We start from the raw sequence: 113158 nt of genomic DNA, 5'->3' as shown, positions 1-113158 counted from the left end.
CAGTTCGCCATCGACCAGCACGCTCTTGGTATGCAACAGTCCGCCTTCAAACTGATAAATTTTGACCCCGGCGGCCAGCAGCTCGGTGAAAAAGGCCCGGCTGGCCCAGCCCACCAGCAGCGAATCGTTCTTGCGCGGCAAAATAATGCTCACGTCGACACCGCGCTGAGCAGCGGTACAGATCGCGTGCAACAGATCGTCGCTGGGAACGAAGTAGGGCGTAGTCATTATCAGATGCTCTTTCGCCGCGTAGGCGGCGGTGAGGAGCGCCTGATGGATAAGGTCTTCCGGGAAGCCCGGGCCGGAAGCGATAGTGTGGATAGTATGTCCGCTGGCCTCTTCGAACGGCATGATATTGACGTCCGGCGGCGGTGGCAGAATGCGCTTTCCGGTTTCGATTTCCCAGTCGCAGGAGTAGACGATGCCCATGGAAGTAGCCACCGGGCCCTCCATCCGCGCCATCAGGTCAATCCATTGTCCGACCCCCGAGTCCTGTTTAAAGTAGCGCGGATCGACCATATTCATGCTGCCGGTGTAGGCGATATAGTTATCGATCATCACCATTTTGCGGTGCTGACGCAGGTCCATCCGACGCAGAAACACACGCATCAGGTTCACTTTGAGAGCCTCGACCACTTCAATGCCGGCATTGCGCATCATCGCTGCCCATGGGCTGCGGAAAAAAGCCACACTGCCCGCAGAGTCGAGCATTAACCGGCAGTGAACCCCACGGCGGGCGGCCGCCATCAGCGACTCGGCGACGCTGTCGGCCATGCCGCCGGGCTGCCAGATATAGAAAACCATCTCTATGTTGTGGCGGGCTAACTGGATATCGCGGATCAGAGCCTGCATCACGTCATCAGATTCCGTCAGCAGCTGCAGCTGGTTGCCTTTGACGCCACCAATCCCCTGACGTCGTTCGCATAGCTTGAACAGGGATTCGGCCACCGGGCTGTTATCTTCCGCGAAGATATGTTTGCAGGCCTTGAGGTCGTTTAACCACTTGGCCGTGGAGGGCCACATCGCTCTGGCGCGTTCAGCCCGGCGTTTGCCCAAATGCAGTTCACCGAAGGAGAGATAGGCGATAATCCCCACCAGCGGCAGGATATAAATGATCAACAGCCATGCCATAGCGGACGGCACAGCGCGGCGTTTCATTAAAATTCGTAATGTTACACCGGCGATCAACAGCCAGTACCCCAAAATGACCAGCCAGTTCACCACCGTGTAAAAGGTTGTCATAGATGTAAAATCCTTTTGAATGACGTTATGTGATGAGTTTACGCATCAGTATTTTTCTGGCAAATAAAAACGCAGCGAAAGCGGTAGTCAGTTGCTGGCAGAGGTTTATAATGGAGGCTGTTTTCACTCGTAGAGTCGTTGCAATGAAGCGTAGTAGAACGGAAGTAGGGCGCTGGCGCATGCTGAGACAGGTGAATCGCCGTAAAGCGCGCTGGCTGGAAGCCCAATCGCGCCGCAATATGCGGATCCTTGCTATCAGGAAGGGACTGGTAAAACGGCAGCGCCATGCTCTGCTGTTTATCTTCCCCGAGAGTTAAGCAAGCTGAGAGACGGCACCGCACGCGGTGCCGTAGCCGTTTCCCTCTCCGCCAGATCTCTATTTATGCTATACATGCTTAGTGATTATCTGCAGAGCCTGTTCCTGTCGCGATATCCACTAACCGATAAACAGCATGGACTGATATTCAAAACCTGTGTTGATTTTACATTGCCTGCGGAATATCAGTCTTCAATAAAATCACGCCATCACCCGAGCGTAAACTTATTGGGCGTAGGCTTCAGTGGATAACGTGATGGTCACGTTATCACTCACCGCCGGTACATATTTATCCAGTTTGAAGTCGGAACGTTTAATGACCCCGGTGGCATCAAATCCAATGGCCTGCTTTTTGACCATAGGATGCATATCCTGCTTATTGAGCGTTGCATGTAGTACGACGGGTTTAGTAATGCCTTTAATGGTCAGATTACCTTCAACATCATATTTATTGCCGCCTTTACTTACTACACGGGTGCTCTGGAAAGTGGCCTCAGGAAATGTTTTGACATCGAAGTAGTCTTTGCCTAAAAATTCATCTGTTAATGCCTTGACGTGAGTGTCGATAGTTTTCACCGGCAGAGTAACATTCACAGAGGATTTCTCAGGGCTCTCTTTATCAAAAGAAAGTTTTCCTGAAACATCAGATATATAGGCGGTGGGATTAGAAAAACCAAAATGGTTCCAGGCAATAACAACCGAAGTATGCTGCGGATCGAGGCTATATTCCGTAGCAGCAGCCTGGGAAAGCGGGATATATAAGGCAAGCAGAGAAAATAATGCGGTTTTTTTCAGAGCGTTCACAAAAGAGGTCCTCAGCATGTTCAAGTACATGAATGGTAGCCCATAAAAAGACCATCGTTATTGAAAATATTTGTTATTCCTTTTCAAATTTTTTAATCGATTTTACTTAAAGCTTAATATCTGTCGGTAAGAAACCATTTCGCTGTAATTTTCTCTTTCAACTCTGTTTCGAATTTATTGGGCAATATCAGGATGTGCAGGCATATAAAGCAGGCGATAAATAAAATACATGAACATACATAACAGACGCACATAAGGTTTTTGTCATTCAACTCGCATTGACCAGGCTTGCTTATTCTGAATAAGACCGCGTTACTCTGTCAGAGAACATTCTCAGAGGCCTCTGTCGGACAGCAGGGATGCTCGTACACCTTCATGGAGGGCGGAGGTGTTGGAGCAGGAGAGGGGATGGACCTATTTTCCGGGCATGTCAGGCAGATTACAGCCAACGCTACCGTGCGGTTAAAAAGGGCGACATTTGAATGTCATGTAGCAAAATACGCCCTTTAATCGGGTAGCCTGGTCTGGTTGTGTGGTTAACCAGAACAAAAAAAGGATATTTTCAAAACACTTTTTTGTACGGCTTAACAGAGACCTGGCGGTAGACGCCGGCGGCGATATACGGATCGTCATTGGCCCAGGCCTGAGCCGCTTCCAGCGATTCAAACTCAGCAATCACCGTTGAGCCACTGAATCCCGCTGCGCCCGGTTCGTTGCTGTCAACGGCCGGCATAGGCCCGGCGGTAAGCAGCCGACCTTCATCATGTAAGAGTTGTAAACGCGCAAGATGCGCGGGGCGAACTGACAGCCGCTTTTCCAGAGAATCGGCGATATCTTCAGCGTAGATAACGTAAAGCACGGCAAAGCTCCTTATCAATAAACAGGCGAATTACGTTAAGTGAAACGGCGATGGACTGCAATGCAAAGATGCACATTGGCGTTGAATGCGCTGCCGACGCGGCTTTTTTCTGCAAATGGTGGCAAAAATTGACTCAGGTTAAGACGCCTTATTGAATATGATTGCTATTTGCATTTAAAATCGGACCATCATTTTTCAACAGAAACGACTATGAGCGCAATGACCCTTGATTTACCTCGCCGCTTCCCGTGGCCAACGCTGCTGTCCGTGGCTATCCACGGTGCCGTTGTGGCGGGGCTGCTTTATACCTCGGTACATCAGGTTATTGAACAGCCTTCTCCGACGCAGCCGATAGAGATTACGATGGTGGCGCCGGCCGATCTTGAGCCGCCCCCGGCGGCGCAGCCAGTCGTGGAGCCCGTTGTTGAACCCGAACCTGAGCCTGAACCTGAGGTGGTACCTGAACCACCGAAAGAGGCGCCGGTGGTGATCCATAAACCGGAACCTAAGCCGAAGCCCAAACCTAAACCCAAGCCAAAGCCAGAGAAAAAGGTTGAGCAGCCGAAGCGGGACGTGAAGCCGGCAGCGGAGCCCCGTCCGGCCTCGCCGTTTGAAAACAACAATACGACGCCGGCACGTACCGCACCGAGCACCTCGACCGCAGCGGCCAAACCCACGGTCACTGCCCCAAGCGGCCCGCGGGCGATCAGCCGTGTCCAGCCGACCTATCCGGCACGCGCCCAGGCGCTGCGCATTGAAGGAACGGTGCGGGTGAAGTTTGACGTTACGCCTGATGGTCGCATTGATAATCTGCAGATCCTCTCTGCTCAGCCGGCGAATATGTTCGAGCGCGAAGTGAAAAGCGCGATGCGCAGATGGCGTTATGAGCAGGCAAGACCGGGAACCGGCGTGACAATGACCATCAAATTCCGTCTGAACGGCGTCGAGATTAACTGATAATGAACCACGGCGGACCGGGACGTCCGCCGTGAACATTATTGCCTAACGCGTTTTTTCCATTAATACATCGTCCAGCGCCTGCTGGGCCGTCACCAGGTGCTGGCCACCGAACAAAATCGCCCGGTTCAACAACGTATAGAGCTGATAGATCGGCTGACGGTCGAGAAAACCTGACGGCAGCGGCGAGACGGACTGATAGCCGTCGTAGATCTGCGGGGGCTGCTCCGGATGCATCGGCAACATGGCTAAATCGCACTCACGGTCGCCCCAGTAGCAAGCGGGATCGAAAATATAGGGGCCATCCGGTCCTAAAGCGCAGTTACCTGACCACAGGTCCCCATGCAGCAACGACGGCTGCGGCTGATGGTTGGCCAGTCGCTGCTGTACCACGTCGACTAAGGTATCGATATTGCCAAAGTGCAGGCCTTTCTCCGCCGCCAGCTCCAGCTGCCAGCCGATTCGCTGCTCGGCAAAGAACACCGACCATCGGCGTTGCCAGGCGTTGGGCTGTGGCGTGGTGGAAAGATCGTTATCAAAATCCAGACCGAACTGCGGCTGATCGCTCCACTGATGGAGGTGGGCTAACTGCTGGCCAAGCAGGAATGCATTATGCGCGTCCAGCGGCCGGGGAGGGAGATACTCCATGACCACAAAGCTGTAGTCACGATCGCTGCCGACGGCGAAGACCTGCGGTACGCGAACGGTTTTGCTTCGCGACAGCAGCTCAAGCTGATCGGCCTCGGCGGTGAAGATAGGCAGGAGTTCCCGTTCGTCGCATTTCACGAAGTAATCTTTACCGCCGAAGCGTAAATGCCAGGCGGAATGGATCTCTCCGCCGGGCAGCTCGGTTTTCAGTTCGATTTCAGCGTCATCGGTATGCCAATCGCGTAAAAGAGTACTGATTGCTTGCCACATGCTGTCTCTCCCCATGTTTTCCACCATATCATAAGGTTAGCGCATTACTACCGGGTAAACCTGGAACTGACGCACAACTGACGCTTTCCGTTGCGCTAAACGCACTTATTGAGCTTTTAACCACTCGGCGAATGTGCTGACGGTGATCTCTGCCGGGCGGCCAAGGGCCGATTCCGCCAGCCCTGCGCTGAGGGCCTGCACTTCCTCTGCCTCCTGGGCGCTCAACAGACCAAAGGTGTTAGTACCCAGCTCATGGGGAGTGCCCTCTTCATCATTGAGGGTCAGTACAAACCCGGCGCGGGTAAAATGGTTGCTGACCTCGTTGATCTCCGTCAGCGCCTGCTCGTGGAAGATCACGCTGACGACCCAGGCGGTAATCTCATTGCTCATCTTTACACCCCGTTGTTATGCATGGCCTTTCCAGCATAGACCATCCTGCCAATATCGTGGTTCCCCTCCGCGGCGCGGAGGGGTCGGGGAAGATCAACGCCCGCAGAGATAATCGTAGATTTTTTGCGTATTGGCCTGCGAGCAGAGGCGGGTACCCTGGTTGATGGTCGCGGCGCTACCGGCAGCGACGCCAAAGCGTACCATGTCTTCGAGGCTGGCGTTTTCCGCCAGACGCAGGGTCATGGCGCCCACCATGCTGTCGCCGGCGCCCACGGTGCTCTGACTTTTCATCGGCGGCGGTACCACCTGAACGCTGCCGCTGGCGTCAACACCTAACGCCCCCTGCGGACCGAGTGAAACGACTACCCGACGTACTTTACCGGACTGGATCAATGACTGAGCGGCGAGGCGAACATCATCGGGTTGGCTGAGATCGCGCTGCACAAGGGCGCTAAGCTCTTTCTGGTTCGGTTTCACCAGCTCAATATTACCGACGTCCAGCGCGGCGGCCAGCGCATCGCCGGAGCTGTCGATGATGCAGCGCAGCCCCTGCTGTTGCGCATTTTTCACCAGTTGCATCAGGTTTTCCACGCTGATACCTGGCGGCAGGCTGCCGCTGACCACCAGCAGAGAGCCGGGTTCGATGGTCAGGACTTTCTCTTCCAGACGGCGGAATTCATCGTCCGTCAGCGCCGCGCCGGGCATAACGAAGCGATACTGTTCGCCGCTGGCCGCCACGTGGACGTGCAGGTTTTGCCGCGTCCAGTCGCGGGTTTCGACGGTCTCGACCGGAACCTGCTCATCGGCCAGCAGAGCAGCAAGATGCTCGCCGGTGGCGCCGCCAATCGGAAAAATGGCCGTGGCTTTACCGCCAAGAAAGGTCACGGCGCGGGCGACGTTGATCCCGCCACCGCCAGGCTCAAATACCGGGGCGCTGCAGCGGAGTTTCCCTTCCGGGTAGATTTGCGGGGTCTGCGTGGCACTATCCAGCGAAGGGGCCAGCGTGAGCGTATAAATTTTGGTCATTCCTTCTCCTCCTTAATACGGTGACTGTATTTTATTTAAGCATGGCACGATGGCTCAGGGAGGGGAAGTGCCGTTCCTGAGAGATTTGCAAAGAAGCCTCCATTTTCATTATGAAATAAAGATTGTTTCCGGAGCTGTCTTATTCAAAAAACGAAAGAGTAAGTGATTGCTATGTTATTCGTGCTTTTTTATAATTTGCTACCTTTCTTAGGACCTGCACTCCGCGATCCTCGCGAAAGTTTCCGAGACCCTCAGGTCTCTTTTATGTTGTACGGACGCTAACTTCAATGAGCCGGCAAGCTTATGCCTGTTCATCATTTGTACTGTCCTAAAAAATGTATTTTAGAGAGTTATAATGAAGCTTTTAAAGACAGTACCCGCAGCGGTTATGCTGGCGGGGGGGCTTTTTGCGTCTGTTGGCGCATTGGCCGATGATTCTGTATTTACCGTCATGGATGACCCTTCCGCTGCCAAAAAACCGTTCGAAGGGGTGGTTAACGCAGGCTACCTGGCGCAGTCCGGCAACACCAAGAACTCTTCGATGACGGCCGATTCCACCCTGACCTGGTATGGCAATACCACCGCCTGGTCGCTGTGGGGCAACGCCAGCAATACCTCCTCCAACGATGAACGATCCTCAGAAAAATATGCTGTTGGGGGACGTAGCCGTTATAACCTGACCGACATGAACTACGTTTTTGGTCAGGGAAGCTGGCTAACCGACCGCTACAACGGCTATCAGCAGCGCGATGTCCTGACGGCGGGCTATGGTCGGCAGATCCTTAATGGTCCGGTGCACAGTCTGCGGTTTGAATTCGGTCCTGGCGTCCGCTATGACGAGTATACTGACGGGGATACGGACACCCAGCCGCTGGGATACGCCTCCGGCACCTGGGCCTGGCAGATGACTGATAACGCGAAATTTACGCAAGGGGTATCAGTGTTTGGCGCTGAGGACACCACGGTCAACTCTGAGAGCGCATTAAACGTGGCGATTAACGCCCATTTCGCTCTGAAGGTTGCCTACAACGTCACCTGGAACTCCGCGCCGCCTTCGTCTGCGCCGGAACATACCGACCGTCGGACCTCGCTGTCCCTCGGGTATAAAATGTAATATTTTCAGGCCGGCTTTGCCGGCCTGTTCGTTTTAGATTTAACAATAAGTGACATTATTTTTTCTGACCATTTGTTTTAGTTTTTATAAAAACAAATTGTCCTCCATTTTTTCTCCATTATTATCAGCTTTGCTGACAAATATTCATTCTATTTGACACAAAAAGCTAAATATTCGACGGACAAATATGTGATCTGGATCTATACTAACAGACACTAACCGGGTGGTGACGTTATCCGGTATGTCTTCCGTAATAAGAGAATAAACATCATGAAAAAGACACAATTTACCATCGCAGCCCTGGCGCTGTGCGTGCTTTCCTTTGGCGCGTCAGCCGCTACGCCCGTTCCGCCGTCTGGCAACCAGGATCATACGCAGATTGGCATTGCCAAAGCTACCGATGTTGAAGCCGGTTCGAATATTGCCCCCGGTTCCCATACTACCGGACAATCCATGAGCGACGCCTTTAATGTGCATACGCTGGTGGCTGGCGAGTGGTCATAATATTTCCGGTTACGATTTCGCGCTCAGTCTATTAAGCCGGATAAAGTGGTACCGGTTTAACAACCTGCGATAAACATTCAGCTGGCAATATCAACGCGCCTCTTTTATCTCGTCCGAATAATATCGCCCGGCTTCGCTGGCGATTATTACCGCGCCTTAACGGCGGATATTCTGCTTTTTATCCGTGGTCCTCTTGTTTTCTCCGCATTCTGCCATCATTTATGCTGTTGCGGCTTTAATCACGTACCAATGATGTGTAAACTACTCCCCGGTGTTATCAGCAGGCGGCGGCAGCCGGGAACGATCGCGCCGATCGTGCTCCTATTTTCGCAGAGTGAAGCGGGAACTGCGCCTTAACCTGATGATAATTATGATTATATAGTTTTGTATGTGCTCTTTCGTGTGGGGCACCACTGCAAATAAGGACATAAAATGCCTGTAATTACGCTTCCTGATGGCAGCCAACGCCATTTTGACCACGCTGTTAGTCCGATGGATGTTGCGCTGGATATCGGTCCAGGCCTGGCGAAAGCCACCATTGCCGGACGTGTAAACGGTGAGCTGGTTGACGCCTGCGACCCGATCGAAACTGACTCCACGCTTTCTATTATCACCGCAAAAGATGAAGACGGTCTGGAAATCATTCGTCACTCCTGCGCTCACTTGTTAGGTCATGCGATCAAACAGCTGTGGCCGAACACTAAAATGGCCATTGGCCCGGTTGTCGACAACGGTTTTTACTATGATGTCGATCTGGACCACACCCTGACTCAGGAAGATATCGACGCGCTCGAAAAACGTATGCACGAGCTCGCCGAGAAAAACTACGATGTCATCAAGAAGAAAGTCAGCTGGCACGAAGCGCGTGAAACCTTCGTGAAGCGTGGCGAAACCTATAAAGTTTCTATTCTTGACGAAAACATTGCCCATGATGACAAGCCTGGCCTGTATCATCATGAAGAATATATCGATATGTGCCGCGGTCCGCACGTACCGAACATGCGCTTCTGCCATCACTTCAAGCTGATGAAAACGGCCGGTGCCTACTGGCGCGGCGACAGCAATAATAAAATGTTGCAGCGTATCTACGGTACCGCGTGGGCTGATAAAAAAGCGCTGAATGCTTATCTCCAGCGTCTGGAAGAAGCCGCCAAGCGTGACCATCGTAAAATCGGTAAGCAGCTCGACCTGTATCATATGCAGGAAGAAGCGCCGGGGATGGTGTTCTGGCACAATGACGGCTGGACTATCTTCCGCGAACTGGAAACTTTCGTTCGCTCTAAACTGAAAGAGTACCAGTATCAGGAAGTGAAAGGCCCGTTCATGATGGACCGTGTGCTGTGGGAAAAAACCGGCCACTGGGACAACTACAAAGATGCGATGTTTACCACCTCTTCTGAGAACCGTGAATACTGCATCAAGCCGATGAACTGCCCGGGTCATGTGCAGATCTTCAACCAGGGACTGAAATCCTACCGCGATCTGCCGCTGCGTATGGCGGAATTCGGTAGCTGTCACCGTAACGAACCATCAGGTGCGCTGCATGGTCTGATGCGTGTTCGCGGCTTTACCCAGGATGATGCGCATATCTTCTGTACTGAAGATCAGGTTCGCGATGAAGTGAACGCCTGTATTCGTATGGTCTACGATATGTACAGCACCTTTGGCTTCGAGAAGATCGTCGTCAAACTGTCTACTCGCCCGGAAAAACGTATCGGTAGCGACGAGACCTGGGATCGCGCGGAAGCGGATCTGGCGGTGGCGCTGGAAGAAAATAACATCCCATTTGAATATCAATTGGGTGAAGGGGCGTTTTACGGCCCGAAAATTGAATTTACCCTGTATGACTGCCTCGATCGTGCATGGCAGTGCGGTACCGTACAGCTGGACTTCTCTCTGCCGCAGCGTTTAAGCGCCTCCTACGTAGGCGAAAACAACGAGCGTCAGGTGCCGGTTATGATTCACCGCGCAATTCTTGGTTCGCTGGAGCGCTTCATTGGCATCCTGACCGAAGAATTTGCCGGCTTCTTCCCAACCTGGATTGCACCAGTGCAGGTAGTGGTCATGAATATTACCGATTCTCAGGCTGAATACGTTAACGAATTGACACGTAAACTACAAAATGCGGGCATTCGTGTAAAAGCAGACTTGAGAAATGAGAAGATTGGCTTTAAAATCCGCGAGCACACTTTACGTCGTGTCCCGTATATGTTGGTCTGTGGCGACAAAGAGGTTGAGGCCGGCAAAGTGGCCGTGCGCACCCGTCGCGGGAAAGACCTCGGCAGCATGGACGTAAATGAAGTGATCGAGAAGCTGCAACAAGAGATTCGCAGCCGCAGTCTTCAACAACTGGAGGAATAAGGTATTAAAGGCGGAAAACGAGTTCAAACGGCACGTCCGAATCGTATCAATGGCGAGATTCGCGCCCAGGAAGTTCGCTTAACAGGTCTGGAAGGTGAGCAGCTGGGTATTGTGAGTCTGAGAGAAGCTATCGAAAAGGCTGAAGAGGCTGGAGTAGATTTAGTTGAAATCAGCCCTAACGCCGAGCCGCCAGTTTGTCGTATCATGGACTACGGCAAGTTCCTTTATGAAAAGAGTAAGTCTTCTAAGGAACAGAAGAAGAAGCAGAAAGTTATCCAGGTTAAGGAAATTAAATTCCGCCCTGGTACTGATGAAGGTGACTATCAGGTAAAACTCCGCAGCCTGATTCGCTTTCTCGAAGATGGCGATAAGGCCAAGATCACGCTGCGTTTCCGCGGTCGTGAGATGGCCCACCAACAGATCGGTATGGAAGTGCTTAACCGCGTGAAAGACGATCTGGTTGAACTGGCAGTAGTCGAATCCTTCCCAACGAAGATCGAAGGCCGCCAGATGATCATGGTGCTCGCTCCTAAGAAGAAACAGTAAGGCCATCAAGAAACATTTCCGGTGGGCTTCGGCTCACTGGTTTTGTTCGCCTTTGTTTCGTTTATTAACAATGCGAAGTGGAAGTTATTAAAATGCCAAAAATTAAGACCGTACGCGGTGCTGCTAAGCGCTTCAAAAAAACCGGTAAAGGTGGTTTTAAGCACAAGCACGCTAACCTGCGTCACATTCTGACTAAAAAAGCTACCAAGCGTAAACGTCACCTGCGTCCGAAAGCCATGGTTTCCAAAGGCGATCTGGGCCTGGTAATCGCGTGCCTGCCGTACGCATAAGTCGTTAACGTTTAACTTTTTTAACTTAGAATAGATACAGGAGAGCACACATGGCTCGCGTAAAACGTGGTGTAATTGCACGTGCACGTCACAAGAAAATTTTGAAACAAGCTAAAGGCTACTACGGTGCGCGTTCTCGCGTATACCGCGTTGCCTTCCAGGCTGTTATCAAAGCTGGTCAGTACGCTTACCGTGACCGTCGTCAACGTAAACGTCAGTTCCGTCAACTGTGGATTGCACGTATCAACGCAGCAGCACGTCAGAACGGTATTTCTTACAGCAAATTCATCAACGGCCTGAAAAAAGCCTCTGTTGAAATCGACCGTAAGATCCTGGCTGACATCGCTGTATTCGACAAAGTAGCGTTCACCGCTCTGGTCGAAAAAGCGAAAGCAGCTCTGGCATAAGCCAGTTGAAAGAGGGAGCTTGTCTCCCTCTTTTCGTTTCAACACCATCAATACATTGACTTTTATCGGCGCAGGCTTTTCAATACAGGTCTGACGTTTCTTACCAGACAAGGTAATGCAAGCATGAATGCTGCTATTTTCCGCTTCTTTTTTTACTTTAGCACCTGAACTCAGGAGGCTAGCGCGTGAAAGAAGAAACGGAAAACAGCGCCAGAAAGCCTCCCCTGTGGAGGCTTTTTTCGTATATGGATTCGGGATATTAATTTCACTATAACCGGTGTCTGCACCGACATAATGAGGAAAACCATGTCACATCTCGCAGAGCTGGTTGCCAGTGCCAAGGCAGCCATTAACGAGGCATCAGATGTTGCTGCGCTGGACAACGTCCGCGTGGAATACCTGGGTAAAAAAGGGCATCTGACCCTGCAAATGACCACCCTGCGCGAGTTACCGCCGGAAGAGCGTCCGGCAGCCGGTGCGGTCATCAACGAAGCGAAAGAGCAGGTGCAGCAGGCGCTGAACGCGCGCAAAGCTGAACTGGAAGGCGCGGCGCTAAACGCCCGTCTGGCCGCAGAGACCATTGACGTCTCGCTGCCGGGTCGTCGTATCGAAAATGGCGGCCTGCACCCGGTCACCCGCACCATCGACCGTATTGAAAGTTTCTTCGGTGAGCTCGGCTTTACCGTGGCGACGGGCCCGGAAATCGAGGATGATTACCACAACTTCGATGCGCTGAATATTCCGGGTCACCATCCGGCACGCGCTGACCACGACACTTTCTGGTTCGATGCCACTCGCCTGCTGCGCACCCAGACCTCCGGCGTGCAGATCCGCACCATGGAAAACCAGCAGCCGCCTATTCGTATTATCGCGCCGGGCCGCGTCTATCGTAACGACTACGATCAGACCCACACCCCGATGTTCCATCAGATGGAAGGTCTGATCGTTGATAAAAATATCAGCTTCACCAACCTGAAAGGGACGCTGCACGACTTCCTGAACAACTTCTTTGAAGAAGATCTGCAGGTGCGCTTCCGTCCGTCCTACTTCCCGTTCACCGAGCCGTCCGCGGAAGTTGACGTGATGGGTAAAAACGGTAAATGGCTGGAAGTGCTGGGCTGCGGGATGGTACACCCGAACGTGCTGCGCAACGTGGGTATCGACCCGGAAGTCTACTCCGGCTTTGCCTTCGGCATGGGCATGGAGCGTTTGACCATGCTGCGCTATGGCGTCACCGATCTGCGCGCGTTCTTCGAAAACGATCTGCGTTTCCTCAAACAGTTTAAATAAGGGCAGGACAGAACAATGAAATTCAGTGAACTGTGGTTACGCGAGTGGGTTAACCCGGCGATCGACAGCGAAGCGCTTTCCGATCAGATCACCATGGCTGGCCTCGAAGTGGACGGCGTTGAGCCGGTTGCCGGTAGCTTCAACGGCGTCGTTGTCGGTGAAGTGGTGGAGTGCGGTCAGCATCCGAATGCTGACAAACTGCGGGTTACCAAAGTCAATGTCGGCGGTGAGCGTCTGCTGGATATCGTCTGCGGCGCGCCAAACTGCCGTCAGGGGCTGAAAGTCGCGGTAGCCACCATCGGCGCCGTGCTGCCGGGCGATTTTAAAATTAAGGCCGCGAAGCTGCGCGGTGAGCCGTCTGAAGGGATGCTGTGCTCCTTCTCCGAGCTGGGGATTTCCGACGACCATAGCGGGATTATCGAGCTGCCGGCCGATGCGCCGATTGGCACTGATATCCGCGAATACCTCAAGCTTGACGATAACACCATCGAAATCAGCGTTACCCCGAACCGCGCCGACTGCCTGGGCATCATCGGCGTCGCGCGCGACGTGGCCGTGCTGAACAAAGCGCCGCTGAACGCGCCGGAAATTACCCCGGTTGCCGCGACCATCAATGATGTGTTGCCGATTCAGGTTGATGCCCCGCAGGCGTGCCCGCGCTATCTCGGCCGCGTCGTGAAAGGCATCAACGTCAAAGCGCCGACGCCGTTGTGGATGAAAGAGAAACTGCGCCGCTGCGGCATCCGCTCCATCGACGCGGTGGTTGATATCACCAACTATGTGCTGCTTGAGCTGGGTCAGCCGATGCACGCCTTTGACCGCGATCGCATTGAAGGCGGGATCGTGGTGCGTATGGCGAAAGAGGGCGAAACCCTGGTGCTGCTGGATGGCTCCGAGGCTAAGCTTGACAGCGATACCCTGGTCATTGCTGACCATAATAAAGCGCTGGCGATGGGTGGGATCTTCGGCGGGGAACACTCCGGCGTGAACGGCGAAACACAAAATGTGCTGCTGGAGTCCGCCTTTTTCAGCCCGCTGTCTATTACCGGTCGCGCGCGTCGTCATGGCCTGCATACTGATGCCTCTCATCGCTATGAGCGTGGCGTCGATCCGGCGCTGCAGTATAAAGCGCTGGAGCGCGCCACTCGTCTGCTGATTGACCTCTGCGGCGGCGAAGCCGGCCCGGTAATCGACGTTACCAGCAAAGAGCATCTGCCAACACGTGCCACCATTACGCTGCGTCGCAGCAAGCTGGATCGCCTGATTGGCCATCATATCGACGACGCGCAGGTTACTGACATTCTGCAGCGCCTCGGCTGCGAAGTGACCGTTGGCGAGGGCGAATGGCAGGCGGTCGCGCCGAGCTGGCGTTTCGATATGGAGATCGAAGAAGATCTGGTTGAGGAAGTGGCTCGCGTTTACGGCTACAACAACATTCCCGATGAGCCGGTGCAAGCAGGCCTGATCATGGGGACTCACCGTGAAGCGGATCTGTCGCTGAAGCGTGTGAAAACGCTGCTGAATGACAAAGGCTATCAGGAAGTCATCACCTACAGCTTCGTCGACCCGAAAGTCCAGCAGCTGATCCACGCCGGTGAAGAGGCGCTGATCTTGCCAAGCCCGATCTCCAGCGAAATGTCGGCGATGCGCTTGTCGCTGTGGACCGGCCTGCTGGGAACCGTGGTCTACAACCAAAACCGTCAGCAGAACCGCGTGCGCATCTTTGAGAGCGGGTTGCGTTTTGTGCCAGACACCAATGCGCCGCTGGGCATTCGTCAGGATGTAATGCTGGCCGGGGCGATTTGCGGTAACCGCTACGAAGAGCACTGGACACTGGCGAAAGAGACGGTCGATTTCTATGATCTGAAGGGCGATCTGGAAGCCGTACTGGATTTAACCGGTAAATTAGCCGACATCGAATTCCGTGCCGAAGCGATCACCGCGCTGCATCCGGGACAATCCGCCGCGATTTATCTTAAAGGTGAACGTATTGGTTTCATTGGGGTTGTTCATCCGGAGCTGGAACGTAAACTGGATCTGAACGGTCGCACTCTGGTGTTCGAACTGGAGTGGAACAAGCTCGCAGACCGCGTGGTGCCTCAGGCGCGCGATATTTCCCGCTTCCCGGCGAACCGTCGCGACATCGCGGTGCTGGTCGCGGAAAACGTGGCTGCCGCCGATGTTTTAGCCGAATGTAAGAAAGTTGGCGTAAATCAGGTAGTTGGCGTAAACTTATTTGACGTGTACCGTGGTAAGGGTGTGGCGGAAGGGTATAAGAGCCTTGCGATTAGCCTGATCCTGCAGGATACCAGCCGTACACTCGAAGAAGAGGAGATTGCCGCTACCGTTGCCAGATGTGTAGAGGCATTAAAAGAGCGATTCCAGGCATCATTGAGGGATTGAACCTATGGCGCTTACAAAAGCTGAAATGTCAGAATATCTGTTTGATAAGCTTGGGCTTAGCAAGCGGGATGCCAAAGAACTGGTCGAGTTGTTTTTCGAAGAGATCCGTCGTGCTCTGGAAAACGGAGAACAGGTCAAACTCTCCGGGTTCGGCAACTTCGATTTGCGGGATAAGAACCAACGCCCGGGACGTAACCCGAAGACGGGGGAGGATATTCCCATTACAGCCCGGCGCGTGGTGACCTTCAGACCCGGTCAGAAACTGAAAAGCCGTGTCGAAAACGCGTCGCCTAAAGACAAATAATCTGAACTAATTAAAAAGGCCGCATTGCGGCCTTTTTCTTTTTTATACGTCCCTACGCTTTGACGGCGGTGAGCATGATCTCCACCAGGATTTCCGGTCGCGCCATCTCCGCCTGCACGGCCGCTCGCGCCGGGCTGTGGCCTTCCGGCATCCACTGCACCCACACCTCATTGAACGCGGCAAAATCACGTTCGATATTTTTCAGCCAGATTTGCGCGGAGAGAATGTGCTGCTTATCGCTGCCGGCCGCCGCCAGCAGCGCGTCGATCTTCTCCAGCACTTCGCGGGTTTGTAAAACGATATCGTCTTCATTGCTTTTCGGCGTCTGTCCGGAGAGGAACAGCAGATCGCCATACTCAACGCTGGCGGAAAGGCGAGGTTGCGGATTATTGCGAATAATTGTCATGCGGTTTGTTTCCATGTGAGACCTTCTAAAGAAATGTCTGGCGTCTGATCGTCGATTAACGCGCCCAGCACCACCGCACTGCCGGCGGCGAGGGTAAAACCAAGGCTACCCTGTCCGAGATTCATCCACAGATTCGGGAATCCCGCGCGCCCCAGCATTGGTGGGCCTGCTGGCGTTGACGGGCGCATCCCGGTCCAGGTTTCGGCCTGATCCAGCCCTTCGAGTTCGGGAAAGCTGCGGGCGACGATGCTTTTCAGCGCCTGAATGCGGCTCTCGCGCAGTTCGTCGCCGTCGTAGCCGATGTCCACCATCGCCGCGATGCGCAGTTGTTGGCCAAGGCGGGCATACACGATTTTGTGCCCGTAGTCGGTGACGCTGATGTCCGGGGCAATACCTGCTTTTTCAGGATAGGGCAGGGTCAGGCTGTACCCCTTCAGGGCGCACAGCGGCACGCGAACCCCCAGATGCCCAAGCAGAGGACCACTGCCGTTACCGGCGGCAACGACATAATCATCGCCGGTGATGGTCCCGTGGCTGGTTTCCAGTGAGCTGATGCATCCGCCGCGCTTATTAAGCCGTTGCACCTCACAGTGGGTGAGCAGGCTAAAGTTGCTGCTGGCATTGAGCTTATCAAGCAGGGCAAGGCAAAACTGATGGCAATCCGCTGTTTCATCGCCCGGCGAATAAATTCCGCCCTGTAGTGAAGGGCTGATATGTCTGAGCGCCGGCTCCAGCCGCAGGCAACCGTCAGCATTCAGCGCCTGCTGATACTGAGGGTCTATGCCTTTTGCCGCTTTATTAAAATCATATGCCCGACGGTGGATAATTAATTTACCGCTGCGCCGCCAGTGGAAATCGGCAAGATTATCCTCATCCCGCCACGCCTGCATAACCTGACGGCTGAGCAATGACAGGCGCAATATATGGTCGCCATTCATTTTATTGGTCTGGCTATTACAGGCGCGCAGGAACTGCAGCAGCCAGCGCCACTGCTGGAAAGACATTCTAAGACGCATATTCAGCGGCGAATCGGCTTTGCCCATCCATTTCATTCCCTGCAGGGGAACGCCGCTATCAGCAAGGGGGGCGACGTAGCGGTAACTTAATTGTCCGCCGTTGGCAAAACTGGTGGCGCTGCCCGGTTCGGCATTGCGCTCCAGTAATTGCACCTGATGCCCGCGCTTGATCAGTTCCCAGGCTGTGGCCAGACCGACCACGCCGCCGCCGATAATGACAATGCGTTTGTTCATAACCCGATAAATCCACCGCTGATAAATTTATGGGTTATGTCAAAGCATTTACCCCAGTGGCGCAATTGACTTTTTATGGTCAGGGTATAACCGCAGGTTAATCGTTTTGAGCTGCTGACGTAGCCGCTGGCAGAGAAAATCGACAAATTTTTGCGCCATCGGGCTCAAGGAAACATCGGCCCGGCGCAGCAGGCAGAGGTTAATAGCAATTGGCGGCGTAATGGGATGGATCATCTCCGGTGCGAGATTGTGCTGGGCGGAAAAGATATCGGTGATACTGCAGCCCATGCCACGCTTCACGAACTCGGTGGCCGTATAGTAGGTCTGGACGTTTAGCCGGGTGGTGGAAAAGTCGCGGCGGGTGGCGATGGCGGCAGAAAGGGAGTGCGGCCCCGGTGAGATCCAGCGTTGCTGATCGATCTGGCTGATATCCACTGCCCCCTGACGATAATGACGGTCGATGTACACCAGCGGTACTTCGGCAATCAGGGTAGTAAGGATCTCCCCCTGCTGCACCGGCTGCAGCGTCAGCGCTAAATCTATCTCGCGTAAATCCAGTTTCCTGACCAGCGTCTCGGTGTGCTCGGTGGTCAGGGTCATCACCAGATTGCTGTTTTGCTGATAAAAATCGGTTACCAGCTCTGGCACCAGGCTTAATCCCAGACTTGGCAGGCAGCCTAAGGTGATTTTGGCGCGCGGATCGCGGGCCAGGTTATCGGCCAGCAGGCGCAGGTTGTCGAGGTCCTGATAAATGCTCTGCGCTTTTTCGAAAAGTGTGATCGCCTCGCTGGTCGGCAGCAGCTTGCCGCGCACCCGCTGAAAGAGGGTAAAACCCAGCTTCATTTCGGCGCTTTTTAACGCTTTGCTGGCCGCTGGCTGGGAGATATTGAGCGCTTCCGCCGCCCGCGATAAAGAGCCGCAGGTCATTACGGCGTGGAAGATTTCCAGATGACGCAGTTTCATGAACAGTTAACTCAGGGTTATAGCCTACCGATAAAAAGTCATTTTCTACTAACACTAAGTTAACATAAATTTAATCACCAATCAGCGCGCTGGTTACATATTGTGCTGTAGGTCCCGCCGGATGGCGGAATATTACGCTCTCAGAATTTTTCCTTTGTACCCAACAGCCCCTCAGGCCGCGGCCAATCAATAATGAAAAAGAGGGAGGATATTTTCTGAGCAGGCCCCAATACACCACCTGACTAATACGGTCAGATTGATTGGCATTAAGGAGTGTTATGAGTGACTCAACGCTCGCAGGCAATGCGCCTGTCAGACGAAATATCACGCGAAAAAACGTTATTATTGGTCTGTTATTGCTGCTGTTCGTGATGATTGCGCTGTGGTGCCACGGTCGACCGGGCAGCGAGCTTGGCCTGCTGGGATTTACGCCGCTGGTAGCGTTAGCGATATTATCGCTGATCGGCGTTGATATTGTGCTGGCGGTCATCTCCTCGATTATTATCGCCATGATAATGACTTCGACCGGCCTGCCGGAAATGGGCGCCATGCTGGCGAAATCCACCGGATCATTTATTGCCACCGTTGGGCTTATTATTATGCTTGGCGCCGGCGTGGGGGAAGTGGCCACCCGCACTGGCGCAGCGGTTGAGCTGGTGAAGTTCGTGGTTTATCGCATCGGGCTGTCGAGTCAGACGCGAGTGAAATTCGGTATTGTCGTCTCATCAATTTTAATTTGTGGTTCGCTGGGCACCATGGCCGGTGGTAACGCCATTATCGTGGCCGTGATCATTCCGGTGGCGGCAGCGGTACGCTTAACGCCGCCGACGGTCGCCGCGCTGATGATGACCGCCGGCTCCGTTGGGCTCTTTACCGGGCCCTTCACCCCCAGCACCGTGACAATCCTCAGCCTCGGCGGGTTGAGCTATCCGGATTATCTGCTGTACGTCGGTCTGCCGATGAGTGCGGTGACGCTGCTGGCCGGCTGGATAATGGCGGGGCGGATCCAGAAGATGACTGAAGGCAAACTGCGCTATGACGTCGATCTCTCGGAGAAGCCAAAAGAGGACCTCAGCGCCGTGCAGCAGCGTCGGCGTAAATTAAGCGCGCTGGCTTTCGCTGCGACCATTATTGTGATGGCGGTCGTTGGCGTGGTGATCAAAGCTGGCTTCAGCTTTGCGATTATCGTCATGCTGCTGGTGGCCCTGATGACCGGGCTGGTAGGCGGCCTGCGACCGACGCAGATCCTGCAGGCGCTGTATCACGGTTGCGGCCGTCTGGTGTGGATGTTTATTCTCTACTGGCTATATAACCCGATCCTGGAGCTGATGGATGGCCTGCATGCCTATCAGGGGCTGCTGGAGTATACCCAACCGCTGCTGGAGGGGATCTCCCCGGCCTGGCTGTGCTTTAGCATCTTCGCGTTCAATATTATCGGCCATGTGCCCGGTGCGGCGGTGGCCCAGATGACGTTTACCCATAAAATCTTTGGCCCGATGTTGATGGCCGCCGGCGTGCCGCCCCAGGGGACCACCGCGGTGCTGCTGGCCTCGTCTCAGGTGGACTGGTTCGGGCCGTTTCCCTCTTCGGACATGTTTGGCCAGATGGGGCTGGCGCAGTCTACGCATCTGAAATATATGCTCTATAACGGTTGGGCAATTGTGGTGGCGAATATCATCCTCTTTGCACTGCTGTTTCAGATCCTGGTGTAAAAGAAGGGGGGCGACGCGGGGGTTTTCTCCGCGTCAACGCAGGAACATGAGGTTTTCCTTTTCTCACCGGGATACCCGCCGTAAAATCAGCCTCTTGTTCCCACTGCGTAATGGAATCTATGCTGACTCTCGCCCATCTCCAACAGCGCCGCAGCCGGCGCTGGCTCTTCGGATTAACGCTGTTGCTGCTGGTCACCCTGCTGATCAGCCTGTGCGCGGGGGATCAATGGATCCCGCCAGGCGAATGGCTGAGCGCCAAAGGTCAGTTGTTTATCTGGCAGATCCGCCTGCCGCGAACCCTGGCGGTGGTGCTGGTGGGGGCGGCGCTGGCGCTCTCCGGGGCGATTATGCAGGCGCTGTTTGAAAATCCGCTGGCCGAGCCAGGTCTGCTGGGCGTCTCCAACGGCGCGGGCGTCGGGCTGATTGCCGCGGTCCTGCTGGGGAAAGGGATTCTGCCCGGCTGGGCGCTCGGCCTGTGTGCCATCTTTGGCGCGCTGCTGATCACCTTTATTCTGCTGCGTTTTGCCCGCCGCCATCTCTCCACCAGCCGTCTGCTGCTGGCGGGGGTGGCGTTGGGGATCATCTGCAGCGCCCTGATGACCTGGGCGGTCTACTTCTCTACCTCTTTTGACCTGCGGCAACTGATGTACTGGATGATGGGCGGGTTTGGCGGCGTCGACTGGCAGCAGCTGTGGCTGATGATAGCCCTCCTGCCGGTGCTCTGCTGGGTCTGTCTGCAGTCACAACCCCTGAATTTACTGGCGTTGGGCGAAGTCTCCGCCCGTCAGCTGGGGCTGCCGCTGTGGCTGTGGCGCAAATTACTGGTGGTGGCGACCGGCTGGATGGTCGGCGTTAGCGTGGCGCTGGCAGGGGCGATTGGCTTTATTGGCCTGGTGATCCCGCACATTCTGCGGCTATGCGGCTTGAGCGATCACCGGGTGTTGCTCCCGGCCTGTATGCTGGCCGGGGCGAGCGCCTTGCTGGGGGCGGATATCATTGCCCGACTGGCGCTTTCCGCCGCAGAGCTGCCGATTGGCGTGGTGACGGCGACGCTGGGCGCGCCGGTCTTTATCTGGTTGCTGCTGCGTTCGCGGGTGCGGGGATAGCGCGGCGCCGTCGGCAGGGACGGCGCTGGTTCAGGCTTACCAGCCTTTAATCGCGTCGCCTTTGTAGACTTCCTTCGCTTTTTCCGCGACTTCGCTGGTCTGGAAGGCGGCTTTCAGCTCCTGAATTTTCTTGCTGTCCTTATTATCCTCGCGGGCGACAATCGCATTCACGTAAGGGGAATCCGGCCCCTCCATAAACAGACCGTCGCGGGCGGCCGACAGGCCCGCCTGAGCGGAGAAGTTGGTGTTAATGATTGACAGGCTGACGTTCGGATCATCAAGGGTACGGGTCAGCTGCGGGGTATCCACTTCAACAATTTTCAGCTGTTTCGGGTTGTCGATGATATCCAGCGTGGTGGGTAAATAGCCGACGCCCGGCTTCAGCTTGAGTAACCCCTGCGCCTGGAGCAGCAGCAGGCTGCGGCCCAGGGTAGTGGTTTCATTAGAAATGGTCACCGTCGCCCCATCGGGCAGTTCGCTGATGTTTTTGATCCGGTGAGAATAGGCGGCGATAGGGAAGACAAAGGTTTTACCGACCACCGCAAATTTATAGCCGCGCTCTTTCGACTGCGCCTCAAGGTACGGCAGGGTCTGGAAGGCGTTGGCATCCACATCTTTGTTGTTCAGTGCTTCGTTGGGCAGCACATAATCATTGAAGGAGACCACTTCGACGTCGAGATGATATTTATCCTTCGCCACCTGCTCCACCACTTTCCAGATGGCTTCGTCCGGCCCGGTATTGATAGCGACTTTCACTTTATTATCTTCATCCGGAGAGCAGGCGCTCAGCAGGGCGACAGAGGTGGCGATTAACGCCAGGCTAAACAACTTCTTCATCAATAAAACTCTCTTAAATTAACAAGTAACGAAACCATATTACATTACCGGGACACTGTACACGGAAATGGTCGACTGCCCAATTGAGAGGATTTCATGTTGCCGACGGCCAGCGAAGCGCTGTTACATCATGCGACAACTCGGGGGGATTGGCAGTAGAATGGCGGCCGCTGAATCCGCTACAGTAGATAGGGATCACCTTCACCGGAAACCGGTTTATCCATTGAGGACAGGCTATGCAACATGACATTCTGAATACCGAAGTGACGACCATTGATGGCGAGAAAACCACCCTGGCATCCTTTGCCGGCAAGGTGCTGTTGATCGTCAATGTGGCCTCGAAATGCGGCCTGACGCCGCAGTATGAGCAACTCGAGGATCTGCAAAAGCAATTTGCCGGCGAGGGCTTTAGCGTGCTGGGGTTCCCCTGCAACCAGTTCCTCGGCCAGGAGCCGGGCAGTGAAGAAGAGATTAAGACCTTCTGCAGCACCACCTACGGCGTCACCTTCCCGCTGTTCAGCAAAATTGACGTCAACGGTGAACATCGCGCGCCGCTGTATCAAAAACTGATTGCCGCCGCGCCGAAAGCGGTGGCCCCGGAAGGCAGCGGTTTTTATGAGCGGATGGCCAGCAAAGGCCGGGCGCCGCTGTATGTGGACGACATTCTGTGGAATTTCGAAAAATTCCTCGTCGATCGCCAGGGCAACGTCATTCAGCGCTTCTCTCCGGATATGACGCCGGACGATCCGCAGCTGGTGGCGGCGATTAAAGGAGCGCTGGCGAAATAATGGCGTTTCTGATGCAGCTACAGGATGTAGAGACGGCGGGGCGCCTGGCCCCGTTCTCTGCGGCTTTTCGCGCCGGGGAGATTGTCCACCTGGTGGGGCCGAACGGCGCAGGGAAGAGCACGCTGCTGACCCGCATGGCGGGGCTGTCCGACGGCCCCGGCACGGTTCATTTTAACGGACGGCGGCTTGATGAGTGGCCGGCGACGGAGCTGGCGCGCCGTCGCGGATATCTGTGCCAACACCAGACCCCGCCGTTCGCCATGCCGGTGTGGCACTACCTGGCGCTGCATATGCAGCAGCAGGGCGATAGCGCCCGTCTGAGCGATATCGCGGCCAGGCTTGGTCTGGACAATAAGCTGGGCCGTCAGGTCAATCAGCTTTCGGGCGGTGAGTGGCAGCGCGTACGGCTGGCGGCCGTGATCCTGCAGATCGATCCCTTGAGTCATCCCGCGGGTCAACTGCTGCTGCTGGATGAGCCGATGAACAGTCTGGATGTGGCTCAGCAGGCGGCGCTGGATCGGTTGTTACGTGAGCTGAGCGCGGCGGGGATTGCGGTGGTGATGAGCAGCCACGATCTCAACCATACCCTGCGCCATGCCGGACAAAGCTGGCTACTCTGCCAGGGCGAAGCCATCGCCTGCGGAGAGACCGCCGAGGTGCTGAATGAGGAAAATTTAACCGCTGCCTATGCGATCCCGTTCCAGCGCGTGGAGGTGGCCGGTCATATTATGCTCATCGCGTCACAGTAGCACGCAGTCACCTTGTCAGTGTATTGATAAACAAGCTAAATTATTGCGATATAGAGACTAGGGACAGAGGGATCATCTGAAATGCGCTTCTGGTTCATGTTGGCGGCGGCGTTAATTTTAGCCGGCTGCAGCAGCCATCGGGCACCGCCGCCGAATCCACGGCTGGCTGACTCCATCACGGTGGTGGCGAATCTGAACGAGCAGCTGCGCAGCTGGCGCGGCGCACCGTATCGCTATGGCGGCATGACGCCGCGCGGCGTTGACTGCTCCGGCTTCGTGGTGCGCACGTTTCGCGATAAATTTGCCCTCCAGCTGCCGCGGGAAACCCGCGAGCAGGCGGAAATCGGTACCCGCATCGATAAGCGCGATCTGCTGCCCGGCGATCTGGTGTTCTTCAAAACCGGCTCAGGCGAGAGCGGTTTACACGTTGGCATCTACGATACCGACAACCAGTTTATTCATGCCTCCACCAGCCAGGGCGTCACCCGTTCCTCGCTGGATAACGTCTATTGGAACAAAAAGTTCTGGCAGGCGCGGCGCATCTGACGCCATTCAGAACGCAGAGGGAAGCGAGAGCTTCCCTTTTTTATGCCGATAACCCTGTTTTCCGCCCGTGTTAATCCGCGGTTCCAGGCACTACACTGGAGAGAGGAGGAACCATGACCCTTTCTTTTACCACCCACTGGCGGGATGAACTGCCGGACTTTTACACTTCCCTGTCACCAACGCCGCTGGATAACGCCCGACTCATCTGGCGCAACGCCCCGCTGGCACAGCAGCTGGGGGTGCCCGACGCCCTGTTTGCGCCTGAAAACGGCGCCGGCGTCTGGGGCGGCGAAGCGCTGCTGCCGGGCATGTCGCCGCTGGCGCAGGTTTATAGCGGCCATCAGTTTGGCGCCTGGGCCGGCCAGCTGGGTGACGGACGCGGGATCCTGCTCGGCGAGCAGCAGCTGGCGGATGGTCGCCGTTACGACTGGCATCTGAAAGGCGCTGGCCTGACGCCCTATTCGCGGATGGGGGACGGCCGCGCCGTGCTGCGCTCGACGATCCGGGAAAGTCTGGCGTCAGAGGCGATGCACGCTCTGGGCATCCCGACGACGCGCGCCCTGGCGATGGTGACCAGCGATACCCCGGTCTACCGCGAACGCGTGGAGCCTGGCGCGATGCTGATGCGGGTGGCTGAGAGCCATGTGCGCTTCGGCCATTTCGAACATTTTTACTATCGCCGTGAGCCGCAGAAAGTCCAGCAACTGGCCGACTATGTTATTCGCCACCACTGGCCGCAGCTGCAGAATGAGGCAGACAAGTATCTGTTATGGTTCCGTGACGTTGTCACGCACACCGCACAGACCATTGCCAGCTGGCAAACCGTCGGATTTGCTCATGGGGTGATGAATACCGACAACATGTCGATTCTCGGTCTGACCATCGACTACGGCCCTTATGGCTTTCTTGACGATTTTCAGCCGGACTTCATCTGCAACCACTCTGATTACCAGGGGCGCTACAGTTTTGAAAACCAGCCGGCGGTGGGGCTGTGGAATCTGCAGCGTCTCGCCCAGTCGCTGTCGCCGTTTATCAGCGCTGAGTCACTGAACGCGGCGCTGGATGAGTATCAGCACGCCTTGTTGACCGCTTATGGCCAGCGGATGCGCGATAAGCTCGGCCTGTTCAGCCAGCAGAAAGGGGATAACGACCTGCTGGACGGACTGTTTGCCCTGATGATCCGCGAGAAGAGCGACTATACCCGGACGTTCCGCCTGCTGAGCCACAGCGAACAGCTCAGCGCCGCCTCACCGCTGCGCGACGAGTTTATCGACCGGGCAGCCTTTGACAGCTGGTTCGCTGGATATCGCGCGCGGCTGCGTGATGAACAGGTGGACGACGCTCAACGCCAGCAGCGAATGCAGGGCGTCAACCCGGCGCTGGTATTACGTAACTGGCTGGCGCAGCGGGCGATCGAGCAGGCTGAGGCGGGCGATATGGGCGAGCTGGAGCGCCTGCATGCCGCGCTGGCTGATCCTTTTACCGATCGCGAGGACGACTACGTCCGCCGCCCTCCGGACTGGGGGAAACGTCTGGAAGTCAGCTGCTCAAGCTAACTTGCCTCGCCCCGCGTTCAGCGGGGCGCTTACTTGGTCAGAATTAACTTCCCGGCGTGGGTCTGGCGCAGCAGATAGCGCTGGCCGCCATGCTCAATCACTACCCGTCCTTCGCTGCCTAACAGCACCCGACTGCTGATCTGTCTGTCCGTCGCCACGGGATAGGGGGCATTGTCTTTTGGTTTTTCAGCTGTGGCAGTGTTATCCATACGCGTCATAGCTCTCAAAATAAAAATCAAGGCAACAATGATAATCATTATCAATAATGTTGTTTTTAACGGCAAGCGTTATTTATCGTGTTACCGGATTTGGTAGGGGTAAGGCGGGAACGTCAAAGCCCACCGCAGGCGCGGTGGGCGGAACGGTTACAGACGGGTGGCGGTGGCGGCGGCCAGTTCGCTCAATAATCTTTCACTGTCTTCCCAGCTCAGGCAGGGGTCGGTGATCGACTGGCCCCAGGCCAGCGGCTGGCCGGGGACCACTTTCTGGGTGCCTTCCTGCAGGAAGCTTTCGGCCATAATCCCGGCGATAGCGGTGGAGCCCGCGCGAATTTGCTGACAGATATCGGCGCACACCTCCAGCTGGCGGCGGTGCTGCTTCTGGCAGTTACCATGGCTGAAATCCACCACCAATTGCTCCGGCAAATCAAACTCCCGCAGCGCCTCGCCGGCGGCTGCGATATCCTCGGCGTGATAGTTTGGCCGTTTGCCGCCGCGCATAATGATATGTCCGTACGGGTTGCCGCTGGTCTGGTAAATCGTCATCTGCCCCTGCTTGTCCGGGGAGAGGAACATATGGCTGGCGCGGGAGGCACGGATGGCGTCGACCGCGATGCGCGTATTGCCGTCGGTGCCGTTTTTAAACCCGACCGGGCAGGAGAGCGCTGAAGCCATTTCGCGGTGGATCTGGCTTTCGGTGGTTCGCGCGCCAATGGCCCCCCAACTGATGAGATCGGCGATAAACTGACCGGTCACCATATCGAGAAACTCGGTGGCCGTCGGCACGCCCAGCTCATTGACCTGCAGCAGCAGGCGCCGCGCCAGCTCAATTCCGTGGTTGACCCGGTAGCTGCCGTTGAGATCCGGATCGGAGATTAACCCTTTCCAGCCGACCACGGTACGGGGTTTTTCAAAGTAGGTGCGCATCACGATCTCCAGCTGCGGCTGGTAGCGCTCGCGCATGGTCTGCAGGCGGCGGGCATACTCCATCGCCGCGTCGGTGTCGTGAATGGAGCAGGGGCCGATAATCACCAGCAGGCGGCGGTCTTCGCCGTTAAGGATTTTTTCAATTCGGCGGCGGGAGGCCGAGACGTGGGCAGCCACGTCGGCCGTCACCGGATGGCGCTGGGCCAGCTCCGCGGGCGTTACCAGGCTCTCAATGCGCGCGGTACGCAATTCGTCTGTTTTATTCATTGGGGTCTCAAAAATCTGTTTCTTCCGCGGCGAAAATGCCGGGAAGTGATGCGCATCACGATAAACCAATCCCTGCTTATTGCAAGAGCAGGGCATGATCCTGTATAGGCCACGGGTGATAGCATAAACAAATTTTTAATAATGTACTAGTGTGTTAGTACATTCTGCGATTCAGCCCCATGATGTCCATGATTTTTGTCGCAATTTCCTCAACAGAATAATTGGTACTGTTCAGGCACGGGATTTTATTCTTGCGATACAGGGCCTCCACTTCGGTCACCTCCATCCGACACTGACGCAGAGAGGCGTAGCGGCTGTTCTCCCGACGCTCTTCGCGGATCGCCGCCAGCCGTTCGGGGTTGATGGTCAGGCCGAACATCTTATGCTGCAGGGGTTTCAGCGACGCCGGGAGAACCAGATTATCCATATCGTCGGCGATAAACGGATAGTTGGCGGCGCGAATACCGTACTGCATGGCGAGGTACAGGCTGGTGGGGGTTTTACCGCAGCGCGACACACCGAGAAGGATCACCTGGGCCTGGTCAAGATTGCGCAGAGAGATGCCGTCGTCGTGGGCAAGGGTGTAATCGATGGCGGCGATACGTGCATCATACTTAATCAGGTTGCCGGGGTTCAGGCCGTGGGTGCGGTGCGCCACCGGCGTCGGGTCGAGGTTGAGCTCCTGCTGCAGCGGGGCTACCAGCGCCTGGACGATGTCCTGACAAAAGCCCTCGCTTTGCAGGATAATGTCGCGGATTTCCGGGATCACGATGGAATAGAACACCAGCGGGCGAATCCCCGTTTGCTGATAGATGGCGTCGATCTGCTCTTTTACCGCCCGCGCACGGCTAATGTTTTCAACAAACGGCAGAGTCACGCTGCTGATGGCGACCGGGAATTGCGACATCACGGCATGCCCCAGCACCTCCGCCGTAATGGCGGTACCGTCAGAAATATAAAATACGTGGCGATCTACAGCACTTTCCATTTTGACCATCCGGTATAATGAGTTTAATTGCCTGAAAGCGGATATTAAATTTAAGCATATCCCTGTTTGATTTGTCTCTTGTTAAAATTGAAACGCTATTTTTGTTTTTAATGAAAAGGGTGGTTCATTTTCTTTTTGTTGTCGTTATTTCCAGCGTTTTTCAGCAGAATTCCTAAAAATCATCAGGTTAGCTATATCGCGGGAACAGTCCGAAAAAAGAAAAAATAATTTGCTTGAACGATTCACCGTTTTTTTCAGTTCCATAAATATGTCAGGATAATCCTGCAGTCGATCGTGAAATTTTTTTCACTGGTATTAAATCACAAAAGGATTGTCTCGATGTCCAACAATGGCTCGTCACCGCTGGTGCTTTGGTATAACCAACTCGGCATGAATGATGTAGACAGAGTTGGGGGCAAAAATGCCTCCCTTGGTGAAATGATTACGAACCTGTCCGGTATGGGTGTTTCCGTACCTAACGGGTTTGCCACCACCGCTGATGCTTTTAATCAGTTCCTCGACCAAAGCGGTGTTAACCAGCGCATCTATGCGCTGCTGGATGAAACCGACATTGACGACGTTTCCGCATTAGCGAAAGCGGGCGCGCAGATCCGACAGTGGATCATCGACACGCCGTTCCAGAGCGAACTGGAAACCGCGATTCGCGATGCTTATGACCTGCTGTCCGCTGATGATGCCGAGGCCTCGTTCGCCGTTCGTTCTTCCGCCACTGCGGAAGATATGCCGGACGCCTCCTTCGCCGGGCAGCAAGAGACATTCCTCAACGTGCAGGGCTTTGACGCCGTGCTCGTTGCCGTGAAGCACGTGTTTGCTTCACTGTTTAACGATCGCGCGATCTCCTATCGCGTGCATCAGGGTTACGATCACCGCGGCGTGGCGCTCTCTGCCGGGGTGCAGAGGATGGTTCGTTCCGACCTGGCCTCCTCCGGCGTCATGTTCTCCATCGATACCGAATCCGGCTTCGACCAGGTGGTGTTTATCACCTCGGCGTGGGGTCTTGGCGAGATGGTGGTGCAGGGCGCGGTGAACCCGGACGAATTCTACGTCCACAAACCAACGCTGGCCGCGGGCCGCCCGGCGATTGTGCGCCGCACCATGGGGTCGAAAAAGATCCGTATGGTTTATGCGCCGACCCAGGAGCACGGCAAGCAGGTACGTATCGAAGATGTGCCGCAGGCGCAGCGCGATATCTTCTCGTTAACCAACGAGGAGGTACAGGAGCTGGCGAAGCAGGCGGTGCAGATTGAGAAGCACTATGGTCGTCCAATGGATATCGAGTGGGCGAAAGATGGCCACACTGGCAAGCTGTTTATCGTCCAGGCGCGTCCGGAAACCGTGCGTTCCCGCGGTCAGGTGATGGAGCGTTACACCCTCCATGCCCAGGGGCAGATCATCGCCGAAGGGCGCGCCATCGGCCACCGTATCGGCGCTGGCCCGGTCAAAGTTATTCACGATATCAGTGAAATGAACCGCATTGAGCCAGGCGACGTGCTGGTCACCGACATGACCGACCCGGACTGGGAACCGATCATGAAGAAAGCCTCGGCGATTGTCACCAACCGCGGTGGGCGTACCTGCCACGCGGCGATTATCGCCCGTGAGCTGGGGATCCCGGCGGTAGTCGGCTGCGGCGATGCTACCGATCGCATTCAGGAGAACCAGAATGTCACCGTCTCCTGCGCCGAAGGCGACACCGGCTATGTCTACGCCGAGCTACTGGACTTCAGCGTCAAGAGCTCCAGCGTTGGCGACATGCCGGATCTGCCGCTGAAGGTGATGATGAACGTCGGCAACCCCGATCGCGCGTTTGACTTTGCCTGCCTGCCGAACGAAGGCGTGGGGCTGGCGCGTCTGGAGTTCATCATCAACCGTATGATTGGCGTTCACCCGCGTGCGCTGCTGGAATTCGACGACCAGGAGCCGGGGCTGCAGAATGAAATCCGCGAGCTGATGAAAGGCTACGATTCGCCGAGAGAGTTCTACGTTGGCCGCCTGACCGAAGGGATCGCTACCCTTGGCGCCGCCTTCTACCCGAAACGGGTGATTGTGCGTCTGTCGGACTTCAAATCGAACGAATACGCCAACCTGGTGGGCGGCGAGCGTTATGAGCCGGAAGAAGAGAACCCGATGCTCGGCTTCCGCGGCGCCGGACGCTACGTTTCCGAAAGCTTCTGCGATTGCTTCGCGCTGGAGTGTGAAGCGATGAAGCGCGTGCGTAACGACATGGGACTGACCAATGTCGAAGTGATGGTGCCGTTCGTCCGTACCGTCGCGCAGGCGAAAGCGGTGGTCGAAGAGCTGGAGCGTCAGGGGCTGAAGCGCGGCGAGAACGGGCTGAAGATCATCATGATGTGCGAGATCCCGTCTAACGCGCTGCTGGCCGAGCAGTTCCTTGAGTACTTCGACGGCTTCTCCATCGGTTCGAACGACATGACCCAGCTGGCGCTCGGCCTGGATCGCGACTCTGGCGTGGTTTCTGAACTGTTCGATGAACGCAACGACGCGGTGAAAGCATTGCTGTCGATGGCGATCCGCGCAGCGAAAAAACAGGGTAAATACGTCGGCATCTGCGGCCAGGGGCCGTCCGACCACGAAGACTTTGCCGCCTGGCTGATGGAGGAAGGGATTGATAGCCTGTCCCTCAACCCGGATACCGTAGTGCAAACCTGGTTAGGTCTGGCGGAACTGAAAAAATAAGTTCGCCCTGACAGCACTCATCCCCGGCAGCGATGCCGGGGATTTTTTTGCCGGTGACAGGCTGCCCGGTGTCGTGATGCGCAGGACAAAAAAAAGCCCATCGTGGGAGATGGGCAAAGACTACACACAGCAATTCGTTGTTTCACTCAGGGGATTTCCATGCTTATAAATCAAGGTGTTGATTTATAACCGTGAGCTAATAGTAGGCAGTGGGGCCTTTGCCGTCGATCAGATTCCTCTCAATAGTTAAATTGTTGTGAAGGACCGGGGGACAAGAGGGAGGGAAGTGGCGTACAAGGGCAGCGTTTTAACGGCGATAGATAAATTTTGCTTAACAATCGTCCCGGAGGGGGAAACAGGCGGGTCTCCCCGCCTGATACGGGATTACTTACGCCCGGCTTCCAGCTCGCTGAGCTCTTCGAGGACGACGTCAGGGTCTTTCGGCGGCGGCGGCACTTCGTGTACCCAGGCATCATACAGACGCCAGGAGACGGCGAGCAGCACCGGACCGATAAACAGGCCGATCATGCCGAAGGCGATCAGGCCGCCAATGACGCCGGTGAGGATAAGGATCATCGGCAGGTCGGCGCCCATGCGGATGAGCACCGGACGAATGACGTTGTCCATGGTGCCGACCACGCAGCTCCACACCAGCAGCACGGTGCCCCAGGTAGTGTCCCCGCTCCAGTAAAGCCAGATAATCGACGGCACCAGAACCAGCAAAGGCCCGAGCTGGACCAGACAGGTAAAGATCATCACCACGGTCAGCAGAGCAGCGTAGGGCACGCCGGAGAGGGCAAGGCCAATCCCGCCCAGCACCGCCTGGGTGAGGGCCGTCACCACCACGCCCAGCGCCACGGCGCGTACGGCCTGGCCGGCCAGCAGCACCGCGGCATCACCGCGTTTGGCCGCCAGGCGCGTGGCGAAGTAGCGGAAGCCATAGGCCACCTGCTCGCCGCGCCAGTAGAGCAGCGCGCTGAACAACAGCATCAGACCGCAGTAGACCAGCAGCTTGCCAATATGCGCCGCTTGCCCGACGAACCAGCTGGTGGTGGTGCCGATATACGGGCGAACCTTGGCCATGATCGCCGAGCCGCCCATATCCAGCAGGCCGTGCCAGGCGGAGTAGAGCTTATCGCCCACCAACGGTACGCTGTTCAGCCAGGCAAAATCCGGCAGCGTCACATTTCCACTGCTGATGAGTTTGATCAGCGGGACGCTGTTATCCACCAGACTGTTGACCAGCAGAGCAATAGGAATAACGAATAGCAAAAACAGCAGCAGGGTCATTGCCAGCACCGCCAGCATCCGTTTGCCGAACAGCATGCGCTGCAGACGCAGCAGCACCGGCCAGGTAGCGATCACCACCGTACCGGCCCAGGCGAAGGACAGAATAAACGGCTGCACAACCCACAGGCAGGAAATGATAATCAGGGCCAGGAACAGCACCGACAGCAGTATTTGCGGAATGTCCCGAGGCTGATGGGGGTTTATCATAGAGAAATTTTACCTTTCCAGTCGCGCCAAAATGCTGGCGCCGCGTAAATCCATGTACTGATAATAATATCAATAATTTTGCCGGGCTGATTTTGCACAGAAAACACGTGGGCGCATATGAAAAAAATGTGATAAAAAGTTGAATGCGCTACGCAAACGTTTAGTTAGCACCAACACAATATTTTCAAACACAACATAGTCAGGCAGGGTCAAGTGTGATGATCCCACAAATTTCTCAGGCGCCAGGGGTAGTTCAGCTGGTGCTGAATTTTTTGCAGGTACTGGAGCAACAGGGTTTTACCGGCGATACCGCCACCAGCTATGCCGACAGGCTGACGATGGCTACCGACAACAGCGTCTATCAGCTGCTGCCGGATGCAGTCCTTTTTCCGCGTTCTACAGCGGACGTGGCCTTGCTGGCGCGCGTCGCCGCGGAACCACGCTTTAAATCGCTGATCTTTACCCCGCGCGGCGGCGGCACCGGCACCAACGGCCAGGCGCTGAACGGCGGGATTATTGTCGATATGTCCCGCTATATGAATCGCATCATCGAGATTAACCCCGAAGAGGGCTGGGTGCGCGTCGAAGCCGGGGTCATCAAAGATCAGCTGAACCAGTTTCTTAAGCCCTATGGCTACTTCTTTTCCCCGGAGCTTTCCACCAGCAACCGCGCCACGCTGGGCGGGATGATAAACACCGACGCGTCCGGACAGGGATCGCTGGTGTACGGTAAAACGTCAGATCACGTGCTCGGCCTGCGGGCGGTGCTGATGGGTGGCGATATCCTCGATACCCAGGCGGTGCCGGTGGCGCTGGCGGAGACGCTGGGCAACACCCCATCGACGATTGGCCGGATCTACAGCACGGTCTACCAGCGCTGCAAGGCGCAGCGTGAACTGATCATTGATAAGTTTCCCAAACTCAACCGCTTTCTCACCGGATACGATCTGCGCCACGTCTTTAACGACGAGATGAGCGAGTTCGACCTGACCCGTATCCTGACCGGTTCAGAAGGCACGCTGGCATTTATTACCGAAGCGCGGCTGGATATCACCCGCCTGCCGAAGGTGCGCCGCCTGGTCAACGTCAAATATGACTCCTTTGACTCTGCGCTGCGTAACGCGCCCTTTATGGTCGAAGCGAAAGCCCTGTCGGTGGAAACTGTTGACTCTAAAGTCCTCAATCTGGCGCGCGAAGATATCGTCTGGCATTCGGTGAACGAACTGATCACCGATGTGCCGGATAAAGAAATGCTCGGGCTCAATATCGTCGAGTTCGCCGGAGATGACGCGGCGCTGATTGACCAGCAGGTCACCACCCTGTGCCAGCGGCTGGATGAGCTGATGGCCGGTAGCGAGGCGGGCGTCATCGGCTGGCAGGTCTGTCACGATCTCGATGGCGTGGAGCGTATCTACGCCATGCGCAAGAAGGCCGTCGGCCTGTTGGGCAATGCTAAGGGTGCCGCTAAGCCGATCCCGTTTGCCGAGGATACCTGCGTACCACCCGAACACCTGGCGGATTATATTGTCGAGTTCCGCGCGCTGCTCGACAGCCACGGCCTGAGCTACGGCATGTTTGGCCACGTGGATGCCGGGGTGCTGCACGTGCGCCCGGCGCTGGATATGTGCGATCCGCAGCAGGAGGTGCTGATGAAGCAGATCTCCGACGACGTGGTGGCGCTGACGGCGAAGTATGGTGGCCTGCTGTGGGGCGAACATGGCAAAGGCTTCCGTGCGGAGTACAGCCCGGCGTTCTTTGGCGAGGCGCTGTACGGCGAACTCAGGAAAATCAAAGCGGCCTTTGATCCCGATAACCGACTGAATCCGGGGAAAATCTGTCCTCCGGAAGGCGTTGATGCCCCGATGATGAAAGTCGATGCGGTGAAGCGCGGTACCTGGGATCGGCAGATCCCCATCGCGGTGCGCAGCAGCTGGCGCGGGGCGATGGAGTGCAATGGCAACGGGTTGTGCTTCAACTTTGACGTCAAGAGCCCGATGTGTCCGTCGATGAAAGTCAGCAACCAGCGCATCCACTCGCCGAAAGGGCGGGCGACGCTGGTCCGCGAATGGCTGCGCCTGCTGGCCGACCGCGGCGTCGATCCCAACCAGCTGGAGAAGGCGCTGCCGGAGCAGGGCGTCAGCCTGCGTTCGCTGGTAGCCCGCACGCGAAACAGCTGGCATGCGCGCAAAGGCGAATATGACTTCTCGCACGAGGTCAAAGAGGCGATGTCCGGCTGTCTGGCCTGTAAAGCCTGTTCGACCCAGTGCCCAATTAAAATCGATGTTCCGGAGTTTCGCTCTCGCTTCCTGCAGCTGTATCACAGCCGCTATTTGCGTCCGGTGCGCGATCATCTGGTCGCGTCGGTCGAATCCTATGCGCCGCTGATGGCGCAGGCGCCGAAGACCTTTAACTTCTTCATTAACCAGCCGTGGCTGAAAAAGCTGTCGGAGAAGCACATCGGGATGGTTGATCTGCCGCTGCTTTCGGCGCCGTCGCTGAAGCAGCAGATGGCCGGCCACCGCTCTGCCAACATGACCCTGGAGCAGCTCGAAGCGCTGAGCGCTGAGCAGAAAGCGAAGATGGTGCTGGTGGTGCAGGATCCGTTCACCAGCTACTACGACGCCCAGGTGGTGGCTGACTTTATTCGCCTCGTCGAAGCGCTAGGCTATCAGCCGGTGCTGCTGCCATTCTCGCCGAACGGCAAAGCGCAGCATATCAAAGGGTTCCTCACCCGCTTCGCGCGCACCGCGCAGAAGACGGCGGACTTCCTCAACCGCGTGGCGCAGCTGGGCATGCCGCTGGTGGGTGTCGATCCGGCGCTGGTGCTTTGTTACCGTGATGAGTACAAGCAAGCGCTCGGCGACAAGCGCGGCGATTTTCAGGTGCTGTTAGTGCATGAGTGGTTGCCGAAGGCCCTGACGACGGCTGCCCGTCCGGATCAGGGAGGGGAGCCCTGGTACCTGTTCGGCCACTGTACGGAAGTGACCGCGCTACCGGCGGCGACGAAACAGTGGGCCGATATTTTTGCCCACTTTGGCGCAAAACTGGAAAACGTCAGCGTCGGGTGCTGCGGGATGGCAGGCACCTATGGGCATGAGGTGAAAAACCATGCCAACTCGCTGGCTATTTACGCGCTCTCCTGGCAACAGGCGATGCAGCGGCTGCCGCGTAACCGCTGTCTGGTGACGGGCTACTCCTGCCGCAGTCAGGTGAAGCGCATTGAAGGCAGCGGCGTTCGCCACCCGCTGCAGGCGTTACTGGAGATAATAGGATGATTTGGAAACGTCAGGCCACGCTGGAGCAGCTCAACCGGCTCGGTGAGGGAAATATGGTAGGGCTGCTGGATATTCGCTTTGAGACGTTTACCGACGACACGCTGGAGGCGACCATGCCAGTGGATGGCCGCACCCAGCAGCCGTTTGGCCTGCTGCACGGCGGAGCGTCGGTGGTGCTGGCGGAGACCCTGGGGTCGGTGGCGGGTTATCTGTGCAGCGAAGGCGAACAGAAGGTGGTGGGGCTGGAGGTTAATGCCAACCACATTCGTTCGGCCCGCGGAGGCCGGGTGCGCGGGGTGTGCAAGGCGCTGCACGTAGGCGCTCGCCATCAGGTCTGGCAAATTGAGATTTTCGATGAACAGGCGCGATTGTGTTGCGCCTCGCGGTTAACCACCGCGGTAATATAAGTTCATCATCGGGGAGGCGAATAGCCTCCCACTTTTTAGGGTAATCAGCGAGGATGATTTGTCAGCGTGAGATATTTTGTCATCCGAGCCACCGCGCCGCGGCAAGGAATTATCTAATAAATATATAATTGCCGATCCACTCTCGTTATATATGCTACTCTTTTCAATACTAAATGCTTAAAGGTAACAAGAGGACGGTTAACCATGGGTATTCTTTCCTGGATCATTTTTGGACTTATTGCCGGTATTTTAGCCAAGTGGATTATGCCGGGGAAAGACGGCGGCGGGTTTATTGTAACGGTTATTCTGGGGATCATCGGTGCGGTGGTCGGCGGCTGGATCAGTACCCTGTTTGGTTTTGGTAAGGTCGATGGCTTTAATTTCGGTAGCTTCGTGGTAGCGGTTATCGGTGCGCTGGTCGTGCTGTTTATCTACCGTAAAGTGCGTAGCTAATCACCAGCCAGTCTGCTTTAACGACGTAAACAAAGGCTGCCGCGATAAGCGGCAGCTTTTTTTATGGCTCGCGGCAAAGTGGAATGCCGTCAGCACTTTCAGTCGGCTCACTCTCCAACGGGCACCACCTCAACGTGAACTTCGTAGTGTTTCGCCTGACTGGCGGGGATCAACGTGGTCAGTTTGTTAATGGTTTCCACCGGCGTATCGGTCGCTACCGTGGCCGAAAACAGCACCGGTCTGTGCGGCGGAAGCTGCGGCGGGAACGGCGGCAGCGGGCCACGGCCCATCTCCAGCGGAGGGCGGGCTCCGTTATCAACGGCGGGCGCCGGGACGTCGGTTTTATCGGCCGCAAAGGCGCTGGCGGCGGCAACCGCGGCGATAGCGAACAGGGCAGTTAGCGCTTTTTTCATCTGGTATTCCTCCATAAGCAAGTAGCAAAAGAGTAGAGGGCGGCGGCAGGCAGGACAATCCCATACGGCGCGAATCCTCTGAATCTCCTTTTTTCTTCGCGAATGTGAAGGTCAGATGAGAGCTTGTGTCATTGGGGAAGCATCTTAGTTCAGCAGCACGCTCATAATGAGCAGCACGGCCATGCACATCGACATAATACTGATATCAACAATCATTATTTACGACAACAGCTCCAGCTAAACGGGTACGGCGGCAACGTCAAAGCACGTATTAGAATGGTTAAAGATTGTACCCTGGTATACATTCACCGAACAAATGATTATTGACCGGACGCTGCTTAAACTGGCGTCTGTGATCGCGGCGCAATGGCGCACGCCCGTTCCGCACCTCGCTATCGCCAGCGAACGGACCAACATGAGGATGGCTCATGTTGCAATGAATTTAAGTCGCTTTCCCTCCATCGCTGACTCTGGCAAAAATAGACTCATTAACGAATCAACAACATTTATCGGTTGAAGCGCGCCAGGCCTGACTTTGCCTTGCCTGGGAGAGTATTACGCTTATGCCCGACACCAGGATGGACTATCGCCATGAATAACGAATTTACCTATACGATTACCCGCAGCCGGTTTGATGAAAATTATAACCCTGCGGAAAATACGCGTATTACCACCAACTTTGCCAATTTAGCCAGAGGGGAGAACCGTCAGGAAAATCTGCGCAATACGTTAATCATGATGAATAACCGCTTTAATACCCTGGCGCACTGGGATAATCCCCACAGCGATCGTTATGCGATCGAACTGGATATTATTTCTGTCGAGATGAATATTGCTCAGGAGGCCAGCTTTCCGGTAATAGAGATCCTGCAAACGCATATTGTCGATAACAAGACCGGTGAACGCCATGCCGGCATCGTCGGCAATAACTTCTCCTCCTATGTCCGGGATTATGATTTTAGCGTGCTGCTGCTGGAACATAATAAAGACCAGAGTACCTTCAGCGTGCCGGAAAACTTTGGCGAGCTGCATGGCAATATCTTTAAAGATTTCGTGCAATCCAGTGCCTGGCGGGCCAGCTTCAGCAAGGCGCCGGTGATTTGCCTGAGCGTGTCCAGTAAAGATGTGTATCGCCGCACCGGCAATGAACATCCGGTCCTCGGCATTGAATATGCTCAGGAAGGTGTCTCGCTGACCGAGCGCTATTTCAGCAAAATGGGTCTGCAGGTGCGCTATTTTATGCCGAAACACAGCGTTGCGCCGTTGGCCTTTTATTTTACCGGCGATCTGCTCAGCGATTACACCAGCCTGGAACTGATCGCAACCATCAGCACGATGGAGACGTTTCAGAAAATATATCGCCCGGAGATTTACAATGCCAATTCCGCGGCAGGCCAATACTATCAGCCCAATCTTCATCACCAGGATCATTCATTAACCAAAATTGTTTATGACCGGGAAGAGCGCAGCCTGCTGGCGATAGAGCAGGGTAAATTTACCCAACAGCATTTTATTAATCCGCACAAGACGTTGCTTGAGCAATGGTCTGCTAATTTCGCGCTGTGCTAATTTAAAAACAGAAGGTTCCTTATTATGAAAACATGGCTTCCCACTTCGACCGCCGGCAGTTTACCGAAACCCTCCTGGCTGGCGCAGCCAGAAACGTTGTGGTCGCCCTGGAAACTGTCCAGCGAAGAATTACTGGCCGGCAAGCGCGACGCCCTGCGTTTATCCCTCGATGACCAGCTGCGCGCCGGGATCGATATCGTCAGCGACGGCGAGCAAACGCGTCAACACTTTGTCACGACCTTTATTGAGCACCTCAGCGGCGTTGATTTTACCAAACGCGAGATCGTGAAAATTCGTAACCGCTATGAGGCGAGCGTCCCGACGGTGGTAGGCGCCGTGGAGCGCCAGAAACCGGTCTTCGTGGAGGACGCACGCTATTTGCGCCAGCTCACTCGCCAGCCGATTAAATGGGCGCTGCCGGGCCCGATGACGATGATTGATACCCTGTATGACAACCACTATAAAAGCCGGGAAAAACTGGCCTGGGAGTTTGCCAAAATCCTCAATCAGGAGGCGAAAGAGCTCGAGGCCGCCGGGGTTGATATTATTCAGTTCGATGAGCCTGCCTTTAACGTCTTCTTCGATGAAGTCAACGACTGGGGGATCGCCGCGTTAGAACGCGCCACCGAAGGGCTGAAGTGTGAGACGGCGGTCCATATCTGCTACGGCTATGGCATCAAGGCGAATACCGACTGGAAAAAGACGCTGGGCTCCGAGTGGCGCCAGTATGAAGAAGCCTTCCCGCAACTGCAGAAGTCGTCCCTCGATATTATCTCTCTCGAGTGCCATAACTCGCGGGTGCCGATGGACCTGCTGGAACTGATCCGCGGTAAAAAAGTGATGGTCGGGGCGATCGATGTCGCCAGCCATGCTATCGAAACCCCGGAAGAGGTGGCCGGTACCCTGCGCAAGGCGCTGGCGTTCGTCGATGCCGATAAACTCTACCCATCCACCAACTGCGGTATGGCGCCGCTGCCGCGCCATGTCGCGACCGGCAAACTGCATGCTCTGAGCGCCGGCGCCGAGATCGTTCGCCGCGAGCTGGCGGCCAGGTAAGGCGGGGGCGTTCCCGCGACCTTCCCCGGGCGAGACAGGCGTGCGCCCGGGGATCAGCTCGTCATCGGGCCGGCGATGTACGCCTGCAACCCCTGGGCGAGAAAATCAAATACCCGCTTGCAGGCGGGACTGTGACGCAGGTCCTCATGCATCACCAGCCAGGTGTCAAGATCCAGAGAAAAGTCGGCTGCCAGCACTCGCTGCAGGGGAATAATGCCATTAGCAAGGGGCACCTGGCAGATGCCAATCCCCGCCCCGGCGCGGATCAGGTTCAGCTGGGCGAGGTCGCTATCGGTCCGCATCGCGAAGGCCTCGCGCTGAAAACGGGGGTAGCGCGCCAGGGCCCGGCGAACGAGGGGCGTGGCGCTGTCAAAACCAATCAGCGCGTGGCAGGCCAGATCGTCAAGGGTAGCGGGCTGCCCCTGGCGCGTCAGGTAGGCGGCGGTAGCATGTAACCCAAGCTCGATCCTGCCGAGACGGCGGGCGATAAGCTGCTCCTGCTGCGGCGCGACCATCCGCACTGCGATATCCGCCTCCCGGTGAAGCAGATCCTGAACACGATTGGAGAGCATCAGCTCGATGACGATAAGCGGGCACGCTTGCCTGAGCCGGGCAACCAGCGGCGGCAGCACCTCGGCGCCGACCACCTCGCTGGCGGCCACCCGCACCACCCCCCGCAGATCGGCGCTGTCGCGACTAAAGTTAGCCGCCGTGCGTGCCAGCGCCCGGGCGGTGTTGTCCATTGCCTCGGCGTGTACCCGCAGCGCCAGCGCCGCGTCGGTCGCCAGCAGGCCGGTCTGCGAGCGGGTAAATAAAGCCTGGCCGAGCGCGGCCTCCAGCCCGGCAATATGGCGCCCCGCCGTCGGCTGGGTGATGTTCAGGGTGCGCGATGCGCCTGATAAGGAGCCTTCCTGCAGCACGGCGAGAAAAGTTCGGTACCACTCCCAGGGAATAGAGGTATTCATACAAAAATGTATAGCTGCTCGATGATGGTATGCAATTTCATTTGATATGAGCCGCAGGTAGGCTGTCAAGCATCCATTCGCACACGGGGAAAGATGATGAACAGCAGCGGCAAGGTCCTTATTCTGGGAGCAAGCGGGGGCATCGGCGGGGAAGTGGCGCGCCGGCTGGTGGCGAACAACTGGCAGGTTCGGGCGCTGAAGCGCGGGGCTCAGATTCGCGATCCCGCTGATGGCATCCAGTGGATAGCAGGCGACGCGCTGGATGTCGGACAGGTTGCGGCGGCGGCTGCCGGTTGCGACGTTATCGTCCATGCGGTGAACCCGCCGGGCTACCGGCACTGGCGGCAGCAGGTACTGCCCATGCTGCGCAACACCCTGCAGGCTGCCGAACGGCAGCAGGCGTTAGTTGTCCTGCCCGGCACAGCCTACAACTATGGACCGGATGCGTTTCCGCTGATTGATGAAGCGGCCCCTCAGCAACCGGTGACCCGTAAAGGCGCTATTCGGGTGGAGATGGAGCAGGCGCTGGAGGATTACGTGCAGCGCGGTGGCCGGGTGTTGATTGTCCGGGCGGGGGATTTTTTTGGTCCGCGTGCCGGGAATAACTGGTTTTCTCAGGGGCTGATCAAGCCTGGCCAGCTTCCTCGCATCATTCGCTACCCGGGGACAATCGGCGTAGGGCATCAGTGGGCCTGGCTGCCCGACGTCGCCGCCACCATTGCCGCGTTGCTGGCCCGCCGACATGAGCTTGAGCCGTTTGCCCGCTTTCATATGCAGGGCCACTGGGACCCGGACGGCAGCGAAATGAGTCAGGCTATCCAGCGGGTGGTCGCCCGCTATGGCGGCAGGGCGGCAGTGAAATCCTTTCCCTGGTGGCTGGTGAAGCTGGCTGCGCCCTTCAACGCCACTCTGCGCGAAATGGTCGAGATTCAGTATCTCTGGCGTCTGCCGGTACGCCTGCGCAACGATAAACTGGTTGATTTTCTGGGCGCGGAGCCGCATACCCCACTCGACAGCGCGGTGCTTCAGACGCTGCAAGGCCTGGGGTGTCTGCCCGCTGGCGAGATAAACACCGAGACGTGCGAGAGCGGATCATAGCCAGGGGTGATATTGTGACTAAATCATAATAACGTCACTCGTTGTCAAACGACAACGATCGCATTAAGCTAAACGGATGACGAAAAATACCCCCACCCCTGCAAGCCGTGGTCCCCATGACCACAGCGTTCGGGACCAGATTCTTGACGCGGCCATGGCGCACTTTAGTCGCTATGGCTATGAGAAAACGACGGTCACCGATCTCGCCAAAGCGATAGGCTTTTCCAAAGCCTATATCTATAAATTCTTCGATTCCAAGCAGGCGATTGGCGAGGCGATTTGCGCCAGCCGGCTGGAGAGGATCATGGTGGCTGTCAGCGAGGCCATCGCCGATGCGCCCTCCGCCAGTGAGAAACTGCGCCGCCTGTTCCGGGCGCTGACCGAGGCCGGCAGTGAACTGTTTTTCGAGGATCGCAAACTGTACGACATCGCCGCCGTCGCGGCGCGCGATAAATGGCCTTCAACGGAACAGTATGCCGGTCATCTGCAGCAGCTGATTGGTCAAATCCTTGTCGAAGGCCGCCAGGCGGGTGAGTTCGAGCGCAAAACCCCGCTGGATGAGGCGACCCTGGCGGTCTATATGGTGATGTGTCCTTTCATCAACCCGGTGCAGTTGCAATACAATCTCGACACCGCCCCCACCGCGGCGGTGTTGCTTTCCTCCCTGATCCTGAGAAGTCTCTCCCCCTGATTAGTGACCATTGACTTTATTGGTCACTCGTCTGAGAATGCGCTCACCATCCGGTCTTTTCATTAAGGTGACCCATGCTCAGGCTCAACGCCGTCCATTTTGCCGTCTGCTTCCTGCCGCTGGCCCTCGCGGGCTGCGGCGAACCTGCCGATCATGACGACCCCCGCATCCGGCCGCCGCTGGTTCGGGTAGCGACCGTCGAGCGCGCTGAGGCCAGCTCGCGGGCCTTTACCGGCGTGGTGGTGGCCCGAACTCAAAGCGATCTCGGCTTCAGGGTGTCGGGAAAAATCCTTGCCCGGCTGGTGGAGACCGGGCAGAGCGTCAGGCACGGTCAACTGCTGCTGCGCCTGGATCCGGCTGACTTAACCCTGCAGGCGCAGTCGCAACAGCGGGCCGTGGATGCTGCGCGGGCGCGGGCCAGGAAAGCGGCCAACGATCTGGCCCGCTATCGCGGCCTGGTGGCGAGCGGCGCCGTTTCGGCCGCGGAGTTTGACCAGATTAACGCCGCGGCAGAGGCGGCGAGAGCCGACCTGAGCGCGGCTCAGGCGCAGGCCAATGTAGCGCAAAACGCCACCGGCTATGCCGGACTGCTGGCAGACGCTGACGGCGTGGTAGTGGAAACGCTCGCCGAGCCGGGGCAGGTGGTCAGCGCCGGGCAGGTGGTGATCCGCCTGGCGCGGGCGGGGCAGCGTGAGGCGCGAGTTCAGCTGCCGGAGACGCTGCGCCCGGCGGTCGGCAGCGAGGCGCTGGCGACACGCTATGGCAGCGAATCTCAGCCGGTCACCGCGACCCTGCGACTGCTTTCGGACGCGGCTGACGCCACCACCCGCACCTTTGAAGCGCGCTACGTGCTGAACGGCGCCCTGGCCAACGCCCCGCTGGGATCTACCGTGACCCTGCGCATCGGCAACGGCCAGGCGCCAGGCGAGGTGCTGGAGGTGCCCCTGGCGTCGCTCTACGATCCGGGCAACGGCCCTGGCGTCTGGCGCATTGCCTCCCGTCCGGCTACCGTCTCCTGGCAACCGGTGACCGTGCTCGGCCTGAATGATGAAACGGCGCGGGTGAGCGGCCCGCTGAAGCCCGGCGAACCGATCGTCGCCCTGGGCGCCCATCTCCTGCACCAGGGTGAAGTGGTGCGGCTGGCGGAACGACGCGAGCATGATGCCGCCGGGAGCCAGCCATGAGCGTCGGGCGTTTTAACCTCTCCGCGCTGGCCGTCCGCGAGCGGTCGGTGACCCTGTTTTTAATTATCCTCATCTCCGTTGCCGGGCTGGTGGCGTTCTTCGGACTCGGGCGGGCGGAAGATCCGCCCTTCACGGTCAAGCAAATGACGGTCATTACCGTCTGGCCCGGCGCCACCGCCCAGGAGATGCAGGATCAGGTCGCCGAGCCGCTGGAAAAACGGCTCCAGGAGCTGAAGTGGTACGATCGCACTGAGACCTATACCCGCCCTGGCATGGCGTTGATCACCCTGTCGCTGCAGGACCAGACACCGCCTTCCGAGGTGCCGGAGCAGTTTTATCAGGCGCGCAAAAAGCTGGGCGACGAGGCGAAAAACCTGCCTGCCGGCGTCTCCGGCCCGATGATGAATGACGAATTCGCCGATGTCACCTTCGCCCTTTTTGCCCTGAAAGCGCGGGGTGAACCGCCGCGGCAGCTGGTGCGTGACGCCGAAGCCCTGCGCCAGCGGTTGCTGCATGTTCCCGGGGTGAAAAAAGTGAATATTCTCGGTGAACAGGCGGAACGCATTTATCTCTCGTTTTCTCATGACCGTCTCGCCACCCTGGGCCTCTCGCCAGAGGCGATTTTCGCCGCGCTGAACAGCCAGAATGTGCTGACCGCGGCCGGGGCCATCGAGACCCGGGGCGGGCAGATCTTTATCCGCCTCGATGGGGCGTTCGACCGCCTGCAGCCGATCCGCGACACGCCGATTATTGCCGGGGGCAGAACGCTGAAACTGGCCGATGTCGCCACGGTTGAGCGGGGATATGAAGATCCCGCGACCTTCCTGATCCGCCATCAGGGCGAACCGGCGCTGCTGCTGGGGGTGGTGATGCGCGAGGGCTGGAATGGCCTGGCGCTGGGGAAAGCGCTGGATGCCGAAACGGTCAGCATCAATCAGGACCTGCCGCTCGGCATGTCGTTGAGCAAAGTGACCGATCAGTCGGTGAATATCAGCGCCGCGGTCGATGAGTTCATGATCAAATTCTTTGTCGCCCTGCTGGTGGTGATGGCGGTGTGCTTTGTCAGCATGGGGTGGCGCGTGGGCGTGGTGGTCGCGGCGGCGGTGCCTTTAACCCTGGCCGTGGTGTTTGTGGTGATGGAGGCGACCGGCAAAAACTTCGATCGCATTACGCTTGGCTCGCTGATCCTCGCCCTGGGCCTGCTGGTGGATGATGCCATCATTGCCATCGAAATGATGGTGGTCAAAATGGAGGAGGGGTACGACCGCCTTAAAGCCTCGGCCTATGCCTGGAGCCATACCGCGGCGCCCATGCTGGCCGGTACCCTGGTGACGGCCGTGGGCTTTATGCCCAATGGATTTGCGCAGTCCACCGCCGGGGAGTACGCCAGCAACGTGTTCTGGATCGTCGGTATCGCGCTGATTGCCTCCTGGATTGTGGCGGTGATTTTTACCCCGTGGCTGGGGGTGCACCTGTTGCCGGACAGAAAGCCCGCGGCGGCAGGCCACGCCGCGCTGTATGACACCCCGCGCTATCAGCGTTTCCGTCGGCTGCTGACCCGGGTGATCGCCCGCAAATGGCGCGTGGCCGCCAGCGTGGTGGTGTTATTTATCGTGGCGATACTGGGCATGAGCGTGGTGAAAAAGCAGTTTTTCCCCACCTCCGATCGCCCGGAAGTGCTGGTTGAAGTGCAGCTGCCTTACGGGTCGTCGATTAGCCAGACCAGCGCCGCGACGGCGAAAATTGAGCACTGGCTGCAGCAGCAACCGGAGGCGAAGATTGTCACCAGCTATATCGGCCAGGGCGCACCGCGCTTTTACCTGGCGATGGCCCCGGAGTTGCCCGATCCCTCCTTCGCCAAACTGGTGGTGTTGACCGACGGGCAGGATGCCCGCGAGGCGCTCAAGCGGCGGCTGCGGGAGGCGGTGGCCAATGGCCTGGCGCCGGAAGCGCGGGTGCGCGTCACTCAGCTGGTGTTTGGCCCTTATTCGCCTTATCCGGTCGCCTGGCGGGTAATGGGACCCGATCCGCACACTCTGCGCGACATCGCCGATCGGATTAAATCGGTGCTGCAGGCCAGTCCGCTGATGCGCACCGTCAATACCGACTGGGGGTCGCGGGTGCCAGTGATGCATTTCAGCCTCAATCAGGACCGGCTGCAGGCGAGCGGACTCAGCTCCCAGTCTGTCGCCCAGCAGCTGCAGTTCCTGCTGTCAGGGATCCCCATCACCACCGTCCGGGAAGATATTCGCGCCGTGCAGGTCATCGGGCGCGCAGCGGGCGATATCCGGCTGGACCCGGCGAAAATCGCCGACTTCACCCTGGTGGGTAGCGGCGGGCAGCGGGTTCCCTTGTCACAGATTGGCGACGTGGCGATCAGAATGGAGGACCCGCTGCTTCGCCGTCGCGATCGCATGCCGACCATCACCGTCCGGGGAGATGTCGCGGATAACCTGCAGCCGCCGGATGTCTCCACCGCGCTGATGAAACCGCTGCAGCCCATTATCGACGCGCTGCCGCCGGGGTATCGCATAGAGACGGCGGGGTCGATCGAGGAGTCAGGCAAAGCCACGCGGGCGATGGTGCCGTTATTTCCCATCATGATCGCCCTCACGCTGCTGATCATTATCCTGCAGGTGCGTTCGCTGTCGGCGATGGTCATGGTTTTCCTCACCGCGCCGCTGGGGCTGATTGGCGTGGTGCCGACACTGCTGCTGTTCAATCAGCCGTTTGGCATCAATGCCCTGGTGGGCCTGATTGCACTATCGGGGATCCTGATGCGCAATACGCTGATCCTGATTGGCCAAATTCATCATAACGAGCAGGCGGGGCTCGATCCGTTTCACGCGGTGGTGGAGGCGACGGTGCAGCGCGCCCGCCCGGTTCTGTTGACCGCGCTGGCAGCGATCCTGGCGTTCATTCCGCTCACCCATTCGGTCTTCTGGGGAACGCTGGCCTATACGTTGATCGGCGGGACGCTGGGGGGAACCATCATGACCCTGATCTTCCTGCCAGCCATGTACGCGATCTGGTTCCGCATCCGTCCGGTGCCGGCGGTACAACAGCCGGCGCTGAATGCTCAGGGGTAACCCGGGCCTGGCCAGGGATGCGGTCAGGCGGTTAGGGATACCGGCACCGCCTGGGTGCGGTGTTGGTCCCGTTCGAGGCGGTCGAGGCAATCGAGGCTGATGGCCGATGGCGAGGTCGCGCCGGTGAGGGTCATGGTGACCTTCATATCCTCGGCAAATAAGTGCAGCAGATGCGCCACGCCCGCTTCGCCCGCCGCGGCCAGGGCATAAATATAGGCCCGACCGAGCAGCACGCCCTTCGCGCCGAGGGCCAGCAGGCGAATGACGTCCACGCCGGATCGCACTCCGGAGTCCGCAAGTACCGTCAGATCGTCACCGACCGCGTCCACCACCCTTGGTAGCGCCCTGGCAGTGGGGATGGCGCCATCGAGCTGTCTGCCGCCATGATTCGACACCACAATGCCATCGGCGCCGAGGCGCACGGCATTGCGCGCATCGTCGGCATCGAGGATCCCTTTGATGATTAATTTCCCTTGCCAGCTGTCGCGGATCCACTCCAGATCGTGCCAGGCGATGGACGGGTCGAAGTTGTTGCTGATGAACCCCATATAGTCGTTCATGGTCATTTTATGGCCGGTGTAGGCTTCGATATTACCAAACGACAAAGGCCTGCCCGCCAGCCCGACGTTCATTGCCCAGCGTGGATGAGTACAGGCCTGGAGATACTGTCGCAGGGTGGCGTGCGGCCCGGACATCCCTGAGCGGTTATCGCGATACCGCGAGCCGGGGATCGGCATATCGACGGTGAATACCAGGGTTTTCATGCCAGCAGCCCACGCGCGCTCCAGCGCATTGCGCATGTAGCCGCGATCTTTCAGCACGTACAGCTGGGACCAGAGCGCGCCGCTGGCCTGGCTTGCCACCTCTTCAATGGAGCAGACCGACACCGTGGATAAGGTGTACGGGATGCCTGCGCGGGAGGCGGCGCGGGCCGCCTGGACTTCGCCGCGGCGGGCGTACATTCCGGTGGCGCCGACCGGCCCCAGCGCCACGGGCATCGCCCATGCTGCATCAAGGATCGTGGTGGCCAGCGTCGGTTCGCCCGCCCCGCACAGCACGCGCTGGCGAAGGGCTACCGAGGCAAGCTCGGTAGCGTTGGCGTTCATGGTATTTTCCGCCACCGCGCCACCGTCAATATAATCAAACAGAAAGCGTGGCAGACGGCGGCGAGCGGCTTCGCGATAATCACTGGGGGCTGAAACAATCATTATTATGTCCTTATCTTTTTAAACCTAAGTGGATGTTCTGCAGGTAAAAAAACTATAGGCTTCTGAAAAACGCGGGGGAAATGAAATATTAGCATCCTCGCTATTCCCTGAGGGAATAATCCAGAATTATCGCTGCGGGTATTATTTCGTTTTAGGGTCAGGCGGCAACGACGTTATTTTGTTTATTTTCGCGCAACGTGAAGCCGGCAAAATAAAGACCCGGCATGAGGCGACAGCGCTTTGCGCCATCGCCACCAGGGGGAAGGAGAGGTCAGCGCGGCGCCCGCGTTTTCCGGGAGGTGTAAAGAAGATGAATTTGAAATTGAGCTGGTGGTATCTTTTGCTAGCCTTTCTGAGGAGGACAGACGGAGCGATAGCATGAAAGATAAAGACGAACAAACGGCATTGATTGGCATGGCCATCGGCGCGGCGGTCATTAGCTTAGTGGCTACACAGAAGCAGATTAATCAAGGGAGTATCGTGGATGAACTGGTGAGACTGGGCAGACAGAAGGGGGACGGGGTGGAAGATGAGGTTTTTGTTCAAGCCGCCCGCCTGGTCAGAAAAGGCACCTAGCCAGCCGCTACCCTGCCAGGCAATCCCTTTACCCGTTTCATCACGGTTTTCATTGCCGTGATCGCAGCCAGGCGAGCTGCGATTGTCTCTTGCCGAAAGCGTCACAGGCTGGCGCTTTCTCATCCTGAACGACTGGCTCTGCGCCTTATCGGCCTTTAGGTGACGCTGTCACTTTTCCTTCTCCCGCTTGCCCGATAAACAGGAACCGGGTCATCTGCTATTGCATAAATCGGTATTTTCGATACATCTTTACCATTGCGTGCGGATATAGAACGATTTCAGAATAACATATTATAAATCAAAAGATTAAGTTCACCCTGCCCACCCTGATAATCCCCGGGCGAGGGTCTATGCTTATAAAAAGCGCTAAAGGGGGCAATACCCCTGCTGCAGAAGGGTTGAAGTGATAATCATTATCACTAACATGGCGGTATGCCTTGATGGCGCCAACCTGGAGGTCTATCGATGGAAGTACAAGCAGGAACCTTTAATCCCGCCGATTTCAGCTGGCAGGGACTGACCATGACGCCGGCCGCTGCCGCGCATATCCGCGATCTGATGCGCAAGCAGCCGGACAAAAAAGGGCTACGGCTGGGGATCAAAACCAGCGGCTGCGCCGGTTTTGCCTATGTGCTCGAAATGATTGCCGAGCCGGCAGCCGACGATCTGCTCTTTGAGTCTGACGGGGCGAAGCTGTGGGCACCGCTGCAGGCGATGCCGTTCATTGACGGCACGGAGCTGGATTACGTCCGGGAAGGTTTAAATGAAATCTTTAAATTTCATAACCCGAAAGCGCAGCACGAATGCGGCTGTGGCGAAAGTTTTGGGGTGCAGGCGGAGTAACTATGTCGCGTAATACTGAAGCAACTGACGATGTCAAAACCTGGACCGGCGGCCCGCTCAACTACAAAGAAGGCTTTTTTACTCGCCTGCAAACCGATGAGCTGGCCAAAGGCATTAATGAAGAGGTCGTTCGGGCTATCTCCGCTCGCCGCAATGAGCCGCAGTGGATGCTGGAATTTCGGCTCAATGCCTACCGGGCATGGCTGGAAATGGAGGAGCCGCACTGGCTGAAGGCGCATTACGATAAGCTGAATTATCAGGATTACAGCTACTATTCCGCTCCCTCCTGCGGTAACTGCGATGACACCTGCGCCTCCGAGCCCGGCGCGGTGCAGCAGACCGGGGCCAATACCTTCCTGACCAGCGAGGTGGAAGAAGCCTTTAACCAGCTGGGCGTGCCGGTACGTGAAGGGCGCGAGGTGGCGGTGGATGCGATATTCGACTCGGTGTCGGTGGCGACCACCTACCGCGAAAAGCTGGCCGAGCAGGGGATCATCTTCTGTTCTTTCGGCGAGGCGATCCACGACCATCCGGAACTGGTGAAAAAGTATCTTGGGACCGTAGTGCCAGGCAACGACAACTTTTTTGCCGCGCTGAACGCTGCGGTCGCTTCTGATGGCACCTTTATCTACGTGCCGAAAGGCGTCCGCTGCCCGATGGAGCTGTCGACCTATTTCCGTATCAACGCCGAAAAAACCGGGCAGTTTGAACGCACCATTCTGGTGGCCGATGAAGGCAGCTATGTGAGCTATATCGAAGGCTGCTCGGCGCCGGTGCGCGACAGCTATCAGCTGCACGCCGCGGTGGTGGAAGTCATCATCCATAAAGATGCGGAGGTGAAATACTCCACGGTGCAGAACTGGTTCCCCGGCGATAACAACACCGGCGGCATTCTCAACTTCGTCACCAAGCGTGCGCTGTGCGAAGGGGAGAACAGCAAGATGTCATGGACTCAGTCGGAAACCGGCTCGGCCATCACCTGGAAATACCCCAGCTGCATCCTGCGCGGCGATAACTCGATCGGCGAATTCTTCTCGGTAGCGCTGACCAGCGGTCACCAGCAGGCGGACACCGGCACCAAAATGATCCATATCGGTAAGAACACCCGCTCGACCATTATTTCGAAGGGGATCTCCGCCGGGCACAGCCAGAACAGCTATCGCGGGCTGGTCAAAATCATGCCGACCGCCACTAACGCCCGCAACTACACCCAGTGCGATTCGATGCTGATCGGCCCGGACTGCGGGGCCCATACCTTCCCGTATGTCGAATGCCGCAACAACAGCGCCCAGCTGGAGCACGAGGCGACCACCTCGCGGATTGGCGAAGATCAACTGTTCTACTGCCTGCAGCGAGGGATCAGTGAAGACGATGCCATCTCGATGATCGTCAACGGCTTCTGTAAAGACGTCTTCTCCGAACTGCCGCTGGAGTTCGCTGTAGAGGCGCAAAAATTGCTGGCCATTAGCCTTGAACACAGCGTCGGCTGATAATTAAGGAAAAAAGATGTTAAGTATTCAAGATTTACACGTCGCCGTCGAAGAGAAAGCGATCCTGCGCGGGCTCAACCTTGAGGTGCGCCCGGGCGAGGTCCACGCCATTATGGGGCCGAACGGCTCAGGCAAAAGTACGCTTTCGGCCACCCTGGCCGGTCGTGAGGATTACGAGGTCACCGGCGGGCGCATTGAGTTTAAGGGTAAAGACCTGCTGGAACTCGCCCCGGAAGATCGCGCCGGAGAAGGCATCTTTATGGCTTTCCAGTATCCGGTGGAAATTCCCGGCGTCAGCAATCAGTTCTTTCTGCAGACCGCGCTGAATGCCGTGCGCAACTATCGCGGCCAGGAGGCGCTGGATCGTTTCGATTTCCAGGATTTAATGGAAGAGAAAATCAAGCTGCTGAAGATGCCGGAAGATCTCCTGACCCGTTCGGTCAACGTTGGTTTCTCCGGCGGTGAGAAAAAGCGTAACGACATTCTGCAGATGGCGGTGCTTGAGCCTGAGCTGTGCATTCTCGATGAATCGGATTCCGGGCTGGATATTGATGCCCTGAAGATTGTCTCAGATGGCGTCAACTCGCTGCGCGACGGCAAACGCGCCTTTATCATCGTCACCCACTATCAGCGCATCCTTGACTATATCAAGCCGGATTACGTCCACGTGCTGTATCAGGGGCGGATCGTGAAGTCGGGCGATTTCACTCTGGTCAAACAACTGGAGGAGCAGGGCTATGGCTGGCTTACCGAACAGCAGTAACGCGCTGCAGCAGTGGCACCATCTGTTTGAAGCGCAGGCTGGCCAGCGTACGGCTGAGGCCAGCCAGCATCTGCAGCAGCTGCTGCGCCTGGGGCTGCCGACGCGCAAGCACGAGGACTGGAAATACACCCCGCTGGATGCGCTACTGAACGGCCGCTTTGTCGCTGAAGAGGGGGCGTCTCTCAGCGCTGAACAGCGCGATGCCCTGGCGCTGCCGCTGGATGCCTGGCGGCTAGTGTTTATCGACGGCCGCTACCATCCGGAGCTGAGCGACGATCTCGCCGCCAGCGGCGTGGAGGTTAGCGTTGATATCCAGCGCCAGCATCTGCCGGATGCTTTGCGTCCGGAGGTGTTTCTCCATCTCACCGAAAGTCTGGCGCAGACGGTGACCCGCCTTCGCGTACCGCGCAACCGTCGCCTGGATAAGCCGTTGCTGCTGATGCATATCACCCGCGGCCTGGCCGGCGAGGCGCTGAATACCGCCCATTATCGCCATCACCTGGCCCTGGAGAGCGGGGCGGAGGCGACTGTGGTCGAGCACTACCTCAGCCTCAATGAGCAGCCGCACTTCACCGGCGGGCGACTGACCATGACGGTGGCCGATAACGCGCATCTGCAGCATATCAAGCTGGCGTTTGAGAATGCGCTCAGCTACCACTTCGCCCATAACGACCTGCTGCTGGGCCGCGATGCCTCGGCTTTCAGCAGCAGTTTCCTGCTCGGCGGTCAGGTGCTGCGTCATCATACCAGCACCCGCCTCGGCGGCGAAAACAGCAACCTGCGCCTCAATTCGCTGGCGATGCCGGTGAACAATGAGGTCTGCGACAGCCGCACCTGGCTCGACCATCAGGTCGGCTACTGCACCAGCCGCCAGCTGCACAAAACCATCGTCAGCGATAAGGGCCGGGCGGTATTTAACGGGCTGATCAACGTCGCGCCGCACGCGCTGAAAACCGACGGCCAGATGACCAACAACAATCTGCTGCTCGGACGGCTGGCGGAGGTCGACACTAAACCGCAGCTGGAGATTTACGCCGATGACGTGAAATGCAGCCACGGGGCGACGGTGGGGCGCATTGACGAAGAACAGCTGTTCTATCTGCGCTCGCGCGGTATTGAACAGCAGGCGGCGCAGCAGATGATCCTCTATGCCTTCGCCGCCGAGCTCACCGAGGCTATCCGCAGCGATGCGCTCAGAGAGCAGGTGCTGGCGCGGATTGGACAGCGTTTGCCGGGAGGCACGGTATGACATTTTCAGTTGAACGGGTTCGCGCCGATTTTCCGGTACTCAGCCGGGAGGTTAACGGCCAGCCGCTGGTCTATCTTGACAGCGCCGCCAGCGCCCAGAAACCGGAAGCAGTGATCGACGCCGAAGCGGAATTTTATCGCCACGGCTATGCGGCGGTGCACCGCGGGATCCATACCCTCAGCGCGGAAGCCACCGCGCGAATGGAAGCCGTGCGCCAGCAGGCGGCCGGCTTCCTCAACGCCGGATCGGCGGAGGAACTGGTGTTTGTCCGCGGCACCACCGAAGGCATCAACCTGGTGGCCAACAGCTGGGGAAACGCCAACGTCGGCGCCGGGGATAACATCATCATCAGCGAGATGGAGCACCACGCCAACATTGTGCCGTGGCAGATGCTCTGCGCCCGGGTCGGGGCTGAGCTGCGGGTGATCCCCCTGAACCCGGACGGCACCCTGCAACTGGACGTCGTTCCGGGACTGTTTGATCAGCGTACCCGCCTGCTGGCGATTACCGAGGTTTCCAACGTGCTGGGGACGGAAAACCCGCTGGCGGCGCTGATTGCCCTCGCGCATCAGCATGGCGCGAAAGTGCTGGTGGATGGCGCCCAGGCGGTGATGCACCACCCGGTGGACGTCCAGGCGCTGGGCTGCGATTTTTATGTTTTCTCCGGACACAAACTGTATGGCCCAACCGGGATCGGCGTGCTCTACGCCCGGGCCGAACTGCTGCAGGCGATGCCGCCGTGGGAAGGGGGCGGGTCGATGATCGCCACCGTCAGCCTGACGGAGGGCACCACCTGGAATCAGGCGCCGTGGCGCTTTGAGGCCGGCACACCCAATACCGGGGGGATCATTGGCCTCGGCGCGGCGCTGACCTACGTCAGCCAGCTTGGGCTGACGCAGATTGCCGAGTATGAGCAGACCCTGATGCGCTACGCTCTCGATGCCCTGCGCGCGGTGCCGGATCTGATCCTTTACGGTCCCGCGCAGCGTAAAGGGGTGATTGCCTTTAACCTCGGTCAGCATCATGCCTATGACGTCGGCAGCTTCCTCGATAACTACGGGATCGCCGTGCGAACCGGCCACCACTGTGCGATGCCGCTGATGGCCCGGTATCAGGTACCGGCTATGTGTCGGGCCTCGCTGGCGATGTACAATACCACGGAAGAGGTGGACCGCCTGGTGGCCGGCCTCCAGCGGATCCACAAACTGTTAGGGTAAAGGACGTGACAATGGTGGCATTACCGGACAAAGACAAACTGTTGCGTAACTTTAGCCGTTGCGCCAACTGGGAAGAGAAGTATCTCTATATCATTGAGCTGGGCCAGCGGCTGGCGCCGCTAAGCCCCGAGGAGCACAGCCCGCAGCACATTATTCAGGGCTGCCAAAGCCAGGTGTGGATCGTGATGGACCAGGATCCCTCCGGCGTTATCACCTTGCGCGGCGACAGCGATGCGGCGATCGTCAAAGGGCTGATTGCCGTGGTGTTTATCCTTTATGACCGGATGACCGCTCAGGACATCACCGAGTTCGACGTGCGCCCGTGGTTTGAAAAAATGGCGCTCACCCAGCATCTCACCCCCTCCCGCTCGCAAGGCCTCGAAGCCATGATCCGCGCGATACGCGCGAAAGCCGCAAATATTAGCTAGAATAAACAGGTAGATTTCATTCTGTTACGTCCGGCAGGGGACTGACCCTGCCGCCGTTCAGTCTCCTGGCGTTTTATCAGCGAAAGAAGGAATCTCAGTATGAAACGCAAAACGATGATCACCTTAGCCCTTCTCAGCGCCCTTGGCGCCTCCACGGCCGCCTGGGCCGTTGATTACCCGCTTCCTCCCGCCAACAGTCGGCTGATTGGACAGAATCAGTACTGGACGGTCCAGGAGGGAGATCGCAACCTGCAGGCGATTGCGCGCCATTTCGATACCGCGGCGATGCTGATCCTCGAAGCCAACGATACGATTGCGCCGGTGCAGCCGAAGCCCGGCACCCAGGTCTTGATCCCTTCTCAGATGCTGCTGCCCGACGTGCCGAGGGAAGGCATTGTCGTCAACCTTGCCGAACTGCGGCTGTATTATTTCCCGCCGGGAGAGAATCAGGTGCAGGTCTATCCGCTGGGCATTGGCCAGTTAGGGCTGGAAACGCCGGAGATGACCACCCGCGTTGGGCAGAAGATCCCCAATCCGACCTGGACGCCCACCGCGGGCATCCGCGCGCGCTCGCTGGAAAAAGGGGTGACGCTGCCGGCGGTGGTGCCGGCCGGGCCGAACAATCCCCTGGGCCGCTATGCGCTGCGTCTGGCCTACGGTAACGGTGAATATTTGATTCATGGCACTAATGCCCCGGACAGCGTTGGGCTGCGCGTCAGCTCGGGCTGTATGCGAATGAACGCCGATGACATCAAAGCGCTGTTCAGCCAGGTGAAAACCGGGACGCCGGTACGGATTATCAATCAGCCGGTGAAGTTTGCCGTCGAACCGGATGGGAAACGCTACGTAGAGGTCCACAGGCCGCTATCGCAGACCGAAGGGGAAAACACCCGGACTATCGCTTACACGCTGCCTGCGGCGTTTCACGCCTTCGCAGAGGATAAAGCGGTAGATGACCTGCAGCTGAAAAAAGCGATGTCGAGAAGGGCGGGCTATCCGGTGGTGGTATCGGCGGGGGCGGGTAGCGCGGCGACGTCGCTGTCGGCGCAGAACAATTCGTCTGACAACGGCCTGCTTACCCAATAGCCCTCATCATGAGGGCAAAAAAAATGGCGCACAGAGTGCGCCATTTTTATTACCAGAACTCTTACTTACGGTAAGAGTGAGCCTGGTTGTCCAGACGCTGGTTAGCGCGAGCTGCGTCGTCTTTAGCAGCCTGAACGTCGGAACGCATTGCGTTCACGTCGTTGCTCAGCTGGTCAACTTTAGCGTTCAGAGTCTGAACGTCAGAAGACAGCTGATCGATTTTAGCATTGCTGGAGCAACCAGCCAGCAGAGTAGAACCCAGGATTACCGCGCCCAGTACCAGTTTAGTACGATTCATTATTAATACCCTCTAGATTGAGTTAATCTCCATGTAGCGTTACAAGTATTACACAAAGTTTTTTGGGATGAGAATATTTTTTTTACCTGAACGCACTTATTTTTGATCGTTCGCTCAAAGAAGCATCGAATTGAACAAAATCGCTGAAAAAGCCGAGTGAAAACAGCGCGCTTCCATCGGATTCATCTTAGATAATCTCTTATTAAATAGTAAATTCCGATTTGCATTTTTAATAGGAAGAGCTAATCAATGAATAAAAAAAGCGCCCCAAGAGGCGCTTTATTAAAAAAAACCAATTAACCTGTAAATTATTACAGCACGTGTACGGAAGCCGTATTAGTGGTACCACTCGGCACTAATGCGCCGGAGACCATCACTACCACGTCGCCTTTACGCGCGAGGCCGCTTTTCAGCGCCAGATCTTTGCCCAGATGATAGAAGTCATCGGTAGAGGCAATCTCTTCCACCAGCTGCGGCACAACGCCTTTGCTCAGCACCAGCTGGCGAGCAGTGGTTTCGTTGGTGGTCAGGGCCAGAATGGTGGCATCCGGGAAGTATTTGCGCACCGCGCGTGCGGATTTACCGCCCTGGGTGGCGACCACGATCAGCGGCGCTTCCAGTTTCTCAGCGGTTTCTACCGCGCCGCGGCACACCGCTTCGGTGATGCGCAGTTTACGGTTGTCGTTGTTGAAGTCCAGACGGCTGGTCATTACGCGGTCGGTACGTTCGCAGATGGTCGCCATGATAGTGACCGCTTCCAGCGGGTATTTACCTTTCGCGGATTCGCCGGACAGCATAACCGCATCGGTGCCGTCGAGAATGGCGTTAGCCACGTCGCCGGCTTCAGCGCGGGTCGGACGCGGGTTCTTGATCATGGAGTCCAGCATCTGGGTGGCGGTGATAACCACTTTACGCGCGCGGATACATTTTTCGATGATCATTTTCTGGGCGAAGATAACTTCTTCAACCGGGATCTCAACGCCCATGTCGCCACGAGCTACCATGATGCCGTCAGACGCTTCGAGGATTTCGTCGAAGTTGTTCAGGCCTTCCTGGTTTTCAATTTTGGAGATGATCTGGATGTTTTCGCCGCCGTGGGCTTTCAGGTGCTCACGGATTTCGACGACGTCAGAACGTTTACGGATGAAGGAGGCCGCGACGAAGTCCACGCCTTGTTCGCAACCGAAGATCAGGTCCTGTTTGTCTTTTTCCGCCAGCGCCGGCAGGGCGATGGAGACGCCAGGCAGGTTCACGCCTTTGTTCTCGCCAAGGTCGCCGTTGTTCAGCACTTTACAGATAACTTTGTTGCCTTCGATAGCCGTCACTTCCATGCCGATCAGACCGTCGTCCACCAGAACGGTGTTGCCGACGGTAAGGTCAGAGGTGAAGCCTTCATAGGTTACCGCGACGATTTCGTTATTACCGATGACGGATTTATCGGTGGTGAAGGTGAAGGTCTGGCCGGCTTTTAGGGAGACGTCATTGCCGCCTTCCAGCTTGATGGTACGAATTTCCGGTCCTTTGGTGTCCAGCAGAATAGCGGCTTTCTTACCGGTTTTGCTCATCACATTGCGCAGATTCTGGATGCGCTGACCGTGTTCCGCATAGTCACCGTGGGAGAAGTTCAGACGCATCACGTTCATGCCGGCTTCCAGCATTTTGGTCAGCATCTCTTCAGATTCGGTTTTCGGACCGATGGTGCAAACAATTTTGGTCTTTTTCATGACAGTTTTAGTCTTTAAGTTGTGAAGGATATGGAATTCGCGCTCCGCGGGCGCACTGCCGGGGAGCCAAACCTGTATTACGAAAGTTGCTAAGCCACGCCCTAAGGATAGGTGACAACCCCGGAGCGTGCAGAAGAATGTGTGCTGGCGGTTCAGCCCATGAAATGTGGCAAGGTGTTATGCGTTTTATCATGCAGTCCAATGCGCTGAAACCATTCAAGAAAGAATCGAAGCGCATTATACGCTGCCGAAATCAAAAAAGAAAATAAAAACCTCGTTTCAAAATATGGACAAAACGCGTAACAAAACCAGCACGATATGCATAAAACTACGCAACACATTTTTTCATCAGCCGGTATGAAAAGGGACGGCAGAACCGGTTTTTTCCCGCGCCTTGAGCAGATAAAACATGCCTTTGACCACGGCGGCGGGGGATGATTTGCGTTGCCGAAAAAATCTATCAATAATGAATTGATTGATAATGATAAAATGCGAGCCGAACTCAATGGGAAATAAAGCGAAAGACGACGGGCTGTACCAGGAAATGTGCCGCGTGGTGGGCAAAGTGGTACTGGAAATGCGTGACCTGGGCCAGGAGCCGAAACACATTGTCATCGCCGGCGTGCTACGCACCTCGCTGGCGAACAGCAAAATTCAGCGTTCGCCGCTTACCGTGGAGGCGATGACCAAAGTCATCCACGCCCTTTCCGGGCACTAACGTCTTACGCCTTCGGGTCAGGAAATCACGAAGCGGACCACCGCCCGGACGGCAATGTCGCAGTGGTGGGCCACCATCGCTTCATCGTCGATGGCCGGCAGCGGGTCGTCAAGATACAGGCTGCTGAAGGTATAGAAATTCGACACCTGATAGAAGCTGAAGCTGCTGATTAACCGGTGCACATCGCGCGCGTCAAGGCCCGCCTGGAAGACACCCTGCTGCTGGCCGCGCAGTAAAATATCTTCCAGAATCGACAGGGCGGTACGATTCAGCGGTTTCAGCTCACCCGAGGTTTTTAACCACTTGCCGCGCTGCATATTCTCCATGCAAATGACGCGCATATAGTCCGCATGGGTGGCGTGATAGCGCACGCTCCAGCGCACCAGCCGTACCAGCGCCTCCACCGGCGGTACATTCTCCAGCCCCAGCTGCTGCTCGGTTTCGCGGATCCGCGCATACACATGCTGCAGCACCTCCTGATAGAGCTGCTCTTTGTTTTTAAAGTAGTAGACCACCATGCGTTTAGTGGTCTGCGCCTCGGTGGCGATCTGCTCCATGCGGGCGCCTGACAGCCCGTGTTCGGCAAAGACGGCGATGGCAGCGCTGAAGATCCGCGCCTTCAGCGATTGTGCTTCATCATGAGCAACGACGGTCATGGCAACTCCTTTTTCTTGGGTGACAAAAAATACACATAATGATCACAATTTAGCAACCTAGTATGGCGTAAATGAACCAAATGATACATAGTCAAGGCTCACGACAGCTGTTGACCCGAGGACCTTATGCTGCGCTCTATCGCCACCGTTTCGATTTCCGGCACTCTGCCTGAGAAGCTGCACGCTATTGCGGCGGCGGGCTACCAGGGAGTGGAAATTTTCAAAAACGATCTGCTCTATTATACGGGGACGCCGGCGCAAATCCGCCAGCTGGCCGCTGATTTAGGGTTAAAAATCACGCTTTTTCAACCCTTTCGCGACTTCGAAGGCGCCAGCCGGGCGCAGTTTGCGGCCAATATGGCCCGCGCCCGACGCAAATTTGCCCTGATGCATGAGCTGGGCTGCGACACGCTGCTGCTGTGCAGTAACGTGCAGCCGGACTGCTCGGCGGACAGCGAATTGCAGGTTGCGGACCTGCGGGCGCTGGCGACCCTGGCGGAGGAAGAGGGGATCGCTATCGGCTACGAGGCGCTGGCCTGGGGAACCCATGTGAACCGCTGGCAGCAGGCCTGGGATCGGGTGCAGCAGGTCAACAGTCCGGCGCTGGGCCTGGTGCTCGACAGTTTTCACATTCTGGCCCGCGGCGACACGCTGGACGCGTTGCCGACGGTGCCGGTGGAAAAAATCACCTTCGTACAACTTGCTGATGCGCCATACATGAAAATGGATCTGCTGGAGTGGAGCCGCCACTTTCGCTGCTTCCCCGGACAGGGCGAGCTGCCGCTGGAGGCGTTTGCCGAGCAGGTAACCCGCTGTGGCTACCGCGGCCCCTGGTCGCTGGAGATCTTCAACGACGGATTTCGCGCCTCGCCGAACGGCGCGACGGCCAAAGACGGCTACCGTTCGCTGCTGTGGCTGGAAGAGCAGACCCGCCGCCGGCTTCCGGCGTGCGATGCCGACCTGTTTTCACCGCCGCCGCTGCCGGTCTATCACCGGCTGGAGTTTATCGAGTTTGCCGCCAGCGCCGCCGAGGCGCAGCGCCTCGGGCAGCACCTGCAGGGGCTGGGTTTTCAGCACGAGGGAAGCCACCGTTCCAAGCAGGTGACGCTGTGGCGCAACGGTGGCGCGCGGGTCGTTATCAACCATCAGCCCCACAGCTGGGCCGATCACTTTTATCAACGCCACGGGGTATCGCTCTGCGCGATGGCGCTACGCGTCGAGCACAGCGCGCCGATTGTCGCCCGCGCCCGCGCGCTGGGGTACGCCACCTGGCAGGGCGACGCCGGGCCGAACGAAACGCCGATCCCGGCGATTTGCGCCCCCGACGGCAGCCTTATCTATCTCATTGACGCCGGGGAGGCGATCTACGAGCGCGACTTTCACCTGCGTGACGGGTTGACGATGCGCGAGGATTATCTCGGCATTGACCATCTGGCGCTGGGGATGGAAGCCGACAGCCGCGACAACTGGGTGATGTTCTTCCGCACTGTATTTGGTTTTACCCTTGAACATGAACAAACGCTGCCGGACCCGTATGGACTAGTACGCAGCCTGGCGGTGCGCAGTCCGCAGGGCGATATCCGCCTGGCGCTGAATATTTCCCAGAGCCGGGCGACGCAGATCGCCCGCTCGGTCGCCTGCTATCAGGGCGCGGGGCTGCAGCATGCGGCCTTTGCCTGTCGCGACCTGCAGAACACCTGCGATCAGCTTACCGAGATTGCCCGCTATGCGCTGCCGATCCCGGCTAATTACTATGATGATCTCCTGGCGCGCTTTGGCGGCGAGCTGGACGTCGCGCAGCTTCAGCGCCAGCAGCTTCTCTATGACCGCGATCCGCAGGGCGGGGATTTCCTGCATCTTTACACCCGGCCCTTTACCGCCGGGCGCTTTTTCTTTGAGTTAACCGAACGGCGGGCTGGCTACGCGCTCTATGGCGCGGCGAACGCAGCCGTTCGTCTGGCGGCGATGCAGTATTGTTAGCCTGAATCAAATGGTTCATTATGCGTTAAACACAATAACAACACCCTCTGTACCCGAGACAGGAACCGACTATGAGCTCATATAGCCCAAATCCGACGGCTGCCGCCCAGCCCGCCGTCACCGCGCGTCGCTCCCGGCGGCGCATTGGCATCCTTGCGCTGTTGGCCGTGGGGACCATGATTAACTATCTCGATCGCACCGTGCTGGGGATCGCCGCCCCAAAGCTCACCGGTGAGCTGGGGATCGACCCGGCAATCATGGGTATCCTCTTCTCCGCCTTCGCCTGGACTTACGCCCTGGCGCAAATCCCCGGCGGGCTGTTTCTTGACCGTTTTGGCAACAAAGTGACCTACTTTTTGTCGCTGACCCTGTGGTCGCTGTTTACCCTGTTTCACGGCATGGCGGTGGGGCTGAAGACGCTGCTGCTGTGCCGCTTCGGGCTCGGCATCAGCGAAGCGCCGTGCTTTCCGGTCAACAGCCGGGTGGTCAGCGCCTGGTTCCCACAACAGGAGCGAGCAAAGGCCACGGCGGTCTACACCGTGGGGGAGTATCTCGGGCTGGCCTGCTTTGCGCCGCTGCTGTTCTGGATCATGGACGGCTTTGGCTGGCGGGTGCTGTTCGTCAGCGTCGGCGCGGTCGGTATTCTGTTTGCCCTGGTGTGGTGGCGCTGCTATCGCGAACCGCATGAAGATCCGCGCCTCAGCCAGCAGGAGCGTGAGCATATCGAAAACGGCGGCGGCCTGAGCGCGCCAACGGACCAGCAGGTGGCGTTCAGCTGGCCGCTGGTCCGCCAGCTGCTGAGTAAACGGCAGATCATCGGCGCCAGCATCGGCCAGTTTGCCGGCAATACCGTGCTGGTGTTCTTTCTCACCTGGTTCCCGACCTGGCTGGCCACCGAGCGGCATATGCCGTGGCTGAAGGTCGGCTTCTTCTCCATCCTGCCGTTTGTCGCCGCCGCCGGCGGGGTGATGTTTGGCGGCTGGATCTCCGACAAACTGCTCAAGGCCACCGGGTCGGCCAACCTCGGCCGTAAACTGCCGATCGTCGCCGGCCTGCTGATGGCCAGCTGCATCATTACCGCCAACTGGCTGCAGAGCGATCTGGCGGTGATCCTGGTGATGTCATTTGCCTTTTTCGGCCAGGGGATGGTGGGCCTTGGCTGGACGCTGATCTCCGATATCGCTCCGAAGGGGCTGGGCGGCCTGACCGGCGGTCTGTTTAACTTCTGCGCCAACCTCGCGGGGATCCTGACCCCGCTGGTGATCGGCTTTATCGTTGCCGGGTTCGGCAATTTTTTCTACGCGTTGATCTACATCGGCGGCGCCGCGCTGCTGGGCGTGGTGGCCTATCTGTTTATCCTCGGCGACGTCAAACGTATTGAGTTATCGCAGTAAGCAAAGGAGCAAGGCATGGTGATTAGTGGGAATACGCGGCTGATAGCGCACCTTGGCTATCCGACCGCCAGTTTTAAGGCGCCGATGATCTATAACCCATGGTTCGTTGACCAGCAGGTGGACGTGAAGGTGGTGCCGATGGGGGTCAGGCCGGAGGACTACGCCGCGTTTATTCCGCCGCTGTTTACGATGACCAACATCATCGGCGCGCTGGTGACGATGCCGCATAAAATCGCCACCTGCGATCTGGTGCAGCGCCTGAGCCCGACGGCGGCCATCGCAGGCGCCTGCAACGCCATCCGTCTCGAGGCCGACGGCAGCCTGAGCGGAGACATGTTCGATGGCGAGGGATTTGTGCTGGGCCTGCGTCGTAAAGGGTTTAACCCGCAGGGGACGCGGGCGCTGGTGGTCGGTAGCGGCGGGGTGGGGTCGGCTATCGCCGCCTCCCTCGCAGCGGCAGGGGTCAGCGCCCTGACGCTGTACGACACCCGTCCTGAGGTGGCGCACGCCCTCGCCGGTCGGCTGCTCCAGCACTATCCGCAGCTCGATATCACCCTGATGCAGCCCGATCCTGCCGGACACGAGCTGGTGGTCAACGCCACCCCGCTGGGGATGAAGGCCAGCGATCCGCTACCGCTGGACGTCGACCGTCTGGCGCCGGGCACCTGGGTGGGAGAGGTGGTGATGACCCAGGAGTACACTCCACTGCTGCGGGCCGCTCAGGCGCGGCAGTGCCCTATCCAGCGCGGAACCGACATGCTGTTTGAAATGATCCCCGCCTATTTGCGCTTTTTCGACCTGCCGGTAGCCACCCCCGAGCAGTTGCGGGCCCTGGCAGAAATTCGCTACTGACGCGCCGTCAATCCGGGTAATATAGCGCTATATTATCCGGTTTATAGCGACATCCTATGACAAACACCTCTCTCACGCTGCTGGCGGCGGGAAGCCTGAGAAGCGCTTTCCTGCCGCTGGTGGCGCACTTTCAGCAGCATACTGGCCTGGCGGTCGATGCGCAGTTTGGCCCTGCCGGCCTGCTGCGCGAGCGAATCGAAGCCGGGGCGCCATGCGCGGTTTTTGCGTCCGCTAACGCGACGCACCCGCAGGCGCTGCTGCAGGCGGGTCTGGCGCAGGAATGCCAGGGATTTGCCGGCAACCAGCTGATGCTGACCGCCCGGCGCTCACCGGACAACGATGGCCTGGACTGGCTGACGCTGCTCAGCACGCCCCGCCTGCGGCTGGCCACCTCTACGCCGGGCTGCGATCCGTCGGGAGATTATACCTGGCAGCTGTTCGCCCAAATTGAGGCACGCCACCCTGGGTTGGGCAATGCGATAGCCGGGCGGGCGCAGCCGCTGGTCGGCGGCAGAGACGCACTGAGCGTGCCGCCGGGAGAGATAGCCGGCGCGTGGCTTATTCGTCAGAATCTGGCGGATCTGTTTATCGGCTATGCGCACTATGGCCCCGCGCTGGCCGCCTGCGACGATCTGCGTACCCTGACTATCCCCGCACCGTGGAATATTCGCTGTGATTACCAGCTGGCGCGCCTCAGCGCTGACCCCGCCGCGCTGGCCCTGTATCGCTTTATCCTCGGCGACGTTGGCCAGGCCTGTCTCCGGCAGGCGGGTTTTATGCCGTTCAGCGACGCAGCGTAAACCCGGGCGCCAGCAGAGGGGACGCGGAGGCGGGATGGTGGATCAGGCGTACCGGCAGGCCGTAGGCTTGCCGGAGATGCGTTTCGCTCAGTACGTCGGCGGTCTCGCCCGCCAGCCACTGGCCCTCCGGCAGAAGCAGCAGCGTATGGCTGGCCACCTGTAGGGCGTGGTTGGGATCATGGGTGGTGAACAGGACGGTGCGCGTCTGGCGATGAGCGAGGTCGACGATCAGCTGCAATACCACCTGCTGGTTACCGAGGTCCAGCGCCGAGCAGGGCTCATCCAGCAGGATATTCTGGCTGGCGCTGACCAGCGCGCGGGCAATCAGCACCAGCTGTTGCTGACCGCCGGAGAGGGCGCCGAAGTCATCCCCGGCCAGGGCGGCAATCCCCAGCTGCGCCAGCGCCTGCTCAACCCGCCGGGCATCCTCCTCGTTCGGCTGGGCAAAGAGATCCACGTGACGGGCGCGGCCCATCAGCACCACATCGCTCACGCGCCAGCGGAAAGCGGGACGAAACGACTGCGGGACCAGGGCGACGCCCCCCTCGCACTGCACCTCGCCGCCCAGCGGCGGCAGCACGCCGGTCAGGGTATCCAGCAGGGTACTTTTTCCCCGGCCATTGGCGCCCAGCACCGCCCAGATCTCACCGGGACGGCAGGCCAGCGTAAGCGGGTCGAAAAGCGGCTGGCGGTGGCCGTAGCGTAGCGTTTGCAGCGATAATGAGCTGTTCATCGGGCCGTACTCCGGCGCCGGGATTGCACCAGTAAAAAGGTAAACAGCGGCGCCCCGAGCAGGGCAGTGATGATCCCGATCGGGATCTCCGCCTGGGTGAGCGTGCGCGCCAGATCGTCCACCACCAGCATCAGGGCGGCGCCGAGCCAGAAGGCGGTGGGCAGCAGGCGACGATGGTCTGCGCCCACCAGCAGGCGGGCGAGGTGCGGGACCACCAGACCCATCCAGGCGATGCTGCCGCTGACCGCCACCTGGGCTGCCACCAGCACCGCGCAGCAGACCAGTACGCCGCGACGTAGCGCAGCCACCGGAACGCCAAGACTGCGGGCATCGCGCTCCTCCAGCGCCAGCAGGTTGATCCGCCAGCGCAGCTTCCACAGCACCCCGGCGGCAAGCGCCATGGGCAGGGACATAAGCAGTACCTTATGCCAGCTGGCGGTCGCGAAGCTGCCGAGCAGCCAGAAGACAATGTTCGGTAGCGTCTCTTCGCTGTCGGCGAGGTACTGCATCAGGCTGACCAGCGCGGCGAAGAAGCCGCTGAGAATGATCCCGGACAGAATCAGCCCCAGCGTGCTTTCCCGCCCCTGCAGGGCGGCGAGGGCGTAAATCAGCCCCAGCGCGACGAGACCGAAGAAAAAGGTCGAGGCCATCATCAGCAGACTGCCAACGCCCAACAGGATCGCCAGCGTGCCGCCGAAGGCGGATCCGGAGGTCACCCCGATGATGTGTGGATCCACCAGCGGGTTCTGGAACACGCCCTGCAAGGTGGCGCCGCACAGCCCCAGCGCGCCGCCGGCCAGCAGAGCCATGACCACGCGCGGCAGGCGAACCGACCAGACGATCTGCCCAATCACCCCTTCACCCGGCGGCAGATGGGTCAGGGTGTGGCCAACGGCGCTCAGGCTTAACGGGTACTGGCCGCAACAGAGCGAGGCGACCGCGATCGCCAGGGTCACCAGCGCCAGGCTACCCTGCAACAGCCAGGGATGATGGTTAGCGGGCATCTGGCGTCCACGTCACACGGTAAAAACGCTGATAGTAATCGCTGGCTTTACTGTCCACATCGATGTTCTGGTAGCGCGCGGGATAGAGTTTTTTCGCCATCCACAGTTCGCCCAGCGCCAGGGCCTCCGGCATGGGATAACCCCAGGCTTTGGCGTACTCCGGCATCAGCCACACGCGGTGGTGTTTCACCGCATCGATCGCCTGCCACTGCGGGTCGTTCTCTATCTGTTTGACCACCTGCGGATAACGGTCCTGGACGAAGATCACCTGTGGGTTCCACTCCAGCACCTGCTCAAGCGACACCTGACGGGCGCCTTTTACACTCGCGGCCGCCACGTTCAGCGCCCCGGCGTGCGCCATCATCAGCCCGGTGTATTTACCGGCGCCGTAGGTATTCAGATCGGGGTTGGCCATATACACCCGCACCCGCTGGTTCTGGGGAATATCGGCCACCGGCGCATTGGCTTGTTTGCGCGCCTCGAAGGTATAGTGAATCAGCGCCTCGGCCTCGGGCTGGCGTTCGACCACCTCGCCGATAAGGCGGATCCCCTCCATCAGCCCGGCGTTATAGGCCTGCTCTTCGTCAGCCATGGTGGGGTTCATTTTATTTTTTTCCCCGGCGGCATCGTGGCGCAGCGAGATGGCCACTACCGGGATCCCGGCCTGTTGGATCTGCGCGATCATCGCCGGCGGTGCATAGTTGGCGACGAAAACCACCTGCGGACGCAGCGCCAACAGGCTTTCAATATTGACCTGGGTGAGATCGCCCGGGGTCGCCAGTTGCCCGATCTCGGGCATAAAGCGGGCGAACTGCGGCCCGAGCTGTTTCTGCCAGCTGCTTAAGACGCCGACGATATCCTCGGCGGCATGCAGTTGTACCAGCAGGTTGAGCGTCTGATGCTGCAGAACCACAACGCGGGTGACGTGGTCGGGGAGGGTGACCTGGCGACCCAGCTGGTCGGTGACGGTGCGGTCGGCGAAGGTCTGGCCGGTGAACAGGCTGGCGCTGAGCAGCGTCAGGCCCAGCAGTAAGGGGTGTTTTGACATGATGTGGCCCGAATGGCGTGAAAAATTCGTTGTGTATTAAATTATATAACGACGCCGGGCGCAATGATTGATCGCGTTTACCTCCTGACGATCACGGCATTTCGTACCACACTTCTTCATCCTCCATACGGGCTTCTATCTGGCTCGCCACCCTCTGCAGGGCGGAAAGATGCTTCTGCGCCGCCTGCTCAATGGTCATCGCGCTGGCGATATAGACCAGGTTCAGGCAGCCGATCACCCGCTGCTGGCTACAGACCGGCACGGCGATGGAGGCGATTTTCTCCTCCTGCCGCCAGCCGCGGAAGTTTTCGCCGTAGCCGTTCTGGCGGGTGCGGGCGAGGATCGCCGCCAGCCGTTCCGGTTCGCGGGCCAGCTGATATTCAGCTTCCGGGCGGGCGGCCAGCATGCTGACGATGGCGTCGCGCTCCGCGTCGGGGGCAAAGGCCAGCCACGTCAGGCCGGAGGCGGTGAGCAGCAGCGGCAGCCGCCGCCCGACCATCGCGCGGTGAAACGACAACCGGCTGAAGCGGTGGGTGGTCTCGCGCACCACCATAGCGTCAACGTCGAGAGTGGTGATGTCCGTTGGCCACTGTACTTCGCGTAACAGCTCGCCGAGCAGCGGCGTGGCGAGGGCAGAAATCCAATGTTCGTCACGAAATCCATCGCTCAGCTGGCGGACGTTAATGGTCAAACGGAAGCTGTCATCGGAGCGGCTGCGACGGACAAAACCCTCCTCCTGCAGCGTCTCCAGCAGCCGGCGCACGGTGGTGCGATGCAGGCCGCTAAACTCCGCCAGCAGGCCCGGCGTCGCGCCGCCGTCGAATTTATTTAACAATTTTAATAACAATAAACCCCGGCTTAATCCGCGCACCGTTTTGTACTCAGTGGCCGCATCGTCACGCATAAATCCTTCCTTAAAATGCTTTATAAACAGCGATGTGCACCTGGTGCACATTGAATGATGTTTTGATTGTAGCCGAAAACACCCGCCCTATACTCAGCCCATTATAAAAATACGTTTACACATGATTAACAAATTGCCCGCCTGCCGGGCAGTTTCCGAGTCGTGAGGTCGCTGAGAATGACAACATCTACACCCGATATTCAACCCGCCGTGCAGCATACCGCTCAGGTCGCCATCGTTGGCGCCGGTCCGGTTGGTCTGATGATGGCCAACTACCTTGGCCAGATGGGCATCAGCGTGCTGGTGGTGGAAAAGCTCGCCACACTGATCGATTACCCGCGGGCCATCGGCATTGACGATGAATCCCTGCGGGCGATGCAGGCGGTGGGGCTGGTGAATGACGTGCTGCCGCATACCACGCCGTGGCACGCCATGCGTTTTCTCACCCCAAAAGGCCGCTGCTTTGCCGATATCCAGCCGATGACCGATGAGTTTGGCTGGTCGCGGCGCAACGCCTTCATTCAGCCGCAGGTCGATGCGGTGATGTATCACGGTCTGCAGCGTTACCCGCAGGTCCGCTGCCTCTTCTCCCGCGAAGTGGAAGCTTTTAGCCAGAACGGTGACGGTGTCACGTTAAATATCAAAGGACCGGACGGCGAGCGGGAGACGGTGCGCGCGGACTGGCTGGTGGCCTGTGACGGCGGCGCCAGCTTTATTCGCCGCACGCTGAACGTCCCCTTTGAAGGCAAGACCGCGCCCAATCAGTGGATCGTCATCGATATCGCTAACGACCCGCTGGCCACTCCGCACGTTTACCTGTGCTGCGACCCGGTGCGACCCTACGTTTCCGCCGCGCTGCCCCACGGCGTGCGCCGCTTTGAATTTATGGTGATGCCCGGCGAAACCGAAGCTCAGCTCAGCGAACCGCACAATATGCGCCGCCTGCTGAGCAAAGTGCTGCCGGACCCGGATCGCGTCGAGCTGATCCGCCAGCGGGTCTACACCCATAACGCCCGCCTTGCCGAGCGCTTTCGCATCGACCGCGTGCTGCTGGCCGGCGATGCGGCGCACATCATGCCGGTCTGGCAGGGGCAGGGATATAACAGCGGCATGCGCGACGCCTTCAACCTGGCGTGGAAGCTGGCGCTGGTGGTCAATGGCAAAGCGGGAGAGACGCTGCTCGACAGCTACCAGCAGGAGCGCCGCGACCACGCGAAAGCGATGATTGATCTGTCGGTCACCGCCGGCCACGTGCTGGCGCCGCCGAAGCGCTGGCAGGGGGCCGTGCGCGACGGTCTCTCCTGGCTGCTGAACTACCTGCCGCCGGTGAAGCGCTACTTCCTCGAAATGCGCTTTAAGCCGATGCCGCAGTACCGCGAGGGGGCGCTGCTGACCGACGGCGCCGGCAAAACCTCGCCGGTGGGCAAAATGTTTATTCAACCGCAGGTGACGCTGGAGAGCGGCGAGAGCGTGCTACTCGACGACGTCATCGGCGCGAATTTCGCCATTATCGGCTGGGGCTGCAACCCGCAGTGGGGGCTCGACGCCGGGCAGATCGCCCGCTGGCGCGCGGCCGGGGTGCGCTTTATCCAGGTGGTGCCGGCGGTGCAGATCCATCGCGAGCAGGATAACGCCCCCGGCACGTTGCGGGTGGGCGATACGCAAAACCGTCTGAAGAGCTGGTTTGCTCAGCATAACACCGCCATTGCCGTGGTCAGACCGGACCGCTTTGTCGCCGCTCTCGCCATCCCGCAGACCCTCGGCGCGCAGCTGACCGCGCTGGCGGAAAAAATGACTCTCGCGGTCGGAGATACCGCCCACGCTGAAGAGAAGGTGGCCTGATATGCATGCCTATTTGCACTGTCTCTCCCACACTCCGCTGGTGGGATTCGTCGACCCGGAGCAGGCGGTCCTTGATGAAGTGAACGGGGTGATTGCTGACGCCCGGCGGCGGATCGCCGCCTTCGATCCCGAGCTGGTGGTGCTCTTCGCCCCCGATCACTACAACGGTTTTTTCTATGACGTGATGCCGCCGTTCTGCCTCGGCGTCGGCGCCACCGCCATCGGCGACTTCGCCAGCGCCGCCGGCGACCTGCCGGTACCGACCGAGCTGGCCGAAGCCTGCGCCCACGCCGTGATCAACAGCGGTATCGATCTGGCGGTGTCGTACAACATGCAGGTGGACCATGGCTTCGCTCAGCCGCTGGAGTTTCTGCTGGGTGGCCTGGATCGCCTGCCGGTGCTGCCGGTGTTTATTAACGGCGTCGCCGCGCCGCTGCCGGGTTTTCAACGTACCCGGCTGCTGGGCGAGGCGATGGGCCGCTTCCTCAACACCCTCAATAAACGGGTGCTGATCCTCGGCTCTGGCGGACTCTCGCACCAGCCGCCGGTGCCGGAGCTGGCGAAGGCCGACGCCCATCTCCGCGATCGCCTGCTCGGCGGCGGCAAACAGCTGCCGCCGGACGAACGCGAACTGCGCCAGCAGCGGGTGATCAACGCCGCCAGGCGGTTTACTGAAGACCCGCACTCGCTCCATCCCCTTAACCCGGTGTGGGACAACCGCTTTATGAGCCTGCTGGAGCAGGGGCGGCTGGCGGAACTGGATGCGATCGGCAACGACGAGCTGTCGGCGATGGCCGGTAAATCGACGCACGAAATTAAGACCTGGGTGGCCGCTTTTGCCGCGCTATCCGCTTTTGGCCCCTGGCGCAGTGAGGGCCGCTATTACCGGCCGATCCCCGAGTGGATCGCAGGGTTCGGCTCGCTGAGCGCCACCACCGAGATTTGATTAACCGGGAGACTAACATGAGCTATCAACCGCAAACCGAAGCCGCCACCAGCCGATTCCTCAATGTCGACGAGGGGGGCCGCACGCTGCGCATCCATATCAATGACTGCGGCGACGGGAAAGAGACCGTGGTTATGCTGCACGGATCCGGGCCGGGAGCCACCGGCTGGGCCAACTTCAGCCGTAACATTGACCCGCTGGTTGAGGCGGGCTATCGCGTGCTGCTCCTCGACTGTCCGGGGTGGGGCAAAAGCGATTCGATCGTTAACAGCGGCTCGCGTTCGGATCTCAACGCCCGCATTCTGAAAAGCGTGGTCGATCAACTGGGGATCGATAAAGTCCATCTGCTGGGCAACTCGATGGGCGGCCATAGCGCGGTGGCCTTCACCCTGAGCTGGCCGGAGCGGGTGGCTAAGCTGGTGCTGATGGGCGGGGGGACCGGAGGTATGAGCCTGTTTACGCCGATGCCGACGGAGGGCATCAAGCTGCTGAACGCCCTGTACCGCGAGCCGACCATAGAAAACCTGAAGAAGATGATGAGCATCTTCGTCTTCGACACCCGCGACCTCACCGAGGCGCTGTTCGAGGCGCGTCTCAACAATATGCTGTCGCGCCGCGATCATCTGGACAACTTCGTCAAAAGCCTCGAAGCCAACCCGAAGCAGTTCCCTGACTTTGGCCCGCGGCTGGGCGAAATCACCGCGCCAACCCTGATCGTCTGGGGACGCAACGACCGCTTCGTGCCGATGGACGCCGGGCTGCGCCTGCTCGCCGGGATCGCCGGTTCGGAACTGCATATTTACCGCGACTGCGGCCACTGGGCGCAGTGGGAACATGCCGACAGTTTTAATCAGCTGGTGCTCAATTTCCTCGCACGGGCTTAAGGAGTTAATGATGAATTTTTCTCTTGACGCGCTGGCCCGGCAGCTGCGCGACGCGGAACAGACCGGCCAGGCGATCGCCCCACTGCGCGATATCCTCGGCGTCGACAATGCCGACGCCGCCTATGCCATCCAGCGTCTGAACGTCCAGCACCACGTCGCCCATGGCCGGCGGGTGGTGGGCCGCAAGGTGGGCCTGACCCATCCCAAAGTGCAGCAGCAGCTGGGCGTCAATCAGCCGGACTTCGGCACTCTGTTTGCCGACATGTGCTACGGCGACAACGCCGAGGTGCCGTTTGGTCGCGTGCTGCAGCCCAAAGTGGAAGCCGAGATCGCCCTGGTGCTGAAGCAGGATCTGCCGCATGCCGATACCACCTTTGATGAGCTGTATAACGCCATCGAATGGGTGCTGCCGGCGCTGGAGGTGGTGGGCAGCCGCATTCGCGACTGGTCAATCGGCTTTGTCGACACCGTCGCCGATAACGCCTCCTGCGGCCTGTACGTCATTGGCGGCCCGGCGCAGCGCCCGGCGGGACTGGATCTGAAGCAGTGCGCCATGCACATGACCCGCAACCAGGAGCTGGTCTCCAGCGGCCGGGGCAGCGAGTGCCTGGGGCATCCGCTGAACGCCGCAGTCTGGCTGGCGCGCAAGATGGCCAGCCTCGGCGAACCGCTGCGGGCGGGAGATATCGTGCTGACCGGGGCGTTAGGCCCGATGGTGGCGATTAACGAAGGGGACAGCTTTGTCGCCCATATCGAAGGTATTGGCTCAGTCGCGGCATGCTTCGTCGCCGCCGGAGAAGGACAACGTGATGCGTAAACGTAAAGTCGCCATTATCGGCTCCGGGAATATCGGTACCGATTTAATGATTAAAATCCTGCGCCACGGCCAGCATCTGGAGATGGCGGTGATGGTCGGCATCGACCCGCAGTCGGATGGCCTGGCCCGCGCCCGGCGCATGGGCGTCGCGACCACCCACGAAGGGGTGGGCGGCCTGATGCAGATGGCAGAATTTGCCGACATCGATTTTGTTTTTGACGCCACCAGCGCCGGGGCGCACATCAAAAACGATGCCGCACTGCGCGAAGCGAAGCCGGGGATCCGCGTCATCGACCTGACGCCGGCGGCGATTGGCCCGTACTGCGTGCCGGTGGTCAACCTCGCGGCTAATCTCCACCAGGGCAACGTCAATATGGTGACCTGCGGCGGGCAGGCGACCATTCCGATGGTCGCCGCGGTCTCGCGAGTGGCGAAGGTGCATTACGCGGAGATCGTGGCCTCGATCGCCAGCCAATCCGCCGGGCCGGGCACGCGGGCCAATATCGACGAATTTACCGAAACCACCTCGCAGGCGATTGAAAAAGTCGGCGGCGCGGGCAAGGGCAAAGCGATTATCGTGCTGAACCCGGCGGAGCCGCCGCTGATGATGCGCGATACCGTGTATGTGCTGAGCGAGCTGGCGTCGCAGGAGGCGATTGCCGCCTCGATCGCCGAGATGGCGGCGGCGGTGCAGGCTTACGTCCCGGGCTACCGGCTGAAGCAGCAGGTGCAGTTTGAGATTATCCCCGAGGACAAGCCGGTCAACCTGCCCGGCGTCGGCTGTTTTTCCGGGCTGAAAACCGCGGTGTACCTTGAAGTGGAAGGGGCGGCGCACTATCTGCCGGCGTACGCGGGCAACCTCGATATTATGACCTCGGCGGCTCTGGCGACGGCGGAGCAAATGGCCGGGGCAATGCACAGCGCGGCGGGAGCGACAGCATGAACGGTAAAAAACTCTATATTTCTGACGTGACGCTGCGCGATGGCATGCACGCCATCCGTCATCAGTATTCCCTGGCGCAGGTGCAGCAGATTGCCAGCGCGCTGGATAAGGCCGGGGTCGACTCCATCGAAGTGGCCCACGGCGATGGCCTGCAGGGATCCAGCTTCAACTACGGCTTTGGCGCTCACAGCGACATCGCGTGGATTGAAGCGGCAGCGGATGTCGTGAGCCAGGCGAAAATCGCCACCTTACTGCTGCCGGGCATCGGCACGCTGCACGATCTGAAAGCGGCGTATCAGGCCGGGGCGAGGGTGGTGCGGGTCGCCACCCACTGCAGCGAAGCGGACGTCGCCGCGCAGCATATTGCCTTTGCCCGCGAGCTGGGGATGGACACCGTCGGTTTTCTGATGATGAGCCATATGATCTCCCCGCAGCAACTGGCGCAGCAGGCGCTGAAGATGGAATCTTATGGCGCGACCTGTATCTATGTGGTGGATTCCGGCGGGGCGATGAACATGAACGACATTCGCGACCGCTTCCGTGCCCTGAAGGCGGTACTGAAGCCGGAGACCGCCACCGGGATGCATGCTCACCATAACCTGAGCCTCGGCGTGGCGAACTCGATCGTCGCGGTGGAAGAGGGGTGCGATCGCATAGACGCCAGCCTGGCCGGGATGGGGGCGGGGGCGGGCAATGCGCCGCTGGAGGTGTTTATTGCCGCCGCCGACAAGCTCGGCTGGCAGCATGGCACCGATCTCTACGCCCTGATGAACGCCGCCGATGAGCTGGTGCGGCCGCTGCAGGACCGCCCGGTGCGTGTCGACCGCGAAACGCTGGCGCTGGGCTATGCCGGAGTCTACTCCAGCTTCCTGCGCCACAGCGAAGCGGCGGCTGCGCGCTATGGCCTCAGCGCGGTGGATATTCTCGTCGAGCTGGGCAAGCGGCGGATGGTCGGCGGCCAGGAGGATATGATCGTCGACGTCGCGCTGGATCTGCTTAACCGCAATAAATAACGACAAACGCGCGGCTGACAACGCATCAGCCGCCAGTCACCTGCTCCGCTTATCCGGCTATCGCCAAGGTACCCTATGACCAAGATAACGACTGCAACCCCCTCGCGCCTGGTGGTCACCATCGGGCTCTGTTTTATGGTGGCCCTGATGGAAGGGCTGGATCTGCAGGCGGCGGGGATTGCCGCCGTCGGCATGGCGCAGGCCTTTGCGCTGGATAAAATGCAGATGGGCTGGATCTTCAGCGCCGGGATCCTCGGCCTGCTGCCCGGCGCGCTGGTGGGCGGCATGCTGGCGGACCGCCACGGACGTAAGCGCATTCTGCTGGGGTCGGTGCTGCTGTTTGGCCTGTTCTCGCTGGCCACCGCGCTGGCATGGAGCTTCCCGACGCTGCTGCTGGCGCGCCTGCTCACCGGCGTCGGGCTCGGCGCAGCCTTGCCGAACCTGATTGCCTTAACCTCGGAAGCCGCTGGCCCCCGCTTTCGCGGCCGGGCGGTGAGCCTGATGTACTGCGGCGTGCCCATCGGCGCCGCGCTGGCGGCAGCGCTGGGCTTTTCCGGTCTCGCCGCGGCCTGGCAGACCATTTTCTGGATTGGCGGCGTGGTCCCGCTGCTGCTGATCCCGCTGCTGATGCGCTGGCTGCCGGAGTCGCAGGCGTTTCAGCGCGCGGAGGCCAGCGCGCCGCTGCGCAGCCTGTTTGCCCCAGGCCAGGCCGCCGCCACGCTGCTGCTGTGGCTGGGCTATTTCTTCACCCTGCTGGTGGTCTATATGCTGATCAACTGGCTGCCGATGCTGCTGGTGGGCCAGGGATTCCGCGCCAGCCAGGCGGCGGGGGTGATGTTCTCTCTGCAGATCGGCGCCGCCTGCGGCACGCTGCTGCTGGGGGCGCTAATGGATAAACTCACCCCGCTGCGGATGTCGCTCCTGATCTACAGCGGGATTCTGGCTTCCCTGCTGGCGCTGGGCAGCGCGTCGTCGCTGAGTGGAATGTTGCTGGCGGGGTTTGTCGCCGGGCTGTTTGCCACAGGCGGACAAAGTGTGCTGTACGCTCTGGCGCCGCTTTTTTACCCCGCGGCCATCCGCGCCACCGGGGTGGGCACCGCCGTGGCGGTGGGCCGTCTTGGGGCGATGAGCGGCCCGCTGCTGGCTGGCAAGATGCTGGCCCTCGGCACCGGCACCGTCGGGGTGATGGCGGCCTCGGCGCCGGGCATTGTGCTGGCTGGGGTGGCGGTGTTCTGGCTGATGCATCGCCAGCAGCGCGCCGTGATTGTCTGAGACGCATCCGGCGGTCTGGCAAAAAAATGCCGGGTCGCCGCCTTGCCTGTCCGCGTCACCTGGCCTAAGGTAAGACATCATTCCCTGACGCTTATCGTCCCTATGGCTTACACCTCCCGTTTGCTCAATGCTATCCCTGGCATCCGCCACGCCTTTCTCGATGTCCACGAAATCGCCGCCTTTCCCTATGCCGAGCTGGCGCCGGTGAAGCTGGTGCACGGCAATGAGGTTCATCACTATCAGCAGCCGCTGCCGACGCGTCCGCACGCCGACGCGGTGTTTACCGCCGTGGCGGGGCAAAAGGTGGGGGTAGTGACCGCCGACTGCCTGCCAATGCTGATCGCCTCCCGCGACGGTCGCTTCGTCTGCAGCGTGCATGCCGGCTGGCAGGGGCTGGTCAGCGGCATTGTCGACAACAGTCTGGCCTGTTTTCGCCAGCAGGGGGTGGCATTGGCCGATCTGGTCATCGCCGTCGGGCCGCATATTCACCCTTGCTGTTACGAAGTCTCCGCCGGATTTTATCAGCAACTGCTGGATCAGCCCGGCGGTGATCGGGTGGCGCGCCATCGCCAGCGGCTGTTTCATTCCCGTTCGGGCCCGGTCAGCGATCCGCTCAAAGCCGCTGCACGCGGCAGCGATAATCTGTGGTTTGATCTGCGCGCCTTTGCCGACGCGATCTTCGCAGAGTCGGGAGTGGCGCCGGCGAGCGTTGAATGGCTGGGGAGCTGCACCTACTGCACCCCGCAGTCGCTGGGCTCCTACCGGCGCCGGACCCATTTCCCGGCGCCGAAGAGCTTTCAGTATTCGTGGATCCTGCGCGAGGCCTGAGGGGCGCTCGCGTTAGAGCACCCGAAAACCGTGGGTGCCGTCGCGGGCCAGCTGATCCACCAGGCCGTACTCCCATTCCAGATAGGCCTGCATGGCCTCGGCGGAATTATCGGTTCCTTCGTACGGACGACGATAGCGGTCCCGGCGCTCGACGGCGAGGCCGCTGTCGCCATGCGCCAGCGGCAGACCGGCGGCGATCCACGCCAGCGTCCCACCGCTAAGCAATTGCACCGGTTTACCGGTCAAGGCCGCCACCTCCGGCACCGCGTAGCGGGCCAGCAGACTGCTGCCGCAGGTCACCACGTAACGTTGGGCGGGAGGGATCACATCCAGGGCCTGGCGCAGCTGCGAGCGCGTTAGCCACCACGCGCCGGGGATATGGCGAGCGACAAAGTTGGCGCTGGTGGTAAAATCGAGCACCACCGTACCGGGTTCGTCCAGCTGTTGCGCCAGCTGCGCCGGGCTTATCTCCTTCGCCTGCGGGCCGGGCGGCACCTCGGCGGCCGGCACCCCGCGTTCGCTCAACTGGCTGGCCGACAGCGCGCTCAGCCGCGCCGTCTCCCAGCCCATCTGCGCCAGCCACGAGCCGGTAATCGCCGCCCGGATGCCATCGTCATCCAGCAGCACAATTCGCGCCCCTCGTACGCTGGCGAAGTGATCGGTCTCCTGCACCAGCTGGCCGCCTGGCGCGCTCAGGCTGCCGGGATAGTGACCCGCCGCGTACTCCTCGGGGCTGCGGACATCAAACAGGAAGGTAGTGCGGTCGCTCTGCTGCAGCCAGCGTTGCAGCGTGGCCTCATTGATGACCGCCACCCCGGCCCGTTCGGCAAGATGCGCCACCTCAGCGGCCCGGACGCCGGAGGCGCGGGCGGAGGGATCGTATTGCCGCTGCTGCTGGTGCGCCAGTGTCTGGCCGGCCAGCGTCCAGCCGATAGTGCCATTGCGCAGGGCATGGACCGGGTTTGGCACGCCGGCGTTGATCAGCGACTGGGTGCCGATGATGCTGCGGGTGCGTCCGGCGCAGTTGACGATAACCGGCGTCTGCGGGGAGGGCGTCAGGCTCTCCACCCGCAGGGCCAGCTCGCCGCCGGGCACGCTGATGCTGCCGGGGATGCTCATGGTCTGGTACTCATCAAAGCGCCGGGCGTCGACGATCACTACCTCCTGCCGGCTGTCGATGAGCGCCTGAACCTCCCGGGCGCTGAGCGACGGCGTGTGGCGCACGCTTTCCACCAGTTCACCAAAGGCTTTGCTGGCGGAGTTGACGTCCTGAAACAGCTCGCCGCCGCTGCGGCGCCAGCCGGCGAGCCCCTCTGCCAGCAGGGCCACATCCTGATAGCCCCAGGCCCGCAGCCGTTCGACGGCGATCTCCGCCAGCCCTTCGCCATTGTCGTAGACGGTGATCGGGGTGGTGAAGCGCGGTATCCGCCGGCGGACCTCCAGCTCCAGTTTGCTGAACGGCAGATTGACGGCAAACAGCGGATGATCGGTGGCGAAATCGGCCTCTTCGCGGACGTCGATCAGCGCCAGTTCACGACGGTCGAGCAGCGCCTGGCGGATCCCGGCGGCCTGGCGATAAGCGTAGGTGGACATAGTGGTTATCCTTGATGTTCGCGGGAGGAATCCCAAATATTGGGTAAATGGCGGTTGGAGTAGCCGGAGATAAACGGTTTCTGCTGGCCTTCCGGGGTATACACGGCGCGCTTCACCGCGCCGATATTGCCGCCGTAGATGTGAATGCTGATGGAGGCGCGATCCGCCAGCGCATTGCTGACGCGATGAATATCGCCATCGTCAGCGGAGACTTTCTCCACCTGGCCTGCTTCCAGAAGCGTGGCGGCGCCCAGTGCGCGCGGGATGCCATCGGCATCCAGCTGGTAGCGCTGGTTTTCCTCCGCGCCGCGCAGCATCCCAATGGCTCCCCACACCCGGTGGTCATGGATCGGCGTCGCTTGCCCCGGTCCCCAGACGAAGCTGACAATCGAGAAGCGCTCCCCGGAGTCAGCATGCAGCAGATACTGCTGGTAATGGTGCGGATGCGGCAGGGTGTACTCTTCCGGCAGCCAGTCGTCGTAACGCACCAGCGCCGCCAGCCGCTGCGCCACGGCGTCAAGCAGCGGGGCGGTCTGGTGGTGTTCGCGGTGCAGGCGGTCAACCTCATGTATGAAATGGCGTAATTTTTCCAGTCGTGGTGCAGTCATGTGCGGTTCCTGTCAGAGGGACTGGTCAAAACGCTAACAGAGGCGTTAATATTATTTAAATGCAATTTACGCATATATTAATATGCAAAATTCACATTAAGGAACCTATGCGCATCGACGACATTGACGCTCTGCTGGCCACGGTCCAGTTTTCTTCCCTCAATCAGGCCGCGGAATATCTGGGGATCACCCAGTCGGCCATCACCCGGCGCCTGCAGCGTCTGGAACAGGAGCTGAACGTGACGCTGTTGGAGCGCCAGACCCGCCCGCTGACCCTGACTGCCGCCGGACACCGGGTGTACGAGCAGTGTCTGAGCATTAAGCGTGAGACGAAAAAACTCTACAGCCTGTTGGATCCGGAAGGCGAACCGCGCGGTGCGCTGCGTCTCGGCGTACCGCAGAGCATCAGCGAGATCGCGCTACCGGCGGCGCTGTCGGCCCTGAGCCAGCAGTTTCCCGGACTGTCGCCCCAGGTGACCTGCGGCTGGAGCGGCCAGCTGCAGCGTCGGCTGGAAAACGGCGAGCTGGACGGCATGCTGGCGATGGGGCCGGCCCAGCAAAACTTCGCCGAGGGCTACAGCGGGCGCCTGCTGTGTCCGCTGGAGGTGGTGCCGATCGCCGCCCGGCGTTTGAATTTGCGCGCGTCATCGCTGCGGGAGTGCGCCGAACAGGGCTGGATCCTTAACCCCGACGGCTGTGGCCTGCGCGCCGGGCTGATTCGCGAGCTGCAGAGCCAGGGATTGCGGCTGACGCTCAACGTTGAGAGCGCAGGTGCGCAGCTGCAGATGGCGCTGGTGGCGCAGGGTCTGGGGCTGGGTCTGGTGCCGCGGGCGGCGCTGGCGGCCAGCCCGTGGCGGGAAGAGCTTATGGTGCTGGAGCTCAGCGATTTTCAGCCTGCGGTTTCGCTGTGGCTTATCCACGCCCGGTATCTGGCCAACCTGCAGTCGCCGCTGACCTTTTTTGCCAGCAAAATGGTGCAACGGCTGACCGTATCCGACTGAAAATAGTATGTATTTTTGTTTAATGCTTATTCAGCATATTAAGATATGATAAAAATGCATTTTGCTCATTAACTCACTCTGTATAGGGTAATGACCAGCGCCGCCGTCGCGGCCACGCCATTACCCTGACGCAAGGAGTTGTTCATGAGCATTCAGTTTCTCGGCATGATTGGCCACCGCCTCTCTTCCGAAACGATTGCCCCGGTGGGGCCAATCTTTGACCGCGACTATATCGTTCGCTTTGCGCAAACCCATGAGGCCGCCGGGTTTGATCGCCTGCTGGTGGGCCACTGGTCCGATCAACCCGACGGCTTTCTGGTGACGGCCCTGGCCGGGCTGTCGACGCAGAAAATTCATTACCTGCTGGCCCATCGCCCCGGTTTTGTTTCGCCGACCCTCGCTGCGCGCAAATTCGCCACCCTTGAGCACCTGCTGGGGGGCCGGCTGGCGGTGCATATCATCAGCGGCGGCAACGACGCCGAGCAGCGCCGGGATGGCGATTATCTCGACCACGACCAGCGCTACGCCCGTACCGACGCCTTCCTCGACACCGTGCGCCAGGTGTGGACCAGCGAGCAGCCAGTGGATATTCACAACGATTTTTATCAGGCCGAGCAGGCCTGGTCCGCCATTCGCCCGCTGCAAAAACCGCATCTTCCCATCTACTTCGGCGGCTCGTCGGAAGCGGCCATCGCCGTCGCCGGCAAACACGCTGATGTCTTCGCGCTGTGGGGCGAGTCGCTGGCGCAAACCGGGGAGACCATCCAGCGCGTGCGCGCCGAAGCGGCGAAACACCAGCGTGATATCGGCTTCAGCGTCTCGTTCCGGCCGATTATCGCCGACAGCGAAGCCGAAGCCTGGGAGAAAGCCGAGCATATCCTGCACGTCGCCACCGAGCAGGCGGCGCAGCGCGGGGGCGGGTTCAAAGCCAAACCGGACAGCATCGGCGCCCAGCGGCTGCGGGCTACTGCGGCGCAGGGCAGAGTGGTGGACAAACGCCTGTGGACCGGCATCGCCCAGCTGGTGGGCGGCGGACATAACTCCACCGCGCTGGTGGGCACCCCGGAGCAGGTGGCGGATGCGCTGCTCGACTACTACGACCTCGGGGTGCGTAACTTCCTGATCCGCGGCTTCGATCCGCTGAACGACGCGGCCGACTATGGCCGGGCGCTGCTGCCGATCGCCCGGGAAAAAGCCGCGCGGCGTGCGGTGGCGGAGCGCGCATCGTGATCCATCCTGAGCGCGACGACTGGGCCCGGCAGCTGACGGCGCTTCGCCAGCAGATGGCGGAGCAGGCGGCCAGCCTTGACGCCAGCGGCGAGTTTCCCTGGCGTAATATCGACCATCTGCGTGCGGGGGGCTGGTTAAGTCTCGCCGTGCCGCCATCCTGCGGCGGCGCGGGCGCCAGTCTGGCCCAGCTGCAGCAGGTCATCGCCGCCATCGCCTGGGGAGAGCCGGCGACAGCGCTGATCGTCTGCATGCAGTATCTCCACCATTTGCGGCTGGCGGAAAACGACGCCTGGCACGCGCCGCTGCGCCAGCAGGTTTTTCACGATGCTGTCGAACACGGTGGCCTCATCAACAGCCTGCGCGTCGAGCCGGAGCTGGGCTCCCCGGCGCGGGGCGGCCTGCCGGACACCGTGGCGACCCGTCGCGCGGAGGGCTGGGACATCAGCGGCCATAAAATCTATACCACCGGCATTGAAGGGCTGCGCTGGCTGGCGGTGTGGGCCAGAAGCGATGATAACCCGCCGCTGGTGGGTACCTGGCTGGTGCCTGGCGACAGCGCGGGTATCACGGTGGTGAAGAGCTGGGATCACGCCGGAATGCGGGCCACCGGCAGCCATGAAGTCATTTTTCACCACGTGCGGGTGGCGGCAGAGCACGCGGTGGATGTCTGGCCGGCCGATGCGCCCCCCGCCGCCCAGGCGGAACCGTTCCGCCTGTTCGCCAACCGACAGACGGCGCTGCTGGCGGCGATCTATGACAGCATCGCCCGCGCCGCTCACGACTGGCTGGTGACGTGGCTGGCGGGGCGGGTGCCGGCCGGTCTCGGGCATCCGCTTTCCCGACTGCCGCGGGTGCAGGAGAAAGTCGGGCAGATCGCCGGGCTGCTGCTGGTCAACCGCAGCCTGCTGGAGCAGGCCGCCGCGCTGCGCTTTTCCGCCATCGAGGCCAATCTGGCGAAAGTTACCATCACCGACAACGCCATTCAGGCGGTGAATATCGCGCTCGAGCTGACCGGCAATCATGGCCTGAGCCGACAAAACCCGCTGGAACGCCACTATCGCAACGTCCTCTGCGGACGAGTACATACCCCACAGAGCGACAGCGCCTGGCTGGCAGCCGGCAACGTCGCCTTTCAATCACAAGGATAATCACGATGCGTCTATCATTCTCAGGCCGGGTGGCGGCAGCGCTGATGCTGCTGGCGCTGGGCGGCTACGCGACAGCGCAGGAGCGGATCACCCTGCGTATCGCCGATCAAAAAGGCGGCATGCGTTCGCAGCTGGAGGCGGCCAACGCCCTGCAAAATCTCCCTTACGACATTAAGTGGGCCGAGTTCCCGGCCGCCGCGCCGCTGGCGGAAGCCCTCAACGCGGGCGCCGTGGACGCGGGGATCATCGGTGATGCGCCGTTGCTCTTTGCCCTGGCCAACGGCGCGCCGGTGAAAGCCATTGCCGTGGATAAAAGCAACCCGGCGGGGACCGCGGTGCTGGTTTCCCCCGGCAGCACGTTAAAAACCGCCGCCGATTTAAAAGGCAAACGCATCGCCACCGGCAAAGGATCGATTGGCCATTTCGTGGCGCTGAAAGCGCTGGAGCAGGCGGGGATTTCCCCAAAGGACGTACAGTGGGTGTTCCTCGGCCCGGTGGACGCCAAAGTGGCGCTGCTTAACGGTTCGGTGGATGCCTGGGCGACCTGGGAGCCCTACACCACCCAAATGGTGAAGACCGATGCGGGGCAGATCCTGGTGAGCGGCAAAGGGCTGCTGCCGGGCAATACCTTCCTCGCGGCAACGGATTCCGCGCTTAACGATCCGCAAAAACGCGCCGCGCTGCAGGATTATCTCCAGCGCCTGGCCGGCGCCGAGCGCTGGGCCTACGCCAATCTCGACAGCTACGGCAAAACGCTGGGGGAGATCATCCGTTTCCCGGCGGAGATCGCCCGCGCGCAGTTTGCCAACCGTCAGTCGCAGTGGCAGCCGCTGGCAGAGGAAACCGTGACCCAGCAGCAGGCTACGGCGGACTTTTATCTCGCCAACGGCCTGATCCGCACACGGCTGGACGTGAAGCCGACCTTTGACCGCCGTTTCAGCGTGCCCGCCGCCGAGGTGACGCCATGACCAGAACCACTATTTCCCGCCGCCGTTTTTTACAGCTCAGCGGCGGCCTGGCGCTGGCCGGGGTCTCTCTGCCGCTGTGGGCTCACGATATGGCGGACATGGCCAGCGGCGATGCCCATCCGGCGCTGCGCCTGCCAGAGCCCTACAAGATCAAGCTGGCGATCAACAAAAGCGCGGTATGCCTCGCGCCGGTCGCCGTCGCCGAGCAGCAGAAGATTTTCAGTAAATATAACCTCGACGTTGAGTTTGTTAACTTCGGCAACTCCACCGACGTGCTGCTGGAGGCGATCGCCACCGGCAAGGCCGACGGTGGCGTGGGGATGGCGCTGCGCTGGCTGAAGGCGCTGGAGCAGGGCTTTGACGTCAAGCTCACCGCCGGAACCCACGGCGGCTGTCTGAACCTGCTGACGGCCAAAGACTCGCCGTTCGGCGGCCTTGAGAGCCTGAAAGGGCAAACCATCGGCGTCACCGACATGGCCGGGCCGGATAAAAACTTCTTCGCCATCCTGCTTAAGCGCCACGGTATCGACCCGATCGGCGACGTGCAGTGGAAGGTCTACCCGGCGGATCTGCTCAGCGTGGCGCTGGACAAACGCGAAATCGCTGCCATCAGCGGCAGCGAGCCGTTCAGCTATCGGCTGCTGGAGACCGGCAAGTATCAGCTGATCGCCAGCAATATGACCGGAGATTATGCCAACCTCAGCTGCTGCGTGCTGGGGGTGAGCGGGAGCCTGGCTCGGGACCATAAACCGGCGGCCGCGGCGCTCACTCAGGCGATCCTGGAGGCGCACAGCTATGCCGCCGCGCACCCGGAAAGCGTGGCGCAATCTTTCCTCGCCCATGCGCTCAACACCAATGAAGCGGAGGTGAGCGGCATCCTGCACGGGCAGGGCCACGGCCATCACGCGGTGGGCGAAGCGTTCGTGAAAGAGCTGACGCAGTACGCGGTCGACCTGCAGCGGGTGCAGGTGATCAAGCCGGGTACCGATCCCCATCAGTTCGCGGAGAGCATCTATGCCAACGTATTCGCCTGAGCAGGCTCTGGCGCGCCCCACCGGCCGCGCGCCGCTGTGGGGAGAGGGGCTGCTGGCCGCCGCGCTGTGGCTGCTGGGCGGTCTGTTTACCCTGGCCTGGCCCGACGCCGGACGGCGCTGGCCGTTTAGCGAAGGCTGGGCGCTGGCGCAGTTCACCTTCGGCGGCGGCTTGCTGCTGCTGGCGCTGAGCTATCGCTACTGGCGAGCGCGCGGCGCCCGCGTGCTGCATGCCGGCAAGTGGCTGGCGCTGCTGCCGGTGCTGTTTGCTGTCTGGGAAGGGCTGACCGCCAAGAGTGCCGTACTGCCGGTGCCGTTTTTCGCGCCGCCGCAGGCACTGATCGAGGTGCTACACGACGACTGGCCGCGCCTGCTCGACAGCCTGCTGCACTCCCTGGGGCTGCTGGGGCTCGGCGTGCTGCTGGGCACCAGCAGCGGGTTCATCACCGGTCTGGCCATCGGCTGGTCACAACGGATTGGCTACTGGGTGCATCCGGTGTTACGTCTGCTGGGGCCGGTGCCGTCCACCGCGCTGCTGCCGCTGTGCCTGTTTATTTTTCCCTCGAGCTTCGGCGCCAGCGTGTTTTTGATCGCGCTGAGCACCTGGTTCCCGGTGACGGTGCTGACCTGGTCCGGAGTGATGGGCATTGATAAAGCGTGGTACGACGTGGCGCGGACCCTCGGCGCCAGCCAGCGTTTCCTGATCCTGCGGGTGGCGATCCCCGCCGCGCTGCCGAACGTCTTTGTCGGCCTGTTTATGGGGCTAGGCGCGTCGTTTTCGGTGCTGATTGTCGCCGAAATGGTTGGGGTAAAGTCGGGGATCGGCTTTTACCTCCAGTGGGCTCAGGGCTGGGCGGCCTATCCGAATATGTACGCCGCGCTGCTGGTGATGGCGTTGTTATGCTCCGGCCTGATAAGCGGATTATTTATGCTGCGTGACCGGCTGCTGAGCTGGCAGCGGGGAGGGATGCAATGGTAACCGAGACGATAGCGCGCGGCGCGGCGGTGTCCATCAGCCATCTTCATCATGCGTTTACGCTTGGCAAACAGACGGTACCGGTGCTGGAGAATATCAGCCTGCAGCTGCGACCGGGGGAAAGCGTGGCGCTGCTGGGCCCTTCCGGCTGCGGTAAATCAACCCTGCTGCGGCTGCTGGCCGGGCTGGAAGCGCCGCAGAGCGGACAGATGCAGATCGACGGCGCGCCGCTCGGCGCCCCGGGGCCGGAGCGAATTCTGGTATTTCAGGATCCGACGCTCTACCCATGGCTGACGGTACGGCAGAACGTGCTGCTGGGCCCGCAGGCGCAGGGCAAAAAGGGGCTGGAGGCGAAGGCAGACGCGCTGATTGACCGCATCGGGCTGCAGGCCTTCAGCGAGGCGTGGCCGCGTCAGCTGTCCGGGGGGATGGCGCAGCGTGCGGCGCTGGCGCGCGCCTTGTTGAACGAACCGCGTCTCCTGCTGCTCGACGAGCCGTTGGGCAAACTCGATTCCCTGACCCGCATCAGCATGCAGCGGGAGCTGATCGCCCTCTGGCAGCAGCAGGGGTATACCAGCCTGCTGGTGACCCACGATATCGAAGAGGCGCTGCTGCTGTGCGAGCGGGTGCTGGTGATGTCGCCGCGTCCAGGGCGGATTATCGCCGAGTTCGCGCTGCCGCTGGATTTTCCCCGTCATCGCGATAACCCGCAACTGCTGCAGCATCGTCAGGATATATTGCGCATCCTCGGCCAGGAGGAGGACTGGTAAGCTGAACGCATTGCCCGGTGGCGGCTGCGACAAAGGTCACGGAAAGGTAGGCCGGTGCAAGCGCAGCGCCTCCCGGCTATGGGCATCCGGCGCCAGGCGCCACGTTTTTGCCCGGTGGCGGCTGCGCCTTACCGGGCCTACGAACTGCGACAAATGGCACGGAAAGGTAGGCCGGCGCAAGCGCAGCGCCGCCCGGAAATGGGCATCCGGCGCCAGGCGCCTGTTTTTGCCCGGTGGCGGCTGCGCCTTACCGGGCCTACGAACTGCGACAAATGTCACGGAAAGGTAGGCCGGCGCAAGCGCAGCGCCGCCCGGCAATGGGCATCCGGCGCCAGGCGCCTGTTTTTGCCCGGTGGCGGCTGCGCCTTACCGGGCCTACGAACTGCGACAAATGTCACGGAAACGTAGGCCGGCGCAAGCGCAGCGCCGCCCGGCAATGAATATCCGGCGCGACGCCATGGTCCGGCTTAAAAATCCATCTTCACCGTGAACTGCACTTCGCGCGGGTCGCCAATCTGGTTGCCGAGGTTATTGGTGCCGATGGAGGAGGTGTAATAGGTCTTATCAAACAGGTTCTTCACATTCACCTGCAGCGTCACCGGATACTGCAGCTTCATCTTATAGGCGGCGAACACATCCGCCACCGCATAGCCCTGCAGATAATAATCCGCGCCGTTGGTGCCGGAGCGCTTGCTGACCGCATGGCCGCCGCCGCCGACGGTCAGGGTGTTGCTGTTATAGACGTTATGAATGTCATAGGTCAGGAACAGCGAACCGGTATGTTTCGGCACGTTTGGCAGCGGTTTCCCCGCGTAATCCGGATCGTCCAGCACTTTGGCGTCGGTGTAGCCGTAGCTGGCGATCACGCTGAGGTTATCGGTGATGGACCCGGCCAGATCCACTTCCACGCCCTGGGAACGCACCTTGCCCGCCGTTTTCGCCACCGTCTCATCGCCAATGCTCTCGGTGTACAGCACGTTGCGCTTATGAATATCAAACAGCGCGATATTGGCGGTAATGCCGTTTAACAGGTCGAATTTGGCGCCCACTTCGTAGGAAGTGGACTCTTCCGGCGGCAGCTCGCCGATATAGCTGGCGATCGACGACTGCGGCATAAACGACTGGGCGACGTTGGCGAACAGGGAGACGTTCGGCGTCACTTTGTAGACCAGGCCGGCTTTCGGCGTCCATTTCTCATCGCGGCTGTCGGTGTTGACGTTAAACGGTCGGCCTTTACCGGCGTACTGGGTGTAATACTGGTAGCGTACGCCGGCGACAGCGATCCAGTTGTCGGTCAGGTACAGCGCGTCCTGCACGTATGCGGCATAGCTCTCCTGCTGAATGCGCTGGTCGCTGTCGGAGGCGGAGACGGTATTACAGGTGTCGAGGGTGCCGTAGACCGGGTGATAGATGTTAAAGCCTTTGACGTTCTTGCAGCGCAGCATATCGGTGCGCAGCAGATCGTAATTCTCATAGGCGACGCCGGTCAGCAGTTCGTTATAAAAGCCGCCCACCACCACGTTGCCCTGCAGGTCGGCGCGGGTGGAGTGCATCTTCTGCGTGGAGCCGTGGGTACCGTCGACCCGGCGGGTGAGGTTGCCGGTCGCCGAATCATAGGCCACCACCCGCGCCTGGTTATCGTTGTAGTGATCCTGGCTGTAGCTGTAATCGAAGCGCGCTGTCCAGGCATCGTTCAGGCGATACTCGGCGTTGAGCTGAGCGAGATCGGAATAACCATCGGTAATATTAAACGCTTCATCGAAGCGGGTTTTGCGATCGACGTTCACCGCATGGCCGGTGTTCAGATCGAAAATAGTGCCGCGGTCAAAAGGCGCGCTGTAGTCGCGGTGCGAATAGGACGCGGTCACCGTCGCCCGCTCGCCAAACCAGGTCAGGGAAGGGGCGATAAAGCTGCTTTTGTTTTTACCAAAATTGCGCCAGTAATCCTCATTCTGGTATTCCCCAATCAGCCGGTACGCCAGATTCGTGCCTTCGATGGGGCCGGTGACGTCGAAGCTGCCGGTACCGCCGCCAAAGCTGGTGGAGGTCCCGGAAACCGAACCAGAGAACTGCCGCTCCGGCCGTTTGGTGATGACGTTGATCAGCCCGCCGGGGTCGAGGATACCGTACAGCGTCGAAGCTGGCCCCTTCAGGACTTCCACCCGTTCGGTGGCGGCGTTAAAACTGCGTGGCAGCACGGTGCGCAGACCGTTGGTCATGATCGAGCCGTCGCGGTTGGCGCCGAAGCCGCGGCGGGTAAAGGCGTCCTGGGTACCGCCGAGGGTGTTGGTCTGCACCACGTTAGCGACGTTATACAGCGCCTCATCGAGTGAGGTGGCGTGCTGATCTTCGAGAACCCGATCGCTGACGGTATTAACCACCTGCGGAATATCCAGCAGCGGCATCGAGGTCAGCGTCGCGGTGGCGGAGCTGAGTGGCTGATAGCCGCTGGTGGCGCTCTGCTGCGCGCCGTCGGCCACCACGGTGATGGTCTCTTCCGCGTCGTTATTACTTTTCGCCGCGCTATTGTCGGCGGCCATTAATCCCGGTGAGGCTAAAAAAAGAAGCGAAAAAAGCGCGCGCCCTTGCAACGCTCTGCAGGCGACATGGGGTTGAGTCATTATCTGTTTCTCGTGAACGAATCTGCCTTTGCGGTCAGATTAAGCCAATAAAATCATTGCCCTGAATAATAAAAGCACTCTGTTTAGCGTCTGAACGCGCCTTCAGATGTGTAATTGAGAATCATTCAATCATGAAGGGATGTAGTAGTAAATGTTATGTAAGATAAAAAATTGGCGGTGGGAAATGGCGGGGTTATCACGTCTTTTCAATGAGGTGGTGTGTTGTTATTTTATTGATATTAAATGATTTAATTGGTTTTACTGTTGCGCAGCCTCGCTGTAGTGCTCGCGACGGACGGATGACGATGGCGAGTATTGACTACTACATCTATCCCCGTCATGATCAAAAGAGAATGAGATTTATTTTTGTTTGACTGCAGACTGTTCAGCGATGGCCTGGAACGCTGCGGCGCAGGAGCGAGTTATGCCACAGCGGGTGAAACCTGCAGAGCAGGGGATCGTACTGGATGCCCTGTCGGCCGGATACGGCCAGACCCTGATCGTTGACGATATCAACCTGACCATTCCCACCGGCAAAATGACGGTGCTGGCCGGGGCGAACGGCTCCGGTAAATCCACGCTGCTCTCGACCATCGCCAGAATGCTGAAACCGCTCGGCGGCTGCGTGCGTCTGGACGGGCAAGCCATTCACCAGATGCCGACGAAAGCCGTCTCGCGCCAGCTGGGCATCCTCCCGCAATCGCCGGTGACCCCGGAAGGGTTAACGGTTTTCGAGCTGGTCTCGCGCGGGCGCTACCCATGGCAAGGGCTGATGCGCCAGTGGTCCGAGGCCGATGAGCTGGCGGTGGAGGAGGCGCTGCGCTTAACCGGTACCGCCGAATTCGCCCATCTGCCGGTGGACAGCCTCTCCGGCGGCCAGCGTCAGCGCTGCTGGATCGCCATGGCGCTGGCCCAGCAAACGGCCACCATTCTGCTCGATGAGCCGACCACCTGGCTCGATCTGCGCTATCAGGTCGATATCCTCGAGCTGCTCCAGACTCTCACCCGCGAACATGGCCGCACGGTGGTGACGGTGCTCCATGACCTAAACTTTGCCGTGAACTACGCCGATCTGCTGGTGTTCCTCAAACAGGGGCGCATCGCCGGCACGATTAGCGACAACGACGTCTGTAGCCCCGAGCTGATTAAACGTGTGTTTGACGTTGACGTGCAGATGTCGATTAACCCGCAAACCGGCAAACCGTTCTTTATGCCGTTTCGCGCCCGCCAGGCCGTTGACGCATGAGCGCCGCCGTTCTGTACGCCGCGCGGCGTCATGCCCGCCCCCGACTGGCGCTCTTTCTGCTAACGCTGCTGCTTATCGCCGCCTCGCTGGTGCATCTTGGTTTGGGCGCCCGCTGGATCGCCCCACAGACGGTGCTGCAGGCGCTGCTGGAGTACAATCCGCGCAATTTCGACCAGCGGATTATCGTCGATCTGCGCCTGGTGCGGCTGGCGGCAGCGCTGCTGACCGGCGCGGCGCTCGGCGTCGCCGGGCTGCTGCTGCAGACGGTGATCCGTAACCCACTTGGCGAGCCGCATATTCTCGGCCTTAACGCCGGCGCCTCGCTGGCGGTGGTGGCGACCTCTGCGCTGGGCCTGTCTCTCGGCGCTTTTCCCGCCGGGCGCCCGCTGACCGCCGCCTGCGGCGCGGCGCTGCTGTTCGGCGGCGTGATGGCGCTGGCCTCTGCCGGGCGCGGCGGGGCGACGCCGCTGCGCATCACGTTGTGCGGAGTGGCGCTGTCAGCGTTTGCGTCGGCGGTGACGGCGGCGATATTGATCCTCGATGAACAGACGCTGCTGGCGATGCGTACCTGGCTGGCCGGCGACCTGGCCGGACTGAACTGGAGCACGCTGCAGACGGCGCTGGTTCCGGCGCTGATCGGCCTTGGCGTCGCGCTGCTCATTGCCCCACGGCTTAATGTGCTGGCGCTGGGGGATAAGGTGGCGCTGGGCCTTGGCGTTAATCTTATCCAGACGCGGCTGCTGGGCCTGCTGGCGATTGCGCTGCTGTGCGGTGCGGCGGTGGCGGTGGCCGGGCCGATCGGTTTTGTCGGGCTGGTGGTGCCGCACGTGGTGCGCCGTCTGGTGACGGAAGATATCCGTCTGGCGCTGCCCCTGGCGGCGCCGGTGGGGGCGCTGGTGCTGGTGCTGGCTGACATCGCCGCCCGGACGCTGGTCGCGCCGCAGGAGCTGGCGACCGGAGCGATGACCGCCCTGGTGGGTGCGCCGCTGTTTATCTTTATCGCCGCGAGGTTTTTTAAATGAAGCGCGCCGTTCACCGGGCCGGTTTTCGGCCGCTGGTTATCGCCTCCCGCCAGCTGCTGCTGCGCCCGGCGGCGCTAAAAGTTGCCGCCATCATGATGCTGATGCTGCTGGCGCTCGGGCTGTACAGCCTCAGCCGCGGCAGCTATCCGTTGCCCGCGTCGACGCTGCTGACGCCGCAGCGGTTGGGCGAGCAGCCGCGCTTTATTCTGTTTGATATCCGCCTGCCGCGGATCCTGATGGCGCTGCTGTGCGGGGCCATGCTGGGGCTGGCTGGCGCGGCGATGCAGAGCATCACCCGCAACGGGCTGGCCGACCCGGGGCTGATTGGCGTTAAAGAGGGGGCCAGCATCGTGGTGCTGGCGCTGGTGCTGTTTTTCCCGGCGTTAGGCCTGGTCTGGCGGCCGCTGGCGGGGATGGTCGGCGGTGTGGCGGTGGCCCTGCTGGTCCTGACGCTGGCGCGCGACTGTTCGCGGCCGCGCTTTATTTTAATTGGTATCGGCGTCTCCTGGACCCTGGCGGCCGCGGTCGGCATCTTTATGACCACCGCCGACGTTCGTGACGTGCAGACGGCGATGATCTGGCTGGCGGGCAGCCTGCAGGCCGCCACCTGGCCGCTACTGGCGGTGGCCTTTTGCTGGGCGCTGCCCGGGGCCATCATCCTGTTCTGTACCGCCCGGGCGGCGGACGTGGCGCTGCTGGGCGACCGGACCGCCATCGGCCTTGGCGTACGTCTGCAGCAGCTGACGGTGCTGCGCTTTTTTGCGCCGGTGCTGCTGACCTCGGCCAGCGTCTCCTGCGTCGGCAGCCTGGGTTTTGTGGGCCTGATGGCGCCGCATATGGCGCGTTTCGTGCTGCGCGGCGGCCAGGTATCGCTGCTGTGCGGCAGCGCGCTGATTGGCGCCTTGCTGGTGCTGGCGACCGATACCCTTGGCCGGCTGGCGTTTGCCCCGCTGCAGATCCCGGCGGGGATTGTCATTGCCCTGGTGGGCTGCCCGTTCTTCGTTGTCTTGCTCTGGCGTCGCCGTGATGCCCTTTAACCAGGAAGGTAGTATGCGTTGGTTCGTCTCATTGCTGCTGTTGCTGACGGGGGCCGTCAGCGCCGCCGCCCCACAAACTCAAACTTTCACCGATGATTTAGGCCGCACCGTCACCGTGCCGCTGCATCCGCAGCGTATCGTTTCGATGCACGATCTCGATATTACCATTCCGCTGATTGAGCTTGGGGCGCCGCCGATCGCCAGCCACGGCCGGACGCGCCCGGACGGCAGCCACTATCTGCGATCCAGCGCCCAGCTCACCGGCGTCGATTTCGACAACAGCGAGATTCGCTTTATTGGCACCGCCGATATCGATCTGGAAGCGGTAGCCGCCGCCAGGCCGGATCTGATTATCACCGAGCCCAGCCGCCACGTGTCGGTAGAGCAACTGGAGAAGATTGCCCCGACGGTGAGCATCGACCATCTGCAGGGCAGCGCCCCGGAGATTTACCGCAAGCTGGCGCAACTGACCGGCACCCAGCCGCGACTGGCGATCCTCGAGCGCCGCTATCAGGAACAAATCAGACAGCTGAAAGCGATGGTTAACCCACCGCAGTACAGCGTCTCAGTGATCCAGGCGAACAACGGCAAGGTCACGGTGCATCATTCGTATCATGCGCTGGGCCGGGTGTTGCGCGACGCCGGGTTCCGCTTTCCGCCGCTGATTGAGCGGATCCCCGACGGCCAGCGCATTGACGTCAGCGCGGAACAGCTGCCGGAGCTGGACGCCGATTTTGTCTTCGCCACCTGGCGGTCGGATACCGGCGGTAAGCCGCAGGATGAGCTGCAGGCGATGGAAGGCGTGATGCCCGGCTGGTGCGACTTTATGCCTGCCTGCCGCACCGGACACTATATTTTGCTGCCGCGGGAAGAGGTGATCTCTAACTCCTATGCCGCGCTGTCTCTGATAGTGGCCCAGGTGCAGTCGCATATTGCCGGCAGGCCCATCCCGGCGGAGGCTAAATGAAAAGCGCGGTAAAAAAAGAGAAGGGCAAAGTCGACCTGTTCGGCGAACGCTATCGCGCCCGGGCGCACCAGCTTTCTCCCCGGCTGCGGGCCGTGGTCAGCTATATCAACGACAACCGCGAGGTGGTGCTGGAGCATACGGCGATGGAGATCGCCACAGCGACCCAGACCTCCGACGCCACGGTGGTGCGCGCCATCCAGGCGCTGGGCTTCGCCGGGCTGCGCGAGCTTAAGCAGACCATGGAGCGCTGGTTCGGCACCTCGGTCACCTCGGCGGAAAAGATGCGCTCGACGGTCACGGCGCTCTCCAGCGACGTTAACTCCAGTATTGATTTTGTGCTTGAAGGCCATCAGCGGGTCTGCGAGGTCCTGTCGCGAGCCGACAACCGCGCGGCGGTGGCCCAGGCGGTGGCATTGCTCAGCGACGCGCGCCAGGTAGGGATCTTCGGCATCGGCGCCTCGGGGATCCTCGCCGAGTACACCGCCCGGCTGTTCAGCCGCATTGGCCTGCCGGCGTATGTGATGAACCGCACGGGCTTCAGCCTCGCCGAGCAGCTTATCGGCCTGCAGCGTGGCGATGTGCTGATCATGATGGGGCAAAAGTCTCCCCATCGCGAAGGGATGACCACCCTGCGCGAGGCCAAGCGGCTGGGTATCCCGACCATCCTGCTGACCCAGGCGGTGGATTCGCGCTTCAGCCAGGAGGCGCAGGTAGTGATCGACGTCCCGCGCGGCGGCGACAGCAGCCGGATGCCGCTGCACGGCACGGTGCTGGTCTGTCTGGAGATGATTATCCTGTCGGTGGCCTCCACCACGCCACAAAAAACGGTGAAATCCCTGAAGCGAATCAACGACCTGCACCGGGCCATTGGTAAATCCGGCGGTAAACGCGGCAGTTAATAAGATAATTCACCAGCGGGAAGGTTTCCGGTTGCATATAAAAGTCAGTGTGTGTATTTTTATGCAAAATAAATGCATAAAAAGGAAATCTCATGGTCAAGAATTTGCTCAAGGCGTGTTTCATGATGGCCGCGCTGACGGCAGCCGGCCAGGCGGCTGCGGAAACCTATACCGTCGGTTCCGGCGGCACCTACCGGCCGTTTGAATTTGAAAACAGCCAGAAACAGCTGGAAGGTTTCGACATCGACATCATCAAAGCCATCGCTAAAGCCGAAGGCTTTGACGTCAAGCTGGTCAATACCCCATGGGAAGGCATCTTCGCCACGCTGAACACCGGCGACCGCGACATCATCATCTCCGGGATCACCATCACCGATAAACGCAAACAGATGGTCGATTTCTCCGCGCCGTACTTCCCGGCCGAGCAGTCTATCGTCGTCGCCCAGGACTCGCAGGTGGATTCGCTGGCGGCCCTGAAAAACGAGAAGGTCGGGGTGGTGAACTCCAGCACCGGCGATATCGTGGTGTCTGAGGTGCTGGGCAAAAACAGCACCGCGATCAAGCGCTTCGACAACACCCCGCTGATGCTCCAGGAGCTGTTCGAGGACGGCGTCAGCGCCGCGGTTGGCGACGTCGGGGTGGTGAAGTACTACATCAAACAGCACCCGGAGAAGCAGTTCAAGCTGGTGCCGGATGCCAAATTTGAGCGTCAGTATTTCGGTATTGCGGTGGCGAAAGGCAACAGCGAACTGCTGGGCAAAATCAACGCCGGGCTGCAAAAGATTGTTGCTGACGGGACTTACGCCAACATCTATAAAACCTGGTTCGACGACAACGTGCCGACGCTGCCAGCGCAATAATCCACTTTTTTCAGTGACCACGGCTATCGCCCAGGCGATAGCCGTATTTTTTAGGGAAGGACTATGACGGGATTCCGTTGGGAGATCATCGAGGAGTACGGCCCGCTGTTTGTGGACGGTGCCCTGATGACGATTAAATGTACCATTATCTGCGTGATCCTCGGGACGCTGTGGGGGTTAACTCTCGGTCTCGGGCGGATGGCGAAGGCCGAGCACGGGCCGTGGAAATATATTCTCCGCTACCTGGTGCAGTTTCCGGTGCGCTTTTACGTCAGCGCCTTTCGCGGTACGCCGCTGTTCGTGCAGATCATGGTGGTGCACTTTGCGCTGGTGCCGCTATTTATCAACCCGCGCGACGGCCTGCTGGTGACCGGCGGCCTGATGAGCGCCGACTTCGCCCGCGAACTGCGCGCCAGCTACGGGGCGTTCCTCTCCTGCATCGTGGCGATCACCCTTAACGCCGGAGCCTATGTGTCGGAGATTTTCCGCGCCGGCATCCAGTCGATCGACAAAGGGCAGATGGAGGCCTCCCGCGCGCTGGGCATGCCGTGGTGGAAAACCATGCGCAAGGTGATCCTCCCGCAGGCGTTTCGCCGCATTCTGCCGCCGCTGGGCAATAACGCCATCGCCATTGTCAAAGACTCGTCGCTGGCCTCGGCGATCGGCCTGGCCGATCTGGCCTATGCCGCGCGCACCGTCTCCGGCGCCTACGCCACCTACTGGGAACCCTACCTGACCATCTCTCTGGTCTACTGGGTGATCACCTTCCTGCTGGCGCAGCTGGTTAACCGTCTGGAAAAGAGGTTTGGCAAAAGTGATTCACATTAATAACTTACATAAGCGCTTCGGCGACAGCCACGTGCTGCGCGGCATCAGCTGCGATATTAAACCGCAGGAAGTGGTGTGCATCATCGGCCCATCCGGCTCGGGGAAAAGCACCTTCCTGCGCTGCATGAACGCCCTGGAGACGGTCAGCGAAGGCGAGGTGGTGGTTAACGGCTTTGCCGCCCACGACCGGACCACCGACCTCAACAAGATGCGCGAAAGCGTCGGCATGGTGTTCCAGCGCTTTAACCTGTTCCCGCACATGACGGTGCTGGAAAATCTGATCATGGCGCCGATGAATCTGCGCAATATGCCGCGCCAGCAGGCGGTCGACCTGGCGGAAGCCTTGCTGGCGAAGGTGGGCTTAAGCGATAAGCGCGACGCCTGGCCCTCGAGCCTGTCCGGCGGCCAGCAGCAGCGGGTAGCCATCGCCCGCGCGCTGGCGATGAAGCCGTCGATAATGCTGTTCGATGAGCCCACGTCGGCGCTGGATCCGGAGCTGGTGGGCGACGTGCTGGAGGTGATGAAAAACCTCGCCAGCGAGGGGATGACCATGGTGATCGTGACCCACGAAATGGGCTTTGCCCGCGAAGTGGCCGACCGGGTGATCTTCATCGACCAGGGCGTGATTCAGGAAGAGGGCAAGCCGGGGCAGATCTTTAGCGCGCCGACCAACCCACGCACCGCCGCGTTCCTCAGCAAGGTGCTGTAAACCGGGCGGGCTGGCGCGATGCCAGCCCGCTGAGCATTCCGGGTGTATTGACGAAGCTTTTAATCATCCGCGCAAACATTGACTGGGCTCATATATCCCGCGATAACCCCTTTGTTAATCTCAGGGTGTCGATTAGGACTTCTCCAGGAAAATAACGTTGGAAATCTTTTTTTAACCCACTGAAAAATAGCGATTAACTATTTTTCATACGCCAAAAATCATGGTCCGTTAATGACGGACTCGGTTTCGTATGGGTTAAAAAAGGTACGTTATGACAGTTACATGGACGGTCACGCCCGTGGGGTATCAGCACATTGCCAAACGCTGCCCCGCCTGCAATGTAAAACGCGACTTCGCGACTTCGCGACTTCGCGCCTTCCGGCGCCATCCGGGTGAATTCGCAAAAGAAGCTGCTGGATATCTGGAGCATCTATAAATGCACGCGCTGCGATTACACCTGGAATATCGCCCTGTTTTCCAGGCTGCACGTCAGCAAGATAAACCGTGAACTGCTTCAGCGCCTGCTGCAGAACGATGCAGCCATGGTTCACTATTATGCCGCTGACCTCGCGACGCTGAAGCGCAACCGCGCCGAGCCGTCGGGGCAACCTGATTTTCGTATTCAGGAGCAATGGTCGGTGACGCTGATGGCGTGCCCGCGGATAACGGTGCGCGTCAGAGTCAGTCAGCCATTTCGCGTCAGCCTGCTATCAATACTGAAAAAACAGCTCAAGCTGAGTACGGCTGAAATCCGGTGGTTGGTCGCGACAGGGCATATCGAGGGTATTTCACTAAAACAGCTCAAGACGAAAAAGCTGAAGGCGATGGAATATCGTTTTCAGCTGGCGGCGGAAACGCTGTATGCGCGACGCCGGATTACGTTATCACTTTGCGGTAGATAACTTGCCGGGAAGATAAGCCGCAGCGCTTGAGCTGCTGGCTTTTTTATTCCTCGGTGAATAAGGACGGCGAAGTTGGCCGTCCTGACTCCCTTATCTCCGCCTGCAAAAGCCACCTCCGCTGCAGCCATTCAATCTGCAGACGCATAGTAAACAAACGCCAGCTTATTGCCGTCGGGATCGCGGACGTAGGCGCTGTGAAAACCGTCGCCATACTGCGGCCGGTGACCGGGACCGCCTTCGTCACGTCCGCCGAGTTGCAGGGCGAGGGCATGCAGTTCCGCAATATGTGCGACGGAGCGGGCGTTAAGCGCCACCATCGTTCCATTGCCCACCCCGGCAGGCTGCTGGTCAAAAGGAACGCCCACGCACAGCCCACAGGTGTGATTGCCGTTGAAGGTCCCCCAGGACGCCCCCTGTTCGTTACGGCCGGCTTTGACGTGTCCCAGCAGCGCCATTAACGGGTCATAGAATTTGATGGCGCGTGGCAGGTCATTGGTTCCAAGCATGATGTATGAAAACATGATGTCCTCCTGGAGCAGGTTTGATGGCGTAAAACCTCAGCCTGGTTGCTGGCGAGCGGGCTGGCTGGCGCCAGGCCAGCCCCTCAAAACTACCGTGCGGACTCCGTCGCCTCATCCATCTCCTCTTCCTGCTCACTGGCAAGCAGGGTTTTCTCGTTTTTGCATAGACATTGAATCAACAGGAACAGCACGCCGCTGGCCACCAGGGTGACGATCAGGCCATCGTAGCCGGTGATGCCGATCAGCATGCCGCTGACTACCGGCCCGGCGACGCTGCCGGCGGACCAGAAAAAGCCGAACAGGGCGTTAATCATAATCAGCTTCTGCCCATTGAAGGTTTTCCCCGCCCGCACCAGCGACAGGGTATAAAGCGCGCCCGCGGCGGCGCCCAGCAGCAGGCAAATGGCCATCAGCTGAATGCGCGAGCCGAGCATCAGCGGCAGGGCCAGCAGCGACAGGCTGAAGACTACCGCGCAGGACAGATGCACGCGGCGAATGCCGACCCGGTCAGCCAGCCAGCCGAGCGGGGTCTGGAACATCGCATCCCCGGTGAGCACCACGGTGACCAGCAGCACCGCCATCCCTTCATTCAGCCCTTTGTCCATGCCGTACAGCGGCAGCAGGGCAAGGATGCTGGCGTCAAAGAAGGCGAAGCAGAAGACCCCGGAGGCAAGTACCGGCAGGAAAGCGCCGAGGCTGCGCCAGCTGGCGCGCTCCCCAAGGCTTTCGCGGGTGCCAGTGGGCAGATGGCGCAGCATCAGCAGGCAGACGGCGGTGACCGCGACGATCGCCATCAGCGCCGAGGCCTGCCAGGCGGGGCCGACGGAGATCAGTAACGGCCCGGCCAGCTGGCAGCCGGTAAAGGCCGAGGCGTAGATGCCGGTGAGGGTGGCGCGCTGGCTGCCCGCCGCGCCGCCGGTGATCCAGCTTTCGCCCAGCACGATAATGACCCCGGAGGCCAGGCCGGTCAGCAGGCGCGGCAGCAAAAGCAGCGTCATATCGGTGGTCATGCATGAGGCGATGGTCGCCAGCGCCAGCAGGATCAGACTGCCGCTCAGCAGCACGCCCATTTCAACGCGCCGGCACAGCGCAGGAGAGAGGAAGGAGGAGATCATCATGCCGGCGGGCGGCAGGGCGGCCAGCAGGCCGACGTACAGCGGCGCGATCTGCTGCTGCGCCAGCTCAAGACTGATTAACGGCACCGTATAGCCGGTGATAAATCCCACGAGCGACGCGGCCATGATCATCGCCAGCGTGGGTGCGAGACGATTCTGGTCTGGGTTAAACATTTTATTTCCGATTACGGCGAGGTCAGTAGTGGATCCTTCGGCAAAATGCCGTCCTGATCTGCATAATAATTAATCGCCTGGCCGTTGTCACCGTTGAAATCACTACCAAAAAAGGACCGCAGGGCGGCAGAAGGGCTGTACGCCGCGCCGCCGCCGCATTTCGTGACGTTGTCAGCGTGTTAACGACAGGATATAACGGAGGGAGCGGCAGCGACCCGACGCCAGTGAGCGACGGGGAAAAAACGCGACGCATGACCGATTATTCAGCATTACGCTATGCAGGAAAGGAGTAATACATGGCCGTATCGCCGTCACTGATCGCCGAAGCCGTTGGCTGGCGACGTGAATTTCACGCCGCGCCTGAGCTCGGATATCAGGAGCAGGAGACCTCGCGCCGCGTTGCGGAGCTGCTGGCCTCGTTTGGGCTGCAGGTACACCGCGGGCTGGCCGGCACCGGCGTCGTGGCGACGCTGGAAAACGGTCCCGGGCCGGTCATCGGCCTGCGCGCCGATATGGACGCCCTGCCGATCACCGAGCTGGGGAGCGTCAGCTACCGTTCACGCCGTCCCGGGGTGATGCACGCCTGCGGCCACGATGGCCATACCGCGATGCTGCTGGCGGCCGCCGCCCATCTGGCGCAGACCCGCCATTTCAGCGGCACCGTCCACTTTGTCTTTCAGCCGGCGGAAGAGAACCTCGGCGGCGCGCGCAAAATGGTGGAAGAGGGGTTGTTCGAGCGCTTCCCGATGGACGCCATCTACGCGCTGCATAACTGGCCGGGGATCCCCCTTGGCGAAGTGGCGCTCAGCGATGGCGCGATGATGGCCTCGCTGGACGCCTTCGAGATCACCCTGCGCGGAAAGAGCTGTCATGCGGCGATGCCGGAGAGCGGGGCCGATCCGATCGTCGCGGCGGCGCAGCTGATTATGGCGCTGCAGACCATTCCTTCCCGCCGCCTGTCGCCGCAGGATTCCGCGGTGGTCAGTATCACCCAGATAAACGGCGGCGAGGCGATCAACGTCCTGCCGGATACCGTGGTGCTGCGCGGTACCTTCCGCTGCCTGAGCAATCGCGTTCGCGCCCGCGTGCGCGAGCTAATCGAAAGCTATGTGGCGACCCAGCCGCAGGTGTCCGATGTGCAGGGTGAGATTAGCTGGTTCCCGGGCTATCCGGTGACCAAAAACCATGCGCTGCAGGCGCAGCAGCTGCGCGAGGTGGCCGTCGCCACCCTCGGTGCGGAAGCGGTGCGCTGGAACCAGGCGCCGTCGATGGCCTCCGAAGATTTTGCCTGCATGCTGGAGGCCTGTCCGGGGGCCTATTTCTGGATAGGCGCCGACGGCGAAACCCCGTCGAAGCCGCTACATAACGCCAGCTATGACTTTAACGATGCGCTGATTAGTCCCGGGGTGGCCATGTGGGTGGCGCTGGTGGAGAAACAGCTGCCGGCGGCGTAACCCACCGGCAGCGGCAGAGGGAGCGCGGCGCGCTCCCTGAGGTCAGACGTCGGCGGCGGCTTTCAGTCGCGCCTTCATATCGCTGTAGGCCGTCCAGGCGTAGCGCTCCGCCCATTGCTGGTCGGCTATCGCTTCCACTTTCACCGCACAGTATTTGGTTTCCGGTGTTTTGGAGATCGGATCGAGGTTATCCTGGGTCAGCTCATTGCAGGCGCCTACCCACCACTGATAGGTCATATAGACCGCCCCCGGATTGATGCGATCGCTAAGGTCGGCGCGGGTGATCACCTTCCCGCGCCGGGAGCTGACCCACACCAGCTGTTTGTCAGCGATCCCCAGTCGTTGCGCATCCACCGGATTCATCTGCACCCGTCCCGGCTCGTCGGCCAGCGACTGCAGCGCGGCACAGTTGCCGGTCATTGAGCGGCAGGAGTAATGCCCGACTTCCCGCACGGTGCAGAGCACCAGCGGCCACTCGTCATCCGGGCGCTCCGCCGGCGCGCGCCAGGCGGTGGCGAACAGTTGCCCTTTACCCGATGGGGTATCGAAGCGGTTGTCTTTATACAGCCACGGCGTGCCGGGGTGGTCGAGGGTCGGGCACGGCCACTGGACATGGCCCATATCGCCCATTTTCTCCCAGGTCACGCCGTAGAACAGCGGGCAGAGTTCGCGCATCTCGTCCCAGATCTGCTGGTTGTTCTCATAGTGCATCGGATAACCCATTTCGCTGGCCAGCAGGCTAATGATCTCCCAGTCGCGCTTCACATTCCCCGCCGGAGGGATCGCCTGTTCAAACCGCTGGAACCCGCGGTCGGCGCAGGTGAATACGCCGCCGTGCTCGCCCCAGGAGGTGGCCGGCAGCAGGACATCGGCAATTTCCGCCGTTTTGGTCATGAAGATGTCCTGCACCACCACAAAGTCCAGCGCCTCGATGCCTTTGCGCACCAGGCCGAGGTCGGCTTCGGTCTGCAGCGGATCTTCACCCATGATGTAGTAGGCTTTGATCTCGCCGGTCAGCGCTTTATGCGGCACCTCGGTGATGCGAGTGCCGACCTGGTCGTCCATCAGCGCCGGGTCGATGCCCCAGGCGGCGGCGAATTTCGCCCGCACGGCGGGGTCGGTGACCTCCTGATAGCCGGGGAACAGGTTCGGCAGCACGCCCATATCGCAGGCGCCCTGTACGTTGTTTTGCCCGCGGACCGGCCCCACGCCGACGTTGGGCCGTCCCAGGTTGCCGGTGAGCAGCGCCAGGCTTGCCAGGCCGCGCACCACGTCCACCGCCTGGCCAAACTGGGTGACCCCCATGCCCCACATAATGGTGGCGGATGGGGCGGCGGCGAACATGCGCATCGCCTCCCGGATTTCCCGCGCGCTGACCCCGACAATCCCTTCCACCGCTTCCGGGGCGTAATCCTTCACCGCCTCGCGGTAAGCATCCAGCCCTTCGGTATAGCGTTCGACATAGGTTTTGTTGTACAGCTCCTCCTCCAGCAGCACATAGCCGAAGGCATTTACCAGCGCCATGTTGCTGCCGTTGTTGAGCTGCAGATGACGATCGGCAATGCGCGCGGTTTCGATGCGCCGCGGATCGCAGACGATGATTTTGGCGCCGTTGTCCCGGGCCTTGATTACCCGGCGGGCGACGATGGGATGGGAGTCGGCGCAGTTGTAGCCAAAAACCAGCAGGCACTTCGAGTTTTCGATGTCGCTAATCGAGTTGCTCATCGCCCCGTTGCCCAGCGCCTGCTGTAGCCCGGCGACGGAGGGGCCGTGGCAGACGCGGGCGCAGCAGTCGACGTTATTGGTGTTCAGCACCGCGCGGGCGAACTTTTGCATCACATAGTTGGTTTCGTTGCCGGTGCCGCGCGAGGAGCCGGTGGTCATGATGGCGCGCGGGCCATGCTTCTCTTTGATCTCCCTGAGCTTGCTGGCGGTATAGCGAATCGCCTCCTGCCAGCTGACCGGCGTGAAGGCGCCGCCTTTCTGGTAGCGGATCATCGGTTGTTTAAGACGGGGCGTCAGGAGCTGCGTATCGTTAAGAAAATCCCAGCCGTAGTAGCCTTTCAGGCACAGCTGGTTCTGGTTGGTGACGCCGTCGGCGGCCTCCGCGCGAATGATTTTATTGTTGTCGACAACCAGTTTAAGTTTGCAACCCGCCCCGCAGTAGGGGCACACGCTCGTGATTTTTTTCATCAGTAACAGACCTGTTAACAGTGAACTAAGGATCGCTGTCGCGCCGGGCCCGACGGGCAACGATCGCGGTATCGCCTGGTGGTGATGCAGACGCAGGCCTGTTGCGCTATGCAGGTCTTGTGCCAGAATTTAAGCTCTTGATCTGTATTGAAAAATGAAAAGAGATTGATGACGGGAGCATGACCTCGTCACTAATGACGATGACGCAGAGCGCCGACGTCAGACGCTCTGCGGGGTAACACGTGGCTAGGCGAGAGGGCGGCAGCGGTCGAAGTGCGATTCGCTCAGGCCGACGTCGCGCGCGGCGGCGCAGATAGCCTGCCAGCTGCCGGCATCCAGTGGGATCCCCTGCGCCAGCCGCGCTTCGCGGTTGGCGGCCTCCCATTCGCCGGGCGCCAGCACCGGGGCATCGGCATCGTGCGGCGACTGCTTACACCATGCGATAAAGGCCTCCGTCTGTGCCTGGCTGTCCGGGGCATCGAACGCGTCCGGGCGCAGGATCACCGTGGTCATGCAGTTAAAGATGGCGTCGACGCTGGTCTGCAGGCTCTCCTGATGGGTGGTTTGCCCGCCGGAGAGCGCGCCGCCGAGCACTTCGCACAGCGTCGCCAGGGCATAGCCTTTGTGCTGGGCGAAGGTGAGCAGGGCGCCCAGCGGCGAGGTCTGCATCACCGCCGGGTCGGTGGTGGGTCGACCCTCGGCGTCAATCAGGCAGCCGGGGGCCACGGCTTCGCCTTTATGCCAGGCGACGCGGGTTTTACCAAAGGCGATGGCGCTGGTGGCGTAGTCCAGCAGCAGCGGCGGATGGCCCGCGCGGGGAAACACCACGCACAGCGGGTTAGTGCCGAAGCGGCTGTCCTTCCCGCGGAACGGGGCGACCATCGGGTCGCCGATCACGCTGACGAAGTGAATGGAGATCAGCCCGGCAGCGGCGCACTGCTCGGCCCAGTAGCCGATGCGCCCGACGTGATGCGCATTGCGCAGGGCGATCGCCGCCATACCGTGCTGCTTCGCCTTTTCAATGCCTAACTGCATCGCCTCGTGGGCAACCACCTGGCCGAAGCCGGCGTTGCCGTCGAGGGTGACCACGGCGCCGGCGTCTTTGGTTACCGTGGCGTGGCGGTTGAGCTGCAGAAAACCACCGGCGTGGGATTTCACGTAGCTGGGGATCATCCCGACGCCGTGGGAGTCATGCCCGGCAAGATTGGCGGCGATCAGATGGTCCGCGACGAGGGTGGCTTCCCCCGGGGTACTGCCGAGATGGGTAAACAGTGAGACGACAAACTGATGCAGATCCGTCGCCAGAAAGCGGTGTCCTGTAGGCACTGATTCTCTCCTGTAGTCTGTTGTTATTTTGTTATGTTTGCCGTTTTATGCTGCGCCGCCCGGCGCAGAAGGTCAAGGGCGGCTTCTCCCGGTGGAACGTCACCGCGTCTGCGTCTGAGTCAGGCGCCAGGCGATAAAAAACCGGGCCGGGATCGCGTTTTAATTAACGCCATAAACACCACATTTTTAAATTCTGCCAGTGTCACAAAAGCCAGAAAAAAGCCATCCCCGTCGTTGCAAGGGGAGCTGATACCACTATATGTTAAATTTGTGTTTATTAATTGATGATTAAAGGTTGGTATCATGTATAAGAAAATAAGTGGTTTAGTGGTTTCACTGACGGCCGTTTTCGCCTGTGCCGCCTGGGCGGAGGTGCCTGCGGGCTATCCGGCGGATTATCAAAAAACGGTGGATGCCGCCGTCAAAGAGGGCAAGGTGGTGATCTATTCCACTACTGATACCAAAGCGGCCGGGCCGTTAATTAAAGGATTCGAAGCGCAATATCCGGGCGTAAAAGTCGAATATAACGACATGAACAGCACCGAGCTGTATAACCGCTATATCAGCGAGCAGGCCGCCGGGGGCGGCAGCGGGGACGTAGTGTGGAGCTCGTCGATGGATACCGCGCTGAAATTAGCTACCGAATACGCGGAGCAATATGCCTCGCCGGAGGTGAAGCAATTACCCGACTGGGCGGTCTGGCAGCAGAAAGCCTATGGCACCACCTACGAGCCGGTGGTGTTTATCTATAACAAACGCCTGATCCCGCAGAATGAGGTCCCGGATTCGCATACCGCGCTGGCAAAACTGATCGCCAGCCAGGCCGATAAATTTAAAGGCAAAGTCACCACTTACGATATCGAAAAATCGGGCCTCGGCTTTATGCTGGCGGTGCAGGACAGCCAGGCCGACGCGAACTATTTTACCGACCTGGCGAATATTGCCAAAGGCGGCCTGACGGTGCAGTCTTCCACCGGCACGATGATGGAGCGCGTCTCCTCTGGCGAAAACCTGATCGGCTACAACATTCTGGGCTCCTATGCCGAAGCGCGGGCGAAAAACGATCCCTCTTTAGGCATTGCCTATCCGAAAGATTACGTGCTGGTGCTCTCCCGCGTCTCGTTTATTAGCCAGGAGAGCGAACATCCCAATGCGGCGAAATTGTGGCTGGACTATGTCCTGTCGGAAAAAGGCCAGCAGATCCTCGCCAGCCAGGCGGATATTCCCTCTATTCGTCGCGATATTGAAGGTAAAAATGATATCGACGGCATGACCGCGCTGCTGGGCAAAGCGTTAAAACCGATCCCGGTCAACGAAACGCTGCTCGATTATTTACAGCCGCAAAAACGCCTGCAGTTTATTAAACAATGGCGCAGCGCCGCCGCGAAATAATCCTCCCCCGGGGCGTCGCCGATGCCCCTTATTCACACCCGGCGGGTTTTTTCTCCTGACCAAAGGGATGAACCATGAATGTATTACGCAGAAAGTGGCAGGGGCTGCCGCGCGGCGTGGTGGTGTGCATCACGGCGCTGGTGATTTACGTCCCGCTGTTATTTATTGTGGTGCAGAGTTTTCTCTCCGCGCCATTCTTTTCCCGCTCCAAATCCTGGAGTCTGGAAGCCTTCGCCTTTATTTTTACCGACCCGGATTTTTATCTGGCATTAAGATCCGGTTTTATTCTCGCCTTTGGCCTGGTGATTATCGCCATTCCGCTGGGCGGTATTTTGGCGTTTCTGATGGTGCGCACCGATTTACCCGGCCGGCGGTTCATTGAGCCGCTGATCCTGGTGCCGATTTTCGTTTCGCCGATGGTGCTGGGCTTTGGCTACGTGGTGGCCGCCGGGCCGGTGGGCTTCTTTTCCCAGTGGGCGCAGCAGCTGATCGGTTTTGTGCCGTGGAATATCTACTCGATGTTCAGCATTGTGGTTATCGCCGGCTTAACCCACGTGCCGCACGCCTATCTCTATATCTCCTCGGCGCTGCGCAGCGTCGGTTCCGACGTGGAAGAGGCGGCGCGCACCGTCGGCGCCACGCCGCTGCAGGTGATGACCTCGGTGAGTCTGCCGATGGTGCGCCCGTCCATTCTTTACGCCTGCGTGCTGCTCTTCTTCCTCGGTCTGGAAGTTTTCGGTCTGATGCTGGTGCTGGGCGACCCCGAGGGCAACATGGTGCTGGCGACCTATCTCTATAAGCTGACCAACAAGCTCGGTACCCCCTCCTATCATCTGATGGCGGCGGTGGCGGTGGTGCTGATCTGCATCACCATCCCGCTGGTGATGCTCCAGCGGCGGCTGATGCGCACCGCCAACCGCTTTGTCACCATGAAGGGCAAAGCGTCGCAGGCGCGGGCGCTGCCGCTGGGCAAATGGCGCTGGGTGGCCGGGGCGGTGGTGGTGGCCTGGCTGACGGTGACCATCGGCGTACCGCTGCTCGGCGTGGCGCTGCGCGCTTTTATCTCCAACTGGGGCGTCGGGGTGTCGCTGTGGGATGAGCTGTCGCTGGCGACGTTCCACAATATCTGGCAGCAGCCCAACCTGCTGCGGGCGATCGTCAACTCGATGGCTATCGGCATCGTCGGCGGCGCGCTGGCGGTGATCTGCTATCTGTTTGTCGGCATCGCCATGCATCGCAAAGCCGACAACGTCACCCGCTTTCTCGACTACAGCGTGCTGGTCCCGCGCGCGGTGCCGGGGCTACTGGCCGGTCTGGCCTTCCTGTGGGTGTTCCTGTTCGTGCCGATGTGGCTCGATCAGTCGCTGAAGCACGGCTGGCTCTCGGCGCTGCCGGTGGCCGACTGGCTGCGCGAGCACCTTATCGTGCAGCTGCGCGCCCTGCGCAACACCATCTTCAGCGTCTGGCTGGCCTACACCGTGGTGTGGATGGCCTACGGTCTGCGACTCATCTCCTCGACGCTGCTGCAGGTGGGCCCGGAGCTGGAGGAGGCGGCGCGCAGCACCGGCGCTTCCCGGGGGCAGATCACCCGCCACGTGACCGTCCCGCTGTCGCGCTATGGGCTGATTGGCTCCTGGCTGCTGATGTTCCTTATCTTTGAGCGCGAATATTCCACCGGCGTCTATCTGCTGTCGCCGGGTACCGAAACCATCGGCTCGATGCTGGTGTCGCTGTGGGCGGCGGGGGCCATCGATATCGTCGCGGCGCTCTCCTTTATTAATATTCTGCTGGTGGTGATTGGCCTCGGTATCGCCCTGCGCTTTGGAGTGAAATTACATGATTGAATTATCGGTAGAAAATCTGCATCTCACCTATGGCGACAACCCGGTGCTGAAGGGGGTGTCCATGACGCTCGGCCGGGGGGAGGTGGTATCGCTGCTGGGGCCGTCGGGAAGCGGCAAAACCACGCTGCTGCGGGCGGTGGCCGGGCTGGAAAAACCGACGAGCGGACGGATCGCCATTGGCAACCGCACGGTGTACGACGGCACGCCGCGCAGCGAAATCCCGGCCGAAGAGCGTAACCTGGGCCTGGTCTTTCAGTCCTATGCCCTGTGGCCGCACAAAACGGTGTTCGACAACGTGGCCTATCCGCTGAAGCTGCGTAAAGTCGCCGCCGGGGAGATAAAAGAGCGGGTGCAACGCGTGCTGGATCAACTGGGGCTGGGGCATCTTGGCAACCGCCATCCGCACCAGCTCTCCGGCGGCCAGCAGCAGCGGGTGGCCATCGGTCGGGCGCTGGTCTACAACCCGCCGGTTATCCTGCTGGATGAGCCGCTCTCCAACCTTGACGCCAAGCTGCGCGAAGAGGCGCGGGTGTTTCTGCGCGAGCTGATCATCAAGCTGGGGCTGTCGGCGCTGATGGTCACCCACGATCAGAATGAAGCAATGGCCATCTCCGATCGTATTCTGCTGCTGAATAATGGCGTCATTGAGCAGCAGGGGACGCCGCAGGAGATGTACGGCAGTCCGGCGACGCTGTTCGCCGCCGAGTTTATGGGCAGCAATAACCGCCTGCACGGTAAGGTGACGGCGCTGGAGAACGGTCGTGCGAGGGTTGAAGGCGCCAGCTGGACGCTGTGGGGACGAGCGGGCGAGGGGGTCAGCGTCGGCCAACCGGCGACGGCGGTGATCCGCGTCGAGCGCCTGCGTCTGGACGGCGCAGCGCAGGATAACAGTCTCCAGCTCCCGCTGCTGACCAGCATGTATCTTGGCGACCGCTGGGAGTACCTGTTCCGTACCGAAGGCGACGACTTTCCGCTGCGTGCCTACGGAACGGCGCTGCGCGATGCCGAACACTGCCATCTGACGCTCCCGGCGGAGGATGTGTGGATTTTTCCGCAGCGGTAACTGCGCGAAGCCACGGAAGGCAAGCGCCAGGATGACGCGCTACGTTCCGGGAATGACAAAAGTGTTTTGCGCCTGGCTGCGGCCCGGGGAGGCGAGTAGGGTAGACCGGTCCTGGTCAGCAGCAAGTCAACGGTGGTGAGATGGGGACTTACTTTTTCGTTTGATGAATGTGATGCTGATGCGGAACCCCTGCGGAGTGCAATTATCGTAAATCTGGTGTTTTAATACGCCGCTAAACACAATATGCTGGTGTCTTCCCCACATGCGTGGGGGTGTTTCTGGGTTTTCGTTCGAGTTTAGCGCCTGCAGGCGGTCTTCCCCACATGCGTGGGGGTGTTTCCCAGTCGCCAGGAACAAACTGTTCAACGGTTACGTCTTCCCCACATGCGTGGGGGTGTTTCTTATTATCTGCCGGTCGAATCCTCATATTTAGAGGTCTTCCCCACATGCGTGGGGGTGTTTCTACATCTGGCGCGAGAATAAGAAAGGCAACCCCGTCTTCCCCACATGCGTGGGGGTGTTTCTTGCTCTTGCCACAGCCGCGCCACGTTTATTTTGTCTTCCCCACATGCGTGGGGGTGTTTCCGGCCGGCCCTCTATGATCCATATTTTTGAACCGTCTTCCCCACATGCGTGGGGGTGTTTCTCGAATGGGAAAACCTGTTCGCTTTTTTATCAGGTCTTCCCCACATGCGTGGGGGTGTTTCTGGGATTCAGCCTGGGTTCTCTCTTGATGTGAGGTCTTCCCCATATGCGTGGGGGTGTTTCTCATGTAACTTTCAGTGCGCACCTTCTTTCATGGTCTTCCCCACATACGTGGGGTGTTTCTCTCGTGATGGTCTATGACGTCGCCGTCGGTGGGTCTTCCCCACACGTGTGGGGCGATTCAACAAAGCTGGTCAACCGTTGTTATCGTTATCTTGGTTTAGTTTGGCAAACACAGTTTAATATATTTTTCATGTGAATTTAAAATTCATATTCATGTGTTATATTTATTTTTTATTTCGCAATGGTTGTTAAGTCCATTTTTCTGGCGCACCTGAAGTATGATTATTCATACTACTTATTTATAATGTCTGATATTGTCGATTTGATGTCTCACATTAAGCGCAGCGTTTGTGAGTGCTTTTTATTTTATAAAAAATTATTTATAAAGCTTCCTGACTTTAGTATTAATAAAACGCACATGTTTTATTAAGGATGATTTTCATGAGGCGCTTAACCAGGGTTTCGCTACAAAATCAACATGCCATCGCGGCGATAAGTTTTGAAAACTGCCCGGCGAAAACCCGGATGTTGAGTGATGGTCGCGTGGTGCAGGGACGCTCGGTATTGAGTCATTGTCAGATTGTCGGGGAGATTGCCCGGGCGCTTATAGCGCTGTATCCCGAGCCGATGCGAAGTCGACTCTTTCCCGCAGGAAGTGAAATGGCAGCGGCTGGCCACGATATCGGAAAGGTCAGTCCGACGTTTTCCGCCAAACTTTTTGCGGCCTGTGACGTTAATGACCTCCGTCTTGCTGGGTTATCGGCGGTGAATCCCGGACTCGAAACGCTCTGGGGAGGACATGCAGGCGTCAGTCAGGCGACAGCGGAAAGTTTATATGCTCCGCGCTATGTTCCTGAGATCCTTGGTCAGCACCATGGTTTTAATCCAGGGCTCAACGGCAGGCGTGGTGATGCTGAAGTATTCGGCGGGCCGCTCTGGTTTGATGAGCGTAAAAAACTCGTGGATAAGCTGAAAGCGGAACTCTCCGCTGATTGGCCGACATTTGATTCAGCGGCTCAGGCTCGCGTGGTCGCCGGGTTGACCTCGGTAGCCGACTGGATTGGCTCTGGCGAATTTTTTGAAAATCCTGAGCAAGCGTGGCAGCCTGCCATAACGGCAGCCCTTAATAACGCCGGTTTTATTAAACCCGTTATACGTAAGGGACTATCCTTTGCAGAGGTCTTTTTTCCTGACGATCCGTCGAAGGAACCACGCGAAGCGCAATCGCGCTTTATTGACCAGGTTGCGGGGCCGGGTCTTTATATTCTCGAAGCGCAAATGGGGATGGGGAAAACCGAAGCTGCGTTATACGCTGCTTATCAAATGCTGACTGAGGAAAAAGCAACCGGTATTTATTTTGCGCTACCCACCCAGCTTACCTCGAACAAAATATACGATCGCTTTAATGCGTTTCTGCAACAAATTGTCAGTACTGAAACTCCACAGCATGCCTTACTTTTACATTCTGGCGCCTGGTTGATGAATACCGAGATGGGAGAAGAAGCAAGCCCTGGTGGCGCGTGGTTTAACCACCGTAAACGCGGCTTATTAGCGCCGTTTGCCGTCGGTACCATCGATCAGGCGCTGATGGCGGTGATGAATATTAAGCATGGTTTTGTCAGAGCGTTAGGGCTCGCAGGCAAGGTCGTGATCCTTGACGAAGTTCATACATACGATTTGTACACCGGCACGATCCTTAATGCGTTAGTCGAATTTCTGCGTCAAATCGACTGTACGGTGATTATTCTCAGCGCCACGCTGAGTCGGGCCCGCCGTGACGCCTTGCTGCAACAGACTACAAGCAGTGAGGCCTACCCGCTGATCACCGCCGCGCCCATCAGCGCAAGAGAGCAAGCGCTGGTAGAGATTGGCGTTCCTGTCACTGAGCACGCCACCCTTACGCTGTATTCCTGTAACAATGATGAATCCGCGCTGGAAGAGGCGCTGCGGCGCGCAGAACGTGGGCAACAGGTGTTGTGGATTGAAAATACCGTAGCTGAAGCGCAGCAACGGTATCTGGATATGGCTAGCCGGGCGGTTGAGGTGGGATGTGAAATCGGACTCTTACATTCTCGTTTTACGCCTCAGCACCGCAACCGGCATGAGCAACGCTGGATCGCGCTCTACGGCCGGACCGGCTGGTCGCAACGTCAGCAGTGCGGGCGTATTTTAGTCGGCACCCAGGTTCTGGAACAATCCCTTGATATTGATGCCGATTTCCTCGTGAGCCGATTTGCGCCATCCGATATGTTGCTGCAACGTCTTGGCCGGCTGTGGCGACATACCGATACACCCCGCAATGTGAGTGCGAAGGCGGAATGCTGGCTATTGTCACCTTCGCTGGAGAGCGCTTTAGCCAACCCGGGCTCGGCATTCGGCATGAGCGCCCTGGTCTACTCACCCTATGTGTTATGCCGCAGTCTGGAGGTCTGGCAAGAGATCCCGTCTCTCTCGTTGCCAGGAGATATTCGTCCCCTGATCGACCGGACCTATGTTGCACGTGCGGAAGAGGGACCATGGGCCACGCTACTGCATGAACTCAAGAATGGCAGCCGCTTTCGTTCTGGTGAAGAGGCGCTGCAGTCGCTGGCGAAGCTCACGTTATCTGGCGGCGGGAAAACGCTGCCTGAGCATAAAGCGGAGACTCGCTATAGCGATCGTGACACTCATGATCTGCTGCTGCTGCGTGGTCTGCGTACGCAAGACGGCGTCACGTATATGCGCCTTCTTGATGATGGTGAATTAGCCCTTCCTCATGGGCGCAACCGTTTAAGTCGGTTGCAATGGCGACAGCTGGCGGTGGCGCTGAATCAGCAGCTGGTACGAGTTAATCCGGCTTATTGTCCGCCCACGATAGCAAAAAGTGATCTGGAAAAATTACACCTGCAGGAGGTGTTCTATCTCGGCCGCCCCGAAGATGATGAGGCGTTATTGCGCGTTGCCATTGTCAGCCCCGCGGGTGAACTGAAGACGCTGGATGGCCGCCCCGCGGGAGAGAAATACACCCTTGAATACAGTGAATATCTTGGCTTCCGGGCCATTTCCAAAAAGGAATAAACCATGGAGAACCGCTTCAATTTGATTGATGAACCCTGGATTGCGGTCGTGGATGTGGGGTTGGTCAGTTTAACCGATATTTTCAGTCAGCCGACATTACGCGCTTTAGGGGGAAATCCGGTAGAAAAAATCGCGCTTACCAAATTGCTACTTGCTATCGCCCAGTCAGCCGCGACGCCGGCTGATGATAGCGACTGGCAGCAGATGGGCTGGCAGGGAATGGCCCATTGCTGCCTGAAGTACCTTGCTAAATGGCACGACCGTTTTTATCTGTATGGCGAAAAGCCGTTCTTACAGATGCCCGCTATTCAGGCCGCTGAATGTAAGTCATTGGGCGTATTATCACCTGAGGTGAGTACCGGCAATACCACCGTTTTAACCGAAAGTCAGCAACAGCAGCAATTAACTGATGCGGACAAAGCGCTAGCTATTATTGTGCAAATGGGCTTTGGGCTCGGAGGCAAGAAAACCGATAACTCTGTGGTATTAACGCCGGGCTATCGGGGTAAACAAAACGACAAGGGGAAGCCGGGCAGTGGAAAGGCCGGGATTTCTGTCGGGCATATGGGATTGTTACATTCGTTCTGGCAGGGGAATTCAATCGTACAGAGCATTTGGCTCAATTTATTTACCGCTGAGGATATTGCACAACTGGTGATGTATCCCACGCTGGGGACTGCGCCGTGGGAGCGAATGCCGACAGGGGAAGATGATGACGTTGCGCGTTCGTTAAAAGCATCGCTGCTTGGCCGCCTGATCCCAATGGGTAAATTTTGTCTGTTAGCCGGGGACGGTATTCACTATAGCGACGGTATAAGCCATGCCGGCTATCTGGAAGGCAAAACCGATCCCACGGTTTCCGTCGATTTTTCAGGAAAGAAACCGAAGGCATTATGGGTTAACCCAGGCAAACGCCCCTGGCGCGAACTGACGTCGTTATTACAGTTTATTGAGCAGGATAGCTCCCGAGGATATGAAACCCGTCAGCTTAACCTTCCTTTGAAGCGAATAGCCCATAATACGGTTCAGTTTGCGCTATGGTCGGGCGGCTTACGGGTAAGTAGTAATGCGGGTGAACAGTATGCTTCAGGAATGGATGATTATGTTCAGTCAGAAATATGGTTGTCATCCGAATTAATTAATAATTGCTTTATTGAATATTTAAAATATGAAATGACGCAGCTTGATGCTGTGCAAAAACAGCTTTGGGGTGCAGTTGTACGTTATTTCCGACAGCTTTCCGATATTGATAAATCAGCAACCGGTAAGGCCCAACCCTTTGTGGCAAAACAGGCCGAAAAAGCAACGGCGCTATTCTGGCAACTCTGCGAGCGTCAGGCCCAGGCGCTCATTAATGTTTGCCTGAGTTCCGGGGAAGACCATTCCGCGCGTCATCAGTTACGAAAAACGTTTATCAGCTATGCCGGCCAGGTTTTTAATCGGCTCTGTCCTCGTGACAGTGCCCGTCAATTAGATGCCTGGGCGCAGTCCCGGCCTAATTTTTCCAAATATCTCACCGTCGATTAAGGAGGATCTTAATGGATCAGTTTCCTGCAGACGTTACCGCTGAAAGCGCGAGTAACGAATTGCCCGCCAAACGATTTGTCGGTTACGTGATTGAGCGTATCGCAAAAGACAATGGCTTTGCCGCCCGCCTTAAACGAGCGGACAACCCGGCGACTGAGTATCAGAGCTGGGAAATTCTGGCAGGGTTTGGCATTGATCTGGAAAAAGAGTGGCAGCGCCTTCCGTACTGCGTCATTGGCGCCGCGCTGGCCAGGGTGAAACCGGCCAGCAATGGCACGACCTCGCTGGGAGGCGCCATTGCAGCTTGTTATCCCGAAGGGAATCAGTCTGAAC

The 113158-nt window shown here is 59.3% G+C and carries 102 protein-coding genes, 1 other RNA gene, 4 pseudogenes, 1 CRISPR repeat array and 1 other annotated feature (2 of these 109 cut by a window edge); of the genes and pseudogenes, 73 read left to right on the top strand and 34 right to left on the bottom strand.

Annotation, left to right across the window (positions count from 1 at the left end):
- Positions 1-1242 carry the 5' portion of a cardiolipin synthase gene (gene cls / locus ACKLKD_RS02680; RefSeq protein WP_004203158.1) on the bottom strand. 219 nt of this gene lie to the left of the window's left edge, so the window shows 1242 of its 1461 coding nt (coding positions 1-1242); the start codon lies at positions 1240-1242; its stop codon lies off the left edge, out of view.
- Positions 1243-1385: 143 nt separating this feature from the next.
- Here cls and ACKLKD_RS02675 point away from each other — a divergent pair, with 143 nt between their 5' ends.
- Positions 1386-1559: a YciY family protein gene (locus ACKLKD_RS02675; RefSeq protein WP_132312360.1), complete on the top strand. Its 174-nt coding sequence runs from the start codon at positions 1386-1388 to the stop codon at positions 1557-1559.
- 224 nt (positions 1560-1783) lie between these two features.
- On the opposite strand, the pseudogene ACKLKD_RS02670 reads toward ACKLKD_RS02675, so the two are convergent.
- Positions 1784-2432, bottom strand: a pseudogene (locus ACKLKD_RS02670) (YceI family protein).
- A gap of 492 nt (positions 2433-2924) precedes the next feature.
- Positions 2925-3221 (bottom strand): YciI family protein, encoded by a 297-nt coding sequence (locus ACKLKD_RS02665; protein WP_002910042.1) that lies wholly within the window; start codon positions 3219-3221, stop codon positions 2925-2927.
- Positions 3222-3431: 210 nt separating this feature from the next.
- Here ACKLKD_RS02665 and tonB point away from each other — a divergent pair, with 210 nt between their 5' ends.
- Positions 3432-4178 (top strand): TonB system transport protein TonB, encoded by a 747-nt coding sequence (gene tonB, locus ACKLKD_RS02660; protein WP_025712029.1) that lies wholly within the window; start codon positions 3432-3434, stop codon positions 4176-4178.
- A 45-nt stretch (positions 4179-4223) separates the two neighbouring features.
- Here tonB and ACKLKD_RS02655 read toward each other — a convergent pair whose 3' ends face one another.
- The 3 genes from ACKLKD_RS02655 to pfkB all read right to left on the bottom strand — a co-directional run bounded on the left by ACKLKD_RS02655 (position 4224) and on the right by pfkB (position 6512).
- Entirely contained in the window at positions 4224-5096 is an 873-nt protein-coding gene (locus tag ACKLKD_RS02655) for a fructosamine kinase family protein (protein ID WP_025712030.1), read from the bottom strand.
- 105 nt (positions 5097-5201) lie between these two features.
- Positions 5202-5486, bottom strand: a complete 285-nt coding sequence (ghoS, locus tag ACKLKD_RS02650; RefSeq protein ID WP_080896704.1) for a type V toxin-antitoxin system endoribonuclease antitoxin GhoS — start codon at positions 5484-5486, stop codon at positions 5202-5204.
- 93 nt (positions 5487-5579) lie between these two features.
- The gene (gene pfkB / locus ACKLKD_RS02645) at positions 5580-6512 is read right to left on the bottom strand and encodes a 6-phosphofructokinase II (protein WP_025712032.1); all 933 of its coding nucleotides are present in this window, start codon (positions 6510-6512) and stop codon (positions 5580-5582) included.
- A gap of 355 nt (positions 6513-6867) precedes the next feature.
- Here pfkB and ACKLKD_RS02640 point away from each other — a divergent pair, with 355 nt between their 5' ends.
- From ACKLKD_RS02640 to ihfA, 10 genes are all read left to right on the top strand, one after another.
- A complete protein-coding gene (locus ACKLKD_RS02640; RefSeq protein WP_025712033.1) occupies positions 6868-7626 on the top strand; it encodes a DUF481 domain-containing protein in 759 nt (252 codons plus the stop codon).
- 270 nt (positions 7627-7896) lie between these two features.
- Positions 7897-8130, top strand: coding sequence for a hypothetical protein (locus ACKLKD_RS02635; RefSeq protein ID WP_025712034.1), 234 nt, complete (start codon positions 7897-7899; stop codon positions 8128-8130).
- A 432-nt stretch (positions 8131-8562) separates the two neighbouring features.
- Entirely contained in the window at positions 8563-10491 is a 1929-nt protein-coding gene (gene thrS / locus ACKLKD_RS02630; protein WP_087805161.1) for a threonine--tRNA ligase, read from the top strand.
- A 3-nt stretch (positions 10492-10494) separates the two neighbouring features.
- The gene (infC, locus tag ACKLKD_RS02625) at positions 10495-11037 is read left to right on the top strand and encodes a translation initiation factor IF-3 (RefSeq protein WP_004189469.1); all 543 of its coding nucleotides are present in this window, start codon (positions 10495-10497) and stop codon (positions 11035-11037) included.
- 92 nt (positions 11038-11129) lie between these two features.
- Positions 11130-11327: a 50S ribosomal protein L35 gene (gene rpmI, locus ACKLKD_RS02620; protein WP_001124225.1), complete on the top strand. Its 198-nt coding sequence runs from the start codon at positions 11130-11132 to the stop codon at positions 11325-11327.
- 50 nt (positions 11328-11377) lie between these two features.
- Positions 11378-11734 carry a 50S ribosomal protein L20 gene (gene rplT / locus ACKLKD_RS02615; protein WP_000124850.1) on the top strand — a complete coding sequence of 119 codons (357 nt, stop codon included), beginning with the start codon at positions 11378-11380 and terminating at the stop codon, positions 11732-11734.
- 118 nt (positions 11735-11852) lie between these two features.
- Positions 11853-11977, top strand: a sequence feature (Phe leader region).
- Positions 11858-11902 (top strand): pheST operon leader peptide PheM, encoded by a 45-nt coding sequence (gene pheM / locus ACKLKD_RS02610; RefSeq protein ID WP_001386830.1) that lies wholly within the window; start codon positions 11858-11860, stop codon positions 11900-11902. Its footprint overlaps the feature before it by 45 nt.
- A gap of 63 nt (positions 11978-12040) precedes the next feature.
- A complete protein-coding gene (gene pheS, locus ACKLKD_RS02605; protein ID WP_002909105.1) occupies positions 12041-13024 on the top strand; it encodes a phenylalanine--tRNA ligase subunit alpha in 984 nt (327 codons plus the stop codon).
- Positions 13025-13039: 15 nt separating this feature from the next.
- Positions 13040-15427, top strand: a complete 2388-nt coding sequence (gene pheT, locus ACKLKD_RS02600; RefSeq protein WP_025712037.1) for a phenylalanine--tRNA ligase subunit beta — start codon at positions 13040-13042, stop codon at positions 15425-15427.
- A 4-nt stretch (positions 15428-15431) separates the two neighbouring features.
- Positions 15432-15731, top strand: coding sequence for an integration host factor subunit alpha (ihfA, locus tag ACKLKD_RS02595; protein ID WP_002909098.1), 300 nt, complete (start codon positions 15432-15434; stop codon positions 15729-15731).
- Positions 15732-15783: 52 nt separating this feature from the next.
- On the opposite strand, the gene ACKLKD_RS02590 is transcribed toward ihfA, so the two are convergent.
- The 3 genes from ACKLKD_RS02590 to ACKLKD_RS02580 are packed head-to-tail and all read right to left on the bottom strand — an operon-like array spanning position 15784 to position 18350.
- Entirely contained in the window at positions 15784-16137 is a 354-nt protein-coding gene (locus ACKLKD_RS02590; protein WP_025712038.1) for a RidA family protein, read from the bottom strand.
- Positions 16134-17399, bottom strand: a complete 1266-nt coding sequence (locus tag ACKLKD_RS02585; RefSeq protein WP_323116886.1) for a D-amino acid dehydrogenase — start codon at positions 17397-17399, stop codon at positions 16134-16136. The genes ACKLKD_RS02590 and ACKLKD_RS02585 overlap by 4 nt, the downstream gene beginning before the upstream one ends.
- Positions 17400-17435: 36 nt before the next feature.
- Positions 17436-18350, bottom strand: a complete 915-nt coding sequence (locus ACKLKD_RS02580) for a LysR family transcriptional regulator (RefSeq protein ID WP_087805166.1) — start codon at positions 18348-18350, stop codon at positions 17436-17438.
- A gap of 278 nt (positions 18351-18628) precedes the next feature.
- Between ACKLKD_RS02580 and ACKLKD_RS02575 the strand changes: the two genes are divergently transcribed.
- The gene (locus tag ACKLKD_RS02575) at positions 18629-20062 is read left to right on the top strand and encodes a gluconate:proton symporter (protein WP_087805169.1); all 1434 of its coding nucleotides are present in this window, start codon (positions 18629-18631) and stop codon (positions 20060-20062) included.
- A gap of 119 nt (positions 20063-20181) precedes the next feature.
- Positions 20182-21168, top strand: coding sequence for a vitamin B12 ABC transporter permease BtuC (gene btuC / locus ACKLKD_RS02570; RefSeq protein WP_025712042.1), 987 nt, complete (start codon positions 20182-20184; stop codon positions 21166-21168).
- A 36-nt stretch (positions 21169-21204) separates the two neighbouring features.
- Here the strand turns inward: btuC and ACKLKD_RS02565 are convergent, their stop codons facing one another.
- On the bottom strand, positions 21205-22005 hold the full coding sequence (locus ACKLKD_RS02565; protein WP_061154230.1) for a MetQ/NlpA family ABC transporter substrate-binding protein: 801 nt from the start codon (positions 22003-22005) through the stop codon (positions 21205-21207).
- 236 nt (positions 22006-22241) lie between these two features.
- On the opposite strand from ACKLKD_RS02565, the gene ACKLKD_RS02560 reads away from it, so the two are divergent.
- The 4 genes from ACKLKD_RS02560 to selO all read left to right on the top strand — a co-directional run bounded on the left by ACKLKD_RS02560 (position 22242) and on the right by selO (position 25644).
- On the top strand, positions 22242-22793 hold the full coding sequence (locus ACKLKD_RS02560) for a glutathione peroxidase (RefSeq protein ID WP_074385548.1): 552 nt from the start codon (positions 22242-22244) through the stop codon (positions 22791-22793).
- Positions 22793-23542, top strand: coding sequence for a vitamin B12 ABC transporter ATP-binding protein BtuD (gene btuD, locus ACKLKD_RS02555; protein ID WP_061154232.1), 750 nt, complete (start codon positions 22793-22795; stop codon positions 23540-23542). The genes ACKLKD_RS02560 and btuD overlap by 1 nt, the downstream gene beginning before the upstream one ends.
- Positions 23543-23623: 81 nt before the next feature.
- The gene (locus ACKLKD_RS02550) at positions 23624-24088 is read left to right on the top strand and encodes an NlpC/P60 family protein (protein WP_002909082.1); all 465 of its coding nucleotides are present in this window, start codon (positions 23624-23626) and stop codon (positions 24086-24088) included.
- Between the two features lie 113 nt (positions 24089-24201).
- The gene (gene selO, locus ACKLKD_RS02545) at positions 24202-25644 is read left to right on the top strand and encodes a protein adenylyltransferase SelO (RefSeq protein ID WP_087805171.1); all 1443 of its coding nucleotides are present in this window, start codon (positions 24202-24204) and stop codon (positions 25642-25644) included.
- Between the two features lie 29 nt (positions 25645-25673).
- Here the strand turns inward: selO and hemP are convergent, their stop codons facing one another.
- The 4 genes from hemP to ACKLKD_RS02525 form a co-directional block, all read right to left on the bottom strand.
- Positions 25674-25853 (bottom strand): hemin uptake protein HemP, encoded by a 180-nt coding sequence (hemP, locus tag ACKLKD_RS02540; RefSeq protein WP_023290103.1) that lies wholly within the window; start codon positions 25851-25853, stop codon positions 25674-25676.
- Between the two features lie 156 nt (positions 25854-26009).
- Complete coding sequence (gene aroH / locus ACKLKD_RS02535; RefSeq protein ID WP_025712048.1) at positions 26010-27056, bottom strand: 3-deoxy-7-phosphoheptulonate synthase AroH; 1047 nt, start codon at positions 27054-27056, stop codon at positions 26010-26012.
- Between the two features lie 154 nt (positions 27057-27210).
- On the bottom strand, positions 27211-28044 hold the full coding sequence (ppsR, locus tag ACKLKD_RS02530; RefSeq protein WP_002909061.1) for a pyruvate, water dikinase regulatory protein: 834 nt from the start codon (positions 28042-28044) through the stop codon (positions 27211-27213).
- A 144-nt stretch (positions 28045-28188) separates the two neighbouring features.
- The gene (locus ACKLKD_RS02525) at positions 28189-28308 is read right to left on the bottom strand and encodes a hypothetical protein (RefSeq protein WP_042929239.1); all 120 of its coding nucleotides are present in this window, start codon (positions 28306-28308) and stop codon (positions 28189-28191) included.
- A 75-nt stretch (positions 28309-28383) separates the two neighbouring features.
- Here ACKLKD_RS02525 and ppsA point away from each other — a divergent pair, with 75 nt between their 5' ends.
- Positions 28384-30762, top strand: a complete 2379-nt coding sequence (gene ppsA / locus ACKLKD_RS02520; RefSeq protein WP_087805173.1) for a phosphoenolpyruvate synthase — start codon at positions 28384-28386, stop codon at positions 30760-30762.
- A gap of 85 nt (positions 30763-30847) precedes the next feature.
- Here the strand turns inward: ppsA and rprA are convergent.
- Positions 30848-30955: antisense sRNA RprA (gene rprA, locus ACKLKD_RS02515), an RNA gene on the bottom strand.
- A 191-nt stretch (positions 30956-31146) separates the two neighbouring features.
- Positions 31147-32259: an AI-2E family transporter YdiK gene (gene ydiK / locus ACKLKD_RS02510; protein WP_087805175.1), complete on the bottom strand. Its 1113-nt coding sequence runs from the start codon at positions 32257-32259 to the stop codon at positions 31147-31149.
- A 218-nt stretch (positions 32260-32477) separates the two neighbouring features.
- Between ydiK and ACKLKD_RS02505 the strand changes: the two genes are divergently transcribed.
- The 3 genes from ACKLKD_RS02505 (at position 32478) to ACKLKD_RS02495 (ending at position 36394) form a co-directional block, all read left to right on the top strand.
- Complete coding sequence (locus ACKLKD_RS02505) at positions 32478-35534, top strand: FAD-binding and (Fe-S)-binding domain-containing protein (RefSeq protein ID WP_025712052.1); 3057 nt, start codon at positions 32478-32480, stop codon at positions 35532-35534.
- Positions 35531-35941 carry a 1,4-dihydroxy-2-naphthoyl-CoA hydrolase gene (menI, locus tag ACKLKD_RS02500; RefSeq protein ID WP_025712054.1) on the top strand — a complete coding sequence of 137 codons (411 nt, stop codon included), beginning with the start codon at positions 35531-35533 and terminating at the stop codon, positions 35939-35941. The genes ACKLKD_RS02505 and menI overlap by 4 nt, the downstream gene beginning before the upstream one ends.
- Before the next feature lie 204 nt (positions 35942-36145).
- Entirely contained in the window at positions 36146-36394 is a 249-nt protein-coding gene (locus ACKLKD_RS02495; protein WP_002909014.1) for a GlsB/YeaQ/YmgE family stress response membrane protein, read from the top strand.
- A 107-nt stretch (positions 36395-36501) separates the two neighbouring features.
- Here ACKLKD_RS02495 and ACKLKD_RS02490 read toward each other — a convergent pair whose 3' ends face one another.
- The gene (locus tag ACKLKD_RS02490; RefSeq protein ID WP_025712055.1) at positions 36502-36807 is read right to left on the bottom strand and encodes a hypothetical protein; all 306 of its coding nucleotides are present in this window, start codon (positions 36805-36807) and stop codon (positions 36502-36504) included.
- A 591-nt stretch (positions 36808-37398) separates the two neighbouring features.
- On the opposite strand from ACKLKD_RS02490, the gene ACKLKD_RS02485 reads away from it, so the two are divergent.
- The gene (locus tag ACKLKD_RS02485) at positions 37399-38376 is read left to right on the top strand and encodes a DUF1852 domain-containing protein (RefSeq protein ID WP_025712056.1); all 978 of its coding nucleotides are present in this window, start codon (positions 37399-37401) and stop codon (positions 38374-38376) included.
- 24 nt (positions 38377-38400) lie between these two features.
- Positions 38401-39432, top strand: a complete 1032-nt coding sequence (locus ACKLKD_RS02480; RefSeq protein WP_025712057.1) for a methionine synthase — start codon at positions 38401-38403, stop codon at positions 39430-39432.
- Positions 39433-39485: 53 nt separating this feature from the next.
- Here ACKLKD_RS02480 and ACKLKD_RS02475 read toward each other — a convergent pair whose 3' ends face one another.
- A complete protein-coding gene (locus ACKLKD_RS02475) occupies positions 39486-40397 on the bottom strand; it encodes a LysR family transcriptional regulator (RefSeq protein ID WP_087805177.1) in 912 nt (303 codons plus the stop codon).
- Positions 40398-40493: 96 nt separating this feature from the next.
- On the opposite strand from ACKLKD_RS02475, the gene ACKLKD_RS02470 reads away from it, so the two are divergent.
- From ACKLKD_RS02470 to ACKLKD_RS02455, 4 genes are all read left to right on the top strand, one after another.
- Positions 40494-41495 carry an NAD-dependent epimerase/dehydratase family protein gene (locus ACKLKD_RS02470; protein ID WP_087805179.1) on the top strand — a complete coding sequence of 334 codons (1002 nt, stop codon included), beginning with the start codon at positions 40494-40496 and terminating at the stop codon, positions 41493-41495.
- A gap of 76 nt (positions 41496-41571) precedes the next feature.
- Positions 41572-42186, top strand: coding sequence for a TetR/AcrR family transcriptional regulator (locus ACKLKD_RS02465; protein ID WP_087805182.1), 615 nt, complete (start codon positions 41572-41574; stop codon positions 42184-42186).
- 74 nt (positions 42187-42260) lie between these two features.
- A complete protein-coding gene (locus tag ACKLKD_RS02460) occupies positions 42261-43370 on the top strand; it encodes an efflux RND transporter periplasmic adaptor subunit (protein WP_087805184.1) in 1110 nt (369 codons plus the stop codon).
- On the top strand, positions 43367-46459 hold the full coding sequence (locus ACKLKD_RS02455) for an efflux RND transporter permease subunit (RefSeq protein ID WP_087805186.1): 3093 nt from the start codon (positions 43367-43369) through the stop codon (positions 46457-46459). Before ACKLKD_RS02460 ends, ACKLKD_RS02455 begins: the two co-directional genes overlap by 4 nt.
- 23 nt (positions 46460-46482) lie before the next feature.
- Here the strand turns inward: ACKLKD_RS02455 and lldD are convergent, their stop codons facing one another.
- Entirely contained in the window at positions 46483-47667 is a 1185-nt protein-coding gene (gene lldD, locus ACKLKD_RS02450; RefSeq protein WP_025712063.1) for an FMN-dependent L-lactate dehydrogenase LldD, read from the bottom strand.
- 378 nt (positions 47668-48045) lie between these two features.
- On the opposite strand from lldD, the gene ACKLKD_RS02445 reads away from it, so the two are divergent.
- The 8 genes from ACKLKD_RS02445 (at position 48046) to ldtE (ending at position 55319) form a co-directional block, all read left to right on the top strand.
- Positions 48046-48243 (top strand): hypothetical protein, encoded by a 198-nt coding sequence (locus tag ACKLKD_RS02445; RefSeq protein WP_004203090.1) that lies wholly within the window; start codon positions 48046-48048, stop codon positions 48241-48243.
- Between the two features lie 465 nt (positions 48244-48708).
- Positions 48709-49086, top strand: a complete 378-nt coding sequence (gene sufA / locus ACKLKD_RS02440; protein ID WP_025712064.1) for a Fe-S cluster assembly scaffold SufA — start codon at positions 48709-48711, stop codon at positions 49084-49086.
- 2 nt (positions 49087-49088) lie between these two features.
- A complete protein-coding gene (gene sufB, locus ACKLKD_RS02435) occupies positions 49089-50576 on the top strand; it encodes a Fe-S cluster assembly protein SufB (RefSeq protein WP_025712065.1) in 1488 nt (495 codons plus the stop codon).
- A 16-nt stretch (positions 50577-50592) separates the two neighbouring features.
- Positions 50593-51339, top strand: a complete 747-nt coding sequence (gene sufC / locus ACKLKD_RS02430) for a Fe-S cluster assembly ATPase SufC (RefSeq protein WP_025712066.1) — start codon at positions 50593-50595, stop codon at positions 51337-51339.
- Positions 51314-52588: a Fe-S cluster assembly protein SufD gene (gene sufD / locus ACKLKD_RS02425; RefSeq protein WP_080896709.1), complete on the top strand. Its 1275-nt coding sequence runs from the start codon at positions 51314-51316 to the stop codon at positions 52586-52588. Before sufC ends, sufD begins: the two co-directional genes overlap by 26 nt.
- A complete protein-coding gene (gene sufS / locus ACKLKD_RS02420) occupies positions 52585-53805 on the top strand; it encodes a cysteine desulfurase SufS (RefSeq protein WP_025712068.1) in 1221 nt (406 codons plus the stop codon). Before sufD ends, sufS begins: the two co-directional genes overlap by 4 nt.
- A gap of 11 nt (positions 53806-53816) precedes the next feature.
- Positions 53817-54233 (top strand): cysteine desulfuration protein SufE, encoded by a 417-nt coding sequence (gene sufE, locus ACKLKD_RS02415; protein ID WP_025712069.1) that lies wholly within the window; start codon positions 53817-53819, stop codon positions 54231-54233.
- Between the two features lie 99 nt (positions 54234-54332).
- Positions 54333-55319 (top strand): L,D-transpeptidase LdtE, encoded by a 987-nt coding sequence (gene ldtE / locus ACKLKD_RS02410; RefSeq protein WP_025712070.1) that lies wholly within the window; start codon positions 54333-54335, stop codon positions 55317-55319.
- Positions 55320-55380: 61 nt separating this feature from the next.
- Here ldtE and ACKLKD_RS02405 read toward each other — a convergent pair whose 3' ends face one another.
- The 3 genes from ACKLKD_RS02405 to ACKLKD_RS02395 all read right to left on the bottom strand — a co-directional run bounded on the left by ACKLKD_RS02405 (position 55381) and on the right by ACKLKD_RS02395 (position 57534).
- The gene (locus tag ACKLKD_RS02405) at positions 55381-55617 is read right to left on the bottom strand and encodes a major outer membrane lipoprotein (RefSeq protein WP_002908860.1); all 237 of its coding nucleotides are present in this window, start codon (positions 55615-55617) and stop codon (positions 55381-55383) included.
- A gap of 311 nt (positions 55618-55928) precedes the next feature.
- Complete coding sequence (pykF, locus tag ACKLKD_RS02400) at positions 55929-57341, bottom strand: pyruvate kinase PykF (protein ID WP_025712072.1); 1413 nt, start codon at positions 57339-57341, stop codon at positions 55929-55931.
- 7 nt (positions 57342-57348) lie between these two features.
- Positions 57349-57534 carry a hypothetical protein gene (locus ACKLKD_RS02395; protein ID WP_418268519.1) on the bottom strand — a complete coding sequence of 62 codons (186 nt, stop codon included), beginning with the start codon at positions 57532-57534 and terminating at the stop codon, positions 57349-57351.
- Here ACKLKD_RS02395 and ACKLKD_RS02390 point away from each other — a divergent pair.
- Positions 57479-57610, top strand: coding sequence for a hypothetical protein (locus ACKLKD_RS02390; RefSeq protein ID WP_042929241.1), 132 nt, complete (start codon positions 57479-57481; stop codon positions 57608-57610). The two genes, ACKLKD_RS02395 and ACKLKD_RS02390, sit on opposite strands and share 56 nt — an antisense overlap.
- A 236-nt stretch (positions 57611-57846) precedes the next feature.
- The gene (fumD, locus tag ACKLKD_RS02385; RefSeq protein ID WP_087805187.1) at positions 57847-58059 is read left to right on the top strand and encodes a fumarate hydratase FumD; all 213 of its coding nucleotides are present in this window, start codon (positions 57847-57849) and stop codon (positions 58057-58059) included.
- Positions 58060-58076: 17 nt separating this feature from the next.
- Here the strand turns inward: fumD and ACKLKD_RS02380 are convergent, their stop codons facing one another.
- The gene (locus ACKLKD_RS02380; RefSeq protein WP_025712074.1) at positions 58077-58715 is read right to left on the bottom strand and encodes a TetR family transcriptional regulator; all 639 of its coding nucleotides are present in this window, start codon (positions 58713-58715) and stop codon (positions 58077-58079) included.
- 126 nt (positions 58716-58841) lie between these two features.
- Between ACKLKD_RS02380 and ACKLKD_RS02375 the strand changes: the two genes are divergently transcribed.
- The 4 genes from ACKLKD_RS02375 (at position 58842) to ACKLKD_RS02360 (ending at position 63741) form a co-directional block, all read left to right on the top strand.
- The gene (locus ACKLKD_RS02375) at positions 58842-60695 is read left to right on the top strand and encodes a bifunctional sugar phosphate isomerase/epimerase/4-hydroxyphenylpyruvate dioxygenase family protein (RefSeq protein ID WP_087805189.1); all 1854 of its coding nucleotides are present in this window, start codon (positions 58842-58844) and stop codon (positions 60693-60695) included.
- A gap of 71 nt (positions 60696-60766) precedes the next feature.
- Positions 60767-62089, top strand: coding sequence for an MFS transporter (locus ACKLKD_RS02370; RefSeq protein ID WP_025712076.1), 1323 nt, complete (start codon positions 60767-60769; stop codon positions 62087-62089).
- Positions 62090-62104: 15 nt separating this feature from the next.
- A complete protein-coding gene (locus ACKLKD_RS02365) occupies positions 62105-62941 on the top strand; it encodes a shikimate dehydrogenase family protein (RefSeq protein ID WP_025712077.1) in 837 nt (278 codons plus the stop codon).
- Between the two features lie 56 nt (positions 62942-62997).
- Entirely contained in the window at positions 62998-63741 is a 744-nt protein-coding gene (locus ACKLKD_RS02360) for a substrate-binding domain-containing protein (protein ID WP_025712078.1), read from the top strand.
- Here the strand turns inward: ACKLKD_RS02360 and ACKLKD_RS02355 are convergent.
- From ACKLKD_RS02355 to ACKLKD_RS02340, 4 genes are all read right to left on the bottom strand, one after another.
- On the bottom strand, positions 63725-64474 hold the full coding sequence (locus ACKLKD_RS02355) for an ABC transporter ATP-binding protein (RefSeq protein ID WP_087805191.1): 750 nt from the start codon (positions 64472-64474) through the stop codon (positions 63725-63727). The genes ACKLKD_RS02360 and ACKLKD_RS02355 overlap by 17 nt on opposite strands.
- A complete protein-coding gene (locus ACKLKD_RS02350) occupies positions 64471-65478 on the bottom strand; it encodes a FecCD family ABC transporter permease (RefSeq protein WP_087805193.1) in 1008 nt (335 codons plus the stop codon). The genes ACKLKD_RS02355 and ACKLKD_RS02350 overlap by 4 nt, the downstream gene beginning before the upstream one ends.
- Complete coding sequence (locus ACKLKD_RS02345; protein WP_087805195.1) at positions 65468-66526, bottom strand: ABC transporter substrate-binding protein; 1059 nt, start codon at positions 66524-66526, stop codon at positions 65468-65470. Before ACKLKD_RS02345 ends, ACKLKD_RS02350 begins: the two co-directional genes overlap by 11 nt.
- 91 nt (positions 66527-66617) lie before the next feature.
- On the bottom strand, positions 66618-67430 hold the full coding sequence (locus ACKLKD_RS02340) for a DNA-binding transcriptional regulator (protein ID WP_080924311.1): 813 nt from the start codon (positions 67428-67430) through the stop codon (positions 66618-66620).
- Between the two features lie 177 nt (positions 67431-67607).
- Between ACKLKD_RS02340 and ACKLKD_RS02335 the strand changes: the two genes are divergently transcribed.
- From ACKLKD_RS02335 to ACKLKD_RS02300, 8 genes are all read left to right on the top strand, one after another.
- The gene (locus tag ACKLKD_RS02335; protein WP_025712084.1) at positions 67608-69272 is read left to right on the top strand and encodes a bifunctional 3-(3-hydroxy-phenyl)propionate/3-hydroxycinnamic acid hydroxylase; all 1665 of its coding nucleotides are present in this window, start codon (positions 67608-67610) and stop codon (positions 69270-69272) included.
- Position 69273: 1 nt separating this feature from the next.
- Entirely contained in the window at positions 69274-70218 is a 945-nt protein-coding gene (mhpB, locus tag ACKLKD_RS02330) for a 2,3-dihydroxyphenylpropionate/2,3-dihydroxicinnamic acid 1,2-dioxygenase (RefSeq protein WP_025712085.1), read from the top strand.
- Between the two features lie 17 nt (positions 70219-70235).
- Positions 70236-71102, top strand: a complete 867-nt coding sequence (gene mhpC / locus ACKLKD_RS02325; protein WP_025712086.1) for a 2-hydroxy-6-oxonona-2,4-dienedioate hydrolase — start codon at positions 70236-70238, stop codon at positions 71100-71102.
- 10 nt (positions 71103-71112) lie between these two features.
- On the top strand, positions 71113-71919 hold the full coding sequence (gene mhpD / locus ACKLKD_RS02320; protein ID WP_025712087.1) for a 2-keto-4-pentenoate hydratase: 807 nt from the start codon (positions 71113-71115) through the stop codon (positions 71917-71919).
- Positions 71912-72862, top strand: coding sequence for an acetaldehyde dehydrogenase (gene mhpF / locus ACKLKD_RS02315; RefSeq protein ID WP_025712088.1), 951 nt, complete (start codon positions 71912-71914; stop codon positions 72860-72862). The genes mhpD and mhpF overlap by 8 nt, the downstream gene beginning before the upstream one ends.
- The gene (gene mhpE / locus ACKLKD_RS02310) at positions 72859-73875 is read left to right on the top strand and encodes a 4-hydroxy-2-oxovalerate aldolase (protein ID WP_080896719.1); all 1017 of its coding nucleotides are present in this window, start codon (positions 72859-72861) and stop codon (positions 73873-73875) included. Before mhpF ends, mhpE begins: the two co-directional genes overlap by 4 nt.
- 75 nt (positions 73876-73950) lie before the next feature.
- Positions 73951-75147, top strand: coding sequence for a 3-(3-hydroxy-phenyl)propionate transporter MhpT (mhpT, locus tag ACKLKD_RS02305; protein ID WP_025712090.1), 1197 nt, complete (start codon positions 73951-73953; stop codon positions 75145-75147).
- Positions 75148-75249: 102 nt separating this feature from the next.
- On the top strand, positions 75250-75975 hold the full coding sequence (locus ACKLKD_RS02300) for a polyphenol oxidase family protein (protein ID WP_087805198.1): 726 nt from the start codon (positions 75250-75252) through the stop codon (positions 75973-75975).
- A 12-nt stretch (positions 75976-75987) separates the two neighbouring features.
- Here ACKLKD_RS02300 and ACKLKD_RS02295 read toward each other — a convergent pair whose 3' ends face one another.
- Both ACKLKD_RS02295 and ACKLKD_RS02290 read right to left on the bottom strand, forming a co-directional pair.
- Positions 75988-77568, bottom strand: a complete 1581-nt coding sequence (locus tag ACKLKD_RS02295) for a rhodanese homology domain-containing protein (RefSeq protein ID WP_087805200.1) — start codon at positions 77566-77568, stop codon at positions 75988-75990.
- Between the two features lie 5 nt (positions 77569-77573).
- Positions 77574-78176, bottom strand: coding sequence for a cysteine dioxygenase (locus ACKLKD_RS02290; RefSeq protein ID WP_025712092.1), 603 nt, complete (start codon positions 78174-78176; stop codon positions 77574-77576).
- 107 nt (positions 78177-78283) lie between these two features.
- Here ACKLKD_RS02290 and ACKLKD_RS02285 point away from each other — a divergent pair, with 107 nt between their 5' ends.
- The 7 genes and pseudogenes from ACKLKD_RS02285 to ACKLKD_RS02255 all read left to right on the top strand — a co-directional run bounded on the left by ACKLKD_RS02285 (position 78284) and on the right by ACKLKD_RS02255 (position 85300).
- Positions 78284-79177, top strand: a complete 894-nt coding sequence (locus ACKLKD_RS02285; RefSeq protein ID WP_025712093.1) for a LysR family transcriptional regulator — start codon at positions 78284-78286, stop codon at positions 79175-79177.
- 144 nt (positions 79178-79321) lie between these two features.
- A pseudogene (locus ACKLKD_RS02280) lies at positions 79322-80417 on the top strand (LLM class flavin-dependent oxidoreductase).
- Positions 80404-81555, top strand: coding sequence for an acyl-CoA dehydrogenase family protein (locus ACKLKD_RS02275; RefSeq protein ID WP_165931786.1), 1152 nt, complete (start codon positions 80404-80406; stop codon positions 81553-81555). The pseudogene ACKLKD_RS02280 and the gene ACKLKD_RS02275 overlap by 14 nt, the downstream one beginning before the upstream one ends.
- A gap of 5 nt (positions 81556-81560) precedes the next feature.
- On the top strand, positions 81561-82523 hold the full coding sequence (locus tag ACKLKD_RS02270) for an ABC transporter substrate-binding protein (protein ID WP_025712096.1): 963 nt from the start codon (positions 81561-81563) through the stop codon (positions 82521-82523).
- The gene (locus ACKLKD_RS02265; protein WP_025712097.1) at positions 82520-83557 is read left to right on the top strand and encodes an ABC transporter substrate-binding protein; all 1038 of its coding nucleotides are present in this window, start codon (positions 82520-82522) and stop codon (positions 83555-83557) included. Before ACKLKD_RS02270 ends, ACKLKD_RS02265 begins: the two co-directional genes overlap by 4 nt.
- Positions 83538-84533 (top strand): ABC transporter permease, encoded by a 996-nt coding sequence (locus ACKLKD_RS02260; protein ID WP_025712098.1) that lies wholly within the window; start codon positions 83538-83540, stop codon positions 84531-84533. The genes ACKLKD_RS02265 and ACKLKD_RS02260 overlap by 20 nt, the downstream gene beginning before the upstream one ends.
- Complete coding sequence (locus ACKLKD_RS02255; protein ID WP_022066096.1) at positions 84527-85300, top strand: ABC transporter ATP-binding protein; 774 nt, start codon at positions 84527-84529, stop codon at positions 85298-85300. Before ACKLKD_RS02260 ends, ACKLKD_RS02255 begins: the two co-directional genes overlap by 7 nt.
- A gap of 467 nt (positions 85301-85767) precedes the next feature.
- On the opposite strand, the gene ACKLKD_RS02250 is transcribed toward ACKLKD_RS02255, so the two are convergent.
- Positions 85768-87840: a TonB-dependent siderophore receptor gene (locus ACKLKD_RS02250; protein WP_025712100.1), complete on the bottom strand. Its 2073-nt coding sequence runs from the start codon at positions 87838-87840 to the stop codon at positions 85768-85770.
- A gap of 505 nt (positions 87841-88345) precedes the next feature.
- On the opposite strand from ACKLKD_RS02250, the gene ACKLKD_RS02245 reads away from it, so the two are divergent.
- The 9 genes and pseudogenes from ACKLKD_RS02245 to ACKLKD_RS02205 all read left to right on the top strand — a co-directional run bounded on the left by ACKLKD_RS02245 (position 88346) and on the right by ACKLKD_RS02205 (position 96391).
- A complete protein-coding gene (locus ACKLKD_RS02245) occupies positions 88346-89167 on the top strand; it encodes an ABC transporter ATP-binding protein (RefSeq protein ID WP_023297800.1) in 822 nt (273 codons plus the stop codon).
- Positions 89164-90189 carry a FecCD family ABC transporter permease gene (locus ACKLKD_RS02240; RefSeq protein ID WP_080924307.1) on the top strand — a complete coding sequence of 342 codons (1026 nt, stop codon included), beginning with the start codon at positions 89164-89166 and terminating at the stop codon, positions 90187-90189. Before ACKLKD_RS02245 ends, ACKLKD_RS02240 begins: the two co-directional genes overlap by 4 nt.
- Positions 90186-91226 carry a FecCD family ABC transporter permease gene (locus tag ACKLKD_RS02235; protein ID WP_087805203.1) on the top strand — a complete coding sequence of 347 codons (1041 nt, stop codon included), beginning with the start codon at positions 90186-90188 and terminating at the stop codon, positions 91224-91226. Before ACKLKD_RS02240 ends, ACKLKD_RS02235 begins: the two co-directional genes overlap by 4 nt.
- Complete coding sequence (locus tag ACKLKD_RS02230) at positions 91216-92193, top strand: ABC transporter substrate-binding protein (RefSeq protein WP_165931864.1); 978 nt, start codon at positions 91216-91218, stop codon at positions 92191-92193. Before ACKLKD_RS02235 ends, ACKLKD_RS02230 begins: the two co-directional genes overlap by 11 nt.
- Positions 92159-93092, top strand: a pseudogene (locus tag ACKLKD_RS02225) (MurR/RpiR family transcriptional regulator). The gene ACKLKD_RS02230 and the pseudogene ACKLKD_RS02225 overlap by 35 nt, the downstream one beginning before the upstream one ends.
- 92 nt (positions 93093-93184) lie before the next feature.
- The gene (locus tag ACKLKD_RS02220; protein WP_025712109.1) at positions 93185-93952 is read left to right on the top strand and encodes a basic amino acid ABC transporter substrate-binding protein; all 768 of its coding nucleotides are present in this window, start codon (positions 93185-93187) and stop codon (positions 93950-93952) included.
- A 63-nt stretch (positions 93953-94015) separates the two neighbouring features.
- Positions 94016-94780, top strand: coding sequence for an amino acid ABC transporter permease (locus ACKLKD_RS02215; RefSeq protein WP_008804505.1), 765 nt, complete (start codon positions 94016-94018; stop codon positions 94778-94780).
- Entirely contained in the window at positions 94767-95489 is a 723-nt protein-coding gene (locus ACKLKD_RS02210) for an amino acid ABC transporter ATP-binding protein (RefSeq protein ID WP_004189541.1), read from the top strand. The genes ACKLKD_RS02215 and ACKLKD_RS02210 overlap by 14 nt, the downstream gene beginning before the upstream one ends.
- Before the next feature lie 298 nt (positions 95490-95787).
- Positions 95788-96391: pseudogene (locus ACKLKD_RS02205) on the top strand (DUF1062 domain-containing protein).
- 128 nt (positions 96392-96519) lie between these two features.
- On the opposite strand, the gene ACKLKD_RS02200 reads toward ACKLKD_RS02205, so the two are convergent.
- Together ACKLKD_RS02200 and ACKLKD_RS02195 are read right to left on the bottom strand one after the other, a co-directional pair.
- Positions 96520-96912, bottom strand: a complete 393-nt coding sequence (locus ACKLKD_RS02200; RefSeq protein WP_002908370.1) for a VOC family protein — start codon at positions 96910-96912, stop codon at positions 96520-96522.
- A gap of 89 nt (positions 96913-97001) precedes the next feature.
- Entirely contained in the window at positions 97002-98201 is a 1200-nt protein-coding gene (locus ACKLKD_RS02195; protein ID WP_012541437.1) for an MFS transporter, read from the bottom strand.
- Between the two features lie 296 nt (positions 98202-98497).
- On the opposite strand from ACKLKD_RS02195, the gene ACKLKD_RS02190 reads away from it, so the two are divergent.
- Positions 98498-99655, top strand: a complete 1158-nt coding sequence (locus ACKLKD_RS02190; protein ID WP_025712112.1) for a M20 aminoacylase family protein — start codon at positions 98498-98500, stop codon at positions 99653-99655.
- A gap of 42 nt (positions 99656-99697) precedes the next feature.
- On the opposite strand, the gene fdhF is transcribed toward ACKLKD_RS02190, so the two are convergent.
- Complete coding sequence (gene fdhF / locus ACKLKD_RS02185; RefSeq protein ID WP_025712113.1) at positions 99698-101848, bottom strand: formate dehydrogenase subunit alpha; 2151 nt, start codon at positions 101846-101848, stop codon at positions 99698-99700.
- 246 nt (positions 101849-102094) lie between these two features.
- The gene (locus ACKLKD_RS02180) at positions 102095-103174 is read right to left on the bottom strand and encodes a malate/lactate/ureidoglycolate dehydrogenase (RefSeq protein ID WP_004148647.1); all 1080 of its coding nucleotides are present in this window, start codon (positions 103172-103174) and stop codon (positions 102095-102097) included.
- A 303-nt stretch (positions 103175-103477) separates the two neighbouring features.
- On the opposite strand from ACKLKD_RS02180, the gene ACKLKD_RS02175 reads away from it, so the two are divergent.
- The 6 genes from ACKLKD_RS02175 to casB form a co-directional block, all read left to right on the top strand.
- The gene (locus tag ACKLKD_RS02175; protein WP_004203017.1) at positions 103478-104566 is read left to right on the top strand and encodes an ABC transporter substrate-binding protein; all 1089 of its coding nucleotides are present in this window, start codon (positions 103478-103480) and stop codon (positions 104564-104566) included.
- 74 nt (positions 104567-104640) lie between these two features.
- Positions 104641-106410 carry an ABC transporter permease gene (locus ACKLKD_RS02170; protein ID WP_023318500.1) on the top strand — a complete coding sequence of 590 codons (1770 nt, stop codon included), beginning with the start codon at positions 104641-104643 and terminating at the stop codon, positions 106408-106410.
- A complete protein-coding gene (locus tag ACKLKD_RS02165; protein WP_008804521.1) occupies positions 106403-107473 on the top strand; it encodes an ABC transporter ATP-binding protein in 1071 nt (356 codons plus the stop codon). Before ACKLKD_RS02170 ends, ACKLKD_RS02165 begins: the two co-directional genes overlap by 8 nt.
- 251 nt (positions 107474-107724) lie before the next feature.
- A CRISPR array of direct repeats spans positions 107725-108241; the repeat unit is 28 nt; unit sequence GTCTTCCCCACATGCGTGGGGGTGTTTC.
- A gap of 441 nt (positions 108242-108682) precedes the next feature.
- Positions 108683-111298, top strand: coding sequence for a CRISPR-associated helicase Cas3' (gene cas3, locus ACKLKD_RS02160; RefSeq protein ID WP_025712115.1), 2616 nt, complete (start codon positions 108683-108685; stop codon positions 111296-111298).
- Between the two features lie 3 nt (positions 111299-111301).
- Positions 111302-112825, top strand: a complete 1524-nt coding sequence (gene casA, locus ACKLKD_RS02155) for a type I-E CRISPR-associated protein Cse1/CasA (RefSeq protein ID WP_025712116.1) — start codon at positions 111302-111304, stop codon at positions 112823-112825.
- An 11-nt stretch (positions 112826-112836) separates the two neighbouring features.
- On the top strand, positions 112837-113158 hold the 5' portion of the coding sequence (gene casB / locus ACKLKD_RS02150) for a type I-E CRISPR-associated protein Cse2/CasB (RefSeq protein WP_025712117.1). 245 nt of this gene lie beyond the right edge of the window; the window shows 322 of its 567 coding nt (coding positions 1-322); it begins with the start codon at positions 112837-112839; its stop codon lies beyond the right edge, outside the window.

It is taken from the genome of Klebsiella sp. 10982 (assembly GCF_048589245.1).
Classification (GTDB): Bacteria; Pseudomonadota; Gammaproteobacteria; order Enterobacterales; family Enterobacteriaceae; genus Klebsiella; species Klebsiella quasivariicola.
The sequence above is the reverse complement of the archived record's forward strand: the minus strand, read 5'-3'. Positions and strand labels throughout refer to the sequence as shown.

Coding starts and splice junctions, on each gene's coding strand:
- ACKLKD_RS02675 (WP_132312360.1), top strand. CDS start 1,386: ATGAAGCGTAGTAGAACGGAAGTAGGGCGCTGGCGCATGCTGAGACAG.
- tonB (WP_025712029.1), top strand. CDS start 3,432: ATGAGCGCAATGACCCTTGATTTACCTCGCCGCTTCCCGTGGCCAACG.
- ACKLKD_RS02655 (WP_025712030.1), bottom strand. CDS start 5,096: ATGTGGCAAGCAATCAGTACTCTTTTACGCGATTGGCATACCGATGAC.
- ghoS (WP_080896704.1), bottom strand. CDS start 5,486: ATGAGCAATGAGATTACCGCCTGGGTCGTCAGCGTGATCTTCCACGAG.
- pfkB (WP_025712032.1), bottom strand. CDS start 6,512: ATGACCAAAATTTATACGCTCACGCTGGCCCCTTCGCTGGATAGTGCC.
- ACKLKD_RS02640 (WP_025712033.1), top strand. CDS start 6,868: ATGAAGCTTTTAAAGACAGTACCCGCAGCGGTTATGCTGGCGGGGGGG.
- ACKLKD_RS02635 (WP_025712034.1), top strand. CDS start 7,897: ATGAAAAAGACACAATTTACCATCGCAGCCCTGGCGCTGTGCGTGCTT.
- thrS (WP_087805161.1), top strand. CDS start 8,563: ATGCCTGTAATTACGCTTCCTGATGGCAGCCAACGCCATTTTGACCAC.
- rpmI (WP_001124225.1), top strand. CDS start 11,130: ATGCCAAAAATTAAGACCGTACGCGGTGCTGCTAAGCGCTTCAAAAAA.
- rplT (WP_000124850.1), top strand. CDS start 11,378: ATGGCTCGCGTAAAACGTGGTGTAATTGCACGTGCACGTCACAAGAAA.
- pheS (WP_002909105.1), top strand. CDS start 12,041: ATGTCACATCTCGCAGAGCTGGTTGCCAGTGCCAAGGCAGCCATTAAC.
- pheT (WP_025712037.1), top strand. CDS start 13,040: ATGAAATTCAGTGAACTGTGGTTACGCGAGTGGGTTAACCCGGCGATC.
- ihfA (WP_002909098.1), top strand. CDS start 15,432: ATGGCGCTTACAAAAGCTGAAATGTCAGAATATCTGTTTGATAAGCTT.
- ACKLKD_RS02590 (WP_025712038.1), bottom strand. CDS start 16,137: ATGACAATTATTCGCAATAATCCGCAACCTCGCCTTTCCGCCAGCGTT.
- ACKLKD_RS02580 (WP_087805166.1), bottom strand. CDS start 18,350: ATGAAACTGCGTCATCTGGAAATCTTCCACGCCGTAATGACCTGCGGC.
- ACKLKD_RS02575 (WP_087805169.1), top strand. CDS start 18,629: ATGAGTGACTCAACGCTCGCAGGCAATGCGCCTGTCAGACGAAATATC.
- btuC (WP_025712042.1), top strand. CDS start 20,182: ATGCTGACTCTCGCCCATCTCCAACAGCGCCGCAGCCGGCGCTGGCTC.
- ACKLKD_RS02565 (WP_061154230.1), bottom strand. CDS start 22,005: ATGAAGAAGTTGTTTAGCCTGGCGTTAATCGCCACCTCTGTCGCCCTG.
- ACKLKD_RS02560 (WP_074385548.1), top strand. CDS start 22,242: ATGCAACATGACATTCTGAATACCGAAGTGACGACCATTGATGGCGAG.
- btuD (WP_061154232.1), top strand. CDS start 22,793: ATGGCGTTTCTGATGCAGCTACAGGATGTAGAGACGGCGGGGCGCCTG.
- ACKLKD_RS02550 (WP_002909082.1), top strand. CDS start 23,624: ATGCGCTTCTGGTTCATGTTGGCGGCGGCGTTAATTTTAGCCGGCTGC.
- selO (WP_087805171.1), top strand. CDS start 24,202: ATGACCCTTTCTTTTACCACCCACTGGCGGGATGAACTGCCGGACTTT.
- hemP (WP_023290103.1), bottom strand. CDS start 25,853: ATGGATAACACTGCCACAGCTGAAAAACCAAAAGACAATGCCCCCTAT.
- aroH (WP_025712048.1), bottom strand. CDS start 27,056: ATGAATAAAACAGACGAATTGCGTACCGCGCGCATTGAGAGCCTGGTA.
- ppsR (WP_002909061.1), bottom strand. CDS start 28,044: ATGGAAAGTGCTGTAGATCGCCACGTATTTTATATTTCTGACGGTACC.
- ACKLKD_RS02525 (WP_042929239.1), bottom strand. CDS start 28,308: ATGGAACTGAAAAAAACGGTGAATCGTTCAAGCAAATTATTTTTTCTT.
- ppsA (WP_087805173.1), top strand. CDS start 28,384: ATGTCCAACAATGGCTCGTCACCGCTGGTGCTTTGGTATAACCAACTC.
- ydiK (WP_087805175.1), bottom strand. CDS start 32,259: ATGATAAACCCCCATCAGCCTCGGGACATTCCGCAAATACTGCTGTCG.
- ACKLKD_RS02505 (WP_025712052.1), top strand. CDS start 32,478: ATGATCCCACAAATTTCTCAGGCGCCAGGGGTAGTTCAGCTGGTGCTG.
- menI (WP_025712054.1), top strand. CDS start 35,531: ATGATTTGGAAACGTCAGGCCACGCTGGAGCAGCTCAACCGGCTCGGT.
- ACKLKD_RS02495 (WP_002909014.1), top strand. CDS start 36,146: ATGGGTATTCTTTCCTGGATCATTTTTGGACTTATTGCCGGTATTTTA.
- ACKLKD_RS02490 (WP_025712055.1), bottom strand. CDS start 36,807: ATGAAAAAAGCGCTAACTGCCCTGTTCGCTATCGCCGCGGTTGCCGCC.
- ACKLKD_RS02485 (WP_025712056.1), top strand. CDS start 37,399: ATGAATAACGAATTTACCTATACGATTACCCGCAGCCGGTTTGATGAA.
- ACKLKD_RS02480 (WP_025712057.1), top strand. CDS start 38,401: ATGAAAACATGGCTTCCCACTTCGACCGCCGGCAGTTTACCGAAACCC.
- ACKLKD_RS02475 (WP_087805177.1), bottom strand. CDS start 40,397: ATGAATACCTCTATTCCCTGGGAGTGGTACCGAACTTTTCTCGCCGTG.
- ACKLKD_RS02470 (WP_087805179.1), top strand. CDS start 40,494: ATGAACAGCAGCGGCAAGGTCCTTATTCTGGGAGCAAGCGGGGGCATC.
- ACKLKD_RS02465 (WP_087805182.1), top strand. CDS start 41,572: ATGACGAAAAATACCCCCACCCCTGCAAGCCGTGGTCCCCATGACCAC.
- ACKLKD_RS02460 (WP_087805184.1), top strand. CDS start 42,261: ATGCTCAGGCTCAACGCCGTCCATTTTGCCGTCTGCTTCCTGCCGCTG.
- ACKLKD_RS02455 (WP_087805186.1), top strand. CDS start 43,367: ATGAGCGTCGGGCGTTTTAACCTCTCCGCGCTGGCCGTCCGCGAGCGG.
- lldD (WP_025712063.1), bottom strand. CDS start 47,667: ATGATTGTTTCAGCCCCCAGTGATTATCGCGAAGCCGCTCGCCGCCGT.
- ACKLKD_RS02445 (WP_004203090.1), top strand. CDS start 48,046: ATGAAAGATAAAGACGAACAAACGGCATTGATTGGCATGGCCATCGGC.
- sufA (WP_025712064.1), top strand. CDS start 48,709: ATGGAAGTACAAGCAGGAACCTTTAATCCCGCCGATTTCAGCTGGCAG.
- sufB (WP_025712065.1), top strand. CDS start 49,089: ATGTCGCGTAATACTGAAGCAACTGACGATGTCAAAACCTGGACCGGC.
- sufC (WP_025712066.1), top strand. CDS start 50,593: ATGTTAAGTATTCAAGATTTACACGTCGCCGTCGAAGAGAAAGCGATC.
- sufD (WP_080896709.1), top strand. CDS start 51,314: ATGGCTGGCTTACCGAACAGCAGTAACGCGCTGCAGCAGTGGCACCAT.
- sufS (WP_025712068.1), top strand. CDS start 52,585: ATGACATTTTCAGTTGAACGGGTTCGCGCCGATTTTCCGGTACTCAGC.
- sufE (WP_025712069.1), top strand. CDS start 53,817: ATGGTGGCATTACCGGACAAAGACAAACTGTTGCGTAACTTTAGCCGT.
- ldtE (WP_025712070.1), top strand. CDS start 54,333: ATGAAACGCAAAACGATGATCACCTTAGCCCTTCTCAGCGCCCTTGGC.
- ACKLKD_RS02405 (WP_002908860.1), bottom strand. CDS start 55,617: ATGAATCGTACTAAACTGGTACTGGGCGCGGTAATCCTGGGTTCTACT.
- pykF (WP_025712072.1), bottom strand. CDS start 57,341: ATGAAAAAGACCAAAATTGTTTGCACCATCGGTCCGAAAACCGAATCT.
- ACKLKD_RS02390 (WP_042929241.1), top strand. CDS start 57,479: ATGTGTGCTGGCGGTTCAGCCCATGAAATGTGGCAAGGTGTTATGCGT.
- ACKLKD_RS02395 (WP_418268519.1), bottom strand. CDS start 57,534: ATGATAAAACGCATAACACCTTGCCACATTTCATGGGCTGAACCGCCA.
- fumD (WP_087805187.1), top strand. CDS start 57,847: ATGGGAAATAAAGCGAAAGACGACGGGCTGTACCAGGAAATGTGCCGC.
- ACKLKD_RS02380 (WP_025712074.1), bottom strand. CDS start 58,715: ATGACCGTCGTTGCTCATGATGAAGCACAATCGCTGAAGGCGCGGATC.
- ACKLKD_RS02375 (WP_087805189.1), top strand. CDS start 58,842: ATGCTGCGCTCTATCGCCACCGTTTCGATTTCCGGCACTCTGCCTGAG.
- ACKLKD_RS02370 (WP_025712076.1), top strand. CDS start 60,767: ATGAGCTCATATAGCCCAAATCCGACGGCTGCCGCCCAGCCCGCCGTC.
- ACKLKD_RS02365 (WP_025712077.1), top strand. CDS start 62,105: ATGGTGATTAGTGGGAATACGCGGCTGATAGCGCACCTTGGCTATCCG.
- ACKLKD_RS02360 (WP_025712078.1), top strand. CDS start 62,998: ATGACAAACACCTCTCTCACGCTGCTGGCGGCGGGAAGCCTGAGAAGC.
- ACKLKD_RS02355 (WP_087805191.1), bottom strand. CDS start 64,474: ATGAACAGCTCATTATCGCTGCAAACGCTACGCTACGGCCACCGCCAG.
- ACKLKD_RS02350 (WP_087805193.1), bottom strand. CDS start 65,478: ATGCCCGCTAACCATCATCCCTGGCTGTTGCAGGGTAGCCTGGCGCTG.
- ACKLKD_RS02345 (WP_087805195.1), bottom strand. CDS start 66,526: ATGTCAAAACACCCCTTACTGCTGGGCCTGACGCTGCTCAGCGCCAGC.
- ACKLKD_RS02340 (WP_080924311.1), bottom strand. CDS start 67,430: ATGCGTGACGATGCGGCCACTGAGTACAAAACGGTGCGCGGATTAAGC.
- ACKLKD_RS02335 (WP_025712084.1), top strand. CDS start 67,608: ATGACAACATCTACACCCGATATTCAACCCGCCGTGCAGCATACCGCT.
- mhpB (WP_025712085.1), top strand. CDS start 69,274: ATGCATGCCTATTTGCACTGTCTCTCCCACACTCCGCTGGTGGGATTC.
- mhpC (WP_025712086.1), top strand. CDS start 70,236: ATGAGCTATCAACCGCAAACCGAAGCCGCCACCAGCCGATTCCTCAAT.
- mhpD (WP_025712087.1), top strand. CDS start 71,113: ATGAATTTTTCTCTTGACGCGCTGGCCCGGCAGCTGCGCGACGCGGAA.
- mhpF (WP_025712088.1), top strand. CDS start 71,912: ATGCGTAAACGTAAAGTCGCCATTATCGGCTCCGGGAATATCGGTACC.
- mhpE (WP_080896719.1), top strand. CDS start 72,859: ATGAACGGTAAAAAACTCTATATTTCTGACGTGACGCTGCGCGATGGC.
- mhpT (WP_025712090.1), top strand. CDS start 73,951: ATGACCAAGATAACGACTGCAACCCCCTCGCGCCTGGTGGTCACCATC.
- ACKLKD_RS02300 (WP_087805198.1), top strand. CDS start 75,250: ATGGCTTACACCTCCCGTTTGCTCAATGCTATCCCTGGCATCCGCCAC.
- ACKLKD_RS02295 (WP_087805200.1), bottom strand. CDS start 77,568: ATGTCCACCTACGCTTATCGCCAGGCCGCCGGGATCCGCCAGGCGCTG.
- ACKLKD_RS02290 (WP_025712092.1), bottom strand. CDS start 78,176: ATGACTGCACCACGACTGGAAAAATTACGCCATTTCATACATGAGGTT.
- ACKLKD_RS02285 (WP_025712093.1), top strand. CDS start 78,284: ATGCGCATCGACGACATTGACGCTCTGCTGGCCACGGTCCAGTTTTCT.
- ACKLKD_RS02270 (WP_025712096.1), top strand. CDS start 81,561: ATGCGTCTATCATTCTCAGGCCGGGTGGCGGCAGCGCTGATGCTGCTG.
- ACKLKD_RS02265 (WP_025712097.1), top strand. CDS start 82,520: ATGACCAGAACCACTATTTCCCGCCGCCGTTTTTTACAGCTCAGCGGC.
- ACKLKD_RS02260 (WP_025712098.1), top strand. CDS start 83,538: ATGCCAACGTATTCGCCTGAGCAGGCTCTGGCGCGCCCCACCGGCCGC.
- ACKLKD_RS02255 (WP_022066096.1), top strand. CDS start 84,527: ATGGTAACCGAGACGATAGCGCGCGGCGCGGCGGTGTCCATCAGCCAT.
- ACKLKD_RS02250 (WP_025712100.1), bottom strand. CDS start 87,840: ATGGCCGCCGACAATAGCGCGGCGAAAAGTAATAACGACGCGGAAGAG.
- ACKLKD_RS02245 (WP_023297800.1), top strand. CDS start 88,346: ATGCCACAGCGGGTGAAACCTGCAGAGCAGGGGATCGTACTGGATGCC.
- ACKLKD_RS02240 (WP_080924307.1), top strand. CDS start 89,164: ATGAGCGCCGCCGTTCTGTACGCCGCGCGGCGTCATGCCCGCCCCCGA.
- ACKLKD_RS02235 (WP_087805203.1), top strand. CDS start 90,186: ATGAAGCGCGCCGTTCACCGGGCCGGTTTTCGGCCGCTGGTTATCGCC.
- ACKLKD_RS02230 (WP_165931864.1), top strand. CDS start 91,216: ATGCCCTTTAACCAGGAAGGTAGTATGCGTTGGTTCGTCTCATTGCTG.
- ACKLKD_RS02220 (WP_025712109.1), top strand. CDS start 93,185: ATGGTCAAGAATTTGCTCAAGGCGTGTTTCATGATGGCCGCGCTGACG.
- ACKLKD_RS02215 (WP_008804505.1), top strand. CDS start 94,016: ATGACGGGATTCCGTTGGGAGATCATCGAGGAGTACGGCCCGCTGTTT.
- ACKLKD_RS02200 (WP_002908370.1), bottom strand. CDS start 96,912: ATGTTTTCATACATCATGCTTGGAACCAATGACCTGCCACGCGCCATC.
- ACKLKD_RS02195 (WP_012541437.1), bottom strand. CDS start 98,201: ATGTTTAACCCAGACCAGAATCGTCTCGCACCCACGCTGGCGATGATC.
- ACKLKD_RS02190 (WP_025712112.1), top strand. CDS start 98,498: ATGGCCGTATCGCCGTCACTGATCGCCGAAGCCGTTGGCTGGCGACGT.
- fdhF (WP_025712113.1), bottom strand. CDS start 101,848: ATGAAAAAAATCACGAGCGTGTGCCCCTACTGCGGGGCGGGTTGCAAA.
- ACKLKD_RS02175 (WP_004203017.1), top strand. CDS start 103,478: ATGTATAAGAAAATAAGTGGTTTAGTGGTTTCACTGACGGCCGTTTTC.
- ACKLKD_RS02170 (WP_023318500.1), top strand. CDS start 104,641: ATGAATGTATTACGCAGAAAGTGGCAGGGGCTGCCGCGCGGCGTGGTG.
- ACKLKD_RS02165 (WP_008804521.1), top strand. CDS start 106,403: ATGATTGAATTATCGGTAGAAAATCTGCATCTCACCTATGGCGACAAC.
- cas3 (WP_025712115.1), top strand. CDS start 108,683: ATGAGGCGCTTAACCAGGGTTTCGCTACAAAATCAACATGCCATCGCG.
- casA (WP_025712116.1), top strand. CDS start 111,302: ATGGAGAACCGCTTCAATTTGATTGATGAACCCTGGATTGCGGTCGTG.